Origin of the sequence: Collinsella sp. TF08-11AT, from assembly GCF_003437035.1 — a bacterium.
Classification (GTDB): Bacteria; Actinomycetota; Coriobacteriia; order Coriobacteriales; family Coriobacteriaceae; genus Collinsella.
On record NZ_QSRL01000005.1, the window covers coordinates 250 to 114,674 of the forward strand.

At 60.9% G+C, this 114,425-nt stretch carries 112 protein-coding genes, 2 pseudogenes and 1 riboswitch (1 of these 115 running past the window's edge); of the genes and pseudogenes, 22 read left to right on the forward strand and 92 right to left on the reverse strand.

Annotated elements, in window-relative coordinates; genetic code table 11:
* The 3 genes from DXC79_RS04500 to DXC79_RS04510 form a co-directional block, all read right to left on the reverse strand.
* Nucleotides 1-772, reverse strand: a 772-nt coding sequence (locus tag DXC79_RS04500) for a hypothetical protein (protein ID WP_199408645.1), incomplete at its 3' end; no start/stop codon positions are given.
* A gap of 152 nt (nt 773-924) precedes the next feature.
* Nucleotides 925-1,665, reverse strand: coding sequence for an ATP-binding cassette domain-containing protein (locus DXC79_RS04505; RefSeq protein WP_117769450.1), 741 nt, complete (start codon nt 1,663-1,665; stop codon nt 925-927).
* Between the two features lie 5 nt (nt 1,666-1,670).
* The gene (locus DXC79_RS04510; RefSeq protein WP_117635314.1) at nt 1,671-3,893 is read right to left on the reverse strand and encodes a hypothetical protein; all 2,223 of its coding nucleotides are present in this window, start codon (nt 3,891-3,893) and stop codon (nt 1,671-1,673) included.
* Nucleotides 3,894-4,135: 242 nt separating this feature from the next.
* Here DXC79_RS04510 and DXC79_RS04515 point away from each other — a divergent pair, with 242 nt between their 5' ends.
* From DXC79_RS04515 to DXC79_RS04540, 6 genes are all read left to right on the forward strand, one after another.
* Nucleotides 4,136-4,648: a DUF2975 domain-containing protein gene (locus tag DXC79_RS04515; protein WP_006235293.1), complete on the forward strand. Its 513-nt coding sequence runs from the start codon at nt 4,136-4,138 to the stop codon at nt 4,646-4,648.
* Nucleotides 4,649-4,657: 9 nt separating this feature from the next.
* Nucleotides 4,658-4,909, forward strand: coding sequence for a helix-turn-helix transcriptional regulator (locus DXC79_RS04520; RefSeq protein WP_006235292.1), 252 nt, complete (start codon nt 4,658-4,660; stop codon nt 4,907-4,909).
* Between the two features lie 18 nt (nt 4,910-4,927).
* Complete coding sequence (locus DXC79_RS04525; protein ID WP_255413265.1) at nt 4,928-5,635, forward strand: site-specific integrase; 708 nt, start codon at nt 4,928-4,930, stop codon at nt 5,633-5,635.
* 394 nt (nt 5,636-6,029) lie between these two features.
* On the forward strand, nt 6,030-6,317 hold the full coding sequence (locus tag DXC79_RS04530; RefSeq protein WP_006235289.1) for an ACT domain-containing protein: 288 nt from the start codon (nt 6,030-6,032) through the stop codon (nt 6,315-6,317).
* A gap of 77 nt (nt 6,318-6,394) precedes the next feature.
* A complete protein-coding gene (locus DXC79_RS04535) occupies nt 6,395-7,813 on the forward strand; it encodes a citrate synthase (protein WP_117635316.1) in 1,419 nt (472 codons plus the stop codon).
* An 87-nt stretch (nt 7,814-7,900) separates the two neighbouring features.
* Nucleotides 7,901-8,743, forward strand: a complete 843-nt coding sequence (locus DXC79_RS04540) for a Cof-type HAD-IIB family hydrolase (protein ID WP_117635317.1) — start codon at nt 7,901-7,903, stop codon at nt 8,741-8,743.
* A 42-nt stretch (nt 8,744-8,785) separates the two neighbouring features.
* Here DXC79_RS04540 and DXC79_RS04545 read toward each other — a convergent pair whose 3' ends face one another.
* From DXC79_RS04545 to DXC79_RS04560, 4 genes are all read right to left on the reverse strand, one after another.
* Nucleotides 8,786-9,580 carry a Cof-type HAD-IIB family hydrolase gene (locus tag DXC79_RS04545; RefSeq protein ID WP_117635318.1) on the reverse strand — a complete coding sequence of 265 codons (795 nt, stop codon included), beginning with the start codon at nt 9,578-9,580 and terminating at the stop codon, nt 8,786-8,788.
* Between the two features lie 206 nt (nt 9,581-9,786).
* The gene (locus DXC79_RS04550; protein ID WP_117635319.1) at nt 9,787-11,607 is read right to left on the reverse strand and encodes an adenine deaminase; all 1,821 of its coding nucleotides are present in this window, start codon (nt 11,605-11,607) and stop codon (nt 9,787-9,789) included.
* A 276-nt stretch (nt 11,608-11,883) separates the two neighbouring features.
* A complete protein-coding gene (gene tyrS / locus DXC79_RS04555; protein WP_117635320.1) occupies nt 11,884-13,095 on the reverse strand; it encodes a tyrosine--tRNA ligase in 1,212 nt (403 codons plus the stop codon).
* Nucleotides 13,096-13,192: 97 nt separating this feature from the next.
* Nucleotides 13,193-15,151: a U32 family peptidase gene (locus DXC79_RS04560; protein ID WP_158550966.1), complete on the reverse strand. Its 1,959-nt coding sequence runs from the start codon at nt 15,149-15,151 to the stop codon at nt 13,193-13,195.
* Between the two features lie 162 nt (nt 15,152-15,313).
* Between DXC79_RS04560 and DXC79_RS04565 the strand changes: the two genes are divergently transcribed.
* Nucleotides 15,314-17,530 (forward strand): transglycosylase domain-containing protein, encoded by a 2,217-nt coding sequence (locus DXC79_RS04565; protein ID WP_117629204.1) that lies wholly within the window; start codon nt 15,314-15,316, stop codon nt 17,528-17,530.
* 186 nt (nt 17,531-17,716) lie between these two features.
* On the opposite strand, the gene DXC79_RS04570 is transcribed toward DXC79_RS04565, so the two are convergent.
* The 23 genes from DXC79_RS04570 to yqeB all read right to left on the reverse strand — a co-directional run bounded on the left by DXC79_RS04570 (nt 17,717) and on the right by yqeB (nt 32,333).
* Nucleotides 17,717-18,154 carry an arginine repressor gene (locus DXC79_RS04570; protein ID WP_006235280.1) on the reverse strand — a complete coding sequence of 146 codons (438 nt, stop codon included), beginning with the start codon at nt 18,152-18,154 and terminating at the stop codon, nt 17,717-17,719.
* 132 nt (nt 18,155-18,286) lie between these two features.
* A complete protein-coding gene (locus tag DXC79_RS04575; protein ID WP_147327480.1) occupies nt 18,287-19,285 on the reverse strand; it encodes a glycosyltransferase in 999 nt (332 codons plus the stop codon).
* Between the two features lie 203 nt (nt 19,286-19,488).
* Nucleotides 19,489-20,313, reverse strand: a complete 825-nt coding sequence (gene truA, locus DXC79_RS04580; RefSeq protein WP_117635323.1) for a tRNA pseudouridine(38-40) synthase TruA — start codon at nt 20,311-20,313, stop codon at nt 19,489-19,491.
* Between the two features lie 92 nt (nt 20,314-20,405).
* Complete coding sequence (rplQ, locus tag DXC79_RS04585) at nt 20,406-20,873, reverse strand: 50S ribosomal protein L17 (RefSeq protein ID WP_055252240.1); 468 nt, start codon at nt 20,871-20,873, stop codon at nt 20,406-20,408.
* A gap of 30 nt (nt 20,874-20,903) precedes the next feature.
* Complete coding sequence (locus tag DXC79_RS04590) at nt 20,904-21,845, reverse strand: DNA-directed RNA polymerase subunit alpha (protein WP_006235276.1); 942 nt, start codon at nt 21,843-21,845, stop codon at nt 20,904-20,906.
* A 32-nt stretch (nt 21,846-21,877) separates the two neighbouring features.
* On the reverse strand, nt 21,878-22,474 hold the full coding sequence (gene rpsD, locus DXC79_RS04595; RefSeq protein WP_006235275.1) for a 30S ribosomal protein S4: 597 nt from the start codon (nt 22,472-22,474) through the stop codon (nt 21,878-21,880).
* Between the two features lie 19 nt (nt 22,475-22,493).
* Nucleotides 22,494-22,898, reverse strand: a complete 405-nt coding sequence (gene rpsK / locus DXC79_RS04600; protein WP_006235274.1) for a 30S ribosomal protein S11 — start codon at nt 22,896-22,898, stop codon at nt 22,494-22,496.
* A 14-nt stretch (nt 22,899-22,912) separates the two neighbouring features.
* Nucleotides 22,913-23,287 (reverse strand): 30S ribosomal protein S13, encoded by a 375-nt coding sequence (gene rpsM / locus DXC79_RS04605; protein WP_022094275.1) that lies wholly within the window; start codon nt 23,285-23,287, stop codon nt 22,913-22,915.
* Nucleotides 23,288-23,301: 14 nt separating this feature from the next.
* Complete coding sequence (gene rpmJ, locus DXC79_RS04610; RefSeq protein ID WP_006363204.1) at nt 23,302-23,415, reverse strand: 50S ribosomal protein L36; 114 nt, start codon at nt 23,413-23,415, stop codon at nt 23,302-23,304.
* A gap of 150 nt (nt 23,416-23,565) precedes the next feature.
* Nucleotides 23,566-23,784, reverse strand: coding sequence for a translation initiation factor IF-1 (gene infA / locus DXC79_RS04615; protein ID WP_035137443.1), 219 nt, complete (start codon nt 23,782-23,784; stop codon nt 23,566-23,568).
* A 148-nt stretch (nt 23,785-23,932) separates the two neighbouring features.
* Complete coding sequence (gene map / locus DXC79_RS04620) at nt 23,933-24,721, reverse strand: type I methionyl aminopeptidase (protein ID WP_006235270.1); 789 nt, start codon at nt 24,719-24,721, stop codon at nt 23,933-23,935.
* Nucleotides 24,718-25,344: an adenylate kinase gene (locus DXC79_RS04625; protein ID WP_006235269.1), complete on the reverse strand. Its 627-nt coding sequence runs from the start codon at nt 25,342-25,344 to the stop codon at nt 24,718-24,720. Before DXC79_RS04625 ends, map begins: the two co-directional genes overlap by 4 nt.
* An 18-nt stretch (nt 25,345-25,362) precedes the next feature.
* Complete coding sequence (secY, locus tag DXC79_RS04630) at nt 25,363-26,649, reverse strand: preprotein translocase subunit SecY (RefSeq protein WP_035137447.1); 1,287 nt, start codon at nt 26,647-26,649, stop codon at nt 25,363-25,365.
* The gene (rplO, locus tag DXC79_RS04635) at nt 26,643-27,092 is read right to left on the reverse strand and encodes a 50S ribosomal protein L15 (RefSeq protein WP_006235267.1); all 450 of its coding nucleotides are present in this window, start codon (nt 27,090-27,092) and stop codon (nt 26,643-26,645) included. Before rplO ends, secY begins: the two co-directional genes overlap by 7 nt.
* A 3-nt stretch (nt 27,093-27,095) precedes the next feature.
* Complete coding sequence (gene rpmD, locus DXC79_RS04640) at nt 27,096-27,278, reverse strand: 50S ribosomal protein L30 (RefSeq protein ID WP_006235266.1); 183 nt, start codon at nt 27,276-27,278, stop codon at nt 27,096-27,098.
* Nucleotides 27,279-27,280: 2 nt separating this feature from the next.
* Nucleotides 27,281-27,805, reverse strand: coding sequence for a 30S ribosomal protein S5 (gene rpsE / locus DXC79_RS04645; RefSeq protein ID WP_022094279.1), 525 nt, complete (start codon nt 27,803-27,805; stop codon nt 27,281-27,283).
* Nucleotides 27,806-27,819: 14 nt separating this feature from the next.
* A complete protein-coding gene (gene rplR, locus DXC79_RS04650; RefSeq protein ID WP_006235264.1) occupies nt 27,820-28,188 on the reverse strand; it encodes a 50S ribosomal protein L18 in 369 nt (122 codons plus the stop codon).
* A 75-nt stretch (nt 28,189-28,263) separates the two neighbouring features.
* The gene (gene rplF, locus DXC79_RS04655; protein WP_006235263.1) at nt 28,264-28,800 is read right to left on the reverse strand and encodes a 50S ribosomal protein L6; all 537 of its coding nucleotides are present in this window, start codon (nt 28,798-28,800) and stop codon (nt 28,264-28,266) included.
* Between the two features lie 33 nt (nt 28,801-28,833).
* On the reverse strand, nt 28,834-29,232 hold the full coding sequence (gene rpsH, locus DXC79_RS04660) for a 30S ribosomal protein S8 (protein WP_006235262.1): 399 nt from the start codon (nt 29,230-29,232) through the stop codon (nt 28,834-28,836).
* Between the two features lie 119 nt (nt 29,233-29,351).
* On the reverse strand, nt 29,352-29,537 hold the full coding sequence (locus DXC79_RS04665; RefSeq protein WP_022094280.1) for a type Z 30S ribosomal protein S14: 186 nt from the start codon (nt 29,535-29,537) through the stop codon (nt 29,352-29,354).
* A gap of 79 nt (nt 29,538-29,616) precedes the next feature.
* Complete coding sequence (gene rplE / locus DXC79_RS04670) at nt 29,617-30,174, reverse strand: 50S ribosomal protein L5 (protein WP_006235260.1); 558 nt, start codon at nt 30,172-30,174, stop codon at nt 29,617-29,619.
* A gap of 311 nt (nt 30,175-30,485) precedes the next feature.
* The gene (locus DXC79_RS04675) at nt 30,486-31,529 is read right to left on the reverse strand and encodes an XdhC family protein (protein WP_117635324.1); all 1,044 of its coding nucleotides are present in this window, start codon (nt 31,527-31,529) and stop codon (nt 30,486-30,488) included.
* 9 nt (nt 31,530-31,538) lie between these two features.
* Nucleotides 31,539-32,333 carry a selenium-dependent molybdenum cofactor biosynthesis protein YqeB gene (yqeB, locus tag DXC79_RS04680; protein ID WP_089573559.1) on the reverse strand — a complete coding sequence of 265 codons (795 nt, stop codon included), beginning with the start codon at nt 32,331-32,333 and terminating at the stop codon, nt 31,539-31,541.
* A 102-nt stretch (nt 32,334-32,435) separates the two neighbouring features.
* Between yqeB and yqeC the strand changes: the two genes are divergently transcribed.
* The gene (gene yqeC, locus DXC79_RS04685) at nt 32,436-33,173 is read left to right on the forward strand and encodes a selenium cofactor biosynthesis protein YqeC (RefSeq protein ID WP_117635325.1); all 738 of its coding nucleotides are present in this window, start codon (nt 32,436-32,438) and stop codon (nt 33,171-33,173) included.
* Nucleotides 33,174-33,252: 79 nt separating this feature from the next.
* On the opposite strand, the gene hydA is transcribed toward yqeC, so the two are convergent.
* The 5 genes from hydA to dpaL form a co-directional block, all read right to left on the reverse strand.
* Nucleotides 33,253-34,620: a dihydropyrimidinase gene (gene hydA, locus DXC79_RS04690; protein ID WP_117635326.1), complete on the reverse strand. Its 1,368-nt coding sequence runs from the start codon at nt 34,618-34,620 to the stop codon at nt 33,253-33,255.
* A gap of 9 nt (nt 34,621-34,629) precedes the next feature.
* Nucleotides 34,630-35,244 (reverse strand): nucleotidyltransferase family protein, encoded by a 615-nt coding sequence (locus DXC79_RS04695; protein ID WP_158550967.1) that lies wholly within the window; start codon nt 35,242-35,244, stop codon nt 34,630-34,632.
* Between the two features lie 150 nt (nt 35,245-35,394).
* Entirely contained in the window at nt 35,395-36,597 is a 1,203-nt protein-coding gene (gene ygeW / locus DXC79_RS04700) for a knotted carbamoyltransferase YgeW (protein ID WP_055252229.1), read from the reverse strand.
* 201 nt (nt 36,598-36,798) lie between these two features.
* Nucleotides 36,799-38,184, reverse strand: a complete 1,386-nt coding sequence (locus DXC79_RS04705; protein WP_055252228.1) for a YgeY family selenium metabolism-linked hydrolase — start codon at nt 38,182-38,184, stop codon at nt 36,799-36,801.
* Nucleotides 38,185-38,258: 74 nt separating this feature from the next.
* Nucleotides 38,259-39,473: a diaminopropionate ammonia-lyase gene (gene dpaL / locus DXC79_RS04710; RefSeq protein WP_089573553.1), complete on the reverse strand. Its 1,215-nt coding sequence runs from the start codon at nt 39,471-39,473 to the stop codon at nt 38,259-38,261.
* 277 nt (nt 39,474-39,750) lie between these two features.
* On the opposite strand from dpaL, the gene DXC79_RS04715 reads away from it, so the two are divergent.
* Both DXC79_RS04715 and DXC79_RS04720 read left to right on the forward strand, forming a co-directional pair.
* A complete protein-coding gene (locus DXC79_RS04715; RefSeq protein ID WP_117635328.1) occupies nt 39,751-40,404 on the forward strand; it encodes a transcriptional regulator in 654 nt (217 codons plus the stop codon).
* 123 nt (nt 40,405-40,527) lie between these two features.
* Complete coding sequence (locus tag DXC79_RS04720; protein WP_117635329.1) at nt 40,528-41,514, forward strand: hypothetical protein; 987 nt, start codon at nt 40,528-40,530, stop codon at nt 41,512-41,514.
* Between the two features lie 37 nt (nt 41,515-41,551).
* Here the strand turns inward: DXC79_RS04720 and DXC79_RS04725 are convergent, their stop codons facing one another.
* Nucleotides 41,552-42,874, reverse strand: a complete 1,323-nt coding sequence (locus DXC79_RS04725; RefSeq protein ID WP_117635330.1) for an ATP-binding protein — start codon at nt 42,872-42,874, stop codon at nt 41,552-41,554.
* Between the two features lie 269 nt (nt 42,875-43,143).
* A riboswitch (SAM riboswitch) is annotated at nt 43,144-43,234 on the forward strand.
* Nucleotides 43,235-43,242: 8 nt separating this feature from the next.
* Between DXC79_RS04725 and DXC79_RS04730 the strand changes: the two genes are divergently transcribed.
* The 4 genes from DXC79_RS04730 (at nt 43,243) to DXC79_RS04745 (ending at nt 45,503) form a co-directional block, all read left to right on the forward strand.
* Entirely contained in the window at nt 43,243-43,665 is a 423-nt protein-coding gene (locus DXC79_RS04730) for a hypothetical protein (protein ID WP_117564170.1), read from the forward strand.
* A 572-nt stretch (nt 43,666-44,237) separates the two neighbouring features.
* The gene (locus DXC79_RS04735; RefSeq protein ID WP_117564169.1) at nt 44,238-44,693 is read left to right on the forward strand and encodes a helix-turn-helix transcriptional regulator; all 456 of its coding nucleotides are present in this window, start codon (nt 44,238-44,240) and stop codon (nt 44,691-44,693) included.
* A 57-nt stretch (nt 44,694-44,750) separates the two neighbouring features.
* Nucleotides 44,751-45,233, forward strand: coding sequence for a hypothetical protein (locus DXC79_RS04740; RefSeq protein ID WP_117635331.1), 483 nt, complete (start codon nt 44,751-44,753; stop codon nt 45,231-45,233).
* A gap of 51 nt (nt 45,234-45,284) precedes the next feature.
* Entirely contained in the window at nt 45,285-45,503 is a 219-nt protein-coding gene (locus DXC79_RS04745) for a hypothetical protein (RefSeq protein WP_117564167.1), read from the forward strand.
* A 537-nt stretch (nt 45,504-46,040) separates the two neighbouring features.
* Here the strand turns inward: DXC79_RS04745 and xdh are convergent.
* From xdh to DXC79_RS04770, 5 genes are all read right to left on the reverse strand, one after another.
* Nucleotides 46,041-48,818, reverse strand: coding sequence for a selenium-dependent xanthine dehydrogenase (xdh, locus tag DXC79_RS04750; protein ID WP_117635332.1), 2,778 nt, complete (start codon nt 48,816-48,818; stop codon nt 46,041-46,043).
* 12 nt (nt 48,819-48,830) lie between these two features.
* Nucleotides 48,831-49,310: a 4Fe-4S binding protein gene (locus DXC79_RS04755; protein ID WP_117635333.1), complete on the reverse strand. Its 480-nt coding sequence runs from the start codon at nt 49,308-49,310 to the stop codon at nt 48,831-48,833.
* Nucleotides 49,311-49,321: 11 nt separating this feature from the next.
* Complete coding sequence (ygfK, locus tag DXC79_RS04760; protein ID WP_117635334.1) at nt 49,322-52,321, reverse strand: putative selenate reductase subunit YgfK; 3,000 nt, start codon at nt 52,319-52,321, stop codon at nt 49,322-49,324.
* A 149-nt stretch (nt 52,322-52,470) separates the two neighbouring features.
* Complete coding sequence (gene ssnA / locus DXC79_RS04765) at nt 52,471-53,826, reverse strand: putative aminohydrolase SsnA (RefSeq protein ID WP_117635335.1); 1,356 nt, start codon at nt 53,824-53,826, stop codon at nt 52,471-52,473.
* 196 nt (nt 53,827-54,022) lie between these two features.
* A complete protein-coding gene (locus DXC79_RS04770; protein ID WP_117635336.1) occupies nt 54,023-55,417 on the reverse strand; it encodes a uracil-xanthine permease family protein in 1,395 nt (464 codons plus the stop codon).
* A gap of 352 nt (nt 55,418-55,769) precedes the next feature.
* Here DXC79_RS04770 and DXC79_RS04775 point away from each other — a divergent pair, with 352 nt between their 5' ends.
* Nucleotides 55,770-56,426 carry a transcriptional regulator gene (locus tag DXC79_RS04775; protein WP_233503003.1) on the forward strand — a complete coding sequence of 219 codons (657 nt, stop codon included), beginning with the start codon at nt 55,770-55,772 and terminating at the stop codon, nt 56,424-56,426.
* 122 nt (nt 56,427-56,548) lie between these two features.
* Here the strand turns inward: DXC79_RS04775 and DXC79_RS04780 are convergent, their stop codons facing one another.
* The gene (locus DXC79_RS04780; RefSeq protein ID WP_035137477.1) at nt 56,549-56,926 is read right to left on the reverse strand and encodes a RidA family protein; all 378 of its coding nucleotides are present in this window, start codon (nt 56,924-56,926) and stop codon (nt 56,549-56,551) included.
* A 298-nt stretch (nt 56,927-57,224) separates the two neighbouring features.
* Here DXC79_RS04780 and DXC79_RS04785 point away from each other — a divergent pair, with 298 nt between their 5' ends.
* Both DXC79_RS04785 and DXC79_RS04790 read left to right on the forward strand, forming a co-directional pair.
* Entirely contained in the window at nt 57,225-59,720 is a 2,496-nt protein-coding gene (locus DXC79_RS04785) for a U32 family peptidase (RefSeq protein ID WP_117635337.1), read from the forward strand.
* A 15-nt stretch (nt 59,721-59,735) separates the two neighbouring features.
* A complete protein-coding gene (locus DXC79_RS04790; RefSeq protein ID WP_233503005.1) occupies nt 59,736-60,395 on the forward strand; it encodes an RluA family pseudouridine synthase in 660 nt (219 codons plus the stop codon).
* Between the two features lie 378 nt (nt 60,396-60,773).
* On the opposite strand, the gene DXC79_RS04795 is transcribed toward DXC79_RS04790, so the two are convergent.
* Entirely contained in the window at nt 60,774-61,520 is a 747-nt protein-coding gene (locus DXC79_RS04795) for a DeoR/GlpR family DNA-binding transcription regulator (RefSeq protein WP_055250213.1), read from the reverse strand.
* Nucleotides 61,521-61,523: 3 nt separating this feature from the next.
* Nucleotides 61,524-62,603, reverse strand: a complete 1,080-nt coding sequence (locus tag DXC79_RS04800; RefSeq protein WP_117635338.1) for a Gfo/Idh/MocA family protein — start codon at nt 62,601-62,603, stop codon at nt 61,524-61,526.
* Nucleotides 62,604-63,268: 665 nt separating this feature from the next.
* Here DXC79_RS04800 and DXC79_RS04805 point away from each other — a divergent pair.
* The gene (locus DXC79_RS04805) at nt 63,269-63,505 is read left to right on the forward strand and encodes a DegV family protein (protein ID WP_117563753.1); all 237 of its coding nucleotides are present in this window, start codon (nt 63,269-63,271) and stop codon (nt 63,503-63,505) included.
* Nucleotides 63,506-63,621: 116 nt separating this feature from the next.
* Here the strand turns inward: DXC79_RS04805 and DXC79_RS04810 are convergent, their stop codons facing one another.
* The 8 genes from DXC79_RS04810 to DXC79_RS04845 form a co-directional block, all read right to left on the reverse strand.
* A complete protein-coding gene (locus tag DXC79_RS04810) occupies nt 63,622-64,506 on the reverse strand; it encodes an ROK family protein (protein ID WP_197032144.1) in 885 nt (294 codons plus the stop codon).
* A 79-nt stretch (nt 64,507-64,585) separates the two neighbouring features.
* Complete coding sequence (locus DXC79_RS04815) at nt 64,586-65,710, reverse strand: glycoside hydrolase family 172 protein (protein WP_172676343.1); 1,125 nt, start codon at nt 65,708-65,710, stop codon at nt 64,586-64,588.
* Nucleotides 65,711-65,722: 12 nt separating this feature from the next.
* Nucleotides 65,723-66,121, reverse strand: coding sequence for a PTS sugar transporter subunit IIA (locus DXC79_RS04820; RefSeq protein ID WP_089572475.1), 399 nt, complete (start codon nt 66,119-66,121; stop codon nt 65,723-65,725).
* A gap of 26 nt (nt 66,122-66,147) precedes the next feature.
* Nucleotides 66,148-66,981 carry a PTS system mannose/fructose/sorbose family transporter subunit IID gene (locus DXC79_RS04825; RefSeq protein ID WP_089572476.1) on the reverse strand — a complete coding sequence of 278 codons (834 nt, stop codon included), beginning with the start codon at nt 66,979-66,981 and terminating at the stop codon, nt 66,148-66,150.
* A gap of 2 nt (nt 66,982-66,983) precedes the next feature.
* Nucleotides 66,984-67,769, reverse strand: coding sequence for a PTS sugar transporter subunit IIC (locus DXC79_RS04830; protein WP_089572477.1), 786 nt, complete (start codon nt 67,767-67,769; stop codon nt 66,984-66,986).
* A 9-nt stretch (nt 67,770-67,778) separates the two neighbouring features.
* Complete coding sequence (locus tag DXC79_RS04835) at nt 67,779-68,252, reverse strand: PTS sugar transporter subunit IIB (protein ID WP_117635340.1); 474 nt, start codon at nt 68,250-68,252, stop codon at nt 67,779-67,781.
* Nucleotides 68,253-68,375: 123 nt separating this feature from the next.
* The gene (locus tag DXC79_RS04840) at nt 68,376-71,117 is read right to left on the reverse strand and encodes a PRD domain-containing protein (RefSeq protein WP_117635341.1); all 2,742 of its coding nucleotides are present in this window, start codon (nt 71,115-71,117) and stop codon (nt 68,376-68,378) included.
* A gap of 141 nt (nt 71,118-71,258) precedes the next feature.
* Nucleotides 71,259-71,660 carry a hypothetical protein gene (locus tag DXC79_RS04845; RefSeq protein WP_199412197.1) on the reverse strand — a complete coding sequence of 134 codons (402 nt, stop codon included), beginning with the start codon at nt 71,658-71,660 and terminating at the stop codon, nt 71,259-71,261.
* On the opposite strand from DXC79_RS04845, the pseudogene DXC79_RS10170 reads away from it, so the two are divergent.
* Both DXC79_RS10170 and DXC79_RS10175 read left to right on the forward strand, forming a co-directional pair.
* A pseudogene (locus DXC79_RS10170) lies at nt 71,617-71,724 on the forward strand (hypothetical protein); the annotation flags it as partial. The gene DXC79_RS04845 and the pseudogene DXC79_RS10170 sit on opposite strands and share 44 nt — an antisense overlap.
* A gap of 292 nt (nt 71,725-72,016) precedes the next feature.
* Nucleotides 72,017-72,118: an IS3 family transposase gene (locus tag DXC79_RS10175; RefSeq protein WP_231501554.1), complete on the forward strand. Its 102-nt coding sequence runs from the start codon at nt 72,017-72,019 to the stop codon at nt 72,116-72,118.
* 767 nt (nt 72,119-72,885) lie between these two features.
* Here DXC79_RS10175 and rplX read toward each other — a convergent pair.
* From rplX to DXC79_RS04975, 25 genes and pseudogenes are all read right to left on the reverse strand, one after another.
* The gene (rplX, locus tag DXC79_RS04855; protein ID WP_006235043.1) at nt 72,886-73,191 is read right to left on the reverse strand and encodes a 50S ribosomal protein L24; all 306 of its coding nucleotides are present in this window, start codon (nt 73,189-73,191) and stop codon (nt 72,886-72,888) included.
* A 13-nt stretch (nt 73,192-73,204) separates the two neighbouring features.
* Nucleotides 73,205-73,573: a 50S ribosomal protein L14 gene (gene rplN / locus DXC79_RS04860; RefSeq protein ID WP_006235041.1), complete on the reverse strand. Its 369-nt coding sequence runs from the start codon at nt 73,571-73,573 to the stop codon at nt 73,205-73,207.
* 118 nt (nt 73,574-73,691) lie between these two features.
* Nucleotides 73,692-73,952 (reverse strand): 30S ribosomal protein S17, encoded by a 261-nt coding sequence (gene rpsQ, locus DXC79_RS04865; RefSeq protein WP_006235040.1) that lies wholly within the window; start codon nt 73,950-73,952, stop codon nt 73,692-73,694.
* Nucleotides 73,953-73,968: 16 nt separating this feature from the next.
* On the reverse strand, nt 73,969-74,184 hold the full coding sequence (gene rpmC, locus DXC79_RS04870) for a 50S ribosomal protein L29 (RefSeq protein ID WP_006235039.1): 216 nt from the start codon (nt 74,182-74,184) through the stop codon (nt 73,969-73,971).
* A gap of 107 nt (nt 74,185-74,291) precedes the next feature.
* Nucleotides 74,292-74,687: pseudogene (gene rplP, locus DXC79_RS04875) on the reverse strand (50S ribosomal protein L16); the annotation flags it as partial.
* Nucleotides 74,687-75,397 carry a 30S ribosomal protein S3 gene (gene rpsC, locus DXC79_RS04880; protein WP_006235037.1) on the reverse strand — a complete coding sequence of 237 codons (711 nt, stop codon included), beginning with the start codon at nt 75,395-75,397 and terminating at the stop codon, nt 74,687-74,689. The gene rpsC and the pseudogene rplP, both read right to left, overlap by 1 nt.
* A 6-nt stretch (nt 75,398-75,403) precedes the next feature.
* Nucleotides 75,404-75,775 carry a 50S ribosomal protein L22 gene (gene rplV, locus DXC79_RS04885; protein WP_006235036.1) on the reverse strand — a complete coding sequence of 124 codons (372 nt, stop codon included), beginning with the start codon at nt 75,773-75,775 and terminating at the stop codon, nt 75,404-75,406.
* 14 nt (nt 75,776-75,789) lie between these two features.
* A complete protein-coding gene (gene rpsS, locus DXC79_RS04890) occupies nt 75,790-76,050 on the reverse strand; it encodes a 30S ribosomal protein S19 (RefSeq protein ID WP_006235035.1) in 261 nt (86 codons plus the stop codon).
* 32 nt (nt 76,051-76,082) lie between these two features.
* Entirely contained in the window at nt 76,083-76,913 is an 831-nt protein-coding gene (rplB, locus tag DXC79_RS04895) for a 50S ribosomal protein L2 (protein WP_055250219.1), read from the reverse strand.
* Nucleotides 76,914-77,092: 179 nt separating this feature from the next.
* Nucleotides 77,093-77,380 carry a 50S ribosomal protein L23 gene (gene rplW / locus DXC79_RS04900; protein ID WP_022094197.1) on the reverse strand — a complete coding sequence of 96 codons (288 nt, stop codon included), beginning with the start codon at nt 77,378-77,380 and terminating at the stop codon, nt 77,093-77,095.
* Nucleotides 77,381-78,007 (reverse strand): 50S ribosomal protein L4, encoded by a 627-nt coding sequence (rplD, locus tag DXC79_RS04905; protein WP_006235032.1) that lies wholly within the window; start codon nt 78,005-78,007, stop codon nt 77,381-77,383.
* A 46-nt stretch (nt 78,008-78,053) separates the two neighbouring features.
* On the reverse strand, nt 78,054-78,674 hold the full coding sequence (gene rplC, locus DXC79_RS04910) for a 50S ribosomal protein L3 (RefSeq protein ID WP_035137484.1): 621 nt from the start codon (nt 78,672-78,674) through the stop codon (nt 78,054-78,056).
* Nucleotides 78,675-79,123: 449 nt separating this feature from the next.
* Nucleotides 79,124-79,750: a histidine phosphatase family protein gene (locus tag DXC79_RS04915; RefSeq protein ID WP_158550968.1), complete on the reverse strand. Its 627-nt coding sequence runs from the start codon at nt 79,748-79,750 to the stop codon at nt 79,124-79,126.
* A 39-nt stretch (nt 79,751-79,789) separates the two neighbouring features.
* Entirely contained in the window at nt 79,790-80,944 is a 1,155-nt protein-coding gene (locus DXC79_RS04920) for a cation diffusion facilitator family transporter (protein WP_117635344.1), read from the reverse strand.
* Between the two features lie 149 nt (nt 80,945-81,093).
* Nucleotides 81,094-82,308: a PTS transporter subunit EIIC gene (locus tag DXC79_RS04925; RefSeq protein WP_147327481.1), complete on the reverse strand. Its 1,215-nt coding sequence runs from the start codon at nt 82,306-82,308 to the stop codon at nt 81,094-81,096.
* 40 nt (nt 82,309-82,348) lie between these two features.
* A complete protein-coding gene (gene accD / locus DXC79_RS04930; RefSeq protein ID WP_117635346.1) occupies nt 82,349-84,073 on the reverse strand; it encodes an acetyl-CoA carboxylase, carboxyltransferase subunit beta in 1,725 nt (574 codons plus the stop codon).
* Entirely contained in the window at nt 84,060-85,403 is a 1,344-nt protein-coding gene (locus DXC79_RS04935; protein WP_117635347.1) for an acetyl/propionyl/methylcrotonyl-CoA carboxylase subunit alpha, read from the reverse strand. The genes accD and DXC79_RS04935 overlap by 14 nt, the downstream gene beginning before the upstream one ends.
* Before the next feature lie 10 nt (nt 85,404-85,413).
* Entirely contained in the window at nt 85,414-85,836 is a 423-nt protein-coding gene (fabZ, locus tag DXC79_RS04940) for a 3-hydroxyacyl-ACP dehydratase FabZ (protein ID WP_022094192.1), read from the reverse strand.
* Nucleotides 85,837-85,845: 9 nt separating this feature from the next.
* On the reverse strand, nt 85,846-86,322 hold the full coding sequence (gene accB / locus DXC79_RS04945; RefSeq protein WP_117635348.1) for an acetyl-CoA carboxylase biotin carboxyl carrier protein: 477 nt from the start codon (nt 86,320-86,322) through the stop codon (nt 85,846-85,848).
* Between the two features lie 3 nt (nt 86,323-86,325).
* On the reverse strand, nt 86,326-87,573 hold the full coding sequence (gene fabF, locus DXC79_RS04950) for a beta-ketoacyl-ACP synthase II (protein ID WP_089572489.1): 1,248 nt from the start codon (nt 87,571-87,573) through the stop codon (nt 86,326-86,328).
* Nucleotides 87,574-87,612: 39 nt separating this feature from the next.
* Entirely contained in the window at nt 87,613-88,386 is a 774-nt protein-coding gene (fabG, locus tag DXC79_RS04955) for a 3-oxoacyl-[acyl-carrier-protein] reductase (protein ID WP_117635349.1), read from the reverse strand.
* 30 nt (nt 88,387-88,416) lie between these two features.
* A complete protein-coding gene (locus tag DXC79_RS04960; RefSeq protein ID WP_117635350.1) occupies nt 88,417-89,343 on the reverse strand; it encodes an ACP S-malonyltransferase in 927 nt (308 codons plus the stop codon).
* Complete coding sequence (gene fabK, locus DXC79_RS04965) at nt 89,331-90,275, reverse strand: enoyl-[acyl-carrier-protein] reductase FabK (RefSeq protein ID WP_117563768.1); 945 nt, start codon at nt 90,273-90,275, stop codon at nt 89,331-89,333. Before fabK ends, DXC79_RS04960 begins: the two co-directional genes overlap by 13 nt.
* A gap of 2 nt (nt 90,276-90,277) precedes the next feature.
* Nucleotides 90,278-90,514 (reverse strand): acyl carrier protein, encoded by a 237-nt coding sequence (locus tag DXC79_RS04970; RefSeq protein WP_006235019.1) that lies wholly within the window; start codon nt 90,512-90,514, stop codon nt 90,278-90,280.
* Nucleotides 90,515-90,566: 52 nt separating this feature from the next.
* A complete protein-coding gene (locus DXC79_RS04975) occupies nt 90,567-91,526 on the reverse strand; it encodes a beta-ketoacyl-ACP synthase III (RefSeq protein ID WP_117563769.1) in 960 nt (319 codons plus the stop codon).
* A gap of 174 nt (nt 91,527-91,700) precedes the next feature.
* On the opposite strand from DXC79_RS04975, the gene DXC79_RS04980 reads away from it, so the two are divergent.
* Nucleotides 91,701-92,477 carry a biotin--[acetyl-CoA-carboxylase] ligase gene (locus tag DXC79_RS04980; RefSeq protein WP_117635351.1) on the forward strand — a complete coding sequence of 259 codons (777 nt, stop codon included), beginning with the start codon at nt 91,701-91,703 and terminating at the stop codon, nt 92,475-92,477.
* Between the two features lie 116 nt (nt 92,478-92,593).
* Here DXC79_RS04980 and rpsJ read toward each other — a convergent pair whose 3' ends face one another.
* The 12 genes from rpsJ to DXC79_RS05040 form a co-directional block, all read right to left on the reverse strand.
* Nucleotides 92,594-92,902, reverse strand: a complete 309-nt coding sequence (gene rpsJ, locus DXC79_RS04985; protein ID WP_022094184.1) for a 30S ribosomal protein S10 — start codon at nt 92,900-92,902, stop codon at nt 92,594-92,596.
* A 60-nt stretch (nt 92,903-92,962) separates the two neighbouring features.
* Nucleotides 92,963-95,062: an elongation factor G gene (gene fusA, locus DXC79_RS04990; protein WP_022094183.1), complete on the reverse strand. Its 2,100-nt coding sequence runs from the start codon at nt 95,060-95,062 to the stop codon at nt 92,963-92,965.
* Nucleotides 95,063-95,081: 19 nt separating this feature from the next.
* Nucleotides 95,082-95,555 carry a 30S ribosomal protein S7 gene (gene rpsG / locus DXC79_RS04995; RefSeq protein ID WP_006235013.1) on the reverse strand — a complete coding sequence of 158 codons (474 nt, stop codon included), beginning with the start codon at nt 95,553-95,555 and terminating at the stop codon, nt 95,082-95,084.
* Nucleotides 95,556-95,629: 74 nt separating this feature from the next.
* Nucleotides 95,630-96,007, reverse strand: coding sequence for a 30S ribosomal protein S12 (rpsL, locus tag DXC79_RS05000; RefSeq protein ID WP_006235012.1), 378 nt, complete (start codon nt 96,005-96,007; stop codon nt 95,630-95,632).
* 682 nt (nt 96,008-96,689) lie between these two features.
* Nucleotides 96,690-97,766: a DUF4179 domain-containing protein gene (locus DXC79_RS05005; protein WP_117635352.1), complete on the reverse strand. Its 1,077-nt coding sequence runs from the start codon at nt 97,764-97,766 to the stop codon at nt 96,690-96,692.
* Complete coding sequence (locus tag DXC79_RS05010) at nt 97,717-98,235, reverse strand: RNA polymerase sigma factor (RefSeq protein ID WP_187364957.1); 519 nt, start codon at nt 98,233-98,235, stop codon at nt 97,717-97,719. The genes DXC79_RS05005 and DXC79_RS05010 overlap by 50 nt, the downstream gene beginning before the upstream one ends.
* Nucleotides 98,236-98,543: 308 nt before the next feature.
* A complete protein-coding gene (locus DXC79_RS05015) occupies nt 98,544-103,022 on the reverse strand; it encodes a DNA-directed RNA polymerase subunit beta' (protein ID WP_195644174.1) in 4,479 nt (1,492 codons plus the stop codon).
* A gap of 6 nt (nt 103,023-103,028) precedes the next feature.
* Nucleotides 103,029-106,457: a DNA-directed RNA polymerase subunit beta gene (locus DXC79_RS05020; RefSeq protein WP_229030360.1), complete on the reverse strand. Its 3,429-nt coding sequence runs from the start codon at nt 106,455-106,457 to the stop codon at nt 103,029-103,031.
* 350 nt (nt 106,458-106,807) lie between these two features.
* Nucleotides 106,808-107,716, reverse strand: a complete 909-nt coding sequence (locus DXC79_RS05025; RefSeq protein ID WP_117635355.1) for a UTP--glucose-1-phosphate uridylyltransferase — start codon at nt 107,714-107,716, stop codon at nt 106,808-106,810.
* 313 nt (nt 107,717-108,029) lie between these two features.
* Nucleotides 108,030-108,407 (reverse strand): 50S ribosomal protein L7/L12, encoded by a 378-nt coding sequence (gene rplL / locus DXC79_RS05030; RefSeq protein WP_006235005.1) that lies wholly within the window; start codon nt 108,405-108,407, stop codon nt 108,030-108,032.
* Nucleotides 108,408-108,509: 102 nt separating this feature from the next.
* On the reverse strand, nt 108,510-109,031 hold the full coding sequence (gene rplJ, locus DXC79_RS05035; protein WP_089572500.1) for a 50S ribosomal protein L10: 522 nt from the start codon (nt 109,029-109,031) through the stop codon (nt 108,510-108,512).
* Between the two features lie 503 nt (nt 109,032-109,534).
* Nucleotides 109,535-110,671: a pyridoxal phosphate-dependent aminotransferase gene (locus tag DXC79_RS05040; protein WP_117635356.1), complete on the reverse strand. Its 1,137-nt coding sequence runs from the start codon at nt 110,669-110,671 to the stop codon at nt 109,535-109,537.
* Nucleotides 110,672-110,764: 93 nt separating this feature from the next.
* Here DXC79_RS05040 and DXC79_RS05045 point away from each other — a divergent pair, with 93 nt between their 5' ends.
* The gene (locus DXC79_RS05045) at nt 110,765-111,424 is read left to right on the forward strand and encodes a hypothetical protein (protein ID WP_117635357.1); all 660 of its coding nucleotides are present in this window, start codon (nt 110,765-110,767) and stop codon (nt 111,422-111,424) included.
* 1 nt (nt 111,425) lies between these two features.
* Here the strand turns inward: DXC79_RS05045 and DXC79_RS05050 are convergent, their stop codons facing one another.
* The 3 genes from DXC79_RS05050 to DXC79_RS05060 form a co-directional block, all read right to left on the reverse strand.
* Nucleotides 111,426-111,989: a DNA-deoxyinosine glycosylase gene (locus tag DXC79_RS05050; RefSeq protein ID WP_117635358.1), complete on the reverse strand. Its 564-nt coding sequence runs from the start codon at nt 111,987-111,989 to the stop codon at nt 111,426-111,428.
* Between the two features lie 3 nt (nt 111,990-111,992).
* Entirely contained in the window at nt 111,993-113,369 is a 1,377-nt protein-coding gene (locus DXC79_RS05055) for an alpha-amylase family glycosyl hydrolase (RefSeq protein WP_117635359.1), read from the reverse strand.
* Between the two features lie 153 nt (nt 113,370-113,522).
* On the reverse strand, nt 113,523-114,425 hold the 3' portion of the coding sequence (locus tag DXC79_RS05060) for an MFS transporter (protein WP_117635360.1). Its footprint extends 294 nt past the window's final position; the window shows 903 of its 1,197 coding nt (coding positions 295-1,197); the start codon falls outside the window, past its right edge; its stop codon occupies nt 113,523-113,525.

Consider the following 114,425-nt stretch of genomic DNA (forward strand, 5'->3'; position numbering starts at 1 on the left):
GCAGCGCGAGAAGCAGGGTCGTGAAGACGTTTCCCGCGGTCGTGGTGGTAAGCGCGCCGTCATGGAAGAAGGCGATCGGGTACCCAATTTGCCCGAAGCCGTTTAGGGCCAAGGCGTAAATGCCCCCGGGTGCGAGGCCGGCGAGGAGCATCGCGGCCCCCGCGGCGATTATCGAAAACACGATCTGGATAAGGCGCCGGAATTTGGGCACGGGCGCCTTCGCCGCCAGGGTCCCGGGCCTTGTGGCGCCGAGCACGAGTATCGACGAGAGAAGGAAGGGGATGAAGGGAAGGAAAGACGGCACCGCGGCAATGGCGTAAGGCAGGAAGGAAAGGAATGGCAGGTCGCTTGCGGAGGCCGGGATATCCGTGATGCCGGAACTGCTCAGAGCACGGCAATATGCGAGCTCCGCGTCATTGGTCTCTCGGTCTCCCACGATGGACCCGGATTGGAAGCCTTCGTCCATGAGCGCGTAGTAGCTCTCGGCAGAATCGAGAAAGGCGGCGTCGGTTTGAGCGGCAAGGGCGGCGTTCGCGTATCTTGCAAGCTCCGCGTCAGCTTGCTGCTCTGGAGATAGGTCTGTGCCGCTGGCCTGGGGCGCGCGCGTATTGAATGCGTCGACAAAGCCCTGCATGCCCTGTTTCATAAAGAAGGGCCCGTAGATGGGTGAATTGAACGCAATGGGGACGGAAAAGGCTGCAGCGAGAACGAGCGTACAAATCCATGCGGCCTTGTCTCTTAGGATCAGTTTGAGAAGAAGTCGACAGTACATTTGGAGCACCTACGTTCCTCAAAGAATCGTTAGATTAAAAGTAACAGACCGGATGAAGATACGTGCGACGGGGGCGAGGCGAATGGCTGAGCGGTATCGATATGCGGGTTTAACGGTATTATATTGACCACATAGATTTTTAACTTGCATTTCTACCCGCCCTTTTCGTAGAGTCGCCGATACGTGCTTAGCGCACCCTCGGCGCGTCCGGCAGGCTTTGCGAAATGGGATCCAGGAGACTTCGGCGCAGCATCATCTTGCGGAATGCTTCTAATGAGCCTCCCATCCTTCAAAAACAGAATCTCATCGCACAGCCTATCGACCGAATCCAAGATGTGGGATGACATGATGATGCACGTACCAGAATCGGCCAGCTTCCTGAGAATCTCGGAATGCAAGTCCACCCTGCTGGGGTCGAGCGCGTTCATGGGCTCATCTAATAGAAGGTACCGCGCGCCCGTCGCATACGCAATCGCCAGGGTAAGCTGCTGCTTCATGCCCTGGCTCAGAGTGCGGATCCTCATCTTCGCGAACTCGCCTATCTGCGTTTGTTCCACTATCTCTTCGATATCGCGAGCATGCGGCCACATATCGCAAACCATCTTGAGGTGATCTTCCGCACGCAATCCGGGATACAGCAGCGTCCCCTCACCAGGTGCATAGAAGATCATAGAACGGACCTCTCTCGCACCCGTACCCTGCACCTCATCCAGAACGATGCTCCCGTCCACGCGAGGACCCGGCAAACCTGCCATCGCACGCAGCAACGTCGTCTTTCCATGCCCGTTCGGAGCGACGAGACCGTAGACCGTACCCGGGGCAAACTCAGCGTTCACCGAATCTACGAGCACCTTCTTTCCATAAGAGATCGTCAGCGTTTGAAGGTCAATCATCGAGATCATCCCCTTTCGATCTTTGGAGCACTCAGGCGCACCATCAACGGAGATACGGCGCCCAAGACCACCAGCAGAGCGCCCGATGCGCCGACGACCTCTCCAAAAGGCATCGCGTTCGTCCCTCGCCCAAGGAACCCAATCGTCCCCACCTGGGAAGCGGGATCAAACGAGGCGAATGGAGCCAGCAGCGCGACGCCCATGCCCACGCTTTCAACATGAGCGCTCAACGAACCCAACACCAAGAGAACCGCGCAAACCATTCCGGTGACAACGGGGTTGCGGCTAATCGCTGCTGTCAACGCAGCGACGACGGAAATCACGCCGTATGCCATGACCAGCAACGGAATACTGCACAACACCGCCTCCCCCACCATGGACGTTGTCGAAGCTCCCGCCCGAATGAGAGCGACGGGATACTCCGATCCACCCGCACCGTTCTTAATCACGGACACAACGACAGCGGGAACCATCGACACCAAAAGCAGCACCAAGCCAAGCAGGAGAGCCAGCGCAACAGCCGTCAGAAAACGCACATGCGCTGTTGCGGGGATCTGGAGAACCAGAAGGGAACGACACTGCAGGTGGGTGCACGCGAGCGATGTGACAACCACGGGCAACAGCAAAAATAAGGAGGGAAGCGCTGCCTGGAGATACGAAAGGAGGATTAATGGTGGCATCTTCGTACTTAACTCGTAAACCTTGGGGTCCGGCAAGCTCGCGATCGACTCAAGCAGAAGGGCGCGCGCCTCCGCACGAGAAGGAGTCTCCGGCTCGATTCCGATCGATTGCAGGAGAGTCGCATCTGCCGCGCCCAGCTCACCTCGAGCGCGCTCGTACGTCGCAAGGCTTCGAAACCCCTCCGCAGGCATAGGCGCGTACACGAAACCCGAAAGAGCATCCCGCATGTCTTCCAGGGCCGCTTTGCCCTCGACGTCCATATTCGCAGCGTTCTGCTCTAGATACCGATCTATTGAACGAAGCTCCCCATCCCTATACCGAACAGCGGAAACGTTATCAGCGTCAGGAAACATCTCGACCAGAGCCGGGGCCAGCATCGTCGTCGACATTGCAATCGCGCATACGGCGAGGGTAGGAGAACGCAGGAGCAGTTTCCCCATCGTTCTTACGTATGCAACGGCGGAGGCACAAGCGCTCGAACGAGTTGCCGTTCTCGATGCAGTGAAGGAACCTCTCTCAAGACAAATCGGGGATATCGGGCACGCGCAGCCGCTCTTTCCAGCAACGCAAAGCAGGCTAATTGCCAGCACCTCGATCCCGATTGCGCATACGAGGGCAATCGCGCCACGCTCGAAGCAAAGTCCAGGCAGATTCACTATCTGCGTTGTCGGGTACGGGCTATAGGCGCCGACGGTCAACTCAGTGTTCGCATACGTAAGGGGATTCAACAGGGCGAACTCACGTAAAGCGATGGATCTTCCGTAATACCCGGGAACCATCGTCACCCCCATCAGGGCACATACGAACACGATTCCAAGCGTAGGGTTATTGGCAATCTTCACGGCAAGGTGAACGACAAGCGAGATGAACGCTGCCACCAAGAATTGCAAGATGGCCGTCTGCGCGAACACCAGCCAAGCCGGTTTGATAACCGGAGTCGCATATTGAATGTAGCCTATCGGATAGAACGGCGAGCCCGGGCCATTCTTCACAAGCGCGGCGATTATCCCTGGAAGATTGATGGCGAGGACGGCAAGCATTGCAAAAACACTCGCCCATACGCTCGATGCAACAAGTCTACCCAGCTCGCCCATCGGTGCCTGGATGATGAGCTTTTCACGTTTGTTAAGACGCGCGGCAAGGAACGAGACGGCAACGGCCGTTGCGACCCATAGCAAGTACTCCTTCGATCCGTCATAATAGGTGTACTCTCCATCCGATATCTGCAGAAACGGAAGTAGGGGAGAGAGCGGTGCCAAGATAAGACGTCCCGCGGCAAGAGGGTACAGAAGCGCGGGCATGCTTGATGAAGAGGTATAGACACCGTCCTCCCCCGCATTCACAAGCGCATCCGCATAGGATGCTGACAATTCCTGCTCAACACGGGTTATTCCCGACTCGAGGTATTCGACCCGTCCGTCGATGCCAGCCGCGCTCCTGAAGACGGGCAGAGCACAAAGAACCATCAACGCAACAACGACAACACAGAGCGACCTGGAGGAGAGAAGCGACCTAAAGATCGCCTTCGAGATTTTGAGCATATTCATCGCCAACCTTACTGGGAAGGAGGCATCGGGGTATCCGCAAAAGCGGGGGCTCCCGGCAGCAACAGACAAAGAGCGAGGCCGAGGAAAACCAAGAGCTTACACGACTTAACAGTACCGAACATAATCCTCTCCAATCTAGAGGGGTTTCGGTTGCAGCATGCCGTAATTACTTGCCGGCAAAGTCAATTTAACATAAACTGTTAAAAAGTAACCTGAGTTTTTTAAATTCTTCGGAGGTTATTATGAGTTCCGACAATCGCACTCCCCGGCTTCATTCCTTCCGCATCGCATGTGCGATAGCCTCTGCGACCCTTTGCGCCACCGCCATCGCACAAGTGGCGTTCTCCTTAAAGCCAGCAATCGAAGTGCTCGACAACCCTGTAATTGCAGACTCCCCCGCGTATCCAGCCCTTGCGATCTCGACATTGGTCCCTGCCGTCATCGGTATCGCTACGACCATCCTCAGCGCCGTTCTCGTGTGGACGATCAAGAGCGGAGACCCCTTCAAGAAAGGGTCTGCGACATGCTTGAAGGTGCTCGGCATTCTCTTCGTTGTTCAAGCTGCCACCAGCCTCTACGCCGGCTCACTCAAAACCTCCGTTTCGATGTTTGGCGGCGAGGGGGCCGTCGGCGCCCAAGAGATCGCTTCATCATTCGATTGGACCTCTCTGGTTCTCGGCATCGTCCTGTTCATGCTTTCCCAGCTCTTCTTGTACGCCCGAGAGCTGTACCTCGACTCCGACGAGATTGCGTAAGGAAACGCCATGCCCGTAATTGTTCGCCTCGACAAGATCATGGCCGAGCGAAAGATTTCCTCGAACGAACTTGCCGAAAGGATTGGAACCACGCCCGTGAACCTGTCCCGTATTAAAAAAGGGCATATTCGCGGCATTCGCTTCAACACACTCGAGCAGCTATGCCTCGCCCTTCGTTGCCAACCCGGAGACCTTCTCGAAGTCATGAGCGAAGAGGATGCCCGAAAGGAGTTCGGACTCGATTGGTCCGCCGAGGATTAGAGGGCGGTCGTACTCGCCCTGCACACGGGGATGCGAATCGGCGAGGTCTGCGGCCTTCGGTGGTGCGATGTGGATTTCGAGACGGGCCTGATCTCGATCAGACACTCGGTGGCGTACGCGAAGGGAATGGGTTCGTTCATCAAGGACACCAAGACCCATGACGCCAGGGGTATCCCCATCGACCCGGTCGGCCTACTCCCCTTCCTGAAGGAGACCCACGAGATCGACTGCGGAAAGCTGCGCTTGCGCGGCCTTACCGGGGCGGTCGAGATCGGGGACTGCTACATCCTGTCGGAGCCGGGCGCGACCTTCGCGACGACAAGCTATATCCGCAGGGCGTTCAAGACGTTCTCGGAGACCAACGGCCTCATGGGCACCAACGACGAGCTGATCACGTTCCACGGCCTTCGCCACACGTTCGCAACGCAGTGGATCCGCCAAGGCGGCGATATCAAGGCGCTCCAATCGATCCTCGGCCACAAGGACGCCATGGCGACGCTCAACGTCTACGCCGACATCGAGCCCATCTCCAAAATCCATAACATGCTGCGCGCCACGCCGTGCCTTTGGCGCGGGCACCTCGGGCCGAGGGTCGATCCGGATCCCATGTTCCAACAGAGGATCCAGGAGTCCATCGAGACGCTCCAGGCGTTCGGCTACGGCATCACCGAGCCGGACGACCGAAATATCGCCATACGCGACGTGAAGACGAACAGTTGGCTCTAGCTCACCGAGTACGCGGCAGTGCTGGGCCCATCCCAACTGAGGTCACGGTGGTCCGATAGGGGCGCCGCCCGCGGCATGCGCCGCGGAGGGCATCCCCTACCGAAGGGCGGGGATGCCCTCCGCTTCCAGTTCGGAATCAGCCGTCGGAGGCGTTCGGCTGACTGCGGGAACGGCCTGTCCGCTCAATGTGTTCGGCTGAGATCGGAAATCAACCCAACACGAGCCGGACACGCGCCAGACGGCTCTTCCCCGTACGGCCTTCCCCCTTACGCTCATGTTGCAGGCATGTAACGCCGCAGCGAGCGCGCCTTTTTTGCGCCAGACAGGTACAATGATGAACACTGTACCGTAGCGGAGCGCCCTCGCGCGCCGCAACCACGCGAAAGGGTTTCCCATGGCCGAGATCTCGTCCTCCCGTATCGTCATCACCGTCCTTGGCAAGAACCGCCCCGGCATCGTCGCCGGCGTCACCCGCGTTCTGGGCGAGGCCAACGTCGACATCCGCGACATTACGCAGTCCATTATCGAGGACATCTTCACCATGACCATGCTGGCCGACACCGCCGAGTCCAAGCTCGACTTCGCCGAGCTGCAGAAGGCGTTGGCCGAGGCCGGCGAACTTTCGGGCGTCAACGTGTCCATCCAGCGCGAGGACGTCTTTAACTTTATGTACCGCCTGTAGCGAACAAGCCGCTCGGGGCAGCTTGACGTCATATCGTCCAAGCGCGCGGCCCCAAAGCGGACCGGAGAGGAGCGCGCATGGCCTACGACGCCAAGAAAATCTACTACCGCTTCGACGATCACCTGAGCCGCCTGGTTCTGGATTACGAGGCGAGCCGTCAGATTTCGCCCGAAAGCGAAAACCTCTACCACGGCCTGCCGACCGCCCCGTACGACGAGGGCCTGTTCGTAGAGCATAACGTCAAGCGCGGCCTGCGCAACGCCGACGGCTCGGGCGTGGTCGCGGGCCTTACCCGCATCTCGGACGTGCACGGCTACAACAAGGTCGACGGCAAAGTCGTGCCCGACCAGGGCAAGCTTACGCTGCGCGGCTACAGCATCGAGGACCTGGTCAACAACGCCCAGGCCGAGAATCGCTACGGTTACGAAGAGGTCGCCTACCTGCTCATCACGGGCTCGCTGCCCAACAAAGAGGAACTCGACGGTTTTTGCGGACGTCTGGGCGCTTTTAGGCACCTGAGCGACGAGTACGTCAAAGAGTTCCCCATGACCACGGTGTCGTCGAGCATCATGAATGTGCTTCAGCGCGCCGTGCTGCTGCTCTACGCCTTCGATGCCGAGCCCGACGCCATTACGCCCGAGCACGAAATCGACGTCGCCATCTCCATGCTCGCCCGTCTCCCCCGCATCGCCGCCTTCGCGCATATGGCCTCGGTCGCCAAGCGCCGCGGCTCCGAGGTTCATGTACCGCACCCCACACCCGGTCTCTCCACCGCCGAGACCATCCTGCAGGTGTTGCGCGGCGGCATGGCATTCACCCGCGACGAAGCCATGCTGCTCGACGTGATGCTCATGTTGCATGCCGAGCACGGCGGCGGCAACAACTCCACGTTTGCCTGCCGCGTGCTGTCCTCCTCGGCCACCGACCCGTATTCCGCCTACGCCGCGGCCATCGGCTCGCTCAAGGGCCCGCGCCACGGCGGCGCCAACGCCAAGGTCGTGTCCATGCACGAGGACATCCGTGCGCATGTCTCCAATTGGGAGGACGAGGACGAGGTCGCAGCCTACCTGGGCAAGATTCTCGACAAGCAGGCCTTCGACGGCACGGGTCTCATCTACGGCATGGGCCACGCCGTCTACACGCTCAGCGACCCGCGAGCCGAGGTCTGCCGCCACTACGCACGCACACTTGCCGCCAAGAAGGACCTGGGCGATGAGTTCGCGCTCATCGAGCGCATCGAGCGCCTGGCACCGCAGGTGATGCGCGACCACGGCATGACCAAGCCTATCTGCGCCAACATCGACCTGTACACAGGCTTTATCTACAAGATGCTCGGCGTGCCCGAGACGCTTTTTACGCCGCTTTTCGCCGTCGCCCGCATGGCCGGCTGGTCGGCACACCGCATGGAAGAGCTCTTCTGCGCGCACCGTATTATTCGCCCGGCCTATCGTCCGGTGATCGAGCCGCTGGAGTACAAGCCGCTCGCCGACCGCTAGGACGCGGACCGTTATAGAACTCAAGCGTGGCCAGGGCATCACCGCCCTCGGCCACGCTTTTTATGCCAGCAGAAAGGGCTGCATCGAATGATTGTTTTTTCCGATATGGATGGAACGCTGTTGACGAGTGACAAGCAGATGAGCGACGCCACCTGGGCGATGCTCGACGAGCTCGCACGTCGCGGCATTGAGTTTGTACCGTGCACGGGACGTCCGCTGTCGGGCATCTTTGAGCCCATCCTCGCCCATCCCGCCGTGCACTATGCGGTCTGCGCCAATGGTGCCAGCGTCTGGCAGCTCGACGACGGTACGCCCACCGACACCTCACGTGCTACGCGCATTTTGAGCCGACCGCTCGATTGCGGCATTGCCCATCGCATCCGCCGCATCGCCGCCGGCCACGATGTGACCTTCGATATCTTCGCGGACGGGCAGTGCTTCCTCCCCCGCTCGCTCTACACGCGCCTGGACGAATTCTGCGGCGGCGACCCCCACATCGCGGCTTCGCTCAAGCGCACACGAACACCGATCGACATGGATATCGACAGCAAGATCGACGAGGTCGAGACGCTCGAACGCATCGCCATGCACTGGCACGACCCGGCCGATCGCGACGCCATCGCGTCGGAGCTCGACACGCTCGGAGGCATTGAGGTCACGCGTTCGTACGCCATGAATATCGAGGTCATGGGCGAGGGAGCCACCAAGGGAACGGCCCTCACGTGGCTATGCGGGCATCTGGGCGAGCCCCTTGCCGACGCCTGGGCCTTCGGCGACAACATCAACGACATCCCCATGCTGCAGGCAGCGGGCCACGGCATGGCCATGATCAACGCCGAGCCCGAGGATCGCGAGGCCGCCGACGCCATCACCGAATACGACAACGACCACGACGGCGTCGCCCGCACCATCATGGCTGCCCTCGCCTAGCAGCAGCAACCCGGCAGAAAAGGAACGTCCCCATCTGCCGGATTAGGCGAGACTCTCCAGCACGCGACGGAGTTCTTGCTGGACGGCGTGGTCGCGGTTACAACCCACCACGCGATCGGCCACCGCCTTGAGCGCGGGGCGCGCGTTTTCCATCGCGCAGCCCGTACCGACAAAGCGAATGATCTCGTAGTCGTTCATCGAGTCGCCAAACGCCATGACCTCGTCGCGTCCAACGCCGTAATGCTCCGCAAGCTGCGCGATGCCCGAGGCCTTCGACACGCCGGGCTGCATGGCATCGATCCAGGCGTTGCCCGAAGGCGCAAAAGTAAAGAGCTGACCAAGTTCGCGCTGTAGCACGTACGCACTGTCCATAACCGCACTGTCGTCGCAAAAGATACTCGCTTTGATGATATTTACGCTGGGATCGGGCAGCTCCCAAATGCGCTCGGCATTGGGAAGGTCCTTATCGACCTCACGCACGAACTTGCACTCGTCATCGAGCAGGAAGGACTTGGTTCGGTCAAAGAGCGCAAGATGCAGATTGGGAAACGTCCTGACGGCTTGGGCGAGCCTTCGAATCGCCAGGTGGGAATACACCTCACGGTCTACCATCTTACCGTCGGCGTAGACCTGGGCGCCGTTAGCGGCGACAAAGTCCATCTTGTCGCGAACGGGCGCAAAGAACTCGCACAGGCGATCGTAGCGACGACCTGACGATGCGGCGAAATGCACGCCATGCTCGTGTAGCGCCAGAATCAGTTCGTAAGTCTCGGGAGGCACCTGGCCGTTTTCGTCAAGCAGTGTGCCGTCCATATCGGATGCAATCAGTTTAAACATAGAAAAGCTCCCTTCGGGCCTGTTGGAATCGAACGCGTATCCGATTCCAACGTACCCAAAGGGAGCTCAAATAAGACTCCGCGAGCGTAAACGTTACAAGGACCTGGCAAATAGCTCACACATGCCAGAGGTCCTACGGTCGCGGCGTCAGGCAGCCCGCCAAAGAGTGTCGCAGGCGACTAGTCGTTTAAGAACGTCCCCGATGACTAGTCGGCGTAGGTGAAGGTTGTAACGTCGAACATGCCCTCGGGGCGGATGCGGAGCGTCGGGATCACCGGCAGGGGCAGGAAGATGATGCCCATGATGGGGTCGAGCGGCGGCTCGATACCCATGGCGCGCGCCTTGACCATAAAGTCGTCGTGCTGCGCGGCGACATCCTCGGCCGTGCCCTCGCTCATCAGGCCACCGAGCGCCAGCGGAATGCGCGCCACGACCTCGCCGTTGCGCACCAGCACGTGGCCGCCCTGGCCAACAGCCTCGACGGCAGCCATCATATCGGCCGCGTTGTCGCCCACCACGCACACGTTGTGCGAGTCGTGGCCGATCGTCGAGGCAATGGCACCGCCCGTAATGGTAAAGCCACGCACCCAGCCGCGACCAATGTGCTTGCCAACAAGACCCAGGCCAGCGGGGCCGTCACCGTCGGCGCCCTCGGCCTGCAGCGACACGCCGCGGCCGTGGCGCTCAATCAGCATAATGCGACGCAGGCCCTCGGCGCTCTCGGGGCGAGCCATACCCGTGATGGCCTTACCCGGCACCACGTCAATCACGGCCTCGCCCGGCTTAAAGGCATAGTCGAACACGTCGAGCGAAAGCTTCGGCAGCTTAACGGAGGCGCGCAGCTCATCGGCAAGGGCCGCAACCTCAGCCATCTCGGGTGCAATCTCGCCCACAAAGGTGCCGTCCTGCGCCACCAGGGCACCGGCGGCATATACGCGATGCGGAGCCGTGGCAAACGTCAGATCATTGAGCACCAGCAGGTCGGCACGCTTGCCCGGGGCAATCGCACCGCGTAGCTCGTGCGGATCGCGGCAGCCGTGATCCAGGCCAAACGCCTCGGCCGTGGAGAGGGACGCCATAGAGATGGCAACCACGGGGTCAATGCCGGCCTCGATAGCCACACGGCAGGCGTTGTCGATCATACCGGTCGAAAGCGCGTCGGAGGGAGCACGGTCGTCGGTCGCAAAGCAGCAGCGGCGGGCACGGGCGGGGTTTTCCAGCAGCATCGGAGACAGGTTAGCCAGGTCATGGCTGCACGTGCCTTCGCGCAGCATCACGTACATACCACGAGATAGCTTGTCGAGCGCCTCCTCGGGAATCGTCGACTCGTGGTCGGCGATAATACCTGCTGCGGCATAGGCGTTGAGGTCCTTACCGGCAACGAGCGGCGCGTGGCCGTCAACCTGCTTGGACGGCGTCTGGTTGGCAGCATCGATGCGAGCACAGGTCTCGGGGTCGGCCATAAAGACGCCCGGCAGGTTCATCATTTCGCCCAGGCCAAAGACATCGCCCGGATGCTCGGCAAAAAACGCTTGCATGTCAGCGGCGGTAATCACAGCGCCTGCTTGCTCATCGGGCAGCGCGGGCACGCACGAGGGCATCATGTACTTGATGGAAATAGGAGCGCGACGACCGTCCTCGATCATAAAGCGCAGGCCGTCCAAGCCGGAAACATTAGCGATCTCGTGGCTGTCAGCAATAGCGGTGGTGGTACCGCGCGTCGCCGCCATGCGCGCATACTCGGCAGGGCGGATGTTCGAAGACTCGATATGCAAGTGCCCGTCAATAAAACCGGGGGCAAGATAGCGGCCCTGGCAGTCGATGACCTCAGTTGCCTCGTAGGTGCCAGCAGCATCGTCGCGACCATCGTAGAGCACGCCGACGATCACACCGTCCTTGACGGCAACGCTACCGGGCGCCACACGCTGGCCATACACGTCGACGATCTGCGCGTTGGCAAACAGCATGTCGACGGGTACACGACCCTCGGCGGCCTCGATCACAGACCTCATGACCTCAACGGACATACATACTCCTTTAACCGTAGAAAACAGCTGCGGAGCGGACAGGCCTTCACCGCAGCAAGACAATAGCCATTGTATGCCCAAACGATGAGTCGGGAATACACCCCCTCCGCTTAACGGCACACGCCGCTTGGCGCAATGGGGACAGGTTGCTTTGTACCAATGACAAGGAGTGTCCCAAAGTGCCGACACAAAAGGAACGTCCCCAAGTGCCAAAAAGGCCGCAGTCGGAATCGTTCCGGCTGCGGCCCTATTGCACATGTTAGGTTAACCTACTTACTAGACCAACTTGAAGCCCTTGCGCTTGCCCACGGAGAGGGTGTCGCCCAGCTTGAGGGCGCTCGGATCGATGTTGTAGCTCTTGGAAGCCACAGCCTTGCCGTTGATCTTGACGCCGCCGCCGTCGATGTCGCGGCGGGCCTGACCGGCGCTGGCCGAAAGGCCCAGGTCCTTGAGCAGGCCAGCGAGGTAAATCTGGCCCTCGTCGTTGACGGTCAGCTCAACGTGCTTCTCGGGGAAGTCGGCAAGCTGGCCCTCCTTGAACACACGGTCGAACTCGGCCTGAGCCTCGTCGCCGGCGCCGGCACCGTGGTAGGTGTCGCACAGGTCGCGGCCTAGAGCGCGCTTGAGCTCGTAGGGGTCGGCGGAGCCATCGGCCAGGGCGGCATCGATCTTGTCGACCTCGGCCGGGGCGAGCGAGCTGGCCAGACGATAGTACTTGCCGATCATCTCGTCGGGGATGGACATGGTCTTGCCGAACATATCCTTGGGAGCGTCGGTCAGGCCGATGTAGTTGCCATAGGACTTGGACATCTTGCGCACGCCGTCGGTGCCCTCGAGCAGCGGCATGGTAAGCGCAATCTGCGGCTCCATGCCCATCTTCTCCATGAGCTCGCGGCCGGCGAGCAGGTTGAAGAGCTGGTCGGTGCCGCCCATCTCGACGTCGGCCTTGATCTGAACGGAGTCGAAGGCCTGCATCACGGGGTACAGAAACTCGTGCAGGGCAATCGGCGTCTGGGACTGGTAGCGCTTGGTAAAGTCGTCGCGCTCAAGGATGCGGGCGACGGTGAACTTGGAGCACACCTGCAGCAGGCCGGCCAGGTCCATCGAAAGGATCCAGTCGCCGTTGTGCACGATGGTGGTCTTCTCGGGGTCCAGGATCTTCATGGCCTGGCTCACGTAGGTCTCGGCGTTGGCCTCGATCTGCTCCTGCGAAAGCTGCGGGCGGGTGGAGTTCTTGCCCGAGGGGTCGCCGATCAGCGCAGTGCCGTTGCCGATGATAAGGGTGACGTTGTGGCCCAGGTCCTGGAACTGACGCATCTTGCGCAGGGGCACGGCATGGCCCAGGTGCAGGTCGGGGCTGGTGGGATCGACGCCGAGCTTGATGTTGAGGGGCTCGCCCTTCTCAAGCTTCTTGCGAAGGTCGGCCTCGGGGACGATCTGCGCTGCACCCGAGGTGATGATACGCATTTGCTCGTCAACAGACAGCATTGGGTATCCTCCTTTTGCTATAGCACCCTCACCGGATACGGCGGTGCTGGAAGTTCATAAACCCACTAATAATAACCAAAACAGCGCGACGCGGCACCTACGACAGGAAAATCCTCGTCCTGCCGCACGCGTCGATAACGACCGGCAAACGCGTGCCGTCACGTTCGACCAAAAAGCGCGCCTGCTGACGGCGCGAGCAGTCACGGCAACGGACCTGCCCCGTTGCATCCGTGGCGCAGGCGCCCTCGGCAGTCAGCAAGCAGTGCTCGCACACCATGAGCTCAGGACGGTCGGCATCGACAGGCCCCAAGACACCGGGGCAAGCGGCAAGTTCGGCAACACGCTCCGCATCATTGCCGAGCAACTCGGCCGACAAGCACACCCGCCCCGCACCGAGTCCGCGCAGCCAGGTAAGCGTGGCCCGATTGGCACAGAACACCGGCGCCGCCACGTCAAACGCCACGCCCAGCTCACGCGCCATCGCCACCTGTCCCAGGTTGCGGCAGACGACGCGCCCGGCACGCTGCATCAGCGAGCGGGTCCGGTCAGCGTCACCCGTGCGGCACACCTCGTCCAGCACCACAACGGCGTCGGACAAATCAAGTTCTCCGCGCGGGTCGGCATCCATCAGCTGCCAAGCAAAAACCATGCGAGCGGGAACCGCGCGCTCCACCAACTCCGTCGACGCGCCGCCATCCACCGCGGCGTCCTCAAAGGGCAGCACCTCAACGGCACGCGCAACGGGCGCAATCGCATCCGCCTCGGCCCGCATGCGCTCCAACACCGCCGTCGTCTGATCCAACACGCCGGCGCTGCGAATCAGATAGACCTCGCAGCCCGCGTCCACCTTACGCTTGCAATGCACGACGACGCGCTTCCCCGCTGCGGCATCCACCGGGCAGGGCACCTGCGGCCAGCGCTTGGGCACATCGGGACGCGCGTCGACACCCGGATAGAACCGAATCTCGAGCGTGTCACCCGCCGCCACGGCGGCATCGAGCTCAACGGTCACCTCTTCGTGGCCCACAGCGACCAAGCGCCCCACGCGCACGCCCTGGTTGATCGCGCGCTCAAAGCTCATGAGCTCGGCACCCGAACGACCCCGCAGGTAAGCATCGGTAAACCCACGGTTAAACGACCTTCCCAGCTCGCGTTCAAGCTCTTCCACGGCACCGGAGTCCCACGCGCCGTCGCACAGCATATCGAGTGCCCGACGCCACACCCTCACCACGTTGAATACGTAATCGGGATTCTTCATGCGTCCCTCGATCTTGAGCGATGCCACGCCGGCGGCAACAAGCTCGGGCAGGTGCGCGATACCCAGATAGTCACGCGGACAAAGCAGGCGGTCTCCCTCGACGGCAACAACACTCTGCCCCGCCTCGTCCACTAGGTCGTACGCCAGACGGCACGGCTGCGTGCAGTCGCCGCGCATCGCCGAGCGCCCACGCCGCAGGGCCGAGAACTCGCACGCCCCCGAATAGCCGATGCAAATCGCACCGTGGCAGAATACCTCGATGGGCACGCCCGTGGCACATAGCGCCGCAATCTCGTCGACCGTCAGCTCGCGTGCCGTCGTCACGCGCTCGACCCCCAGTTCATCGGCGGCAAGCCGCACGGCACCCTCGCTATGAGCGCCCGCCTGCGTGGACAGGTGAATCTCGACCCCGGGAATCGCCGCGCGCAGCGCGCAGGCCAACCCGGCATCGGCGACAATCAGAGCATCGGCGCCCAGCTCCAGTGCATGAGCTCCCAACGCCACCGCGTCGGACAACTCATCGTCAAACACGAACACGTTGAGCGTTACGTACACATGCACGCCATGGGCATGCGCCACGGCGCAGCCGCGCGCAAACTCGTTATCCGTAAAGCCATGGGCGCTCACACGGGCGTTAAAGCCGCCCAACCCCGCATAGATGGCATCGGCACCCGCGGCAATAGCCGCAAGCATCTGGTCGAGTCCGCCCGCCGGCGCCAGCAGCTCGGGCAGCGCCGCACTGACAACATCCAATCCAGTCTCGTATTGTCCGCTCGGCCCCATCGTCCGAATCGCCATCGACAAACTCCTTACCAAGGTATGCATTCACTCTGAAAAATGCCGTCTTCCAGCATACACGAGGCCTCGCGCGCCCCGTTTGGTTTATCGTGTAATAACTTATGTCCATCCTGCCCCGACGGCACATCCACCGTCTGGCACGACATACCTGGAGGTCAATATATGGGTCCTCGCCAACGACAGGGACACAGCCGTTCAAAGACGCACGCCCTGCCCATAATCCTGCTCTCGTTTTTGGGCTTTCTGCTGATTGCGGGCGTGGCGTTTGGCATCGGCATGGTCGGTAACGTCAACCGCTGGCTGTCCGATCTGCCCGACTACACCGACGCCAACGCGTATCTGGTGAGCGAGCCCACCGAGATCGTCGACTGTAACGGCAACAAGATCGCGAGCTTCTACACGCAAAACCGCAAGTCCATCACCAAGGACGAGGTCTCCCCCTACGTGCTGCAGGGCACCGTTGACGTCGAGGACGAGCGCTTCTACGAGCACGGCGGTATCGACCTGTGGGGTATCGCGCGTGCTGCGGTGGCAACCCTCGGCGGCGGGCACGAAGGCGCCTCGACGATCACCCAGCAGCTTGTGCGCAACACCATCCTGCAGGAGGAGCAATTCGACTCGACCATTGAGCGTAAGGTGCGCGAGGCCTACATCGCCATCAAGATGGAGGACATGTACTCCAAAGACGAGATCCTCATGATGTACCTCAACACCATCTATTACGGCCACGGCGCCTACGGCATCGAGGCCGCAGCCGAGACCTATCTGTCCAAGAGCGCCGCCGACCTCACCCTGAGCGAGGCCGCGCTACTCATCGGCCTTCCCAACTCGCCTTCGCAGTACGACCCCACGGTCAATCCCGATCTGGCACTGTCTCGCCGCAACAAGGTTCTCGACAACATGCTGCGCCTGGGCCACATCACCCAGGAGGAGCACGATGCCGCACAGGCCGAGCCCATCACCCTCAATGTGACCGAAATCTCGGGCAGCGGCGTCGACGTATACTCGCAGCCCTACTTTGTCTCCTACGTCAAGCAGCTGCTGGAGCAGGAGTTCTCGACCGACGTGCTCTTTAAGGGCGGCCTGACCGTCAAGACCACCATCGACCCCACGATGCAGCAGGTGGCAGAGAATGCCGTCCGCGAGCAGCTCGACACGCTCTCGCTTGACGGCCTGGACATGGGCATGGTCGTCGTCGACCCCAAGACCGGCTACATCAAGTGCATGGTGGGCGGCTACGACTACAACGCCGACGAGAACCACGTAAACCATGCCACGGCCAAGCGTCCCGTCGGCTCCACCTTTAAGGCCTTTACGCTGGCAACTGCCATCCAAAACGGCATGAACCCCAACGTCACCCTCAACTGCAACTCGCCGCTCAAGGCCAAGGGCACCACGACCGAGGTCCAAAATTACGCCAACCAGAGCTACGGCAACATCACGCTTAAGCAGGCGACGGCATACTCCTCCAACACCGGCTACATCCAGGTGGCGGAAGCCGTCGGCAACAGCAAGATCATCTCGCTCGTCAAAAAGCTCGGCATCGACCCCGCCAAGGACAACATCGAGGACGTTCCCGTCATGACGCTCGGCACTGGCTCGATCTCGCCACTCGAGATGGCCGCCGCCTACGCGACGTTTGCCAACGGCGGCTACTATCGCCAGCCGATCGCCATCACCGAGATTGATTCTCGTACCGGTTCGGTGCTGTACCAGCACACCGACAATCCCTCACAGGTGCTTACCGAGGGCGAGGCCGCCGCGGTCACCGATGTTCTGTCCGGCGTCATGAAGGGCAGCGGTACGGGTGCTGCCGGCGCCCTGAGTGTCAACCAGCCCTATGCCGGCAAGACGGGCACCACCGACAACACCACCAACCTTTGGTTCTGCGGCTATACCCCGCAGCTGGCGTGCGCCCTGTGGACCGGCTATTCCGCGGGCGAGATCCCCATCCAAAAGTACGGCACGGACCTGCTGGGCGACAGCACCAACCTGCCTGTCTTTAAGCGGTTTATGAACACCGTTCTGACCGGTACCGAGCGCGAGGAGTTTGCGACCGGAACGGCGCCCACCTACAAGAACAACAGCGTCTGGAAGTTCTACGGCACCAACAACACCAAGAAGTCGGAGAACGACGACAAGGACGAGGACGAAGAGGAAGAGGAAACCACCACAACAACTACCACGACGACCACGACCACCGAGACCACGGGCGGCGACACCACCGGCGGCACCGGTACGACCGGTGGCTCGACGGGCGGCTCCACTGGTGGCTCGACGGGCGGCTCCACTGGTGGCTCGACCGGCGGCGATGGCGGCACGCCTACGCCTACGCCCACTCCCGACCCCTCGCCCACGCCTGACGATACGGTCGGCTAAGAAGTACGCGACTAAAGCCAACAAGGCCCCGAGCAGCTTATTAAACTGCTCGGGGGCCTTTTAGTTTAAAGCGACCTGGTGGGCGGTCTTTATACCGGCAAACAAAAAGGGGGTACCGACCAACGTCGATACCCCTTACAAGCCACTATGTCAGCGCGTACAGTGCCGAGCGCACGGCCCGCACGCCTACTTGCGAGAATTGCTCAGCTTATTGATCAGCGCCTCGAGACGCTCGCCGTCCTCGGCCGTCTGGGCAATAACCAAAATCGTATCGTTGCCGGCAAGCGAGCCAAGCACATCGGGCAACTCTGCCGCATCAACGGCGGCGGCGATGCCGGAAGCCGTGCCAGGCTGAGCCTTGATCATAACCAGATTATCGGTACGTAGAACGCCCGTTACGAGCTCGGAAACCATACGCTGCAGGTGCAGGTCCTCTGCCAGAACATAGATACCCTCAGGGAGCTTACGCAGCCCCATGTCGGCAATATCGCGAGAGACAGTCGCCTGCGTGCAATCAAAGCCCATAGCACGGAGCTCATCGACCAGCACGCGCTGCGTGCGGACGTCCTTATTGCGCACAATATCTCTAATGGCATCCTGGCGCCCATTGCGTTTTTTAGCCATACAAACCCTCTCTCCAAAAGATGGCGGAGACAATCAATCAGTGATTGAATAGTTTAACGCTATTTGAAGGCTTTTGTGTATAAGAACGCATTTCGAAACAATTCTATGCAAGTTTGTTTCGTAATGAGCCGTTTAGGCGGTTTTTGCGCCCGTCCGGTTAAGAAAAGCTGCCAGATGCGTACACATCACGCAGCGCGCGGGCTTGGCGCTGGCAATCGGCCCAAACAACAGACCGAGTCCCCGATGGTTGTCCTTGAGCGCGGCGACCATCTGACGGGTTCGAGGCGCATCGAGCATATCACGCATGCGGGCGGAACGCTCGATTGACGACACCCCATGCGGGCTCAGACACAAATTCTCGATGCAGGCGACCAGTCCGGCAAAGTAGAACTTTTGGCTTGCCAGCTTGAGCCGACCACCGCTATCCGCTTCCGAGAGTGAGTCCGCAAGCTCGTCGAGCGCTCGAGTGTCTTCGGATATCCTGGCATACATGGTGGGATCAAAGGCATCTGTAAGCTTAGGTGCCACCGCGTGGAAACAAGCGTCGCCGCAGCCGAACACGAATCGTGCCTGCGAGAGAGCATAAGCCATAAACTCAACCGTACGGTACGCCTTGCCGCGCGACAGGCATGCCTCAAACAGCGGACGGCTATACATCACGCCAGAGGTCTGAGCGACTAGGCCGCCCAAAATCAACTGGGGCAGCCCAGTCACCATAGAAGACTCGTCTTCTATGGCAATAGAGGCAGCATCCAAGACGCGCGAATGACGCTCGCGATGCGCATCGTATCGATCGAGCGACACCGTGGGGAACACTATGTCTGCCGCAGTATCGCACGCGATATCGACCATCTTGGAAAGGGCCTGCGGAGCAAACCACTCATCGGCGTTCATGGCGATGATTTGAGAGCCGCGCGAGGCATCAAAACCGGCACGAAGACAAGTGCCGCGCTTCGCGTCCTCGACGTCAATCAAATCAATATGGATGTCCCTGTCGGCAGCAACTTGAAGCGAATGGCGCACACCGGGCGCAGCATCGCGGCAGACAACGATAATCTGCAAATCATAGAGGTCTTGGTTCTGGATACTCTCGAGCGCACGCATCGCATAGCTGGTCGAACCTTCTACCACAAGGATCACCGAAAGTCGCGGATGCGAGCCACGTCGAACCAAGTTATCCGTCCTCTCGACAGCAATGAATCAAACTGTCGTTCATGGTACACCCCGGCAATAAAAGCAATGAGACACCGGTTGCACTGCACGCCAAGAACAGATGTTGCACACGAGCAGCCCACAGATGACAGGTGCCGACGAACGGCGCGTCGAGCCCTCCCCTAGTCGAGCACGACAAGCTCGGCGGGATCGTAATCCACGCCCATAAACGTAAGGCCGCAGGCAGGAGCCGTGGGGCCCGCAGCGGTACGATCGCAAGCATCGATGACCTCGCGCATCCACTCGGGTTCACGGCGATGCATGCCAATCTCGACAAGCGTGCCAACGATCGTACGGACCATCGAATGCAGAAACGCATTGCCCACGATGGTAAACGTCAGGATGTCCTCGCCAAACGCAACCTCATGGCCAAACTCGGCGCGTATTACGCAGCGGTGCGTAGGTTTGCCAACGGCCGAGGCAACCTTGCAAAAGCTTTTAAAGTCCTGCTCGCCCAGCAGCGCGGGGCAGGCAGCAGACATAGCCTCAACATCCAAGGGATAGCGATGCCACCACACAGCACCGCGTGACAGCACGGGCCGCGCATCACGATCGGCAATGCGATAGGTGTAAGTGCGAGAGCGCGCGTCAAAGCGCGCAGAAAAGCCCTTACGGGCCCTGTAGACCTCGTTGATGGCGATATCTTTGGGCAGCAGGGCATCCATAGCCCGCAGCCACCTACGGCGCGTACAAGCGAGCTCAGCGTCCGTTACGGGCACGCTGATGTACTGAGCCACGGCATGTACGCCGGCATCGGTACGCCCCGCGCACGTCAGATCGATCGGGCGGCGAAGCAGCGTCTCGATGGCTCGACGTAGCTCACCCGCAACCGTCGTCTGTCCCGGCTGCTCGGCAAATCCGCTATACGACGAGCCATCATAGGCCACGCGAAATACGAGCGTGGCGTCAAGCTCGGAAATCGAATTGAAATCAGACGGCGCAGTCATGGGCGCTCCCAACAAACAAGCAACGGTATCGCGACAAAAAAAGAGGGGTACGCAAACGTACCCCTCGAATATAGCCTATGCAGACGGAATGTCTACTCAGCGGTCTCCTCGGCAGCAGTCTCCTCGACAGCCTCGACCTTCTTGGGAGCAGCGGCCTTCTTGGGGGCCGGAGCAGCCTTCTTGGCCTTAGGCGTGCAAGGCTCGGTGACGAGCTCCATGATAACGATGGGAGCGTTGTCGCCCTTACGGTTACCGAGCTTCATGATGCGGGTGTAACCGCCGTTGCGGTCCTGCCACATGCCCTGAGCAGCCTTGTCGAAGATCTCGGCAACGAGCTGCTTATCGCCGAGCTTGGCGATAGCCAGACGACGAGAGTGCAGGTCGCCCTTCTTGGCCCAAGTGATGATCGGGTCGACGACCGAACGCAGCGCCTTAGCGCGGGTCTCGGTGGTCTTGATGCGGTCGTTCTCGAAGAGGGCCTTAGCAAGGCTCTTCTTCATGGCCTTGGTGTGGCTCGCATCGGTGCCGAGCTTCAGGCCCTTCTTAACGTTGTGACGCATGGTCTAGTTTCTCCTCAAATATGCGAAGCATTAAGCCTTCAGGCTCAGGCCCATGGACTCAAGCTTGTCCTTCACTTCCTCGATCGACTTAACACCGAAGTTACGGATGTTGAGCAGATCGTTCTCCGAGAACTCAACGAGCTGACGGACCGAGTGAATGCTGGCGCGCTTAAGGCAGTTGTAGGAACGGACGGAAAGGTCCAGATCCTCGATCTGCTTGTCCAGCTCGGCGTTGTCGTTGGTGACCTCGGGAGCGAAGATCGAAGCCTCCTCCTCGACCTCGGGGGTCTCGGCAAGGTTCATAAAGGCGGCCATATGCTGGTTGATGATATTGGCAGCCTGGACCACGGCGTCGCGCGGGGCGATGGAGCCGTTGGTCTCGATCTCGAGGACAAGACGGTCGTAGTCGGTGTGCTGACCGACACGGCAAGCCTCAACGAGCTTGGCGCAACGGGAAACCGGCGAGTACAGCGAGTCGACGTGGATCACACCGATGGGATCGTTGTCGCGCTTGTTGGCCTCGCCAGAAACATAGCCGCGGCCATAGCCGATGCGCATGCTCATGGTGAGATGGCCACCCTCGGTGAGCGTAGCAATGTGCTGCTCGGGGTTGACCAGCTCAAACTCGGACGGAATAAAGAAGTCCGCACCGGTGACCTCGCAGGGGCCGTCAACCGAAATGGTGGCGGTCGCCTCGTCGGTCGTGCCGAGAGCCCTGAAGACAAGACCCTTGACATTCAGGACGATGTCGGTGACATCCTCGACCATGTTAGGGATGGTCATGAACTCGTGCTGCGCACCATCGATCTGAATAGCCTCGACGGCGGCACCCTCGAGCGAGGACAGAAGAACGCGACGAAGGGAGTTACCCAGCGTATCACCGTAGCCACGCTCGAGCGGCTCGACGGAGACACGAGCAGACGTCTCGTTGATCTCTTCGACCTGAACCTGAGGCCTAATGAATTCTGACATGTATTACCTCCAGCCTCAGCAGCCCGGATGGACTACTTAGAGTAGAGCTCGACGATGAGCTGCTCGTTGATATCACCGCTGATCTGCTCACGCGTCGGCAGAGCGAGCACGTTACCAGACAGCTTCTCGATATCGACCTCGAGCCAGCCAGGGACCTCAAAGCGCTCGGAGGAAATCAGAGCCTCCTTGATGGGGAGGAGGTCACGGAACTTCTCGCCGACAGCGACGACGTCGCCGGCCTTGACACGGTAGGACGGGATGTCCACGCGCTTGCCGTTCACGGTAAAGTGACCGTGACGGACGGACTGACGAGCCTCTTTGCGGGTGCGGGCGAAGCCAAGACGGAAGACGACGTTGTCGAGGCGAGACTCAAGGATGATCATGAGGTTCTCACCGGTGACGCCGTTCATCTTACGGGCCTTGTTGAAGTAGCCGTGGAACTGCTTCTCCAGAACGCCATAGATGAACTTGACCTTCTGCTTCTCGCGCAGCTGCATGCCGTACTCAGATTCCTTGCGACGGCGCTTGGGCTGACGGATAGATTCCTTCTTGCTGCTGTAACCGAGCTCAGCGGGATCGATCCCGAGCTGACGGCAGCGCTTAAGAACAGGAGTCCTGTCGATTGCCATATTGATACGATCCTTTCAGTTACACGCGGCGACGCTTCTTGGGGCGGCAGCCGTTGTGCGGAATGGGGGTCTTGTCCTGGATGCTCGAGACCTCGAGGCCAGCAGCCTGGAGGGAGCGGATGGCGGTCTCACGACCGGAGCCGGGGCCCTTGACGAAGACGGAAACCTTCTTCATACCGTGCTCCATGGCCTGCTTGGCAGCAGCCTCGGCAGCCATCTGGGCAGCGAACGGCGTGGACTTACGGGAGCCCTTGAAGCCCACCTGGCCAGCCGACTTCCAGGAAATGACGTTGCCCTGGGGATCGGTGATCGAAACGATCGTGTTGTTGAACGTAGAACGAATGTGAGCCTGGCCCACGGAAATGTTCTTACGGTCCGCGCGCTTCAGACGGGCAGCGCGAACGTTCTTCTTAGCAGTAGCCATCTATCTAGCGCTCCTTATTTCTTCTTCTTAGCACCGATCTGACGCTTCGGGCCCTTGCGGGTACGAGCGTTAGTGTGGGTGCGCTGGCCGCGGACCGGGAGGCCCTTGCGGTGACGAAGGCCGCGGTTGCAGCCGATGTCCATAAGGCGCTTGACGTTCTGGTTGCGCTCACGGCGGAGGTCGCCCTCAACCATGATCTGGTTCTTATCGATATAATCGCGGATGGCGTTAACCTCATCCTCGGTGAGGTCCTTAACGCGCGTATCCACGTTAACGTTGCACTCGACGCAGATCTTCGTCGCAGTGGTGCGGCCGATGCCGTAAATGTAGGTCAGACCGATCTCAACGCGCTTCTCACGCGGGAGGTCGACACCATTAATACGGGCCAACGTAGTCTCCTCTCTTAACCCTGACGCTGCTTATGACGGGGGTTCTCGCAAATGACGAGGACCTTGCCATGGCGCCTAATGATTTTGCACTTATCGCACATCTTCTTGACCGAAGGACGTACCTTCATCGTTCTTCCTTTCGGTAGCGCTCAAACTACTTCCCTACTATCTACTCGCCCAGCCGCAGGCGTTTAAAACTATGGCTGGTCTTCACACACAATCCGACCGTAGGTTGAGCTAAGCCTGCAGCCGGAAATGGAGTGCGTGTATGCGTGCCGCTATTTGTAGCGATAGGTGATGCGACCGCGGGTCAGGTCGTACGGGGAAAGCTCCACGACAACCCTGTCACCGGGGAGAATACGGATGTAATTCATTCGGATCTTGCCAGAAATGTTGCACAGAACCGAATGACCGTTCTCGAGCTCAACCTTAAACATGGCATTGGGCAACGGTTCCTTTACCGTACCCTCGAGCTCAATTGCGTCTTCCTTCTTCACAAGCAATCATCTTTCTCTAGAAAACGACAGCGATTGAGTATTCTACAATACGCATGCACGTATCGTAATATCTTCGTAATGGCTCCACAACTAAGCGGAACTTGTTACTTTACAGAAATGTAGATGTCGACGTATTTGAACGGGACCCCTACATTTCACCGCCCTGCAAGGAACACCAAGCACCTTGGGCATCCGTGGTGAGAATCACCGGACCGTCATTGGTAATGGCGACGGTGTTCTCGTAGTGCGCGGCGGGCAGGTGGTCGTTGGTCGTAACAATCCAACCGTCGGAGCCCGTGCTCACATGGTTGGAACCCATCGTAACCATCGGCTCGATGGCAATGACCATGCCGGCCTGGAGGCGAACGCCCCTCCCCTTCTTTCCATAGTTAGGAACGTTGGGGTCCTCGTGCATCACGCGGCCAATGCCATGACCCACATAGTCACGAAGCACGCCGTAACCGTGAGACTCGGCAAGGGACTGAACGGCATAACCGACGTCCCCGATATGGTTACCGGGAACAGCCTGCTCGATGGCAGCCTTAAGGCAATCGCGCGTGACCTCGCACAAAGCCTTGGCTTCGGGCGTGGGGGTGCCGACGAAAAACGTCCATGCGTTATCGCCGACCCAACCGTCGACAACGGCTCCCGTATCGATGGAGATGATATCGCCATCGCGCAGAATCATGTCGGGGTTGGGAATGCCGTGGACCACGGCATCGTTGATCGATGCGCAAATGGTCCCCGGGAACCCGCCGTAACCCTTAAAGGCCGGCGTGCCGCCATGCATGCGGATAATCTGCTCCGCGAGCTGATCGAGCTCAAAGGTCGAAACGCCGGGACGAACCATGGCTCCAACGTGGCGGAGCGCCATCTTAGATAGCGCTCCTGCCTTCTTCATCTGCTCGATTTGCGTTGCAGACTTAATCTTGATCATAGACCGAGAGCCTCTTTGACATCCCCGTACACGGTCTCGCGAGCCTGGTCACCGTTGACCGACTTGAGCAGACCCTGACCACGATAGTAGTCGACGAGCGGGCTCGTGGACTTCTCGTAGACGTCGAGACGGTTCTTGATGGTCTCGGGCTTGTCGTCGTCGCGCTGATACATCTCGCCACCACACTTGGGGCAGGTAGCATCGGCAGCGGTGCCGGTGTAACCGCAGGCGCGGCAGGTGCGACGCGAAGACAGACGATCGATAATGACCTCGGGGGCCACATCGACCAGAAGGGCACAGTCGATCTCGCGACCCATGGCGGAGAGCTCGGAATCGAGCGTCACGGCCTGGGCGGTGTTGCGCGGGAAGCCGTCGAGGATGAAGCCCTGCTGGGCGTCATCGGCGGCAAGGCGCTCCTTGACAAGGTCGATCACGAGCTGGTCGGGAACGAGCTCGCCAGCGTCCATGTACTTCTTAGCCTGAATACCAAGCTCGGTGCCACCCTTGACGGCAGCACGCAGCAGGTCGCCCGTGGAAATGTGAGCGACGCCAAACTCGGCGACGAGCTCCTGTGCGACGGTGCCCTTGCCGGCACCCGGAGCTCCGAGCAATACGAGGTTCATGAGCAATCCTCCTCTAGCCTATTTAAAGAATCCATCGTAATCATACATCTTGATCTGGCCTTCGAGCTTATCGACCGTGTCGAGCACGACGCCGACCATGATGAGGATGGACGTGCCGCCAAATGCCTGGATCAGATGGTTACCCGTGAAGGAGAAGATGATCGAAGGCACGATGGCGATGAGCGCCAAAAAGACAGCGCTGGGAAGCGTAATCTTGTTGAGCGCGTTCTTGATGTAGGCCGCGGTAGCCCTACCCGGACGCACGCCCGGAATAAAGCCGCCCTGCTTCTTAAGGTTATCGGCCGTGTCATCGGGGTTGAACACCATGGAGGTGTAGAAGTACGCGAAGAACACGATGAGGACAACGTTAAGCACCCAGTTGAGCCAACCGGTCGAAAGCGCAGAGGCAACTGCCTGAATCCAGCCGATGCCGGGGAAGAACACGGCAATCTGAGCCGGGAAGTACAGCAGCGCCGAAGCGAAGATGATCGGCACGACACCCGCGGTGTTGACCTTGATGGGCAGGTAGGTGGTCTGGCCACCCATCATGCGACGGCCCACGACGCGTTTGGCGTAGGAGACCGGGATGCGGCGCTGGCCGCGCTCAAGGAAAACGATCAGCGGGATAACCAGCAGGATGATGGCGCAAATGATCACCATGGTAATGATGCCACCGGCATTGCCCTCGGTGCTGGAGAAGATCGCCTGCGGCAGGCCGGCCATGATGTTCGCGAAGATGATCAGCGACATGCCATTACCGATACCGCGCTGGGTGATGAGCTCACCAATCCACATGATCAGCATGGCGCCCGCGGTGAGCGTGCCGACGATCATGAGGTCGAAGATGATCTCGGGAGCGCCGGCGCCATTGAAGCTGATGCCGAAGCTCTTAAAGAGGAAGAGGTAACCCACGGAGTTGAGGATTGCCAGAGCCAGGGTGAGGTAACGCGAATACTGCGTAATCTTAGTCTGACCGACCTCGCCCTCGCGGGCAAGCTCATGCAGGGAAGGCACAACGGCCTGGAGCATCTGGAGGATGATTGAGCTGGTGATGTAAGGCATGATGCCCAGCGAAAACACCGACACATAGCTCAACGCGCCGCCAGAGAAAAGATTCAGGAGGGCCATAGCACCTGCGGCGACCGAATTGTTATCGGTCGAGAAAAGGCCCAGCATCCCCTGGAAGGGAATGCCGGGCACAGGAACGTGCGCACCAATGCGGTACACGACGAGCATAGCTATGGTAAAAAGAATCTTTTCGCGCAATTCTTTGATGCGGAAAGCATTCTTAAGACCATTTAGCACGGCAGCTCGACCTTTCCGCCGGCGGCCTCGATCTTGGCCTGCGCAGAAGCGCTGACCTTGTCGACCTTGACCGTGAACTTCTTGGTGAGCTCACCATTGCCGAGCACCTTGACGGGCTCGAACTCGCTCTTGGTGATGCGAGCGGCCTTAAGAGCGGCACCGTCAATCACAGCGCCGTCCTCGAACTTACGCTCGAGACGCTCAACGTTAACAGCGGTGTACTCGATACGACGGGGGTTGCGGAAGCCCGGAAGCTTGGGCAGGCGCATAGCCAGCGGAGTCTGGCCACCCTCGAAGCCGGCACCCTTGGTGCCGCCAGAGCGGGAACCCTGGCCCTTCTGGCCGCGGCCAGAAGTGGTGCCGTGACCCGAAGAATTGCCACGGCCGACGCGCTTGCGGTTCTTGGTGGAACCGGGCGCGGGAGTAAGATCGTGAAGCTGCATTTGCTACTCCTCTACAATCTCGACAAGGTGCTTGACCTTGAAGATCATGCCGCGGACGGACTCGTTGTCAGCAATCTCGCGAACCTCGCGGATCCTGTGGAGACCGAGGGCACGGACAGTACGGACCTGGTCCTGCTTGCAACCGTTGGTGCTGCGGACCTGCTTGATCTTGATGGTGTCAGCCATGCTTAGTTCTCCTTACCGACGAACATCTCGGAGACCGTCAGGCCACGGCGAGCCGCGACGTCCTCAGGGCTGGAGAGCTCCTTGAGGCCCTCGACGGCAGCCTTGATGATGTTGAGGCCGTTGTCGGTACCGAGGGACTTGGACAGGACGTTCTTGATGCCAGCAAGCTCGAAGAGGGGACGCACAGCGCCGCCGGCGATAACGCCGGTACCCTCGACAGCGGGCTTGATGATGATGCGGCCGGCACCAAAGTGACCGAGAACCTCGTGCGGAATGGTGCCCTGATCGGTCACCGGCACGTGGAACATGTTCTTCTTGGCATCGAGAGATGCCTTGGAGATGGCCATGGGCACCTCAGCGGACTTGCCCATGCCAACGCCGACGTTGCCCTTGCCGTCGCCAACGACGACGAGAGCGACGAGGCTCATGCGACGACCACCCTTGACGGTCTTCGACACGCGGTTGATGTAAACGACGCGCTCCTCGAACTCGGAGGCCTCGCGCTGCTGCTTCTGATTACGAGCCATGTGCTACATACCTCCTAGAACTCGAGACCGGCGGCACGAGCACCGTCGGCGAGGGCCTTGACGCGGCCATGGTAGATACGGCCACCGCGATCGAAGGCGACCTTGGTGATGCCGGCCTCGATGGCGCGCTTGCCAACGAGCTGACCGACCTTCTCCGCAGCCTCCTTGTTCGAGGTGTGGGTGCCCTTGAACTCGGCCTCGAGGGTCGAGGCGGAGACGAGCGTCAGGCTGGAGCCCTTGCTGTCGTCGATGATCTGGGCATAGATGTTGGCGTTAGTACGGGTCACGCGAAGACGCGGACGCTCGGAGGTACCCGAGACCTTGCCGCGAACACGACGCTGACGACGCTTGAGGCCTTCCAGCTTCGCCTTATGCTTGTTCATACGTAAACTCCTAAAAAGGTTGATCTTGCCAGCACCTGACGGGGTGCTGGTCTTATGCGAGTGAGTCGGTTACGACTACTTGGCGGCCTTACCCAGCTTGCGGCGGATGTGCTCACCAACGTAGTGGATACCCTTGCCCTTGTAAGGCTCGGGAGGACGATGGCCGCGGATCTCAGCGGCGATCTGACCGACCTGCTGCTTGTTGATACCCTTGACGTTCACGTGGGTGTTGTCGGGAACCTCGAAGGTGATGCCCTCGGGAGCCTCGACGATCACGGGGTGCGAGAAGCCCAGGGAGAACTCGAGGTTCTTGCCCTTCTGCTGCACGCGGTAACCGACGCCGGCGAGCTCGAGCTTCTTCTCGAAGCCCTCGGAAACGCCAACAACCATGTTGTGGATGAGGGCGCGGGTGAGGCCGTGGCGGGCACGGGTCTCACGCTCGTCGTCGGGACGGGAAACGGTGAGGACGTTGTCCTCGACGTTGATAGCGAGCTTCTCAAAGACATCGAGCTCGAGCTGGCCCTTGGGGCCCTTGACGACAACGTTGTTGCCGTTGACTGCCACTTCGACTCCGGCGGGAATCTGGACAGGCTTATTACCGATACGAGACACGGTGATCTCCTTTCCTTCTACCTACCGAGCGAATTACCAGACGTAAGCGATGATCTCGCCGCCGACGTTGTGCTTGCGAGCATCGCGGTCGGTCATGACGCCATGGCTGGTGGAAATAATGGCGGTACCAAGGCCACCGCGGACGCGGGGCATGTCGGCAACGCCGGTGTACTTACGCAGGCCCGGCTTGGAAATGCGGCGGATGCCGTTGATGACCTTAGCCTTCTTGGGACCATACTTAAGCGTGATGTGCAGAGTCTTCTGGGGAACGGTGTCCTCGACATCGTAGCCCTCGATGTAGCCCTCCTCGTGCAGAACACGAGCGATCTCGACGAGCTTCTTGCTGCTCGGCATGGAGACCGTGGCCTTGTTCACAGAGTTAGCGTTACGGATGCGCGTAAGCATATCTGCGATCGGGTCTGTAAGGTTCATACAGATTCTCCTTCGTTCTTGATGAACACGTGCTCTTGGTTCTTCGCCGCCCTTAACGGCAAAGCCTTTTTAGCGCGTTTTCCCTGTTCCAAACTGATGCTTGAAACGCTGGTAGTGACTTACCAGCTGGCCTTCTTAACGCCGGGAAGCTCGCCCTTGAGTGCAAGCTCGCGGAAGCAGACACGGCACAGGCCGAACTTGCGGTACACAGAGTGCGGACGGCCGCAGCGCTGGCAGCGCGTGTACTCACGAGTAGAGAACTTCTGCTTGCGATTGCACTTGACGATCATCGATGTCTTAGCCACTTATATCCTCCTCACATAGAGTATTGTTCGCCCCAAGCGCCGCCCCCTTGTGGGAACGGCGCTTATAGGGCAGGTGAACCTATTTCTTGAACGGGAAACCGAAGGCGTCCAGAAGGGCCTTGGCCTCCTCATCGGTGTTGGCGGTGGTCACGAAAGTGATGTCCATACCACGCTGGTGATCGACGGAGTCGAAGTCGATCTCGGGGAAGATGAGCTGCTCGGTAACGCCCATGGAGAAGTTACCACGGCCGTCGAAGCTCTTGGCGGAGATGCCACGGAAGTCGCGGATACGGGGGATCGCGACGGAGGTCAGACGATCGAAGAACTCCCACATACGGTCGCCACGCAGGGTAACCTTGCAGCCGATCGGCATACCGGCGCGCAGGCGGAAGGTAGCGATGGACTTGCGGGCACGGGTGATCATCGGCTGCTGGCCGGTGATGGCGCGCAGGTCGCGCACGGCACCGTCGATGGCCTTGGAATCGGTAGCGGCCTCGCCGACACCCATGTTCACGACGATCTTCTCAAACTTGGGGATCATCATGACGTTCTCGTACTGGAACTTGTCCTGAAGCTGCTGCTTGACCTCGTTATTGTACTTGGTCTTCAGACGCGGCACATACTTCTCTTCTGCCATTGTTCACTCCTTCTTGGGGTTTTAAGCACGGGGCGTGGCCACGATGGGTTGTCCTCGTGCCTCCTGGCTGCATCCGCGCCGCTCATGGCATTTCGCGGTTTGGACTCGACGCAGCAGGAGCCGACAAAACAATCGGTACTATACGCGCATCGGGAGCGTATTTCCAGAAAAACCTCGTCTGCCTGCACAACTCCACAACTCCCCCGCACAAATGGGTCCCAACAAGCAGTTGCGGTGAAATAGGGACTGTTGGGCGGCCTAACAGGCTTAAACAATCCGTATTTCACCGCAACTTATTGGTGGGGATGCGATTAGCGCTTGCGGGGGACGAGCTTGGTGCGGCGCAGGTGGATCATTTCGGCGGCTATGGAGATGGCGATTTCCTCGGGGTCCTCGGCCTCGATGGCGACACCGATCGGCAGGTGCAGCTCGTCGATTTGCTCCTGCGTAAAGCCCTCCTGCTCCAAGCGGGCGCACACAAAGGCCGTCTTGCGGCGCGAGCCCAAGCAGCCCAGATAGGCGGGTTTGGCGCGCATGGCCTGAATCACCACGTCGATATCGGACTTGTGACCCGCCGTGGCGACGACCACCAGGTCGCGCGGGCCGATGGGACACAGCTCGCTCAGGTTCTTATAATCGACCAGACGACGGTCGTAGACGCCGGGCACCCATTCGGGGGTCAACGTGCCGGGGCGGTCGTCGCAAGCCACGACGGCAAAGCCCGCCGCCGTGAGCACCCGCGCCGTCGCAGCGCCCACGTGGCCGCAGCCAAAGATATAGGTCAGGCCCTCGGGGCAGAGCGTCTCGATGTGCGCCGGGGGAATCTCGGAGGCGGCGTTGGTGTAGGTGACCTTACTCCCCTCCTCCACCAGCGAAAGCTCGGGGCAGCCGGCAATGGTATGGCGCGATGTCTCGCCATGGTACTCAACCACATCGCCCTCGAGCGCGCTCGCGATAAACGGCTCAAAGTCGATGACGAAGTCGCCGATGCGCCGATAGGCCAAGACGTCGGCAACCGACTGGAACAACGGTGCCTGATTCGCATCCAAATGCAGGTAGCACAGGCAGATGGCTCCGCCGCAGATCATGCCGGTATCGGAGTTCTCGCCGCCCATGGTGTAGCGGACCAGACGCGACTGTCCCGCGCTCAGGAGCTCGCGCGCCTCATCCAGCGCAAAGAGCTCAATCTTGCCGCCGCCGATAGTGCCCGCCTGGCTGCCATCGGCAAAGACGGCCATCCAGGCGCCCACACCGCGCGGGGACGACCCCGCCGTACCGGCCACGACCACCAGCTCGCACGTCTCGCCAGCACGCAGGGCGGCAAGCGCCGCATTCACAACATCGAGCTTTTCCATTGCCGCCTTCTATCCTCTAAAGACATCGGTGAGCATAGCGAGTGCCTCGAGCACGCCGCCGCCGACCGACGTCGCTTTGTCCGAAATGTAGTTGATATAGCTGGCATCGCCGCGCGGGTCGACATCGGCGCATTTAAAGCCCTCAGTCACCTGCACGCCGTTCGCCAAAAGCCCGCGCAGACAGCCATCGATCTGCGTGCACATGGGCGTATCGCCCGCGTAGCCAATCACGTCTCCGGCGCTCACGATGTCGCCGATTGCGCGGTCGGACCGAAACACGCCGGCGGCGGGGCTGTGGATAACACGTTCCTTGCCATAGCCGGCGATAATGCCCGGCACGCCCGTGTTGGGCTGGGGCGAACCTTGGGTAATGACACGGCCGAGAAAATGCCCGCGCATGGTCTCGACCACGGCGTCGCAGTCAACCGGCGCGGTAAAGCCCGGCCCCACAGCGATGACGGCAGGCGCCATGTCGCGCGTGGTGCCCAAGTTGCGCTTAGCCAAAATCGCGTCGACCACAGCCGCGGGTTTCAGCTCGCCGAGCATCTTGGCCTGAGGGTCCACCACAACGGCGACGTCTCCAGCCTCGGTAATCTCAAGCGCCTCAGCCGGCGTCCGTGCCAAGCGAGCGCGAATGCCTTCGACCTCGACCTCGCCCAGGCGAATGGCCTCGCAAAAACAGATTGTGCGGCGGATGCACGTGGGAACCGCGATATCGGCCATAACGACCGAAACGCCGGCGCGCACCAAGCGAGCGGCGACGCCCGTGGCGATATCGCCGGCGCCGCGAACATAAACGAGCATTCCCGGGGTACCTCCCTGTGCTACGGTTTGAGCAGAGCAAAAGCGGTTCGGCCGCTACTCTGATGATTATTTATTATCACAGTATTATACGGCGGTGAACAGATGGAAACGGTTAGCGGCAATCTTGCCTCCGCGCTCAGGATCGAGCCGGGCATTACCGCGATTATCGGCAGTGGCGGCAAGTCGACGCTGCTGAAGACGCTGGGTCTCGAGCTCATGCGCGCTGGCGGCCGCGTGCTCCTCTGTACCACCACGCACATGTTTCCCGTCGCCGGCGTGCCATGGGACGGGTCGAGCCGTCGCCTGGACGCCGCGCCTTGGAAGCCGGGGACCCTACATGTTCCCGGCTGCACCTGCGAGGCATGCGCGGGACTTGTCCGCGGAAGCATCTGCCAGACGGGTGTTTTGGACCCGGAGACAGGCAAGCTCTCCGCCCCCGCCGAGCCGCTCAACGAGCTGGCGCAGCGCTTTGACTATGTGTTGGCCGAGGCAGATGGCAGCAAGCGACTCCCGCTCAAGGCACATGCCGCCTGGGAGCCGGTAATTCCCGCCGCCGCGACAAACGTTGTCTGGGTCGTCGGCGCCTCGGGGCTGGGCAAGCCCGTCGCCGAGGTTGTCCACCGCCCCGAGCTCTTCTGCGAGCGCTGCGGCTGCGAGCCCACCGACGCTGCCACCCCAGAGCGCGTCGCCCAGGTGCTCAATGCCGAGCTGCAGATGCTGAACCTCAGCAATGCCCGTATCATGCTCAACCAAGCCGACACGCTTGCCGACCCAACAATGGCAGATCGCTTCGAGGCAGCCCTCAACCGCCCCCTCATCGCCACCAGCCTCCAGGGGTAGCAAATTTGGGACGGGGCTCTTTTTGCTACCCCGTCCCAAAAAATCATCTCCCAAATTAGCTACCCCGGCGGTCTTCCCGTTAGCGGGGCACGTAGCGGCCGGGCTGAGCTCCGGTTGGCTCGCCGTCGCGTGCCGCCAGCACGCCGTTGACGTAAACAGCCTTGGCGCGGCCATGTGCCTCAAAACCCTCGAGTGGCGTGTAGTCCACAGCCTGATGCTGCGTCGCGGCGCTGATTGTCCAGCGCGCCTTGGGATCCCACACGCACACGTCGGCATCGGAGCCCTCCGCAAGACAGCCCTTGCGCGGGTACATCCCAAACACGCGCGCCGGGTTCTCGCTCATCAAGCGGCACAGATCCTCGGGTCCCAGCTGTCCCTCAAAGCTCGTGGCAATCGCGACGGGACGATGCTCCACGCCGGGCCCGCCGTTGGGAATCGCGCGGAAGTCATCGCGCCCGCGGTCCTTTTGCCCGTGCAGATTAAAGCTGCAGTGGTCGGTCGCAATCGTATCGATCTCGCCGGCCACAAGCGCCTCGCGCAAAGCCGCACGGTCGCCGGCATGGCGCAGCGGCGGACTCATCACATACTTGGCACCCGCAAAGCCGTCCTCGCCCTGCTCCAAGTAGCAAGTATCGTCGAGCATCAGATACTGAGGACAAGTCTCGACATAGATGTTCTTCTGCCCGCGCGCTTTAGCAGCGCGAATGGCCTCGAGCCCCAGCTTGGTCGAAAGGTGCACCACGTTGACCGGAGCGTCCCCGGCCAAGTGCGCCAGATACAGCAGGCGGCTCACGGCCTCGGCCTCACACACGTCTGGACGGCTGAGCGCATGGCCCTCGGGCCCGTGGATACCCTGCTCAAACACGCGCTTCTGCAGCGCGTTGACCAACGTGCCGTTCTCGCAATGCACGCACAGGATACCGCCCACGCGCTTGAGCTCCTCCAGCACCTCGAGCGTCTCGGCATCGTCCAGGCGCAGATGGTCGTAGGCAAAGTAGGTCTTAAACGACGACACGCCCGCCTCGCGCATGGCCGAAAGATCGGCGCGGTTGCGCTCATTCCACTCGGCAAGCGCCATATGGAAGGCATAGTTGGCGGTGCAGGTGCCGTCGGCGCGATGATGCCACTCGACCAAGGCATCGGGCATGGTCACGCCGCGATCGGCCGTCGCGTAGTCCACAATGGTCGTCGTGCCGCCGCAGGCAGCCGCGCGCGTGCCGGTCTCAAAGCTATCGGCTGTCCAATCCATGCCGGTCCAGCACTGCATGTGCGTGTGGCCGTCGATAAAGCCGGGAAACACCCAACAGTCGGTGGCGTCCTCGACGGTATCGCCCTCGCCCGGCTCGATTGCCGCGGCAATCCGCACAATCTTGTCGCCCTCCATGGCAAGATCGGCGCGGCGAAGCCCCTGGGGCGTCACGAGTGCGCCGTTTTTGATGATGATCATAATTGCTCCTTATTGATTGATGCAGTTGGCCACGCGATCAAAATACGAGCAGGCGGCGATATGCTCCGTTATGCGTCGCTGTCCTTTGACGGTATCGACGTCCCACAGCTCGTAGGCACGCGCCTCGACCAGCACCACGTCGGCACGGTCCTTGAGGATCGAACCGCCGCCGTCCTTACCCTCAAGACACATAAGTGCATCGAACAGTTCCGCCGGAAAGATCACCGGGCTCGAAGGCTCACCGTTGCACGCAAGGCGCACCGGATGCTTGCGGCCACGCTCGTCAAATGCACGAACCATAGCCTCAAAAGAATCCGAACTCACGAGCGGCTGGTCGCCCGGCAAAAAGAGGCAGCCTTTCCAGTTGCGTTCGACTCCCCACGAAAGCCCCGCACGGACGCTTTCGCTGCGCAGCTCGCCATCGTGCAGCACACACGGGCAATGCTTATCCTCGCAAATCCGAGCGACCTCGGGCCAACGCGTCGAAACCACAACGTCAAAGCCCCGGGGAACCGAATCAATGGTCCGGGCAATCAGCGGCTCGTCATAGATATCGGCGAGCATCTTGTTAGAGCCAAATCGCTTGCCCTCGCCCGAAGCCATAATCACGCAACCAAGTTTCATGGCGATACCTCCCCTGAAACCATCGTACCCATAACTCGCGTCGCGGGGCATCTACATCGAAAGCGCTTATCCCGCACGCCCACGATGCAAAAAGGGGCACCCCGCCGGTTGGCAGAGCGCCCCCTTTACATGGCTTACCTCAACCCAGCTTTAGGCCTGGAACCAACGGGCGGTGTTGCGCTCGTCGAGGGCCTTGAGGGTAGCGGCGGGATCGGCAACCTTCTGCAGGAACATCATGGCTGCGATGGCGTACGGCTTGTAGCTGGCCTCCTTGTACATGCCCACGCGGTGCATATCGAAGACGTCGGCGTTGACCTCGCCGTGCTCGCAGGAGACACCGGAGATGTCGGCGGGCAGCGGATGCATAAAGATGGTGTCCTGGCCGTTGGCGGTCTTCTCCATGAGCTCGGTCGTAGAGCACCAATCCTGATGCGTGGCGTTCTGAGCGAGCAGCTCCTTCTCGAGTGCAGCGATGCCGGCGTCGTCGCCCTCGGCGTACAGGTTGGTGCGCTTCTCCATGGCGGCAAACGGAGCCCAGCTCTTCGGGATCACGATGTCGGCGCCCTCGAAGGCCTCGGCCATGGTGTTGACCTGCTTAAAGGTGGTGCCGGACTCGGCGGCATAACCCTTGGCGCGCTCGACGACCTCGGGCATGAGGTCGTAGCCCTCGGGGTGGGCCAAGGTGACGTCCATGCCAAAACGGGGCAGCAGGCTGATCAGCGACTGCGGGCAGGACAGCGGCTTGCCGTAAGAGGGCGAGTAGGCCCAGGTGACGGCAACCTTTTTGCCCTTGAGGTTCTCAAGACCGCCAAACTCGTTGATGAGGTAGAGCATGTCGGCAGAGGACTGCGTGGGGTGATCGGAGTCGGACTGCAGGGAGATGAGCGTGGGACGGTGATCCAGAACGCCGTCCTCGTAGGCCTGCTGGACAGACTCGGAGACCTCGGCCATGTAGGCGTCGCCCTTGCCGATGTACATGTCGTCGCGGATGCCGATGACGTCGGCCATGAAGGAGATCATGGTAGCGGTCTCGCGGACGGTCTCGCCGTGAGCGATCTGGGACTTCTTCTCGTCCAGGTCCTGCAGCTCAAGGCCGAGCAGGTTGGCTGCCTTAGAGAAGGAGAAGCGCGTACGGGTGGAGTTGTCACGGAACAGGGAGACGGCCAGACCCGAATCGAAGATCTTGGACGAAACGTTGTTCTCGCGCAGCTCGCGCAGGGCGTCGGCGACGATGTAGAGCGCCTTGAGCTCATCGGTGGTCTTATCCCAGGTGTGCAGGAAGTCGCTGCCGTACATGCCCTTAAAATCGAGGCCGTTCAGCTGCTCGACGAGCTCGGTAAACTTGGCGTCCATGTAAATATCCTTTCCAAAGATGAAACGATTGCAATGAGTAGATGTGCTCCGGCATGCGCGTGTGGCTAGAACATGCAGAGCACTATGACGAGGACCCGCTACCGTCGAGGAAGCATGGGAGATAACGACCGCGGGCCCCAAGTCAACAGGGGGTGCCGGGGACACGAGCTGTCCCCGGCTCAACAAGATCGAGGAATGGGACTAATCGATCTTGTTGTTGGTCAGACCGGCGCGGAACACGGTGGCGTCGCCATCGGCCTGGCTCGGATCGTAGAGGTTCAGGGCAGCCACATACATGGCGGCAGCGGTGACCAGGTCGTCCTTGTAGGTGACCTCGTTGGGAGCGTGAGCCTGAGACTCGGCACCCGGGCCGAAGCCGACGCAGGGGATGCCATAGCGGCCCTGGATGGAAACGCAGTTCGTGGAGAAGGTCCACTTGTCGCACAGCGGGCGACCGGTGCGCTTGTCCATGCTGGGCTCGCAGCCGATGCGCTCGTCACCGAACATGGCCTTGTGGGCGTCGACGAGGGCCTTGACGTGCGGAGCGGTCTCCTTGTTGATCCACGTGGGGAAGTAAGCCTCGGTCTCGTAGACCTCGCCGGTCCAGGACGGACGGTCGTACATGTACATGGAGACCTTCACGTCGTCGCCGTACTTCTTGGCGGCCGGCAGGTTGCGGATCTCGTCCAGGCAGGACTCCCAGGTCTCACCGGCGGTCATGCGACGGTCGATGGAGATGGCGCAGGAGTCAGCGACAGCGCAGCGGCTGGGGCTGGTGTAGAAGATCTGGCTGACGGTGCAGGTGCCGCGGCCCAGGAAGCGGGCATCCTCGAAGTGCTCGGGGTTGTACTTGGGGTCGAGCATCTTGACGAGACCCTTGATGTCGGTCGACTCGTCGCAGCCGTTGTTGTTGAGGGCGCGGACGTCGGCGATGATGTCGGCCATCTTGTAGATGGCGTTGTCGCCGCGGTCGGGAGCGGAGCCGTGGCAGGAGGTGCCGTGAACGTCGACACGGATCTCCATGCGGCCGCGGTGGCCGCGATAGATGCCGCCGTCGGTGGGCTCGGTGGAAATGACGAACTCGGGCTTAATGCCGTCCTTGTTGTAGATGTACTGCCAGCACATGCCGTCGCAGTCCTCTTCCTGGACGGTGCCGACGACCATGATCTTGTAACCCTCGGGGATGAGGCCCATGTCCTTCATCATCTTGGCAGCGTAGGTAGCGGAAGCCATGCCGCCCTCCTGGTCAGAGCCGCCGCGGCCGTAGATGATCTCGTCGGTCTCGTAGCCCTCATAGGGATCGGCGTCCCAGTTCTCGATGTTGCCGATGCCGACGGTGTCGATGTGGGAGTCGATGGCGATGATCTTGTCGCCCTCGCCCATAAAGCCCATGACGTTGCCCAGGCCGTCGACCTTGACCTCGTCATAGCCAAGGCTCTCCATCTCGGCCTTGATGCAGGCAACAACCTCACCCTCCTCGCAGGACTCAGAGGGATGGGAGATCATAGCGCGCAGGAAGCGAGTCATATCAGCACGATGAGACTCAGCAGCAGCCTTGATAGCGTCGAAATCGAGTTCTTTAGCCATTGTTCATAACCTTTCAAATGAAGGAATCTACCTGTGAGGTGGCGGAGCGATACCTATTTACTCCGCCCCAACGATTAGCAAGTGGGATATTCGCCTTCCCAAACAATGCGGCGATACTGGTCGGGATCCGTATCGCCCTCGGTGGAGAAGCAGAGCACGGAGCTCGTCTTGTCCAGGCCGATGAGTTCCTTGAGCTCGGCGTACTCGGGATCGAGCATGAGAGTCTCGACCAGACCGGTGGTCACAGCGCCGGACTCGCCAGAGATGACGCGCGGGTCGCCCTTCTCGGGAGCGCCCAGAGTGCGCATGCCGCGAGCGGTGACCCAGTCGGGGCAGGACACGAACGCGGTGGTGTGGTTGCGCAGGATATCCCAGCCCAGAATGTTGGGCTCGCCGCAGCACAGACCGGCCATGATGGAGGGCATGTCGCCGTCCACGATGCGCGGGTCGCCGTCGCCGGCGGCAGCGCCCTTGTACAGGCAGGCGGCCGGTGCGCACTCGACCACGACGAAGGTGGGCGGGTTATCGGGATACAGGTTGGTGAAGTAGCCCACCACGGCGCCGGCGAGCGAGCCTACGCCAGCCTGGACAAAGACGTGCGTCGGGCGGTTGATGGCCATCTCGCGCAGCTGCTCGGCAGCCTCGGAAGCCATGGTGCCGTAGCCCTCCATGATCCAGGACGGGATCTTCTCGTAGCCCTCCCAGGCGGTATCCTGAACGATGACGCCGCGCTCGCAGGCGTCGGCCTCGGCGGCGGCCATGCGCACGCACTCGTCGTAGTTGACCTCTTCGATGGTCACCGTGGCGCCCTCGGCGGCGATGTTATCGAAGCGGGGCTTGGTAGAACCCTTGGGCATGTGCACGACGGCCTTCTGGCCCAGCTTGTTGGCAGCCCACGCCACGCCGCGGCCATGGTTGCCATCGGTAGCGGTAAAGAAGGTAGCCTGGCCAAAGTCCTTGGCAAGCTGATCGGAGGTCAGGTAATCGAAGGTGCAGTCGGCAACGTCCTTGCCGGTCTCGTCGGCAATGTAGTTGGCCATGGCAAACGAGCCGCCCAGGACCTTAAAAGCGTTGAGGCCAAAGCGATAGCTCTCGTCCTTAACGCACAGGTTGGACAGGCCCAGGCGCGCGGCCTGGCCGTCCAGGCGGGCAAGCGGAGTGACGGTGTACTGGGGGAACGACTGGTGGAAGGCGCGGGCCTTCTTCACGTGGTCGAGACTCATGATTCCCAAGTGCTTGTCATCGCTCTTGGGCATCGTGTTGCCCGCCCACTGGATCTTATCGGCCATACGGTGAACTCCTTAAGTCCTCTCTTGCCGGCCCCCGCATACGCGTTTCAGCCCGATCCCATTCACACGGCTGAACTTTTATGTGGATGCCAAACAAAAAGTTTGTTAGTACTGTTCTATCACACTTTTTGATTGGTATACCTAACAAATTGTTTGTTGCCGTAATCGGTACCTTTTCGCCGCCGAACGGTCACATAACGCAGCAACGCTTTCGTTATTTGCGAACAAGTGTGGTTTATGGCAAAGTGTGCCCAAACTAATTTTTAGGAAGGCACCCATGACCCCCGCACAGATTGAGTTTTACAAGCGCCTCGCACACGGTCTGGCGCTCCAATTTGGTCCCAACTGCGAAGTCGTCGTCCACGATCTGGAGACCGAGGACGTGGACCACTCCATCGTAGTGATCGAAAACGGCCACGTCAGCGGGCGCAAACTGGGTGACGGCCCCAGCCATATCGTGTTTGAGTCCATGCACGAGGGCACCACCGACATACACGACCGCGAGCCGTACCTCACCAAAACCACCGATGGCAAGCTGCTCAAGTCCTCGACGATCTTTATCCGCAACGACGAGGGCAAGCCCGTCGGCATTTTGGGCATCAACTTTGACATTACGCTTATGAAGGCTTTTGAGCGTTCACTCGACGCTTTTATCGGCACCGGCGGCACGGGCTATACCGAGCCCGAGCCCATTACCAAGAACATCGGCGACCTGCTCGAGGACCTGCTGCACGAGTGCGAGCAGTTTGTGGGCAAGCCCGCGGCACTCATGACCAAAGACGAGCGCATTCGTGCCATTGGCTACCTCGACCGTCGCGGTGCCTTCCTCATTTCCAAGTCGAGCGAGCGCGCCTGCGAGTTCTTTGGCATCTCCAAATACAGCTTCTATAGCTACCTCAATGAGGCCAAGGCGGCGGCCGGCGACAAGTAGGCACTCGCCCGGATTGCCCCTCCCCTTTTGGGCGCGAGTTCTGGAAAGCACGAATCCAAGACCGAGCCGCTTGGGAAGTTCCATATAATCGATGTCATTAATATTTCGAAAGGATGGAACAGAATGGCGTTGAGCAAGGCATCATGCACCGGTCGCGGATTGATTCCGGCAATTGGTGGACATGTGCACCGCATGTTCGATGAGGGCGAAGACGACCTGTTTTCGCTGAGCCTTGACGACGTGATGAATGATCGCCCGTGGACCGCCGACGAACTCATGGGCGGCGGGGCTCGCCCGTCAAACCCCAATCCCGCACTTGCGCCTAAGCCCGCATCTGCGCCGACTCCTGCGCAGTCGCCCGTTTCGACGCCCGCGCCTACGCCCGCACCCACTTCGGCGCCCACGCCCGCTCCCCGCCCCGCAAGCGACCCGTCCGAGACGGCGGCATTTCTCGCTGCAGCGACGCAGGGCAAATCGGCCGACAGCACTGTTATGTACAGCGCCCAGCAGTTGCCTGTTCCTGCGGCACGCAAGCCTCCGGTCGCAAGGCTCGATGAGCCCGTTGCCCGTCAGGTTGCCTACGATTCGTGGGCTGCAGCCGATCTGGATGAGACCTCTACCGACATGCCGGCGCTCGACGTTCCAGTTAACCCGCTTTTTGCCGCCAACACGAGTGCCGCGGACTATGAGAGCGGTACGGCATTTTCCGATTATTCCGATGGCTATGCTGGCAACGGTCGCATCGAGACCGAGGATTATGGCACCGCATCGAGCGATTATCTCAACGATCCGTACGCTGCCACGCCTGCACCGGAATATGACCCGGAGGCCGCGTCCGCGCCGGTGTATACCAAAAGCACAGGCGAAGAACGCTTCGCCGATTATTACGCCGAGGAAAAGGCGCTGCGTTTCTCGGAATTTCCGCAGGCAGTCAAGGTTGCCTTTATCGCCATTGTCATTGCCCTGCTCGGTGTCATTGCGTTTGAGGGATTCCGGCTGTTCTCCGGCCCCACCCAAGCGGAGTCGGAGACCCAGCAAAAAGAGGACGATAACGAGTATCTGGACATCAACACCCTCAAGGGCGACCCCAACGACGGGGACGACGAGTAGCGAGGGCTAAGGGAGGGTCGGAAGAGTCGGCGGCACGTTACGGCTCCAAAAGCCCTGCCATAAAGATGGGCAGATACAGCACGTCACCATCGCGGTGAAGATTACATTCCGCAAGTACCAGGGCGCGATCGATTCCGTAGCCCTTCGTTGCCAGTGCGTTATCGAGCGCCGCGTGGGACTTAAAGCTCTTGCCCGATTTGACCTCGATGGCGAGCACTTCCCCATCGAACGTCTCTTCCACAAAATCGAGCTCACCGACCTTTTTGGACGTAAAGTAGCGCAATCTAAATCCGTGGGCTTTGAGCTCTTGGGCAACGAAGCCCTCGAATGCCGCCCCCATATTCATGCCAAAGGGGCCTTCTGCCTCCCCATCAAAAACGCCTTGGGCGACCCTTTTGGAATACGACGACATAAGCATTCCGGTGTCCAAGTAAAACAGCTTAAACAGATTTCGTTGCTCCCCCAATAAAAGGGGTGCCACGGGCGCCGTTACGTTATACACAGGAAGCGCGACACCCGCCTCCGATAGCCAGAGGAAATGATCTGTCACCTGCGAAAAACGTTTGACACCGTTAATCGATGACAGTTTGAATCGCTTGTTTTTGGAACCGGCCTCGCTGGGAATCAGATCATAGATATCGCGAATAACCAAGCGCAGCTCGGGCGGAGCGTACTTTGCGATGTCATCGCGATACAGGGCGTGAAGATCGCGGTGGATGTTTCGAACCTCGTCGACATTGCGCGTCGCCAAGAAGGAATTGACCGCGTCGGGCATGCCTCCCACCACCACATACTGATGGAACAGATCGAGCAAGCGGTCATACAGATAGCCGGGAAGCTCCCCCTCATTCTTTAGACAGCCCCTGAGCATGTCAAACACGCTGGCACCAACGCCATTTGCCCAGCAAAACTCCTCAAAGTCGAGCGGGTACATCTGGACCTGCTCGACATACCCCACCGGCAGGGAATCGATGCCCTCGAGCTCAACGCCAAGGAGCGATCCGGTAAGGATGTATCGAAAGTCGCCGCGCTGGACCAGATATTTGATAAACGTCACCACGTTGGGGCATCGCTGCACCTCGTCGATAACCACAACGGTCTTGTTCGCAACCATCGGCTGCGTTGCAGCAATAGACATACGCATAAGCAGATCATCCGCACTTTTCGCCGCCAAAAACGAATCGCGCACGGACGCGTCGGCGATAAGGTCGAACGTCACGACATTTTCGAACGATTCATTTGCAAAGACGTTGACCAAATATGACTTTCCTACCTGTCGGGCGCCCTTGACCAAAAGAGCCTTGTTAGGCGACGAGGCAAGCCAAGATTCAAACTGTGCTTTCGCTTTTCTCTGTAGCATAAGCGCACCCCTTATTACGTGCTGTTTTAGCACTAGGATACACTTTTCCGTGGTTGCTAGATGCTCATTTCGACACTTTTTCGAGATTTTGAAGTGTGTATTACGACACTTTTCCGTACTTTTACACGGGATATTTCGACACTTTTTCGGATTTAAGCCTAACAGCAGCCGGCGAAATCAAGCGCCGTCTGCACATCATTTCGCAGGCGGCGCTTGATTTGTGTCCGCGCGCGCTGATAGACTCCATCGTGCCAGCAAGGAGCGGGCGCGTTTTATCCAGAGTCGGGGTAGAGAGTTGGCTCCACGATCCCGACGCCAACCGGCCAAGAGGCACGGTGGCCCTGCCAACATCGATGAAAGGAGTCCGTATGGACAATTTCTCCGTGCGCAGTGAGCGCAACTTCCACAACCTGGTAGCCAAGCCAAAACGAATGCATCTTCTGGACAAGCCGAACGGCTATGCCTCGGCCATGGTCAAGAGCAGCCTCTCCCACCAGATGCGCTTTACCGTGCAGGTGCTCGAGGAAGAGCTCTGCGTTGCCGGCGACCCGCACGTGCTACAGATCAAGCTGCTCGGAGACGACTCGCGCGAGTCGTCCAGCTGGAAGCTCTTTGCCGACGGCTCGTGCGTCGCAAGCGGCTCGGGTGACTTTGCCCGTGAGTGCTTCTGCGAGGGCGCCGAGGTGTTTTTGGACTTGTGTCGTGATGCCGTCGAGGCTGCCAAGCTGCACCAGTGGAGCCAGAGGGAGTATGAGCTGCTGAGTGCCGCGCGCGGGATTGCGGGGGTGTAAACAGGCGGAGCGCTCCTGAAGCCTTATTCCACACGATCGGGTGTACTCATCTGCAACTCGACTTGCTACCAGATGGCGCAATCACGTTCCACGTCGGTTAAGCCAGACCCCGGCCGGTCGTTGGCAAGTGAAACAACATCTCCCACCCATAGGCCTCTAAGACCGACCGTCCACTATAATCCAAGCGGTTAGCGTCTCCCAAAATCGCCATGGACACGTCTTCCAAGATGCCCTCTCAACTGTGCAGAAATAACAGCCGCCCATACGGTCGACGTGCTCCTTGCACGTCTCGCTGACCACGCAACAATGGAAAACAGGTTCCTGGACGGATGACCCCTGAGGGGATGCATGAAATCGGCATCGAGGCCATCGTCTGTCGAACAATACCTGCCCATACCTTTAAAACATGAGAACAAGACGCCGGCGTCGGTATCGTTTTCAATTCAGTTTAAAACTGAGGAGATTCAGGAGCCAGCCGAATAAACTAAGACTCACTTAGTAATTGCTAAATTTCTGACTGGGTATATAATATCTGACAGTAATAAGGATTCTTTACTATATGTGAGGCAGAAATGACTTCAACGGATGATGAACTAGTCAGCAGGCTCCAAGCTCACCTGTCAACCATTCGCAAGGCGGCGGGCTGGAGTGGCGAACGGCTTGCGAACGAACTAGGCATAACAAAGCAAACCGTCAGCAGCCTTGAGACGGGTAAAACGCAGATGACGAAGATGCACTATCTCGCCATCAGGGCGGTATTCAACAACGAAATCGCCGTCAGCGGAAACGAGGATCTGGCAAAAATAATTCAGCTATTCGTTGACCAACCAGTAGCACCCAAACTAGAGAAGATGCAAAATGCCCTTAAAGAAGGGGATGAGAAGGGGACACAACAAGAGGCAGCTACTAAGCAGAGCGCCATAGTTGGAGCAACCGCTCTCACCGCCGCCCTAATCCCCGCTTCATCGGCATTGATTCCGGCATTGGGCTCTCTTGCATATCAACTTGCAAAATCAATCAAGAAATGAGGTGTACAGAAATTGGAGTCGGAAAACACTGATCTGCCCGCAAAGAACAAAGGCCTCGTGTGGCTCGAGCAGCACAAAGTCCAGATTGGCATCGGTGTATTTGTGGCAATCAGTTCAATCGTTAGCATTACGATTGCCGCGAAAACGGGCCATACGCCTAAATTCAAAACTATTTGCAACGGCGCAGACAAAGGTGTTGCCACGATTGCTAAGGCAGCAGAAAAGGCCTCCTTGCCAGTGGTCAACCTTACCGGAGTCAAGAAGACTGCAACGGGACTCGGACATGACTTGCTTCTTTCGAATCAGGCAGTTAACAAGCGTCTCGTCTCCAGCGGAATGATGACAAAAGAGCCCTGGGGTTACAAGCTCACAGAAGTCGGCAAACTCTTTGGGAAAGAAACAGTCAAAGTAACGCGCGCCGGTTATACCTTCTCAAATATCGAATGGGATGAAGCGGTTGTCCCGTTTGTTTTTACTTCCGACGAACTTGCGAGCATTAACGCCAAAAAAACTCACATTGCGCAAGTCATAGCCCAGTAGTCAAATCTGATACACCGTGCGCCCCGCGTACGCAAACGAAAAGGAGACACCATGGTCATATACAGAACTCAAGAATGGAACGGATACGGAAAGCAAAACTACTACTGGAATGAATACCGCCGTGAGGGCGACACGGTTGTCAAATACAAGTGTAATAGGCGCAAGTTCTTCGATGGGGACGAAAGCAACTGGGAAGAAAGCGAGCATGAAGAAGATTCGTGGAGCATTGACGATCCCAATATGCCCGATTGGCTGAACGGCTACCTCTAATAACTATTAACTAGCAGCCCTTGAAAGCCCCACTTCCCACAGGGAACGTGGGGCTTGATATTGCCCTCCTGTCCGAAAGCACTTTCCATCTCAGCTTTCAATCTAGGCAACCACAATGGTATGGGCCATGGCCGTCAGTTCACCAATCTCAATAAACCTGTCTTTTGTAATGCGATTGACCAATGCGCCGACTCTCTGGTCGGTCGCATCGACATCACAAGCGATGCGCAGCCCGGGAGAGCCGCCAAAAGCAGCTGCTTGCCTGATGCACAAAAGCGCAGAAACCCGCATCCCGAATATGGTGGGATGCGGGCACGGACAATCGTGTGTCCCATTCCAGGCGCGGATTCTGGGATGCAATCTCCGCCGAGGGCTCCAAGGGGAAAGCGCATCCCATTCTGAGCGCCTATTCCGGGACACAGTTTCCGCTCCAAGCAAAAGGCCCCGGCTCGCGATGGAGCCGGGGCCAAAGGCACAGCATATGCAGTTGATGTTGAGCGCGGACGGTCCGTCAGCAATGGGCGTCCGCGTTCTACCCTACCCGCGGTGACGGGCGCGGCTGTAGGGCGTATCCACCATGGGCAGATCCGGACGCAGCTTGCCGTCAAATGCGCGATAGGCGTTCTGCACGGCGGGCGCCGTGGGGATCGTTGCGATCTCGCCGATGCCCTTGCCGCCGTATGCCACGGGCAACAGCTCGTCCTTCTCCACGTAAATGGCGTGGATATCCGGAATCTCGGGCGCACGGAACAGCCCGAGCGTACCGTACCTTGCCTGGGGTACGCAGTCCTTGAGCGGCCAGTCCTCGGTAAGCGCATAGCCCATACCCATGAGCACGCCGCCTTCAATCTGACCCTGGATGGAGATGGGATTGACCACCTTGCCGGAATCGTGCGCGGCATAGACCTCGCTCACGCGGCCGTCATCATCCAGAATGACCACATGTGTGGCAAAGCCGTAGCAGATGTGGCTCTTGGGGTTGGGAACGTCAGCGCCCAGCTTGTCGGTCGGCTCCAGGTACACGTAGCCAAACTCGCAGCCCTCGAGCGCCTTGATGGCGGTCGCGGGATCCTGAGGATGCATGCCCTGGCCGGCGACGAGCTCCTGCGTGCGCAACTGATAGGCGCGACCGTCGTCGTACTCGATCTTGACGCCGTCGCCATGCGCGCTCACGGGAGTATCGGGTGCGGGCTTGCCGGCCTCGATGTCAAGCATGGCATCGCGCAGCAGGAAGGCGGCACCGCGCACGGCCTCGCCGGTCACGACCGTCTGACGCGAACCAGACGTGGTGCCGGAGTCGGGAGCATTCTCGGTGGAGCACTCGCCGTTGGCGATGCGGCTCAGCGGCAGACCGCAGGCCTCGGCAACGTCCTGCAAAAAGACCGTGTTGCAGCCCTGGCCGATGTCGGACGTGGCGGCGTAGACCACGGCGCGGCCATCCTCGACGCGAATCTTGCAGCGGCCGGCATCGGGCAGGCCCACGCCCACGCCGGCGTTCTTCATGGCGCAGGCGATACCGGCATGTCCGGGATGCGCATAGTAGGCGTCCTTGACCTCGAGCAGCGTCTCCTTAAGCGCCGTGGAGCAATCGGCGATCTGGCCGTTGGGCAAAACCTCACCCGGCTCGATAGCGTTTCGGTAACGAATCTCCCACGGATCCAGGCCGACCTTCTCTGCCAGCAAGTCGATCAGGCTCTCGAGTGCAAACTCGGACTGGCAAACGCCAAAGCCGCGGTACGCGCCGGCGGGCGGGTTGTTGGTGTAGTAGCCAAAGCCGCGAATGTCGGTGTTCTGGTACTTGTAGGGGCCGACGGCGTGCGTGCAGGCGCGCTCGAGCACCGGACCGCACAGCGACGCGTAGGCGCCGGTATCAAAATTGATCTCGCAATCCAGGCCGGTAAAGTTGCCCTCGGCGTCGCAGCCCAGCGTAAAGGTGCCGTCCATGGCATGGCGCTTGGGATGGAACGCAAGCGACTCGGCACGCGTGAGCTTGCACTTCACAGGACGCTGGAGCTTATATGCGGCGAGCGCGGCCAGGTGCTGGACCGAAACGTCCTCCTTACCGCCAAAGCCGCCGCCCACGAGCATGGTCTCGACGACCACGCGCTCGGGCTCGCTATCCCAGCCAAACATGTGGGCACACTCTTTGCGCGTGTCGTAGGCACCCTGGTCGGTCGACTGCACCTTGACGCCGTTCTTGTACGGGAAGGCAACGGCGCACTCGGGCTCCAAGAAGGCATGCTCGGTAAAGGGCGTGGTAAAGCGCTGCGTCACGGTGAACGCGCTTTCGGCCAGCGCCTTGGCGGCGTCGCCGCGCGTCACGTGGCGGCTCTGACACACGTTGTCCTTGAGCTCCACCGTGTTGCCGAAGGCAAAGAAGCTGTCGTGCAGGCGCGGGGCGTCAGCAGCCCTGGCCTCGACAATGTTACGCACGGGCTCCAGCGGCTCGTAATCAATCTTTACGAGCTTCTTGGCCTTCTCGAGCGTCGCCTCGTCCTCGGCAACCACCAGCACAATGGCATCGCCCACGCAGCGGGTGATATCGCCCGCCGCGATCATGACGTCCCAGTCCTGGATAAGGTGGCCGACCTGGTTGACCGGCACGTCCTCGGCGCGCAGGATACCCACCACACCGGGCAGGGCCTCGGCCTTGGAGGTATCGATGGAGAGCACACGGGCGCGCGGGTACTTGGAGCGCACGGCGCTGGCATAGGTCAGGCCCGTCTGGTCGATCTCGTCGATGTCGTCGGGGTACTTGCCCTCGCCGAGCACCTTCTTGCGCACGTCGATACGGAAGGCGCGCTTGCCTACGCCGTAGTTGTCGCCGCGCTCCAGATCCTCGTCGATCTGCTTTTCGCCGCGGAGCACCGCAGCGGCCAGTGAAATGCCCTCGATGATCTTCTTGTAGCCGGTGCAACGGCAGATGTTGCCGCGGATGGCGTACTTGATCTGCTCCTCGGTGGGCTCGGGGTCCTCGGCGATGAGCGCCGCACCCGCCATGACCATGCCGGGGATGCAAAAACCGCACTGCACGGCACCCACGGCGCCAAAGGCGTACACAAAGGCCTCGCGCACGTCCTGGGGCAGGCCCTCGACGGTCACGATGTTGCGGCCGGCGGCAAGAGCGGTGGTCAGTACGCATGCCTTGACGGCCGCGCCGTCTACATGGATGGTGCAGGTACCGCAGGCGCCCTCGGAGCAGCCGTCCTTAGCGGAATGGATGTGCAGGTCGTCGCGCAAGTAGCGGAGCAGCGGCTTGTTCTGAGTCGTCGTGCGCTCGACGCCGTTAACGGTAAAAGTGAATTCCTGTGCCATGGTGATTCCCTTCTACACGCCGGCGGCGATGCCGGTGCGGTCGTGGATGGCGCCATGCGGGCAGACGACGGCGCACATGCCGCACGACAGGCAGTCCGCGCCGTCGATATGGGCGCAGTTGTCCTCGATGCGGATAGCGCCGGCAGGGCACTTTTTAGCGCACATGCCGCAACCGATGCAGCTCGTGTCGCAGATCTTGCGCGCAATGGCGCCCTTGTCGGTGTTGTTACAGCGCACCAGAATGTTCTGGTAGCCGGGAACGAAGGCAATCACGCGCTGCGGGCACGCCATGCCGCACAGGCCACAGCCCGTGCACTTGGAGCGATCCACGCGGGCGATGTCATCAACCAGCGCAATGGCGCCGTGGGGGCAGGCCGTGACGCAGGCGCCACAGCCAATGCAGCCTTCGCTGCAGCGGGCGTCGCCGCCTGCGGAAGCACAGCCGCTTCCGCAGGCAACGTAGGCCACGTTATGTTGAATGGATTTGGCCATAAGAGACTCGCCTATTTCTTAAGAAGGTACGAATAGTTGTCGCGCACGGCCTTGATGGTCAGGCGGACGGCCTCGGGCAGACCGGTGTTGACGGCATCGACCGAGACGGTACGGACCGTGCCGGCAACACGGACCTTAAAGTGATCCTCGTCCACGGCCAGGAAGCCCTCGTTCTCGGAGTTCTCCATGTCCTGCTCGCTCCAGAACAGGGTGAGCTTGTCTTTGTAGGGACGACCCTCCTGGTAGGGGCAGAACACGGCGCAGTTGCCGCACTCGTTGCACATGCCATCGACATGTACCACCTGATGCTTGGCCAGGCCCGGCACCTTAATAGCAACGTTTGCGCGGTTGGGGCACACGTCGCAGCAAACCTCGCACACCGAGCCGCAGCCCAGGCAGCGGGTCTTGGTGCAGTTGCGCTTGTCGCGGCACAGCGATCCCTTGCGCTCGTAGCAGGTGTCCTCGCGACCGGCCTGCTCGTTGCGGTCGGCGTACTTGTTAAAGTCCACGCCGGCGATGGCACGGGCGACCTCGGCGGCGTCGGCAATAGCCTCGACCACGGTGGCAGGACCGCGGCGGCAGTCGCCCGCAGCCCAGACGCCCTCGACGCCGGTGGAGGTGGCGGCAAGGCGACCGCGACGGTCGTGCTCGACGCCCGCGGCATCGTACAGGCTGGCATCGATGCCCTCGCCCACGGCGCAGATCACCGTGGTGGCGGAAAGCTCGACGGTCTCGCCCGTGGCGACGGGGCTGCGACGGCCGCTTGCATCCGGCTCGCCAAGCTCCATGACGTCGCAGGTCAGCACGGCGCCGTTGAGCGCCTTGGGCGCCAGCAGCTCGCAAAACTCAACGCCATCGGCAAGAGCAAGATCGAGCTCTTCCTCGTCGGCGGGCATCTGCTTCTTGGTACGGCGATACACCAGGCGCACGTTCTTCACGCCTGCCAGGCGCTTGGCCACGCGGGCGGCGTCCATGGCGGTGTTGCCGGCACCAATGACCACGACGTCCTCGCCCAGCTCAAGCTTCTCGCCCTTCTTGGCGGCCTCGAGGAACTCCAGCACGTCGAGCTCGGCACCCTCGCCCAGGCCCGCAGAGCCGGGCATCCAGGCACCGGTGGCCACGACCACGTCGGTAAAGCCCTGGGCCTTGAGCTCGTCGATGGACTCCACGCGGGCGTTGAGCTGAACCTTGGCGCCAAAGGCCAGGCAGAGCTCGGCGTCGTGCGAGATATCGTCGCTCGCAATGCGGAACTCGGGGATCACGTGACGGACCACGCCGCCGAGCGAATCGCGGGCCTCGAAGATAGTGACGGGCACGCCGGCACGTGTCAGGAAGAACGCCGTCGCCAGGCCGGCCGGGCCGCCGCCGATAACGGCAACGTTGCGCTCGCCGTCGTTGGCGATGGCCTGGGCGCGCAGCTTGGGCAGCACGGCGGTCATGGCCTCGCGGGCGGCCTTGAGCTTGCTGGCGCGGATCTGGGCGCCCTCGGGCTCATAGAATGCACGCTCGCAGGCACGGCCGCAAGGATGCGGGCAAATGGTGCCGGTAATGAACGGTAGGGCGTTGCGCTCGATGATGATGTTGAGCGCGTCCTCGTAGCGGCCCTCGTCAACAGCCGCCAGGTAGGCGGGAATATCCTGCTGGATGGGGCAGCTCGTGCGGCACGGCGTGGTAAAGCAGTCGGAAAGCGGGCTCTTGCCGGCGACCTTGCGATCGGGCAGCGGGCGCAGCGGCTTCTTGTAGAGCGGGTTGGTGAGTGAGTCGGTCTGGATCGCGGTCACGGCCTCGAGAGAGACGCCCGCGAACGGCTTGCCGTCCAGATCGGTAAACTCGCTGGCCATCTGGCTAAAGCGCTCGTAGCCACCGGGCTTGAGTACGTCGGTCGCCAGGGTAACGGGCCAAATGCCGGCATCGTACAGGGCACGGATGTTGTAGACCGTGGCACCACCGGAGTAGCTGATGCGCAGCTTGCCGTCAAACTGCTCGGTAATGCGGCGGGCAGCCTCGATGGTCAGCGAGAACAGCGAACGGCCGGACATATACATCTCGGTGGAAGGCAGCTCGTTCCTCGTCACGTCGACGGGGAACGTGTTGGTCAGCTTGACGCCAAACTCCAGGCCGCGCTCGGCGCACAGGGCAATCAGGCGCTCGAACATGGGCACGGCGTCGACCCACTGCAGGTCCTCGCGGAAGTGCGTGTCATCGAAGACGATGTAGTCAAAGCCCAGCTCGTTGAGGCGCTGGCGGGCAAACTCATAGCCCAGCAGCGTGGGGTTGCACTTGATGTAGGTATTGAGGCCCTTCTCGGTGATGAGGTAGGTCGCAATGCGCTCGATCTCCGCCGGCGGGCAGCCGTGCAGGGTAGACTCGGTGATGGAGTTGGAGACGCGCGCCGGGATGGACTCGACAAACGCGGCGTCGACATGCTCAAACTTGTCCAGGTTGGCAAGCGCCCACGTGCGGCACTCGTTCCAAACCTCGGAGCCGCTGGCGTCCTTCATGCCCTCAATGTACGCATCGACCTTGGGGCTCTTAATGCCCTCCAGGTCATAACCCACGGACATGTTGAAGACAAAGCCGTCCGGGCTGCCCAAGCCGTACTCGCGAGCGATCAGGTGGCAGGCAAACCATGCCTTCACGTACTCGGCAAAGGCCTGCGGAACCTCGAGCTCGGTCGACCACTCGCAGTTGTAGCACTCGTCCTGCGCCACAATGCAGGGCTTGTTGACGCAACGGGAGAGCTCCTCGCCGTCCATAACCTGGACGGTCTTGAGCTCAAAGAAACGAGAACCGGCCACGTAGGATGCCACGATGTTCTGGGCCAGCTGCGTGTTGGGGCCGGCAGCCGGGCCAAACGGAGTCTCGATGCGCTCGTCAAAAATGGGAAGCGCGCCCTCCTGGTTGGTCGTGACCATCTTGCGCACGCCAAAGATGGCGTCCTGGGTCTTATGCTCCTCGATGATCCAGTTCATCAGCTGCGAAAACGGGATCGGCCTCATGATGTCGCTCATAGTGAGCTCCTCTCTGTAACGCCCGGCGAGACCGCGCGGCGGGCGCAAATACGGTGTAGCGCTAGCACAAGCGCCGGCGACCCCGCGGAGGCCGCCTATGCGCGCGCCGGATGCGGCGAAACATCCGACGCGCGTGAATCTACTTGTAATTAGTAGGTGCGATCGTTGAGCGTGCTCCAGAGCTTCTTGGACTCAGCCATGGTCCACGCGTTGATCTTTTCTTCATCGATACCGACAAACTCGCGATCCTTGTACAGGACGCGGCCGTTGATGATGGTGGTGCGGCAGTTTTTGCCCATCATGCCAAAGAGCATGTGGCCGTCGATGTTCTCCTCGCTCAGCGGCGTAAAGGGCTTGTAGTCCATAACGATAACGTCGGCGGCAGCGCCGGGCTCAAGCACACCGAGCTTGCGATCGAAGTACTTGCTCGCCATCTTGGCGTTGTTCTCGAACAGCATCGTCATGGCCTCGCACCAGCCCACGTTGGGCATGGCGGCGTTGTGGCGCTGGATGATCAGGAAGACCTTGAGGCTCTCGAGCATATCGTGGGTGTAGGCGTCGGTGCCCATGCACACGGGGATGCCGCGGCGGAAGAACTCGAGCACGGGGGCGCAGCCCACGGCGTTGCCCATATTGGATTCGGGGTTGTTGACGAGCCAGGTGCCGGACTCCTTGACGATATCCATCTCGGCAGGCGTCACGTGGATGCAGTGGCCGAGCATGGTGTCGGGACCCAGCAAATTGTGCTGCAGCAGGCGCTCGACGGGGCTGATGCCACCGCGGTTGAGGCGGGAGTCCCACACGTCATTCATGCCCTCGCACACATGGATGTGGAAGCCGGTCAGGCCGTTGTTGGCCTCGGCCATCTTATCCATGGTCTCGTCCGACAGCGTAAAGGTGGCGTGACCGCCAAACATGGCGGCGATCATGTGGTTGTCGTTATCGCGACGCTCCTTGGCGGCCCACTGGGCAAACTCGGCGTTCTCGGCAATGGCCTGGTCGCATTTTTCCTGACCGCGGCGGTCGGAGACCTCGTAGCACAGGCACGAACGCATGCCCAGCTCCTGAGCTGCATCCTTAATGGTAAAGAGGCTGCCTGGGATCTCGCAGAAGCTCGCGTGGTGATCGAAGATCGTGGTGACGCCATCGCGGATGGAGTCAAGAATCGTGGCATAGGCGCTGGCCTTGGTGCCGTCGAGCGTCAGGTTGTCATCGATCTTCCACCACTGCTGCTCAAGATTCTCCAGGAAGTTGGTGGGGTTGCAGCCCTTAATGGCAAGGCCGCGGGCCAGACCCGAGTAGATGTGGGTGTGGCAATTGATGAGTCCAGGCATGATGAGGTTGCCCTGGGCATCGACGTACTCGGCATCCGGGTACTTGGCCTTGAGCTCGCACTCGGGGCCCACTTCGACGATCGTATCTCCGTCAATGGCGACCGCACCGTTTGGAATGAACGGGGTCTGAGCGTTGCGGGTAAAGACGGAACCGTTAGCGACCAGAAGCATGAATGCTCCCTTCAACATCAGGGGCGGGGTTTGACACCTCTGACATGGCGGAAGTGCGAAGCGCCGGCCTACACCGGAAACGGGCCCTCTCCCGTCAACGCTTCACCAAAGGGACAAACCCTTTGAAGTGCGGCTTGGCGCCGCATGACGTCGGCGGACGAGGCGATGCGCCCGCCGACGAATAGCACCGAATTGGTTACTTCTTGCTCTCGGGCAAGACCAGATCCACGGCAGCGTCCTTGGCAGCATCGATGTGCTGAGCCACGACCGGCGTCTGCGGAAGGATCAGGTTAAGGACAATGGCCATGATGGCGGTGGGGGTCACGGCATTGGAGCCGATGACGGTGGACACCCAGGCGGGCATACCCTCGCCGGCAAGGCAACCGCTGGCCATCCAGATACCCAGGCCAAAGACGACGGAGGTGCCGACGATGGTGGTAGTGCGCTGCGTGAGGCCCTCGCGGGTGAACATGCGCACGCCGTTCATGGTGATGGTGCCAAAGACGCCGACGGTCGCGCCGCCGATGACGGGCTGCGGGATAGCGGAAAGGACGGCAGAGAGCTGCGGGAACAGACCGGCGATGGCAAAGACGGCCGCGATGATCACAAAGACCCACTTGTTGACGACCTTGTTGGAGCAGATGATGCCCACGTTCTGGCCAAGGGCGCTGGTGGGAAGACCGCCCAGCAGGCCGCCGACCATAGAGGTGAGGCCCTGGGACACGATAGCGCCGGAGAGCTCGCGCTCGGTGGGCATACGGTCGATGGAGCCCAGGCAGGCGGCGGAGACGTCACCGATAACCTGGATGGCAACCATGGGGAACACAACAGCGAGGGTAATGCAGACTTCGGGATCAAACTCGAGCGCGTAGGGCATGAGCTTGGGAAGGGCGAAGACCTGAGCGGTGGCGACGCTGGAGAAGTCGATCATGCCAAAGGGGATCGAAACGATCATGCCAACGATCATGCCAAAGAACACGGATCCCAGCTTGAGCGTGCCCTTGCCAAAGTTGGCGAGCGCAAAGACCACGGCGAAGGTGATAAGAGCGACGCACCAGGCCTGCGGAGTGCCCCACAGCGGCGTACCCATACCGCCGGCCATATACTTGACGGCCGTGGGATACAGCGAAACGCCGATGGAGAAGATGACCGTACCGGTCACGACGGGCGGGAACAGCCACTTGATCTTGCTGTAGGCCAGACCAAAGAGGACCGCGACGGCGCCGCCGACGATCTCGCCGCCCAGCAGCGCACCAAAGCTAAAGCCCGAGGCACCCATGGCCTGCAGAGCCGGCAGGAACGCGAACGAAACGCCCATGACGATGGGCAGGCCGCCGCCGATGCGACGGAAGGGAGCGAAGGCCTGAAGGGCCGTATCGATCGCCGAAAGAATGAGCGCGACCTGGATGATGTCGGTACTCTGCTGGCTATTAAAGCCGTAGACGCCGGCCATGATGACAGCCGGGGTAATGATGCCGGCAAACGATGCCAGTACGTGCTGAAGGGCACACGGGATCATTTCCTTAACGGGAGGCATGCCTTCGCGACTGAACAGGGCTTCAGTGCCGTTCTTAACCGTCTCCTGGGTCATTTGACCACCAATCCTCGAAATAGTTGTTTTCGCATCTAACGCTCTATTGTGACGCAGTGCGGGGTTGAGGTTGTGCCTTCGTTGGATATCGTATTAAAGATGGTTCTCATTCTCAATAATAATTTTTTGTTATCAGACTATTCTTCGGCTAAAATCACTCGTTTCCGCAGGTCAGGAATGTGTCTGGTCTAAATAACATCTTACTTTTCTTTTGGTCGACCGTTTACCGCCAAAATCATACCGTTCGTCTGCATTACGCAATGTACCTGCGGATATACGAGATGATGAGCAGCGTGTTACCATGAGAAAAAATTGTTATGAACATTTCCGATTTCACCCAAAGGAGTTGCCCGTGAACGAGACCGTACGCCGCTTTTTGCCGATGGTCGATTTCCTGGAGCAGATACTCGGTAAGAACAGCGAAATCGTGCTGCACGATTTCTCGGATCCCGACCACGCCATCGTCGATATTCGCAACGGCATCGTGAGCGGCCGTAAGATCGGCGGTCCTGCCACCGATCTGGCGCTCAAGATCATGCACGACCCCAAGTATCGCGACCTGCCGTTTATTACGGGCTACGAGGGCCGCGGCGCCGGCGGCAAAACGCTGGAGTCGGCGACGTACTTTATCCGCGAGGATAACGAGATCGTCGGTATGCTCTGCGTCAACACCGACCTCTCGACCGTGCGCTCCATCAACACCATGGCGCAGCAGCTCATGGCGTGCTTCGACGCAGCGCCGACGCGCACGGAGCCCGCCCCTATCGAGGTCGAAAGCCTTTCGGAGTCCACCCAGGAGCTCATCGACCGCAGCATTGCCGAGTTGCTGAGCGCGCGCGGGCTGGATGTAGCGTCGCTTGGTCAGAGCGACCGCGTGGACGTCATTCGCCACCTCAACGGCAACGGGGTGTTCATGCTCAAGGGCGCCGTGGCCTGCGCTGCCACCGCGTTGGGCATCTCGGAGCCCAGCGTGTACCGCTACCTGCAAAAAGTCCGCAAGGAGGGCTAAACGTGATCCCTTGGGGACGAAGGGAAACGGATCATTTTTGTCGCATCGCTTGACAAAAGACCCTGCAGTTCACACGCGCTGCAGGGTCTTTTTGCATGTCATGTTTAGTTGTTACCAACACCTTAGAGAGCGGCGACGACCTCGATCTCGACCAGACCGCCAGCCGGAAGGGCGGCAACCTGGAAAGCGCTGCGCGCGGGGAACGGAGCCTCGAACTTGGAGGCGTAAATCTCGTTCACGGCGGCAAAGTCGGCGATGTCGGCCAGGTAGACCGTGGTCTTGACGACATCGGCAAACGTGGCGCCGGCAGCGGTCAGCAGGGCCTCGACGTTAGCAAGGGACTGCTTGGCCTGGGCCTCGACGCCCTCGGGCATCTTACCGGTTGCGGGGTCGATGCCCAGCTGGCCGGACAGGAACACCATGTTGCCAGTCTGGATACCGGGGGAATACGGGCCGATGGCTGCGGGTGCGTTATCGGAAGACACGACGGTCTTGCTCATGTTTTTCTCCTTACAAGTAAAAGGGAACGGGAGCGCGGCGTTCACACCGGGAGGCACAGTTCGGTCTGAACACCGCGCTTGATTGGGATAGTACTCAAGGTTTCCGCGCGATGCAAGATTATTATCACGTTGCGAGAATATTTTATCGTCCAACGGTTTCCCCGGACCGCTGAACGGTTCTCCACGGGGTCAGCCAGCCCAAGCTGCTGAAGACTTTATCCCGCTTGGAGCACGGGCATCGTCCATCGCGACGGCACCACTATACTTTTGAGTATCTGAGCATTTTGAAAGGCAGGATATGACCGCAACCGCCAGTCGAACCACCAACCGCAGACCTGAGCTTTTGGCGCCCGCCGGAGGGCCCGAGCCCTTTGCCGCCGCGCTCGCCGCCGGGGCAGACGCCATCTACTGCGGCATGGGCAGCTTCAACGCACGCCGCAAGGCCACCAACTTTACCGACGAGGCCTTTGAGCAGGCCTGTCGCGCCGCGCATCTGGCCGGCTCGCGCGTCTACGTCACGGTCAACATCGTCATCAAGGAATCCGAGATGAGCGATGCGCTGCAGCTCATCCATCGCTGCTCCACGCTAGGCGCCGACGCCTTCATCATCCAGGACTGGGGCCTGTTCTTTGAGGTCAAGCGCACGATGCCCAGCATCGAGACGCATATCTCGACCCAGGCGAACATCCACGACGACCGCGGAACCCTTTGGTGCCGCGAGCAGGGCGCCGACCGCGTGACCCTCTCGCGCGAGCTTTCCATCGACGAGATTGCCGCCATTCACGATGCCGCGCCCGATGTGGACCTTGAGGTCTTTAGCCATGGCGCCATCTGCTTTTGCTACTCTGGCCTGTGTCTGCTTTCGAGCTTTGCCATGGCGGGACGATCGGCCAACCGTGGCATGTGCGCCCAGCCCTGCCGCTTGCCCTACGAGCTGATCGACGAGAACGGTCGCTCGCTCTCCCCTGCCGGTCGCGAGCGCGCGCTGTGCCCGCGTGACACCAACACCTCACAACTTGTTCGCCGCCTGTATGACGCCGGCGCCGCGTCGCTCAAGCTCGAGGGCCGCATGAAGGCGCCCGATTACGTGTATTCCATCGTCGACGTGTATCGTCATCAGATTGATGACATGCTGGCCGGAACCACCGTTGCCAAGGACGAGAAAGCCGCCCGCCAGCGCCAGCTCAAGCGCTGCTTTAACCGCGACTTTACGCACGCCTATCAGGACGGCACCTCGGGCGACGAGATGATGAGCTATGAGCGTTCCAACAACCGCGGCCAGATCGTGGGCACGGTGCTGGGCAGCCGCCCGGCCAACCGCGATGTGCGCGGCCTCAAGCCCGACGACCGCCGTCGCCGCGCCGCCATCGCCCGCATTGAGCTGTTTGAGCCCGTGGGCAAGGGCGACCTGCTGGAGCTTCGCCACGATAACGAGTTTGACCAGTTCCTGACCACCATTGCCGCCGATGATGCCGCAGCCGGTGAAGTCATCGAATGTCGCGTACCCCGCAGCATGCCCGAGGGCTGCCGCGTCCGCGTGATTCGCAGTCAGCGTGCCATCGACGCCGCCGGCGCCGCGCTCAAGCGCGATGTGCTGCGCCGCCGAGCTGTTGATGTGTCCGTCGTGGCGCGTCTGGGCGAGCCGTTTACCGTTACGCTCACCTGCTGCGACGGCCCTTCGCTTACGGCCACGGCCACGGGCTTTACCGTCGAGGCCGCCAAGACCCGTGCGGTCGAGGCGTCCGATCTGGTTGAGCACGTCGGCCGCATGGGTTCCTCTCCCTTTGAGGCTGCGAGCTTTGAGGTGGCGCTCGATGAGGGCTGCGGTATGGGCTTCTCCGCCGTGCACAAGGTGCGCGCCGCCGCTTGCAAGGCGCTGGAAGAGGCCATTCTGGCACCGTACGAGGAGCGCGCCCGCACGCTCGAGCTACCGGCGACTGTCACCAATGATTCCCGCCCCGCGCCCGAGCACTACCGCGATGAGCCGCAGATCTGCGCTACCGTCACCTCGCTCGAGGCCGCCGAGGCCGCTCGCGCGGAGGGTGCAACGCGCATCTACATGACCACCGACGCGCTCGAGGCTGTCGGACTCTCCCCTGCCGATGCATTTGAGCAGGGTATTGTGCCCGCACTCGACGAGGTCTGCCGCGCCGTTGACCACGCCCGCGTTGACCCATGGGTTGTTGCCGGCGCCACGGTCGCTATTGGCAACATCTCTGAGCTTGCCCTGGCCGCCCAGGTTGGCGCCACGGCCGAGATTCGCTCTTGCCTGCCGGTGCACAACACGCCCTGCATGGAGGCGCTTGCCGAGCGCGGAGCCGGTGCGTTTTGGCTCTCGCCCGAGATCACGCTCGACGAGATTGTCTCGCTCGGCGCCGCCGCGCCCGCGGCTCTAGGCATCACCGTCTTTGGCCGCCCGCGCGTCATGACAAGCGAGCATTGCATTCTGCAGGTTGCCAACGGTTGCATCCACGATTGTGCCAGCTGCCGCCTGCGTGCCCGTAAGCTCTCGCTCAAGAATATCGACGGAAAGGTCATGCCCGTCCGCACCGACATCCACGGCCGCTCTCGCCTGTACGACGCCTACCCCATCGACCTCACACCGCAGGTTCCACAGCTGCTCGACGCCGGCGTGCGCCGTCTCATGGTGGACGGAACGCTGCTCGAGACGGATGAGGTGGGCCGTGCCGTCGCCCGCGTCCGTCGCGCCGTCGAGGCCGCGCAGGCCGGTCGCAAGCCCGCCGCCCGCCTACGCGGGGCGACCTCGGGCTGCATGTTTGTCGGAATCAGCTAACTGAAAGGCTTACACGTGAACGAAGAACCTCAAGTCCTCTACTGCGACGCCTGGCTCATGGCCATCGACAAGCCTGCCGGTATGATCGTCCACGGCGATGGCACCGGCGAGCGCACGCTCACCGACTACGCCAGCGACCTGCTGCTGGCGATGGGCGACGGCTTTGCCGCGACCGACATGCAGCCGCTCAACCGCTTGGACCGTGACACCACCGGCGTGGTGCTGTTCTCACTCGACAAGCAGACGCAGCCCGCCTTTGATCAGATGATCATCGACCACGCGTTCGAAAAGCACTACCTGGCGCTGGCCGAGGGCAAGATCGACTGGAACGAAAAGCTCATCGACAAGCCCATCGCCCGCGACCGTCACGACAGTCGAAAGATGCGCGTCGGCGCCAGCGGCAAGCCGTCTCAAACACGCGTAAAGGTGCTCAAGCGTCTTAAGAGCCGTCGAGGCCTGCCCACGCGCTCGTATATTGATGTCGAGCTGCTCACCGGCCGCAAGCATCAGATTCGCGTGCACCTGGCAAGCGAGCATCATCCCCTGGTTGGCGACGACCTGTACGGAACGCCGCGCCCCTGCGGCCTCATGCTCCATGCCCACAGCGTGTCCTTTACGCATCCCGTAACCGGCGAGCACATCCACATCGAAGCCCCCTGCCCCTGGGAGCCCTAAACCACCACAAAGGGGACAAGCACCTTTATGGTGGTTTTGCCGCAATGGCTCAGCCGCGGTCCCAAAACGTCTCGATCTGTAACAGTTAGAACCCATTTTCCGGTCTATCTGCTACAGATCGAGACATTCGAATCCCCCTTAAGGGAAAATCTCAATCTGTAACAGTAACTCGGCAAAATCGATCCCAGATGTTACAGATTGAGACAAAGGGACGGCGCGGTTCGGAAGCATCTCAATCTGTAACACCTATCCCACTTTTAACGGTCCAGTTGTTACAGACTTAGACAGAACCAGTAGACGACGAAAGCGGCAACGTCCGTGATGGACGTTGCCGCTTTTCTATTGAGAAAACTAAATGGTTTTGACCTTGCCCCGCCGCTAGACCGTGACGACGTTGTCCATTGCCCGGTACTTGGCGGGCACCTCGCCCGCGGTGATGATCGTTGCATCGCGAAAGTCCGCGAACTTGACGGGCGCCACCATGCCAAATTTGCTGGCGTCCGAGATTACGAAGCGTTTGGCCGTATGACGCATCGAGATGCGCTTTACTTGGGCCTCCTCGATATCGGGCGCCGTGAAGCCCTGCTCGGCGGCGATGCCATTAGAGCCCCAAAAGCCACAGTTGAAGTTGTAGCGATCTAAGGTTGCCAAGGCATCGGGGCCAACGAGCGCCTCGGTCTCGGGTTTGAGCTCGCCGCCCAGCACCACGGTACGCATACCCCGCAAAGCAAGGCGCTGAGCATGGAGCACGGAATCGGTCACGTAGGTGACATCTTCAAGGTGGGGAAGATGCTCGATGAGCCTGAGCGTCGTCGAGCCCGAGTCGATGTATACAAAGCTCTCAGGCTCCACAAGCGCCGCCGCACGGGCGCAGATACGCTCCTTGTCATCGTTATGGAGGTCGCTGCGCTCATTAAGCGTTAGGTCGCGCGTCACGTGCGCGCGCTCAAGACTCGTCGCCCCACCGTGGACCTTGGCGATGCGATGCGCTCGGTCGAGCGTCTGCAGATCGCGCCGAATGGTAGACGCCGTCACGCCCAGGGCCTCAGCAAGCTCCGGAACGGTAACCGAGCCGGCCTGCTGCACCATCGATACAATCGCGTTGAGCCTATCTTCCGCAAGCATCGCTTACTCCTCCTCGGGGTACACGACTCCCCAGTCGGCGCGAAGCTTGGTCATAAGCTCCATAACATCAGAAGCATAATCCAGCAGCTCGCGCTTGGAGTCGTCGCCGGCAACGGCCTTCTCAAGATCGGCCATCTCGTAGCACAGTGCGTAGGCCTCGGTGCCAGCGTGGACCTCCTCGCGGTGGCCGTCGGCAGTCCACACGATGGTCGCGTGATCGGCACGCGGATACTCGTTGACCTCGATATAACACTTGTCGAAGCTAATGATCGAGCGCTTGGGCTGCTTGGAGTGGAGCGTAAGGCTCACCACGCCCAGCTGCTGTTCGGCATTACGGCAGACGATGCCGCCCGCAACATCGACGCCAGTCTCGCAGGTGTTGCCTAGAGACACGACCTCGGCGGGCTGGCTGGCCATAAAGAGACGCATGACGGACAGGGCATACACGCCAATATCGAGCATGGCACCGCCAGCAAGGTTGCGGTTGTAGAAGCGATTGGTCAGATCGCCGTACTCCTTGTAGCTGCCAAAGTTGAACTGAGCAAGATTCATGCGGCCGAACTCACCGACATCCATGCGACGACGCAGCTCCTGATACAAAGGCATGTGGAGCACCGTGGTGGCGTCCATAAGGACCACGTTGTGCTCGGCGGCAATGGCACGGGCCTCATCGAGTTCAGCGGAATTGAGGGTAATGGCCTTCTCGCAGAGCACGTGCTTACCAGCTGCCAGCGCAGCGCGCAGATAGGTGATATGAGTGTTGTGCGGGGTGGTGATGTAGACGGCGTCGATGTTCTGATCGGTGTAGAGGTCCTCGACCGTTTCATAGACCTTCTCAATGCCATACTGCTCTGCAAAAGCCTGAGCCTTGGACAGTGTGCGGTTGGCAACGCCCGCAAGCTTGCGGCCGGCAAGAGCGAGAGACTGGGCCATCTGGTTGGCGATAACACCGCACCCGATCACAGCCCAACGGAGCTCGGGAGCCGTAAAGATATCGTCGGGGAACGGCTTGTCCTGGACCGAAGCGAACGCTGCTTTGGCGGCTGCCGCCGCGTCGAGTGGAGCCTGCTTGAAATCTGCCATATGTGCCTCCTGGGTCATGGAGCGTCTAACATTTCTGCCGTCTCTATATTCGCACAAATTAGCGCGTATGTGCGTACTTTTGCGTATATAACCGCCAAATGGTCATAATACAGCCGCAGACGGTGCTTATACACGCATAGCCACGCAATCCTACGCACACAAATACGCACAAATGCGCACTAATCATTACTCAGAGACGGGGAATTCTGCTTAGAACTCGAAAGACAGGATGATCCGCTTCGCCTCGTCGCTCATGGCGCGCTGCAGCTCTAAGGACCGTCCCAAACTGCCGACAGAAAAGGAACGTCCCAAACTGCAGACAGAAAAAGAACGTCCCCAGGCGCCGGCATTTCAAGAGCACTCATTTAAGTCTGTCCCCAATGAGTGCAATCACTCATGTAAGTCTGTCCCCAATGAGTGGGAGCAATCAGAGACTCTTTGCGAGGGAGGCCGGACGTGGCCTTCCTCGTTTTTATTCATGGACTTTAGTCCGTGCCGCACGGCACGCGCGGCATAGAAAGCCACCCGCTCAGCGGGTGGAGGCCAATTTCCGCTACGCGACAAAAACCTTCCCCCTAGCATGAGGATTGTTCAGGTCATCATACTAGGGGGAAGGTGATTGCTGTGGCCCAGAAAGCCAACAGCCTCGCGTACACGAAATGGCTGTGCAAGTACCGCATCGCACCGAGGTCAAGCTCATCGCCGCCATCGTCGAGAAGCACCCCAAGGTGCGCTTTGCCGCGAGCCGCACCTCGGCCCACGCCGACCTCTACGACCGCATGGAGCAGGCCCTGTGCGAGTGCGTGGCCAACGCGGTGGAGGTCGTCCGCTCCGACATCAGCCCCGCGCTTCTTGTCCACACCGGTCCAAACCTCGTGGGTGTGGCGGTCCAGGGACTCTAGCGGAGGCGGGGCGTCCTGCCCCAAAAACAAATGCAAAAGACGAGCACTTCTTGCCGCTCAATTGGCAAGAAGCGCTCGTCTTTTCTTAACGCGTTGTATGGCGGAGAGAGCGCAAGTTACGCGAGCGCCCTTCTTGCCAGCTCGGCCGCGCCGAGGATTCCTTGGTCGCCGCCGCAGCCCGGGGCGCAGATGTAGCTCTCCATGTCCTTAAGCTCGGCGGTCTGGATGTAGCCACCCAGATATTCGAGGGTCTTCTTGCGGACGATGCCGTAGAGTTGCTCCTGGTGCATCACGCCGCCGCCGAGGACGATGCGGCGAGGCGAGTACATGAGCACGAGGTTCGCGCACATCTGCCCCAGATAATCCCCCTCGAGCGCCCACACCTCATCGTTGTCCGCGAGCTCGGCCGCGGGCTTTCCCCAGCGCGCGGCGATGGCGGGGCCGGAGGCGAGCCCCTCGAGACAGCTCGCGTGGCTCGGGCAGACGCAGCGTCCCTCCTCGATGGGACGGGTCCTTACCAGCATGTGACCGGCCTCGGGGTGCAGCATGCCGTGAAGGAGTCTGCCCGCGCACATGACGCCCGCGCCCACGCCGGTGCCGATGGTCACGTAGACGGCGTCCTCGAGCCCCTTGCAGCAGCCGAAGACCACTTCGCCGAGGCAGGCAACGTTCACGTCCGTGTCGTAGGCCACCGGAATCCCGAGGGCGTCGGCGAACGCGGCGCGAAGACCATGGCCTCGCCACGCGAGCTTGGGCGTCTGGAGGATGGAGCCGTAGCGCTCGTCGTTGGGGTTGACGCAGGTCGGGCCGAAGGCGCCGATGCCCAACGCGTCCACATCGCGGGCGGTGAACCACTCGATCATCTGCGGGACGGTCTCGGCGGGCGTAAGCGTCGGGGTCTCCATACGGTCGAGGACCTCGCCGTCGCCGGACACCACGGCACAGACCATCTTGGTCCCGCCGGCTTCGAGGGCGCCGAGCCTCATTTGCTTTTCGCTCATGTGATCCTCCTTACAAAGGGACGCCCGCAGTCATGGTCAACCGCGGGCGCCCATAACGTTGGCTTGTTTCGAGGCGACCCTACCTGGGCACGCGGTCCTGCCTTGCGGCAAACGGGGCGAGCACGGCGTGCGGCTCGCTTTGGTACCAGTAGGCGACGGTGGAGATGTCGTCCTCGCGCTCGTAGAGCTTGATGTCGTCGTTGCCGAGGTCCTGGAACGTCACGCGCAGGTCCTCCTTGAACGAGATCGGGTCGGGAAGGTGCCACCTGTAGAGGCCGTGCCTGGGCAGCGCGTCGTCGTTAGTCGCGAGCATCGGATTCGGGTTCGGCTTGCCCGCGCTGAAGCGGTCGCGCGTGGCGTCGCGCGTCGAGCGGTACGGGTAGCCGGCGAACAGCGTGTTGAAGCACTGCGCCTCGGGCAGCGCGTGGGGCGGCCTGTCGAGGAAGGCCCAGGCACCGCCGAAGTAGTCCTCGGCTCCCGTCGAGGTGACCGTGGGGAACTCCTCGTCGCCGTCGAGGAAGAACTTCATCTCGCCCTCGCCCCACCAATAGCGCTCCAGGGCGCACAGGGCCATGTAGGTGCCGACGTAGTAGCCCTTGCCGCGCACGCCGTCGAGCACGGTGTAGTCGACGCCCCTGCGGGTGCTGCGCTCGCGGTTAAAGCGGGCGTGGAAGTACATGGCGTCGTCCGGCACGTCGGTGAGCGCGTAGTTGAACGTGTAGAAGATGTACTTAATGAACCCGGGGTGCTCGCTCGTAAGCGTGACCTTGGCGTGCTTCCTGAAGGGCATCTCGAAGTAGCAGTTCATGCCGCCCGTCGGGTTCACGCAGATGGGCATCGAGTTGACGATGGCGCGCTCACCGAAGCCGTTGCAGAAGAAGTCGCCGACAGGGCACTCGACCGAGGGGGTCTCCTCGTCGTCCCAGTAGAAGCGCAGCACGAGGTCACGCATGACGAAGCTGCCGGCGGCGGTCTTGTCGGGGACGGTCATCCAGATGTGGCGGATGATGCCGGGGCCCTCGATGTCCGCGAGCGTGATGGTCTCGCCGGACTCAAGGGGCACGCAGCACGAGCCCTTGCGGCCGACGCCGAGGTGGCTGGCCGACATGGCGGCGCGGCCCTTCTCGCCCGTGATGTTCTCGGGGGTGATGGCGCGGCTTTCCTCACCGCCGTGCATCCACACGTCCTTAAGGAACTCTCTCATCGTCGACCTCCTCTATTCGTCGTCGTCGCACTCGGCGGAACTGGCACCGTTCACGTAGATGATCTGCTGGCGCGCCTCGTTGACGAGGGCGTCGAAGTCGAGTTTCTCGTCGGGGCGCGCGAGCGCGACCGTCATGGCGAGCGGGAGGTTGACACCCGCGATCACGTGGATCCGGTCGGAGGCGAAGCGGGAAAAGCGCTGGTTCACGCTGCCGCCGTACGCGTCGGTGAGGACGACGACCTCGTCAGTGCCCGAAAGAGCCGCCTCGACCGCCGCGTCGAGCCCCTCGCCGTTGTCGTTCACGTAGGCGCACACGGCGTTGACGGCGTCGCCCTTACCCGTAAGGAACTCGAGGGTGTCCTTGAAGCCCTGGGCGAGAAGGGAATGGCTCGCCACAACTATCTTTCTCATTGATTCACCAATCTCTTGGGTCGAAGCTAGGCGAGGATGCCGGCGGCGGAGGCGACCATCGCGAGGACGATCACCACGAGGATGAGGGCCGTCATGCTCGCGTTCTTCTTGGTAAGAAGGTAATACGCGCTTCCCGTGATGGCGGCGGGGATCATGGCAGGCAGGATCTTGTCGAGCAGCGGCTGAATCTCCATCGCGACGTCGCCGAAGCTGAAGCTAATCGGGCAGGTGACGCCGATGACCGAGGCGATGAGGCAGCCGACCACGGTGAGGCCGAGCACGGAGGCGGCGGCAGTGAGGTTGGGAAGCTTCTCGCTGAAGTCGGTGACGAGCTTCACGCCCTGCTTGTAGCCGAACTCGAGGGCGTGCATGCGGACCCAGAAGATGGCCAGGATGAGCGCGAACCAGATGCCGGCTCCCACGGGGTTGCCCTCGATGGCCATGTAGGCGGCGATGGAGCCCATGATGGTCGGGATCATGGTCATGAGCAGGGAGTCGCCGACGCCGGCGAGCGGTCCCATGGTGCCGATCTTCAGGTCTTGGACGGCGTCCGCCGCCGCTAGGCCGTCGCGCTCCTCCATGGCCACGCAGGCGCCAAGAATGATGGCGGCGAGCCAAGGCTGGGTGTTGTAGTAGCGGAAGTGGTTGTTGAGCGCTTGCTTATAGTCCTCGTCGTTCGTGTAGATCTTCCTCAGGACCGGCGAGAGGGCGTAGGCGACTGAGGCGCCCTGCTGGGTCTGGTAGTTGAAGGTGCACACGCTCATGAGCCAGCGCCAGTTCGCGTTGCGCAGGTCCTTCTTGGTGACCTTGTAGCCGGAGGGCTTGCCCTCGGCGACGGCGGTGATGTTCTCGTTTTCCATGGTTACTCATCCTCTCCGATGAAGGCGTCTGCGGAAGCGTGGGCGGCGAGCTCGGTGTCCCTCTCGGCACGCTGGTAGAACGCAATCGCGAGGGCAACGCCGACGATGGCGGCGCCGATGATGGGCACGTTCAGGAAGGCCGAGAGGAAGAAGCCGGCGAGCAGGTACTGGAAGTACTTGGCGGTTGGCATGTAGCGGAGCAGCATGGCGATACCGACGGCCGGGAGCATCTTGCCGGCGAGGGTGAGGCCGGAGAGGAACCACTGGGGCATGACCTCGAGGAGCCAGTTGACGGCGGGCTGGCCGAGCGTCACGGAGACAAAGACGGGCAGGGCGGCGCACAGGCCGAAGAGCGCGGGGCAGACCCACAGGATGGCGTTCATCTGATTGAACTTACCCTCGTTGCAGAACTTCTGGGACTTCTCGACGACAAAGCCGTTGAGGATCTTGGCGACGACGTCGAGCTGGATGCCGAGCATGCCGACCGGCAGGCCGATGGCGAGGCCCGTGTCGGAGCCCAGGGTCACGCCGTAGGCGGTGGCGATGATGGCCATCGTGCCGTAGTCGGGAATGGAGGAGCCGCCGAAGCCCGCGACGCCGAGCTGCATGAGCTGAATGGTGCCGCCGATGACAAGGCCGGTCTTCCAGTCGCCCATGACGACTCCGGTGATGAGGCCCCAGAAAACGGCGTAATTGACGAAGATCATCGGGATGCCGTAGTAGTCCACGTGCTTGATGAAGGCCAGCAGGGTCAAAAGGACGACCTGCAGGATAGTGAAGTTGACCATATTTCCCCCTTAGATGAGGTCTGCGACGGAGACGGGCTTGTCGGCGGGCACGAACTGGGCCGTCACCTTGACGCCACGGGCGATGAGCGCCCTGTAGCTCTGGACGTTCTCGGCGGAGGCGTAGGCGCGCTGGGTGAGCTGGATGCCGTCCTCCTTGACGAGCGAGCCGCCGACGACCAGCGACGGGAGCTCGACGCCCGACTCGACCAGGCGAAGCATCGTCTCGGGCTCCTTGGCGATGACGAAGACCTTCTCGCGGTCGTACTTGCCCGCGGCGAAGTTCTTGAGCGCGGTCTGCTCGGAGATGATCGAAACGGCCATGCCCGCGGGGCGCGCCATCCTCATGGTGGACTTCAGGACCTCGTCGCCGGCGACCTTGTCGTCGATGACCATGACTCGGGTCGCGCCCGACACCGGGGCCCACTGCGTCACGATGATGCCGTGAAGCAGGCGATTATCGATTCGTGCCATAACAACACTCATGTTTGCTCCTATCAAATGAAGTTTTGCGTTCGGTACTGCCTCGGCGCTATCCGGATTCGCGCCGGGCAAGGGGTTATCGGATTATTGAGGACGCGCGGTCAGCTTGCGGCGGCGCGGGGAAGGTCACTCGTCGAGCAGGAGGTCCGAGGAGCCGAGGCGCTCTTCTCGCGCCGGGGCGGCGCTCACGCTTATGTAGTCGAAGACATATGCGATCTCGCTTACGGGAACCTCTACGCGATAGCGCGTCGAGATGCTCGAGAAGCTCTGCCTGAAGGACTCGATGAAATCGGCGCGTTCCTCCTCGAAGCGGTCCTGGCCAACGTAGGTCTCAATGGGGTTTCTGGTAACAAGGCGCTCGACGAGACAGCAGAGGTGAACGTAGAGCCCAATGATGGCGTTGCTGCCGATCTTCTCGCCTGTCCTGCGCTGAAGCTCGTGCACGGCGCTCTCGATCTCATGGAATAGCCGCTCCGGGTCGAGGATGGTGATGGAGCGGATGACGTTCTGCAGCGTCATGTTCGAGAGCAGCTTCTCGTGGAAAGAAGAGAGCTCGGAAGCGTCAAGCCACCTGCCGAACACGGCATCAACCTTAGAGGCGGACGCCGTCGACATGATGTCCTCGAGGGCGACGAAGGGGACGGAGGCGACCCCGGGGTCTCCCGTGCCGATGACGGCGCAGACGCGGTGCTCGGAGAAAACGGCGTCGTTCGACCCGTTCGCGACGAGCTGCTTGAAGGGCCTCGTGAGCAGGCGCGCGCCTATGGTGCGCGGGAGGCTCTGCGAGACGAGCTGGCGTATCCTCTCCGCGGCGTCGACCCCGGACTCGGAGCAGAAGACGATGGCGTCCTCACGGTTGACGCGCTCGATCACCTTGCAGTGCGTCACGCACGCGGCGGTCGCATCGCCAAGAACCTCGGCGATGGACTTGCCGCCGAGCAGCCCGACCCCGATCTCGAGCGCAAGACCGGTAGAGACGTTGTTCACCACGCCGATAGTGGAGTCGGTAACGTTCTCGAGGGCCTTATAGGCCTCCTCCAAGGAGCCCATGTCGACGAGGAACACGACCCCGGTGCAGTAGGAATGGCGGTCGACGAGGCGCTGGAGCGGACCGACGATGTCCTTCAGCTGCTGGTCGTAGGGCATGTCGACAGCCTCGTACACATGCATGCCGAGCATACGGTTCGCCGCGTCGGCGATGCTCGTCGCCGTTGAGTAGCCGTGGGACAAGATGACGCAGAGCGTCCGAAGGGCCTTCGCATCGCGAGACTCCGATGCGACGCACAGCGTCAGAAGCGTCTTCGTGAAGTGATCGAGCGAGATTCCCAGCGCCCCTTCCACGTCTGCGGCGACCTGATCGGAGACACTCGAGGCAAACGGCAATTCGGAGGTCACGGCACCGAGGAGATGGGAGATTTGCTCCACACAGGCAGACTTTCGCTTAGCCAGGCCGATACCCGGCCACAACTGCAGGCAAATCTCCTGGGCCAGTAGAAAAGCGACCTTCCTCGAAAGCTCGATGCCATAAGAAGAGCCTGCGTCGGCAAGGACCGCGCCCACGACGCGCTCGAAGGCGCGCGACCTCGAGGAGGCGACGCCGTGGTCGAAGATCAAGTGATCCTCAACGCCGCGCACAGCGGAGACAGCTTGCGAGACAAGCTCGGAGACAGAGAGCTCCCCGGCGCAGAATCGCTCATCGAGGGAGCACAGGGCATCGAGCGCCTGCTCGACCGGCCCTGTGCTCTCGGCGGCATCCAGAGACGCGTCGATCAGAACGCCATCGTCGGGCTGTTGATCGATCTGCGCGGAGGAGAGGAGCCCGCTGGGAAGAAGATACGGGCGAACGACGACGTAGTCGCCCTCGCGATTGAGGAACGCTTTGGCGCAGCAGTTCGTCACGCAGGCGCGCAAGCCGGCGATGTTATCGGAAAAGTCCGCGTTCACGAGGCAACGGTATGCGCCGCGGCTGATCTTCACATCAGAACCGATTCGGCACCCCTCGCTGCGCAGGAAGCTCAAGATGAGATCCTCGCGCTCCTCGGGGGTCCGCTCCTTGAGTGAGGGGACGCGGGCACAGATGGGCATTTTGCTGTAGGCCGAGGAAACCTTCAGGTCATCGGCGGAAAGCGTCGTCGAAAGAACGAGGCGAGCGCGCGGCGCATCCTGGGAGGCATCGAGCCCGAGGGCCGTCGCAAGACAGTGCTCCATCGCAGAGGGAGAGAGTGCCTCGATGCCGTTGACAAAGACCACACCCCCGCGCGCTTTCGCGATCGACTCGTCAAGAAGCCCGTTGAACGAGGCGGCGTCCGGGACCCCGGCGCAGTCGATGCGCACATAGGAGGAGTCGCGGGACAGCAAGCCCTGGTTCTTGCCGTACTCGTACACAAGGCGAGAAAGGAAAGACTTACCGACACCCACGCCGCCGCTCAAGAGGATGGGCAGGCCAAACGGAGGGTACTGAACCGCAGCCTTGCACTGCTCGACAACGGAGCTGAGGCTCATGTCGAAGCCCACGGCACGCGCGAAGTCGCGGTGATCGGCGATTCCCGTCGCCTGGATGAGGTCGGCGAGCGAGGCGTACTCGCTTGCAGAGAGCTTTACCTGAAAACGCTTCTGGAACGCGCGGCGATGAAAATAACGGACAGGCCTGCCCGCCACCTTAACCACAAGACCGGCGCGAACAAGGTCGTTGAGGTACTGGCTCGCCAGGCTCCTGGAGATGATGAGCGTCTCGGCGATGTCGGAGGTGGACAGACGGGCAAGGTCGTCGAGCGAGACGGCAGAGGTGAGGGCCTCGAGATGCTCGAGAATCCTGTCCCTCATGTCGACGGGTTTCTTTGCCAAGCTGTCCTGTGTGGTCTTGTCCATGACTTCTTACCTCCTCGTACAAGGAGTATAAGGGGAGAACAGAGAACGGAAGGGGGCGCGTGGGGGAATCAACAGCTCCGAGGAAAAGTCCACCACTTGAGGGGCAGAAAACAACGGCCATTGAACATTCAGGGCCGACGCTCAACACTTCCGCTCGACACTTCGCTTTGGAAAGGGCCCGGCGCGCCGGGGTCCCAACATAAAGAAGGGCCCCGGCGCGCAGGGCCTAAAGCTTAACCATGCGCGCGGCGATGCGGGCGCAGTCGCAGGCGGCCTTCTTCTCGAAAGTGTTGTAGTCACGACCCGGCCCTCGGCGCAGGGCTTGTCGCTGATGGCGCGCACGACGACGAGGGGCACGCCGTTGAGATAAGCGGCCTGCGCGATGGTGCAGCCCTCCATCTCGCAGCACAGGTCGCCGAAGGTCGCGAGGATTCGCTCCTTCTGTTCCGCGGGCGAGACGAACTGGTCGCCGGAGACGACGCGGCCCTTGAGGACCTTAATGTCGGGGGCGACGGCGGCCGCGGCGGCGCACGCCGCCAGCAAGGGCCGGAACGGATCGCGCAAGATCAAGGCGTCGCCCGGGAGGTCGGGCGTTACCGTCAGCCGGCGCCGCGTCTGCCGCATCATGAGGGAGAACGGCCTGGCCGGCGCATACGGCAGGAAGAGGTTCAAGGTGCACCCCGGGGCGGTCAACGAGGCCGACGTGTCGAACGTCGTCGCGCGCGGCTTCGGCGGCAGGGCGCCGTGCACCCATATATGCAGCGACTTGGTCTGCGTGCGCGTCGGGGCGTCGTGGAACTACGTCTGCCTGCTCGTCGACCTCTGCAACGGGGAGATCGTCGGCCACTCCGAAGGACCGAGGAGGGACGCGCGAGCTCCGAGCCAAGCTCTTGGATTACGTGCACTGGTACAACAACTTCAGGATCCACTCGACGCTGGGCTACATGTCGCCGGTCGAGTTCAGGGAGGCGGGGCCGTCCCTCCCGGAATCGTCCAAATAAGTGTTGCCAATCCATAGCCAATCCAGCCATCATCTTCGCGAAGGCGGACGTCAGGAAAAGCTCGGCTTGAGCTCGGTCGGACGCGGTCTGTGGGGCATCATTCAGGCTCAGGGGGTCTCCTTGTCTTCTTCGGTCGCAACCTGAATGATAGGGACGGCCCCTTCTCTCTTTCCCCTTCGTTTTCGACGCGTCACCCTCTCGGCGGGCTTAAGGCCCGCGCTCGCGGGTGCAGGGGCTACGCCCAAACCCCAAAAACGTAACGCCGTGCTCGAAGCGTTTCCGGACGTCAGCGTAAGCTCAAATCCCGTTCGTCAACTCATGGGCAAGCCACCTGAGACTACTCATTTCTCCTACTGGCAATGAAGACCTGCGACCTGCAGTTTTGCAAACTGCTTGAAAGCCACCTGCGTTGATTCACTTCCTATTGCAGCTGGCGGCTTGCACGCGAAAAGGCATTTAAGTTTCAAAACGGGCGTTTTCGGCGCTATCGAGCCTCCAAAGGCATCCCGCCGCGCCCTTTGGGACAAAAACAAAAACTCAAAGCCCTGAGTTCGAAAATAGTTTTTGGAGTTGTCCCGACTTTTGTCCCCGAAGCCGACGAAACGCGACAGGGTATCACCTGGCGGCACTCGATTCGAGACGGCACCGAAAACTGGATGCAACCGGAATGACGGGACGGCAGAACCGAAGCCATCGAGTGGGGATAGAAAAAGGCCCGGGTGCCGTGGCATCCGGGCCTTTGCTAGCAACTTGATGTTGCGGGCAGCTTAGAACTTGTGGCCGCACTTCTTGCAGACGCGCAGCTTGTTCTTGCCGTCCTTCTCGTGACCGACGCGGGTAACCTTACCGCACTCGGGGCAGACGAGATTGACGTTGGAGGCGTCGATGGGAGCCTCCTGCGAAACGATGCCGCCCTGCTGGTTGGCAGCGTTGGGCTTGACGGCCTTCTTGACGACCGAAACGCCCTCGACAACGACCTTGTTCTCGGCGGGGAGAGCACGCAGGACAACACCCTGCTTGCCGCGATCCTTACCAGAGAGAACCTGGACCTTATCGCCCTTCTTGATATACATATATCTCCCCTAACTACAGGGTCTCGGGAGCGAGCGAGACGATCTTCATGTACTTCTTGTCACGAAGCTCGCGAGCGACGGGCCCGAAGATACGGGTGCCGACGGGCGAACCATCGTTGTTGATGACAACGCAGGCGTTCTCATCAAAGCGAATGTAGGAGCCATCCTTGCGGCGGATCTCCTTAACGGTGCGAACGACGACGCAACGGACAACGTCCTTCTTCTTGACGTTGGCGCCAGGGGTAGCCTCCTGGACAGCACCGATGAACACATCGCCGATGCCTGCATAACGACGCTTGGAACCGCCAAGCACCTTGATGCAGCGAATCTTGCGAGCGCCGGAGTTGTCGGCGACGTTCAGCATGGTTTGCATCTGAATCATGGTAGATGTTCCTCCGAACTAAGAACCGAAGAGAGGTGCGCAGCCTTTATACGGCCCGTGGTATGCAAGCCAGGCATACGCACATCTTCGGAAACGTACAAGTCGTAAGAGCGACTGCTTATTTAGCGCGCTCGACGACCTCGATGAGGCGCCAACGCTTCATCTTGGACATAGGACGGGTCTCCATAACGCGGACGGTATCGCCCACGCCAGCCGTGCACTCCTCGTCGTGAGCGTGCAGCTTCTTGGAGCTGGTCATCATCTTGCCGTACTTGGGGTGACGCTTGCGCTCGGTGATGGTGACAACAATGGTCTTGGCACCGGAGACGGAGGTAACGACACCCGTACGGACCTTACGCGAGTTACGCGAATCAGTCATGTTCTCTCCTTAGGTCCTACTCGGCGACAGCGGACTTCTCCGCTGCGATCTCGCGGGCGCGCTGCTCCGTGAGGACGCGAGCGATGTCCTTCTTCACGGTGTTGACGCGAGCGGTGTTGTCCAGCTGGCTGGTGGCCATCTGGAAACGAAGGTTAAAGAGCTCGGCGCGCATTTCCTTCAGCTTCTCAACGAGCTGAGCGTCCGAGAGCTCACGAATCTCTGCGGGCTTCATTAGTTCTCCTCCTTGGCGGCGGCGGCGTCCTCAGCAGCCCACTTGGCCTCGAGAGCGGCCTCCTCAGCCATCTCCTTCTCGATGCGCTGCTCAGCGTTCTTGGCAGCAACAATCTTGGTCTTGATGGGAAGCTTGTGCTGTGCAAGACGCAGAGCCTCGCGAGCGACCTCCTCGGGCACGCCCTTGACCTCGAACATGATGCGGCCGGGCTTGACGACGGCCACCCACTCCTCGGGGTTACCCTTACCAGAACCCATGCGAGTCTCGGCAGGCTTCTTGGTGATGGGCTTATCGGGGAAGATCGTGATGTAAACACGACCGCCACGCTTCATGTAGCGGGTCATGGCAATACGAGCGGCCTCGATCTGACGGTTGGTGATCCAATGGGCCTCGAGAGCCTGGATACCAAACTCGCCGAAATGCAGCTCGGTATTACCCTTGGCCTGGCCCTTCATGGAGCCACGCTGCACCTTGCGGTGAAGAATACGCTTAGGGGCAAGCACTACTGACCCCTCCTCTCGGAGTTACGACGACGAGGACGGGAAGAGCCCTCGAGTGCAGGGTTGGGAACAGGCTGGCCCGGGAGCTTCTCGCCCAGGTAGATCCAGACCTTCACGCCGCAAGCGCCCATGGTGGTGCTGGCGACAGCCGTGCCGTAGTCGATCTTGGCACGGAGGGTGTGCAGAGGCACGCGACCCTCGCGGTACCACTCACGACGGCCCATCTCGGCACCGCCGAGACGACCGGAGCACTGGATACGGATGCCCTTAGCGCCGGCCTTGCGGGCGGACTGGACAGCCTTGCGCATAGCGCGACGGAAGGCAACGCGGCCCTCGAGCTGCTCGGCGATAGACTGAGCAACGAGGTTGGCGTCGAGCTCGGGGCGCTTGATCTCGACAACGTCGACGGAGAGCTGGCCCTTGGAGACGCCAGCGACCTTCTCGAGCTCGGTGCGGAGGGTATCGATTTCGGCACCCTTCTTACCGATGACAACGCCGGGGCGAGCGGTGAGGATGATGACCTTCACCTTGTCGCCAGCGCGCTCGATCTCGACGCGGGAGACAGCTGCGCGGGAAAGACGCTTCTCGAGGTACTTGCGGATCTCGAGATCGTTACCGAGGGTCTTAGCGTAATCCTTCTCTGCGAACCAGCGGGAGCGCCAGTTCTCGGTGATGCCAAGACGGAAGCCGGTGGGGTAGACTTTCTGACCCATACAGCTTTACGCCTCCTTTCGAGGAGCAACGACGACGGTGATGTGGGAAGTACGCTTCAGAATGCGAGAAGCGGAACCCTTGGCGCGGGGACGGATGCGCTTAAGCGTCGGACCCTCGTCAACATAGGCAGCGGCGACAACCAGGTTGTCGGCACGCAGACCGTTGTTGTTCTCGGCGTTCGCAACGGCGGAACGGAGAACCTTCTCGACATCCACGGCGACGGCGCGGTCGCAGAAGTGGAGGATGTCGAAGGCCTGAGCGACAGGCTTGCGGCGGATCAGATCGACCACCAGGCGGGCCTTGCTGGGGGAAACACGCACGTACTTAGCGACGGCGCGAACCTCGGTGGCCTCAGTTTCAATAGACTTAGTTGCCATTTACGGTTAACCCCCTATTTGGCCTTGTGGCCACGGAACGTACGAGTCGGCGCGAACTCGCCGAGCTTGTGACCAACCATGGACTCGGTAACATACACGGGCACATGCTTGCGGCCGTCGTGGACGGCGATGGTGTGACCAACCATCTCGGGGAAGATGGTGGACGCGCGGGACCAGGTCTTCACGACGTCCTTCTTGCCAGCCTCGTTCATCGCGGTGATACGCGAGAGAAGGCGAGTCTCCACGAACGGGCCCTTTTTGAGACTTCTGCTCATAAGTGCTTTCTCCTAAAACTCGGTATCCGAAATTACTTCTTACGGCGACGAATGATGTGCTGGTTCGAGACCTTCTTCTTCTTGCGCGTACGAAGGCCCTTCGTCGGCTTACCCCAGGGGGTAACAGAGGGACGACCAGAGGTGTGGTTCTTGCCCTCGCCACCGCCGTGCGGGTGGTCGACAGGGTTCATGACGGTACCGCGGACGGTCGGGCGCACGTTCATGTGACGCTTACGGCCGGCCTTGCCGATGACGATGTTGGCGTGATCGGCGTTGCCGACCTCACCGACGGTGGCGCGGCAGGTAACGAGGATGCGGCGCATCTCGGAGGAAGGCATACGGACGATAGCGTACTTGCCCTCCTTACCCATCAGCTGGCAGGAATTACCGGCGGAACGGGCGATAGCAGCGCCCTTGCCCGGCTGGAACTCGACGGCGTGGATGAGCGTACCGACGGGGATGTCGGCGAGGGGCAGAGCGTTGCCCGGCTTGATGTCGGCGTCAGAACCGGACATGATGGTCTGACCGACCTCGAGGCCCTTGGGGGCCAGGATGTAGCGCTTCTCACCGTCAGCGTAGTGCAGCAGAGCGATGCGAGCGGAACGGTTCGGATCGTACTCGATCGTGGCAACCTTGGCGGGCACGCCGTCCTTGTTGCGCTTGAAGTCGATCACGCGGTAACGACGCTTCACGCCGCCGCCCTGGTGGCGGGTGGTGATGCGGCCGTTGTTGTTACGACCGGCCTTCTTGGGCAGGGGCTCGAGAAGAGACTTCTCGGGCTTGGTGCAGGTGATCTCGGAGAAATCGGAGATCGTCTGCCAACGCCTACCAGCGGAGGTCGGCTTAAGGTGCTTTACAGCCATTACAATCCCTTTCAATAGGAATCCGTTAGCCATCGCAGACAGGGATTCGAGGTTCTGCCTCGGGTGCGATGACACCGGACGTATACACGGTTCCGGGCGTGTCCATTTTATACGCCCGAAACCTTGAGCTCTCGCCTCCCCCATTTGGGAGGCATGAGCTCACTCAACAGCAGCGAGTCTTAGGCCTGGTTGCCAAAGACCTCGATGGTGTCGCCCTCGGCCAGCGTGACGATGGCCTTCTTCCAAGAACGGGTCTTGCCGGCGACATAGCGCACGCGCTTGGTCTTGGGCTTGACCGTCAGGGTGTTCACGCGAACGACCTTGACGCCGAAGATCTCCTCGACAGCGTCCTTGATCTGATACTTGTTAGCATCCTTGGCGACCTCGAACGTGTACTTGTTCAGCTCCATGCCGGAGAAGGAACGCTCGGACACGATCGGACGGATGATGATCTCGTGGGCGGTCATTTATGCAAGCACCTCCCCGAAGTGAGCGGCGATGTCGGCGGGCATCAGCACAGCGTTGTTGTTGACGAGATCGTAGGTGTTGGCCTCGTCGGCAGTGATGATGAACGTCTTGGGAATGTTGCGGAACGACAGGTAGGCGTTGACGTCCTCATCGCGAACGATGATGGTCAGACGCTTGCCCTCAAGGCCGAGAGCCTTGAGCATGGCGACGGCAGCCTTGGTGGAAGGCTTCTCGAAGCCGTAGTCGTCGACGAGCACGAGCTCGCCATCGGCCAGCTTGGCGGACAGCGCGGAGCGCATAGCCAGCTTGACCTCCTTGTTGTTCATACGCTTAGCGTAGGAACGGGGCTTGGGGGCGAAGACAACGCCACCGTGACGCCACTGGGCAGCACGGATGGAACCCTGGCGGGCACGGCCGGTGCCCTTCTGACGCCAAGGCTTCTTGCCGCCACCGGAAACCTCAGAGCGACCCTTAGCAGACTGGGTGCCCTGACGCCAAGAGGCCATCTGGCACTTGACGATGTGGTGCATAACGTGGATGTTCGGCTCGATGCCGTACACCTCAGCGGCGAGCTCGGCCTCGGCGACCTTCTTGCCCTCGCTGTTCTTTACTTCAAACTTTGCCATTTAAGTGTTCTCCTTGGTATGACGCTGGGCTAAATGGGCTGGGCCCTTAGGCCATACGGATGGCGACGAGACCATTCTTGGCACCCGGGACAGCGCCCTTGACCAAGATGAGGTTCTGCTCGGCATCGATGCGGACAACGGAAAGGTTCTTGACGGTAACGCGCTCGTTACCCATGTGACCGGCCATCTTGACGCCCTTGAGGACGCGCGCAGGATAGGCGCACTGACCGATAGAACCGGGGTGACGCTGGAAGTGAGAACCATGCGTCATAGGACCGCGGCGCTGACCCCAGCGCTTGATGCGACCCTGGAAGCCCTTACCCTTGGAGGTACCGATGACGTCGACCTTCTCGACATCAGCGAAATCAGCGACGGTGACGACCTCGCCGACCTTGTGCTCCTCGCCGTTCTCGACGCGGACCTCACGAAGGAAGCGGACAGGCTCGACGCCAGCCTTGGCGAAGTGACCAGCCATGGGCTTGTTCACGTTCTTGGCCTTGATGTCGCCGAAACCGATCTGGACGGCGTCATAGCCGTCGGTTGCCTGAGTTTTAACCTGCGAGACAGCGCAGGGGCCAGCCTGGATGACCGTGACGGGAACGACGTTATCGTCCTCGTCCCAAACCTGGGTCATGCCAATCTTGCGGCCGAGAATCATGCTGATCAAGATATGATCCCAACTCTCGCGTGGTCTTGGGACAATGCGTACACCACCGAGCGTACGCCCCTAGAGGACCACTACTTACACGACGTGCTCCCCAGTCTTGTATTACGCCCGGACTACCTGACAACCCTATTAAGCAGGCATTTTGTCCAGCCAGAATACTCCCCTGGTTTCACACAGCTGTTTAGTATACACGGCTGCGGGCGTATCCATCGAGATTCATATTTCACTCACATTGTTTACGCAGGTAAAGTGCGTGGATGGCTCCCGAGCACGGCGGAGGGCCGGAGAAATATATTAAGGTCCCTGCTCTACAGTCCTGCGCAAGACGGAGAGCACATTAAGTGCTCTCCTTTGCGTGCGGAACTCGCGATGACCTTAATATATTTCTCCGGCCCTCCGCCGTGCTCGGGAGACGACACGTTGATGTCTGCTTAACTCTGCTCGCTCAGCTAATTACTTTGTTGGGGGTCCACTATTTGCTGGAGGGTGAACTTACATTGCATTGGCTCGCCTTCTGCTTGTAGCTTTTCCCCATCGAAATCGAAGATCATGATGGCGCAGTTGGGGAGTTTTGTTGGGAGCTCGAAGCCCTCTGGGGCTGCAGCCTTGATGAATTGGCGGCTGGCGCTGCCGTGGCTTACTGCTAGGAGGGTTTCGATGCCCTCGGCGCCCATGAGATTGGTGAGGGTGCCCACCATGCGCTCCTGCAGGGCATGGCTTCCTTCTCCGCCAAATGGGATCAGGTCCTCGCCGGGGTCCCAGACGTCGGTGGGTAGGGCGTCGTGGGGGCCTTCTTCGAAGGTGCCGTAGCTGCGCTCGATGATGCCTTCGCAGGGCTCGACTGCTGCATCCCGGCCGAGGAGTTCGGTTGCGACGAGACTTGCCGTGTCCATGGCTCGGCCTAAGGGCGAAGAGACCACTTTGTCGGGGACGACGCCGTGGGCTTTGAGCCATGCGGCTGCCATTCCCGCTTGTTTGCGGCCCAGGTCGGTCAACGGTGAATCGCAGCGGCCCTGGACGAGCTTTTTGACGTTGAATTCCGTCTGGCCATGGCGGAGCAGATACAGCCTCTTCATGTTCTCCCCTTCTGTATACATTGCCTTGCCGGCACAGCCCTACTCTTGGGTACGGCCTACGTAGTCTTCGTCGATCGTGATCTTGGCGACCGACTTGGGATATTCCGATTCGACCCGTTTCGCCAACGCGCGCTTCAGGTCCTCGGCGCTCATCGCCAAATCCGAGGGACGTACGCAGTCAAAGATCACGTTGGTATGCGTGGGGCCCGGAACACAGCGTAGGTCGTGGATCGAGAGGCGGCTATCAATCTCTTGAGCCATAGCGTTGATGCGCAGACGCATGCTCGCCACCTTTGGATCGTCGGTCACGATGGGATCGTAATGGAGCGTGACGATCATGCCGTCTTCGACCCTAAACGACTGCTCGATGTTATCGAGCGTGTCGTGACTTTCCAGCGGGCTGGCCTCGGCTGCCATCTCGGCGTGAGCGCTTGCGAACTTCCTGCCCGGGCCGTAGTCGTGAACCATCAAATCGTGAACGCCCAAAACGCCGGGGTAGCTCATGATCTTGTCTCGAATGTGCTTGACCAGCTTAGGGTCGGGTGCCTGGCCCAAAAGCGGGCTCACCGTATCCTGGATGAGCTCAAAGCCGCTCCAGCCAATATAGGCGCCAACGGCAAGGCCGACCCATGCGTCAAGATTGATGTGCGTCACCTGCGAAACAATTGCGCACGCCAGCACGGCGCCCGTAGCTAGGACATCGTTCTTTGAGTCCTGAGCGGTCGCATGCAGCGTCTCGGACTCAATGCGATCGCCGAGCTTTTGGTTGAGGGCCGCCATCCAGAGCTTAACAATCATCGAAAGCACCAAGACTGCCACCAGGGCAAGCGAGAACTCGACAGGTTCGGGGTGGATGATGCGCTCAACCGAGGACTTCACCAGCTCAACGCCAATCAGCAGCACGAGCGCCGCCACGACCAGACCCGAGAGATACTCGTAGCGGCCATGTCCGTAAGGATGCTCGGGGTCGGCCGGCTTGCCCGCCAGCTTAAAGCCAAGCACGCTCACGATGTTCGAGCTGGCATCGGACAGGTTGTTCATGGCATCCGCCACAATCGAAACCGATCCCGACAGCACGCCAATTACGCCCTTTGCAGCGCATAGTGCCACATTGGCGAGAATACACACTATGCCCGTCAACGTTCCCACGCGCGCACGGTCGCCCTGCGCACGACGAACAATCCACTCAACCATCTATATCCGCCCCCACGGTACTACCTATATATCTATTGCTCAAACGGATTGTAGTGTAGCCACTTTGCCCCACAGATACAAAAAGGCCGCAACCCACACGGGCCACGGCCTTGGAACATGACAAAGAAATCGCCCTTTGTCGCACAGGTTTATGCGCTTGCTTCGGCCACGCTCTTCGAGGTTTCGGGTGAATCAGCTCCGTCCCCCGTCGTCTGCCCCTTCGCCGGCACCACGCCAAAGCAGTAGCTCAGCGCCGCAGACACCGCAAATGCCACACTGCCGGCAACGCAGCACCACAGCAGGTTCGAGATGCCGCCCGTGGCAAAGCCAATGACCATGAGGACATTCGTCATGCCGATGGTATAGGCCGTAACGTGGCCCACGGCCGCAACAAGGCCTCCGACGGCACCGCCAATGGCCATGCACGTCAGGCACCTGCCATATTTAAAGCCGCAACCGTACAGCGCCGGCTCGCTTACGCCGCCAAGAACACCCGAGATTGAATAGCCCAGCATGAGCGCCTTCTCGTCCTTATCCGCAACGCGAAGCGACGCGCCAAAAGGCATGCCCCAAACGGCGAACGTCGCCATCGTCGCGGCAATCAGGATGCACGAATCCGTTCCCACACTCATAAACTGCGCGTACGCAAGCGATAGGACAACGTTGCTGATACCCGCGATCTTAAGAAACTCCCAACCCGCGGCAAGCCCCATGAGCGTGAGCAGCGACACGATGCCACCGGAATTGCCAAGCATAAACATAAGCTGGCCCAACAGCATGCCCAGATAGCTGCCCGCCGGCGCTGTAATACACAGCGAAACCGGAACCATGACGAGCATGGTTGCAAACGGAACGAACGAAAATGCCACGGCCTTAGGGATAACTCGATGAAAGAAACACTCCACTCGCCATAGCACGGGCACCGAGATGAGGACCGGAATAACAGTCGTCGTGTAATCGTTGACCGGCGCGGGAAGCAGACCATACACGGAAGTCATCGATGCCCCCGCCGTCGATGCGGCATCGACGAGCTTAAGCAGATCGGGCGCAATCAATACGCCGCCCAGCATCATGCCCAGTTGTTCCGAGCAACCGAGCTGGCGGGCAGCCGCCCAACCAAGATAGATGGGCAAAAAGTAGTAACCGGCGTTATAGAGCCAACTGTAGAACAGGCGATAGATTTCGGAATCGGCAGGCCACAGGCCCAGCATGCCTTCGCCCATAATGACGGCGACGGTGCGGAACAACGCCGCGCAGACAATAAAGGGCAGCGCCGACATCATGCTTTTGGACAGATAGTCCACCACGGCCATGGCGTTTGATGAGACCGTCGTTGTGAACGAGGTGTTAGTAACTTGTGACATGGAACGCCTTTCCCAATGTGACATACGGGCTGCCCCTTTGTCACATCGTGCGGTACCGACCGATTGTGCGGTACTTTTCATAGCGGAGGTTTGTGAGGGTCGCGTCGTCGAGCTGCCCAAGCGTATCGAAGGCATCGAATGCCGAAGACATGACGGCACCGGCGATCTCCTCATGCGACAGGCCCCTATCGTCGACAATGCCGTCGATGATGCCGAGCGCCAGCAGATCGGGGGCCGTGAGCTTAAGCGCCTCGGCGGCCTCATCCGCACGCTCCGTATCCTTCCACAGGATCGACGCGCAGGCCTCGGGACTCACGACCGAATAGGCCGAGCTCGAGAGCATCAGGATGCGGTCGGCCACGGATAGCGCCAGCGCGCCACCAGAGCCGCCCTCGCCTGTCACCACCGAGACAATCGGCGTCTTAAGGCCGCTCATCTCCATGAGATTCTGGGCAATCGCCTCGCCCTGGCCGCGCTCCTCGGCACCGATGCCGCAAAACGCGCCCGAAGTATCGACCAGGCACAGAACCGGTCGACCAAACTTTTCGGCCTGACGCATAAGGCGACGCGCCTTGCGGTAGCCCTCGGGATGCGCCATACCAAAGTTGCGGCGCATGCGCTCTTTGGTCGTGGTGCCGCGTTCGATGGCGATGACCGTTACGGGGCGTCCGTCTTTCCAGCCAATGCCAGCCACCACAGCGGCGTCGTCGCCAAAGTAGCGGTCCCCGTGCAGCTCCACAAATCCATCCAGGCCCAGCGAGATCATCTCGCCTGCCGTGGCGCGATCTGCCGAGCGGGTCTGCTTGACAATCTCGAGCGCGGTTTTTGGTACGGCCGAGCGCTTGAACAAGTGTCCCAACTTTTTGCCGCGGCGACCCGTATGCACGATCTCATGCGGTGCCCCCAGGCCGGGCGCGTGCCCTTCGTGCAGCGCCAGCAGCTCGCCTACCGTGAGCGCAATCTCGCCACGCGGAACAACGGCATCGCAAAAGCCGTGCTCCAGCAAAAACTCGGAGCGCTGGAATCCCTTGGGCAGGCGCTTGTGCATGTTCTGCTCGATCACGCGCGGGCCGGCAAATGCCGTCAGGGCATCGGGCTCGGCCAGGATAATGTCGCCCTCCATGGCAAAGCTCGCGGTTACGCCTCCGGTCGTGGGATCGGTGAGCACCGTGATATACAGGCCGCCCGCCTCGCTGTGGCGCCTAACCGCCGCAGAAATCTTGGCCATCTGCATAAGCGAGGTCACGCCCTCTTGCATGCGCGCACCGCCCGAAACGGTAAAGCCGACAACTGGCAATCCCAGCTCGGTCGCATGCTCAAATGTGCGACAGATCTTCTCGCCCACCACGGAGCCCATCGAGCCCATCATAAAGTTAGCGTCCATAAAGAAGAGTGCCGTATCGCAGCCGCAGATTTTGCCCCTGCCGCACACAACGGCATCGCGTTCGCCCGAACGCTCGCTCACGATCTTGAGCTTGTCGGCATAGCCGGGAAACGAGAGGAAGTCCTCCGGCGCCAGACTAGCATCCCATTCCTCAAACGTGCCCTCGTCAACCGTCATGCGCATGCGCGCGCGACCGCTCACGCGAAAGTGCTTGCCGCAACGAGGGCAGACCTCGAGGTTGTCGTGCAGGCGTGCCTCATCGATCACACGGCGGCACTCCGGGCACTTGATAAACACGTGGCGCGCAGGAAACTCGGCGCACGACTCGGTCATCGGCCCCTCGAGGACGTTGACCGTCTTCGCTTTTCTATTCATCAGCATAGAGATGCCCCATCAGATCGGTGTGATACATGCCCGACAAGAACTCGTCGTTTGCCAGCACGTCGAGCTGAAGCTCGCTGTTTTCGCTCACGCCCTCAATCACGAGCTCGCCCAGGGCCGAGCGCATCTTGCGAATGGCGCCGTCACGCGTGGGCGCGCACACGATGAGCTTGCCGAGCATGGAGTCGTAGTACGGCGGAACGTTCGCACCGGTAAACATGGCGGAATCCCAGCGTACGCGCGGACCACCCGGCACACGCAACGCGGTAACCGTTCCACATGACGGCAGAAAGTCCGGCGTTTCGGCATTGATGCGGCACTCCATGGCGTGGTTGCGAACCGGCATGTCCTCCCGCTCAAAGGGCAGAGGCTGGCCGGCCGCCACGCGCAGCTGCCACTTGACCAAGTCGGTATCGGTCACAAACTCCGTAACCGGATGCTCCACCTGCAAGCGCGTGTTCATTTCCATAAAGTAGAAATTGCCGTCATCCGAATACAGGAACTCGATGGTACCGGCTCCTTCGTAACCGACGGCACGAGCCAGGTCGCGCGCGGCCTTGTGCATGCGCGCGCGAATATCGTCGTGTCCGTCGAGGCACGGCGCGGGGCTCTCCTCGATCAGCTTTTGGTTGCGGCGTTGCACCGAGCACTCGCGCTCGCCGAGCGAAAACACATGGCCCTGCTTATCGGCCATAATCTGCACCTCGACGTGGTGCGCCGGCGCGACGAACTTCTCCATGTAGCACTCGCCGTCGCCAAAAACGGCCTCGCCCTCGGCACGCGCCTCGATGAACGCCTTTGCCGCATCTTCCACGCGCCCGACCTTGCGAATGCCGCGACCGCCGCCACCTGCACGCGCCTTGATGAGCACGGGGCAGCCAATGCGCTCGGCCTCGGCCGTTGCCTCCTCGGGGCTTTTGAGCAAATCGCAGCCCGGCACGATGGGCACGCCCGCCGCGGCAGCCGTTCGACGTGCGGCGTCCTTGTCGCCCATGCTGTCGATCACCTCGGCCGAGGGACCGACAAACGCCAGGCCATACTTGTCGCAGTCGCGCGCGAAGCTCGCCTTCTCGGAGAAAAAGCCATAGCCGGGATGAATTGCCTTGGCGCCCGACTTTACGGCACAGGTGAGCACGGCATCGTCATTGAGGTAGCTCTCGGCAAGACGCGGGCCGCCGATGCAATACGCCTCGTCGGCAAGCTGCACGTGTAGCGCGTCCGCATCGGCCGTGGAATAAACGGCGACGGTCTTGATGCCCATATCGCGGCACGCGCGGATAACACGGACCGCGACTTCGCCGCGGTTGGCGATGAGCACTTTGTCGAACATGAAGCCTTCCTTAACTTTCGTGCATGAGTGCAAAAGACATATCGGCGCGGCAGCAAACCTCACCGTTAACGCTCGCAGTACCCGTCGCAAAGCGGAACGGCCCGCGCGCACGCGTGATGGTGCACACCAGATCAACCGTGTCGCCCGGGCGCACCGGACGCTTAAAGCGCACCTTATCGAGGCTCGTATAGAACGGCGTCGCGCCGCGCGCCTCCTCATCGCCCATCAGCAGCACGCAACAGTTTTGGGCGAGCATCTCGCACTGAATCACGCCGGGAACGACCGGGTTTCCCGGAAAATGCCCCTGCAAAAAGTACTCGTCACCCGTAATCGTGATCTTGCCGTGGGCCTCGTCGCCCACCAGCTCGGCTTCGTCGAGCAAAAGCATCGGTTCGCGATGCGGCAACAGCTTCTTGAGCTCTTCTTTGTTCATGGACATCACCTATCCGATCCTCATAAGGCAACTGCCGAACTCCACGAGGTCGCCGTCGGCCACGCAGATCTCGAGCACCTCGCCGTCTGCCTCGGCCGTCACCTCGTTGAGAACCTTCATGGCCTCGATGATGCAGAGGGTCTCACCGGCCTTGACCTTGGAGCCCACGTGCACAAACGGCTCGTCGCCCGGCGCCGGGGCAGCATAGAAAACGCCGACCATGGGAGCGGTCACCTCGGTGCCCTTGGGCTCCGGTGCGGCGGCAGGCGCCTGCGCGGCGGGCTCCGGTGCGGCGGCAGGCATGGCGACAGGAGCCACCACCGGAGCAGTCACGGCACCCGGCATAGGCATGGGCACGGCAACCGGCTGCGCGGCGCTCGCACGCTCGAGTTCGACCGCGGTGCCATCGGGCTCCTCAACGCGCACGCGCGTGAGGCCGCGGTCCTCCATAACATCGGCTATCTCGGCAAGTCTTTTGGAATCCATGCTCTAGCTCCTCGTATATCTACGCAGCGCGATGGCGGCGTTGTGCCCGCCAAAGCCCAGGTTGGTCGAAAGCGCCCAGGTAAGGTCGGCGCGAACCGCGCGATTGGGCGTGTAATCAAGATCGCAGGCGGGATCGGGCGTGTGGTAGTTAATGGTCGGGGGCACCACGCCCTGCTCGAGCGCCATGGCGCAGGCCATGACCTCAATGGCACCCGTGGCGCCGATCATGTGACCGGTCATCGACTTGGTCGACGAGACGTGCGCGGCGCGTGCCGCGTCCTCGCCGAGCGCACGCTTAATGCCCGCCGTCTCGGACGAATCATTAAGCTTGGTCGAGGTGCCGTGGGCATTGATGTAGAGGCCCTCGGAAGGCTTGACGTCGCCCTCGGCCACCGCCAGCGATATCGCGCGGGCAATGCCGGCAGCCTCGGGATCGGGACTCGTGATGTGATAAGCATCATCGGTGTTGCCGTAGCCCACGACCTCGGCATAAATGTGCGCACCGCGCGCCTGCGCATGTTCCATGCTCTCGAGTACCAGCACGCAAGCGCCCTCGCCCATCACAAAGCCGTCGCGGTCTGCATCGAACGGGCGGCAAGCCGTCGCGGGATCGGGGTTGGTGGTCAATGCGCGGCAGGACGTAAAGCCTGCAACGGCATCGGGGATAATGGCCGCCTCGGCGCCGCCCGCGAGGATCGCGTCGGCATAGCCGTGCTTGATGGCGCGGAACGCCTCGCCCACCGCATGGGCCGAGGTCGCGCAAGCAGTCACGACTGGCAGGGTCGGTCCCTTTGCCTTGTGGCGGATCGCGATATTGCCCGAAGCCATGTTGGGGATCATCATCGCAATCATATAGGGCGATGCGCGGCGAGGTCCACGATCGGCGATCGTGTGGACGTTGTCGACGAGCGTCGTCATGCCGCCCACGCCCGAGCCCACGTAGACGCCCAGACGCTCACGATCGATGGCGCCTTCGACATCAAAGCCCGCATCGTGCATTGCCTCGTCCGAAGCCGCCATCGCAAACTGAACGCAGGGGTCGAGATGCTTGGCGTCACGCTTGCCAAAGTACTCGTTGCCGTCAAAGCCCTTGACTTCAGCCGCCACCTTGACGGTAAACGCATCGGTATCGAAGTGCGTGATCGGGCCGATGCCGCACGTGCCGGCACACATGGCCGCCCAGGTGGCAAGCGCGGTGTTGCCGAGCGGCGATACGGCACCGATGCCGGTGATTGCAACTCTCTGTTCCATCATGGTCTCCTCATCCAAGCCGTTCTTCGGCCCTGGTTTCTACATCGCCATTCCGCCGTCGACGCGCACGACCTCGCCCGTAATGTAAGCAGCCGCATCGCTCGCTAAAAAGCGCACCACGCCGGCCACTTCCTCGGGACGTGCCATGCGCTTAAGGGGAATCTGTTCCTCGGTTGCCGTACGCACCTTCTCCGAGAGCTTTGCCGTCATATCTGTCTCGACAAACCCGGGGGCGACCGCGTTCGCTCGTACGCCACGAGGCGCAAGCTCGCGCGCCACCGCCTTGGTAAGCCCTATCACGCCCGCCTTGGAAGCAGCGTAGTTGGCTTGCCCGGCATTGCCCATCAGGCCCACGACCGAGCTCATGTTGACGACGCAACCGCCGCGCTGGCGCATAAAGGTCTTGGTGAGTGCGCGCGTCATATTGAATGTTCCCTTGAGATTGACATCGAGCACGCGATCGAATGCGTCATCGCCCATGCGCATGAGCAGGCCGTCGCGCGTGATGCCGGCGTTGTTGACAAGCGCCCAAATGAAGCCAAAGTCGTTGAGGACCGTCTCCACGCAAGCGTTGACGGCATCGGGATCGGCCACGTCGCATTGATATGCGCGTGCCGTGGCGCCAACCGCCTCACAGGCTTCGCACGTCTCGCGCGCCGCATCGACGCTGCCGGCATAGACGACGGCGATATCAAAGCCGTCCTCCGCCAGACCGACAGCGCAGGCGCGGCCGATACCCCGCGAGCCGCCCGTGACCAGTGCCACGCGACGTGAGTCGTTGCGCTCGAGCGCGCCGTTGTTCAAGTTGCCCATGTCATTCCTTTCGGGTTACAGCCCTGTGGACTATGCGAGCTCGTCGGCAATAGCTGCGACCTGCTCGGCCGTTTCGCACGAATACACGCGAACGTCGCTCAGCGTACGCTTGGCCAGGCCCGACAGCGTTTTGCCAGGGCCGACCTCAATAAACGTGTCGATGCCCTGATTCTGCAGAGCATGCAGCGTGTCGACCCAACGAACGGCATGACTCACCTGATTGGCCAAGACATCCGATGCCGCTCGCGGGTTCGCCGGATAGGGCGCCGCCGTCATGTTTGCCATGACCGGAATCAGCAGCGGTGACGGCGCGTGGCCGGCTTGGATATACGTCGCCAGCCCCTCAGTCGCCTCGGCCATATAGGGGCTATGAAATGCGCCCGACACCGCGACTTTCATAGCGCGGCCGCCAGCCTCTTTTACTAGGACGTCGAGCTCCTGCAGCGCCTCGGGCGGTCCGGCAACAACCGTCTGCTGCGGACTGTTGTAGTTGACCGGCCAACAGTCCTCGCCGGCCTGTTTTGCCAGGTTCTCGACTTGCGCCGCATCGAGCTTGATGACGGCGCGCATGCCGCCCGGATGGCGCTCGGCAGCCGCGGCCATCAGCGCCGCGCGCTCGCACACGAGCTCAAAGCCCGCTCGCGTATCGAACGCCCCCGCAAAGGTGAGCGCGGCGACCTCGCCAAGCGAAAAACCCGCACAGGCGGCAGGTACCACGCCGCGCTCACGCAGGGCGGCAGCCGCTGCCAGATCGTGAACGAACACGCACGGCTGCGTGTTCTCGGTCTGCGAGAGCTCCTCCTTGGAGGCGCTTCGGCACTGCTCACTGGTCCCCGGGCGCACCTCGTCGGCAATGGCGAACACCTCGGCGGCCGCCGGCGATGCCTCGATCAGGTCGACGCCCATCGCGGGGTGCTGGGCGCCCTGGCCGGCAAACAGAAACGCTACGCCACCCATGCGCACGCACCCTTCAGGACGTGCTCGGCGCCATCGACCAGGTCGTCAACGATTTCACGTGCGCTTTGGCGCTCGTTGACCATGCCGGCAATCTGTCCACACAAAAACGAGCCCTCTTCGTAATTGCCGTCCTTGGCGGCCTTGCGAAGGGCGCCCGTGCCCATGGCCCCGAGCTCCTCGACGCTTACGCCCGCCGCCTCGCTCTTGGCGTAGGCGTTGGTGAAGGGGCTCTTGAGGGCACGCACCGGGTGTCCCGTCGAGCGGCCGGTCGCACGCGTCGAGGTGTCGTTGGCCTTCAGGACCATCTCCTTGTACTGCTCCGATACGGTGCACTCATCTGCGATCAGAAAGCGCGTACCCACCTGCACGCCGGCGGCGCCCAGCATAAAGGCGGCCGCCACGCCGCGGCCATCGGCGATACCGCCAGCCGCAACCACGGGAATATCGACCGCATCGACAACCTGCGGCACCAGTGCCATCGTCGAGGTCTCGCCAATATGGCCGCCTGATTCGGTACCCTCGGCAACCACGGCAGTGGCTCCACGACGCGCCACGAGGCGCGCCAGCGCCACCGAGGCAACGACCGGGATGACCTTGATGCCCGCCTCGTTCCACGCCTTCATGTACTTGGTGGGATTGCCGGCACCCGTCACGACGACCGGCACCCGCTCGTCAATCACGACCCGCGCGACCTCGTCGGCAAACGGGCTCATGAGCATGACGTTGACGCCAAAGGGCTTATCCGTCCTGGCGCGCAGCTCATGAATCTGGTCGCGCAGCCAGTTGGCGTCGGCGTTCATGGCCGCGATAATCCCTAAGCCGCCCGCCTCGGACACTGCGGACGCCAGCGAGGCGTCGGCGATCCAGGCCATACCGCCCTGGAACACGGGCTTTTCGATGCCGAGCAGATCGCAGAGAGGAGTCTTGAGCATCTCTACTTCTCCAATGCCGCCTCGACCGTATCGGCGAACTCGCCGACCGTCTTGGGGTTCTCCTCGGTATCGAGCTGGATGCCAAACTCGTCCTCAACGGCGACGAGGATCTCGACGGTGCCCAGACTGTCGAGACCAATCTCCTCGAGCGTGGACTCGGGCTTCATCTCGACGTCGTCAAGACCGGCGGTCTCGCGGATAACATCGCAAACGCGCTCGAAGGTCTTCTGATCTGCCATGGTAGTTCTCCTTTGTTTGTGCCCTAGGGGCGTTTTTATTTCCTATGTGCGACTACTTCCAACGAAGTAGATAGCCACCTATATCCAGACCGGCGCCAAATCCAACGAGGGTGATGGTGTCGCCCGTGTGAAGTGCACCGGCGTTTGCCAGCCGGTCGAGGGCAAGCGGAATGCATGCGCTCGAAATGTTGCCGGTCTCGCGCAGCGTTCGAACCACGCGCTTGTCTGGCACACCGAGGCGCTTGACCGCCTGACTCAGGATTCGTTCGTTAGCCTGATGGAATACAAAATGGTCGATGTCCTCGACCGAAATGCCCGCATCGCTCGCAAGCTTATGGACCGTGTCGCAAATCGCGTTGACGCCGAACTTGAACACGCGGCGGCCATTCATGGACAGCACGCTCTCGCTATCTGCGGAGGCCTTAAACGGCGAGGTGCCGACCAGACCGGGAACGCACAACGTCTCGACGTCGGGCGCCGTCGAAAGCTCAACGGCAAGGGGGCTGTCTCCCCCAGCCTCAATCACCGCGGCGCCTGCCCCATCGCCAAAGAGCACACAGGTGGCGCGGTCGGTCCAGTCGAGCGCGCGCGTCATCTGCTCGGCGGCAACGACAAGCACATGCTTGGCTCGTCCTCGGGCGATATAGCCCTCGGCAACATCGAGCGCAAATACGAAGCCGGCGCAGGCAGCCGAGACATCGAAGGCAGGGCACGTCGCGCCCAGTCGCTCAGCAACGGCACACGCCTCGGCGGGAACAAGGTGGTCACCCGTCGTCGTCGAGCAGACGATCAGATCCAACTGGCTCGCGTCGATTCCGGACACCTGAAGTGCCCGCTCGCTCGCCGCTACGGCAAGGTCGTCAAGTGACTCGGTGGTGCAGACGTGGCGACTCTTAATACCTGTGCGGGTAAAAATCCACTCATCCGAGGTATCGAGGAACTCGGACAGCTCGTCATTGGAAACACTGCGCTTAGGAAGCGCCGAGCCTGTTCCAAGAATCGTGAAACCCATCACTAACCTCCTTTGAGTTGTTGACGTGTTTACATCGACCAAGAGAGGATAGCGCATTTCAGTCGTTGTTAACGTGTTAACATTAAATTGTCCAAATGCGACAAAGGCTTCACATTGTGTCTCTCTCGACACCATTGCGTTATTCACTTATTCATTAAGGAGGTAGCAGCCGTTATGGATGCCAAATTAACGATAGTCGACGTAACCGGATCGACCAACGATGACCTGCTCGAAGCAGGAAAACAGGGAGCGCCGCACGGCACAGGACTTGCCGCCCGGGCTCAGACAGCAGGACGCGGCCGGCGCGGCCACAAGTGGGATTCAACCGCCGGCAACCTATTGCTTTCGATTGTCCTGCGTCCATGCGTTAATCCTGCGAAGTACTCTGGTCTTGCTGCCGTCAGCGGCCTAGCGGTGCTCGAGGCGCTCGAAAAACAGGGTCTTGCAAACGAGATTGGCCTCAAATGGCCCAACGACCTGGTCGCGCGTGGACGCAAACTCGGCGGCATTCTGGTCGAGGCCGCACGCGATAACGAAGGCAAACCTTTCGCCGTCTGTGGCATTGGTGTCAATGTGAACTATGCGCCCCAAGAGGTGCCCGATGGCGGCCTGCCGGCAATCGGTCTCTCGGACCTTAACGAGAACGTTCCAGCTGTCGACATGCTCCTCGATGAGGTCTATCACGCAGTTATAGACGCTATAGATGCCTGGGCAGAACGCCTCAACGCCATGGAAGAAAACACCGGACCGCTCGCGCCCGTCCACGGCGAATATGTCGCTCACCTCAATTGGATTGGAAAGCACGTTATCGCCCGCTCCCCTGCCGGTGACGAGCTGGCGCGAGGCATCTTTAAAACGGTCGATGGCTTTGGTCGTGCGTGCATCGAAACAGAAGACGGCTTGCGATCCTTCCATTTTGAGGAAGCGTCATTGCGCCCCTTGAGTGAGTAGGTCGCCACAGCCAGCCGCTCGGCAGCCTTACCCGGCGATCCAAACCCATCATGCAAAACAAAAGGGCCCCGCTACCGTAACGGCAGCGGGGCCCTTTAAGCTATGAGCGATATCGCTTAGAGCTTGATGTCGATGTCGACGCCAGCGGGGAGGTCGAGACGCATAAGCGAATCAACGGTGCCCGAGGTGGGGTCGAGGATGTCGATGAGGCGCTTGTGGGTGCGCATCTCGAACTGCTCACGGGAGTCCTTGTTCACGTGCGGCGAGCGGATAACCGTGTACAGGTTGCGCTCGGTGGGCAGGGGGACAGGACCGGAAACGCGAGCGCCGGTCTTCTGAGCGGTCTCGACGATGAGCTTCGCGGACTGATCGACGACCTCGTGATCATAGCCCTTGAGGCGAATGCGGATCTTCTGGGTAGCCAACTTAAACCTCCAAAGAGTGCGAGAGATGCTCTCGCGGATTACGTAACAGGGAGCTCGAACTTAGGCGTTCTTGCTCATGACCTCGTCCACGATGGACTTGGGCGCGGGCTCATAAGAGTCGAACTGCATCGTGTAGGATGCACGGCCCTGGGTCTGGGAGCGAAGGTCGGTAGCGTAACCGAACATCTCGCCCAGCGGCACCTTGGCACGGATGAGCTTGCTGTTCTTGCGATCCTCCATGCCCTCGATCTTGCCGCGGCGACCGGAGAGGTTGCCCATAACGTCGCCCATGTACTGCTCGGGGGTCTCGACCTCGACAGCCATGATCGGCTCGAGCAGCTGCGGGTCGGACTTCTTGAGGGCGTCCTTGATAGCCATGGAACCGGCGATCTTAAAGGCGGCCTCGGAGGAGTCGACCTCGTGGTAAGAACCGTCGAACAGGGTGACCTTAACGTCGAGGACCGGGAAGCCGGCGATAACACCGGTGTTCAGGGCCTCCTGGATGCCCTTGTCGATGGACGGGATGTACTCCTTGGGCACGACGCCGCCGACGATAGCGTTGACGAACTCGTAGCCGAAGCCCTCCTCCATCTTCTCGAGCTTGATGACGGCGTGGCCGTACTGACCGCGACCACCGGACTGACGGACGAACTTGCCCTCAGCCTTCTCGACGTCGTGACCAGCGGTCTCGCGGTAGGCAACCTGGGGCTTACCAACGTTAGCGTCAACCTTGAACTCGCGGAGCAGACGGTCGACGATAATCTCGAGGTGCAGCTCGCCCATGCCGGCGATGATGGTCTGGCCGGTCTCGTGGTTGGTGGACACCTGGAAGGTCGGGTCCTCCTCGGCGAGCTTGGTCAGAGCCAGGGACATCTTGTCCTGCTCGGCCTTGGTCTTGGGCTCGATGGCAACGTCGATAACGGGCTTAGCGAACTCGATCTTCTCGAGGACGATCTCCTTGCCCTCGGCGCACAGGGTGTCACCGGTGGTGGAGTTCTTGAATCCGACGCAAGCGACGATGTCGCCGGCGGCAGCGTCGTCACGGTCGATACGCTCGGCGGCGTTCATCTCGAGGATGCGGCCGAGGCGCTCGCGCTGACCGTTGGAAGCGTTGACAACGTAGGAGCCGGACTCGGCGCGGCCGGAGTAAACGCGGACGTAGGTGAGCTTACCGACGAACGGGTCGGTCATGATCTTGAAGACCAGGCCGGAGAAGGGCTCGTCGAAGGAAGGATGACGCTGGATCTCCTCGCCGGTGTCCGGATCGGTACCGGTGACGGCCTCAACGTCGAGCGGGCTGGGCAGGTAGTCGACGACAGCGTCGAGCAGCTCCTGGACGCCCTTGTTCTTGTAGGCGGAGCCCACGAAGACGAGGTTGAGCTCGTTGGCCAGAACGCCCTTACGCAGAGCAGCCTTGAGCTCCTCGACGGTGAAGTCCTCCTCCATGAGGATCTTCTCCATGAGCTCGTCGTCAAAGCTGGCAGCAGCGTCGAGGAGCTCCTCGCGCTTGGTGGCAGCGATGTCGGCGAACTCAGCCGGGATCTCGTCCATCGGCTCGGGGTAGGTCATGCCCTTCTCGTCGGCCTTGAAGTCCCATGCAGTCATGGTGACCAGGTCGATGACGCCCCAGAAGTTGTCCTCGGCGCCCATCGGGACCTGAGCGGCCACGGCGTTAGCGTCGAGACGATCCTTCATGGTCTCGATAGCGTTGAAGAAGTCAGCGCCCACGCGGTCATACTTGTTGATGAAGGCGATGCGGGGAACGTTGAAGGTAGAAGCCTGACGCCAAACGGTCTCAGACTGGGGCTGAACGCCGGCAACGGCGTCGAAGACGGCGACAGCGCCATCGAGGACGCGCAGGCAGCGCTCGACCTCGGCGGTGAAGTCAACGTGGCCCGGGGTGTCGATGATCTGGATGCGGTAGTCCTTGCCGTCCTTGTTCCAGAAGCAGGTGGTAGCAGCGGAGGTAATGGTTACGCCGCGCTCCTGCTCCTGAACCATCCAGTCCATGGTGGCAGCGCCCTCATGGACCTCACCGATCTTGTGGGTCTTACCGGTGTAGTAAAGAATACGCTCGGTCGTGGTGGTCTTACCGGCATCGATGTGGGCCATGATGCCGATGTTACGGGTATCGGAAAGCTTGTACTTAGGCTTAGCCATGTTAGTTCCTTACCTTAACTTACCAACGATAGTGAGAGAACGCGCGGTTGGCCTCGGCCATCTTGAAGACGTCCTCACGCTTCTTGACGGAAGCGCCCAGGCCGTTGGAGGCGTCGAGGATCTCGTTGGCGAGACGCTCGGCCATGGTCTTCTCCTTGCGAGCGCGGGAGAAGTTGACGATCCAGCGGATACCCAGAGCGGTGGAACGACGGGAGTTGACCTCCATCGGGACCTGATAGGTAGCGCCACCGACACGCTTGGGCTTAACCTCGAGCGTGGGCTTGACGTTGTCCATAGCCTTCTTGAAGGTAGCGAGAGCGTCGCCACCCTCGGACTTCTCGGCAACGATCTCGAAAGCGGTGTAAACGATGCGCTCAGCGGTGGCCTTCTTGCCGTCAAGAAGGACCTTGTTGATGAGCTGAGTCACCAGGCGGTTGTTGTAAACGGCGTCAGGCTGAACCTCACGACGATTAGCTGCTGCACGACGCGGCATGTGAAATCTCCTTAAGTGTCTACCGTGCGGCGCTCAAGACGGCACACGGCGAAAGTATCAAAACGTTATCTGGCTTATTTAGCTTTGGGGCGCTTAGCACCGTACTTGGAACGGGCCTGCATACGGTTCTGGACCGGAGCAGCGTCGTAGGCGCCACGGATGACGTGATAACGGACACCAGGGAGGTCACGGACACGACCGCCGCGGACGAGCACGATGGAGTGCTCCTGCAGGTTGTGGCCCTCACCCGGGATGTAAGCAGTAACTTCGATGCCGTTGACAAGGCGAACACGGGCAACCTTACGAAGAGCCGAGTTCGGCTTCTTGGGGCTCGTGGTGAAGACGCGGGTGCACACGCCGCGCTTCTGGGAGTTGTGCTGCAGAGCAGCGTTCTTGGACTTCTTGGGCACGGAACGACGGCCCTGGCGAACCAGCTGGTTAATAGTAGGCAAAGCGTACTCCTTCTCGAATGATTCCAGCTTTCTGTAAAGTGCAACGGCTTGAATCGAGGGGTCAGCATCCCCCTACGAAACACGCAGTTCGATAGGATACGTGGCGTTAGCTGTGCCGTCAACAGACCACGCCGCCGGGCGTATCCCAAAATTGGCACATTTCCGCAAAGCCTACACAAAAGGAATCCCCTCCTGTGCGCGCTGGCGGATCCCCGGGCCGGGCGGCACAGGGGTTAAGTTTGCTGCTCTACAGTCCTGGCTCGCACGGAGGCCACATTAAGTGGCCTCCGGCTCGTGCGGAACTCGCGACAAACTTAACCCCTGTGCCGCCCGGGCCGGGGATCCGACGTGCTCGTCGGGGCAACGTTACCTGCCAAAAAGGGACAGGTTTATTTTGGTCGGTTTTATCTGGGGAAACGTCGCGCTCCAACGGTGATCTGCTCTCACCTGTCGCATGGAAATCGGCGGCGCTTTCGGAAGTATGCGGCAAATTCTGGACCCGCCGAGCGCACCGGGGTTTTGCGATAATAAACCCGCAGGTAGAGCGCTTGAGCATATACGGTGTGGTCGACCCATCAAGATTTTGCCGCATACTTCAGGAATGCAGGCGAATATCGTGCGGTCTAACCGCCCATTTACCGCAAAGAAGGCCGCTTCCCCTAGTAGAAAGCGGCCCCAAATCTTACGAATAGACGATGGTAAAGGGTTCCGACGTTTCGGCGCCCCCTGTTGAAGTGCAGCGTGTGCCTTCGAGCGTTACTGAAACCACTTGGTCGACATCAATCAACTTCGATGGCACCCAAATGTTCTCTCCGCTATTGCGTCCCATCGAAACATAGAAATTGTACGCCCCTGCGTCGTCATCTTCGATAATCTGCTCTGACCCATCCTTGTAGGTGACGGTCAGTTTATGATCAACTGCTTCATAGCCCAGATCATCGATGTGCGTCTGGATGGAAAACGGACTGATCTCGAGAGGCGAGTCATCGGAGCGGAGTTCTTTTGTATCGACGTGCGCTCCGACGTTAAACTCTGGCGTCGATACCTCGAACACCTTCGCATCCTCACCTTTGCCCTCCGTCCAACTGATATTCCAGGTGACCGCATGTCGTAAATCTCGATCGCGATTCCAAGATGCAAAGTACATCGTGCCGTTAATGACCGTGTCGCTTGATGTGTCTTTATCAATGGTGCAGCGTGTATCAGCCCATTCCTCGCCGAAGTTCATGCTGGGTGTACTGACGCCCCCTTCTTCTTCACCATAGAGAACAAGTTCGCCAAGCTCTGCCGCCGGCTTGTAGTAGTTAACGCCATTCGGATTGGACAATGTAAACGTCACAGCACCGCAACCGTTCTCGTCGATTGCCATCTCATGAATGTCGAGCGTATAGCCGTTGCCCTCGACGGACAGATTGACCTTCTGGACTGCACCCTCCAGGCTTTGGGGCGCGATACCATCACCAAACTCTCTGGTGTAGGTATATTTCGTCCCCGACGAGCCGCCATTTGTCCAGGTAACGGACTCTCCGTTGCCATGGTTTCCCCAGGCAGAGGCAAAATAACTGGAATTGACAACAGCGTAGGCGACCCCTCCGGTCGCCAGCACTCCGGCAAGACATCCGATTACGGCAACATACAGAGGCTTCGCGTGACCCTTTCGGCGAAGCGGCTCGCCAGCAGCGGCATAAAGAACACGGTCAGCAAGATCGCTATCGGCTTGGACGGACTCGAAGGCCTGCTTGATCTGGTTGGATTTCACGGTCGCCCTCCTCTAGGATGAACTTGAGCTTCGATCTGCCGCGAGCTAAACGCGTTCGAACGGTCGCGGCTGGCACATGCAGTAACTCGGCAATTTCTGAAGTCGAGAAGCCCAGATAGTAATAGAGCACGATAGGAATACGGAATCGCTCCGGAAGTCGCATAACGTCTGACAGGACCGCCTTGGTCTCCTCCTGCGCCGTCGAAAGCGAATCGGCCAGATTCTCAATATCCTCCACGCGCCTCCACGGCTTTCGAAAGAGAGATTTACATTCATTGATCGTGACCCGGATAAGCCATCGACGAAGATGCTCCCAGTTTTCAAATTGCGCGTCGCTTTTGAGCAACTTAAGAAAGACGTCTTGAGCGACATCGTCGGCGTCAGCGCGATCACGCAGATACGTCAATGCGATCCGAAACACGACATCCCGGTGGTCTTCGACCGCCTGTCTAAAAGCTTGTTCTTCCATAATCACCTCCCGGTGACACTGATGGTTCTTGATGGGGCCCTCACCATAGATACGCTTTGACCAAACGGAATGTTTCAAATTCAAGCAGGAAAAACTACCAAAATAAACCTGTCCTTTTTTGCAAGTGACCAACGGAACGCAACAAGTTGAGCATACGCAAGCGAGCGGCCCCCAGAGCGTACAAGGTGGCATGAAAAAGGCAGGGCATTGACCTTTTGGTCATGCCCTGCCTTTTGAATGACAGATTGTAGCTCTGGGGGCCGCGCAGCGACGGAGGTCGCCGCCGTTCGTTAGAACGGCGGAACTAATTACTCCTCGTCGTTGTCCTTGGCCTCTTCGGCGTCGTCGGTGTCCACGAGCTGGTTGAGCAGCTCGTCGAGGGAAGCCATGTCCTCGTTGATGGCACCGTTGGCGGGAGCCTTCTTGTCGTCGATCGGGGCGCCCAGGAGCTCCTCGTCGGCGTCGGCGTGATGCGTCGGCGTGGCGGAGGTGCCCAGCAGGATGTCGTCCGGACCGTCGGGGCTAAAGACCATCTGCAGCAGCTGCGAGAGGTCTTCCTCGTCGGCAACGTCGTCGTTGTTCTCGAGGATGTAGAGCAGGTCGTGGGCCTCCAGGCCGTCACGGAGCTCCTCGATCGCCTTGGCACCGATGCCATCGATGCGCAGCAGATCCTCCTCGGACTTGCCGACCAGGTCGCCGACCGTCTCGATGCCGACCTCGCTGAACTTGTTGGTCCAGCGCTGCGACACGCCCAGGTCGTCGAACAGGTACAGGCGAGCCTTCTCAGCAGAGATGGTGTGGCCGTTGCGGGTGAACGAACCGTCAGCACCGCCGAACTCGTCGTAGCCGGCCCAGTCGAGCTGCTGCGGAAGCTGCTCGTCCAGGTCCTTGAGCTCCACAGGAGCCCACTCGGGCAGCGACTTGGCGTTGGGCGAAGCCGGACCATCGATGTCCACGTAGCCGTCGGCCGTGCGATACGTCAGCTTGGCGTTGGCGTACGGCTTGAGGCCGGTACCAGCCGGGATCTTCTTACCGACGATGACGTTGGACTTAAGGTCGAGCAGGTGGTCGACCTTGCCCTCAATAGCAGCCTCGGTAAGGACGCCGGCGGTACGGATGAACGAAGCGCTCGACAGCCAGGAGTCGATGTTGGACGCGACCTTGAGCGTACCCAGGATGACGGGCTCGGCCACGGGAGCCTGACCGCCCAGACGGGCAACGCGCTCGACCTCGTCAGCGAACTCGTAGCGGTCGACGTACTGACCAAGCAGGTACTTGGAGTCGCCGGGGTTGGTGATCTGAACGCGACGCAGCATCTGACGTGCGAGCACCTCGATGTGCTTGTCGTTCAGGTCGACGCCTTGGCTGGTGTAGACGTCCTTGACGCTCTCGACGAAGGTGTGCATCGTCGACTCGATGTCGGTCAGCTTGCGCAGGTTACGGAAGTTGACGAAGCCCTTGGTGATCTGGTCGCCGGCGCGAACCTCGCAGCCGTCCTCGATCTCGGGCATAAAGCGCACCGATGCGGGGACGCGGCGCTCGTCAAGGACACGGGTGTGGTCCTCGGAGTCGGTGAGCGTCAGCACGTACTCGGACTTCTCGGGCTTAATCGAGAGGTGGCCGGAGTACGGAGCCAGCTCGGCCTCGCGACCCAGAATCTTCTCGTTGACGTTGCCGACGATATCGAACATACGGCTGACCGTAGGCAGACCCTGCGTAATATCGTCGACGCCAGCGACGCCGCCGGAGTGAATGGTACGCATCGTAAGCTGCGTACCGGGCTCGCCGATGGACTGGGCGGCAATAATGCCGACCGCGGTACCGATGGCGACTGGACGACGAGTGGAAAGATCCCAGCCGTAGCACTTCTGGCACACGCCGTACTTGGAGCGGCAGGTGAGCAGCGCGCGAAGCTTGACCTTCTTGAGGCCGGCATCGACCATCTTCTGGATGTCGGCGACCTTCTCGATGTAGCCGTCCTGCTCAAAGAGCACGGTGCCATCGGGAGCCACGACGTCCTCGATGAAGCAACGGCCGACGAGGTCGGTGTTGAGGTCGGTGGTACCGGGGATGATGAGGTTGTAGGTAACGCCCTCGTGCGTACCGCAGTCCTCCTCGCGGACGATGACGTCCTGGGCCACGTCGACCAGACGACGGGTCAGGTAACCAGAGTCCGAGGTGTGGGATGCGGTATCGACCAGGCCCTTACGGGCGCCATAGGTCGAAATGAAGTACTCGAGCGGCAGCAGGCCCTCGCGGAAGTTCGCCTTAATGGGAAGGTCGATCGTCTCGCCGGACATGTCTGCCATCAGGCCACGCATGCCGCCGAGCTGACGCAGCTGGGTCTTAGAACCACGGGCGCCGGAGTCGGCCATCATGTAGAGCGGGTTCTCCTCGTCGAACAAGTCGAGCATGAGCGCTGCGACCTTGTCGGTACAAGCGGTCCACTCGTTAACGACTTCGATGTGGCGCTCCGTCTCGTTGATGAAGCCCTCCTCGAAGTACTCGTTGATCTGGTCGACGTTGGCCTGGGCGCGGTCGAGCAGCTCCTGCTTCTCGGCAGGGATGAGAGCGTCCCACACCGAGATGGTGAGGCCGGCGCGGGTAGCGTAGTGGAAGCCGGAGTACTTGATGGCGTCGAGGATCGGACCGACCTTGGCCTCGGGATAGCGATCGCAGCAGTCCGCAACCAGCTTGGCCACATCGCCCTTGACCATCTTATAGTTCATGAACTCATAGTCTTCGGGCAGGCACTGGCGGTTGAAGATGATGCGGCCAATAGAGGTCTCGAAGCGCGCGGTCTTGTTGCCGGTGACGTCGTAGTCGACAAACTCGTTCTTGCCGTTCTTGACGCGGAAGATACGGGTGCCGTCCTCGTTGATGACATTGGCGTCGGCAGCGGACACACGGACCTGAATCTTGGCCTGCATGTCGACCTCGGAGCGGCAGTCATAGGCGTGCAGCGCATCGTCGAAGCTTGCGAACACGTGGTTCTCGCCCGGCAGACCGTCGCGGACCTGGGTCAGGTAGTACACACCGATGATCATGTCCTGCGAGGGGATGTTGACCGGCTTGCCGGATGCCGGCGAGCGCAGGTTGTTCGCAGAGAGCATGAGCACGCGAGCCTCGGCCTGAGCCTGGCTGGACAGCGGCACGTGGACGGACATCTGGTCGCCGTCGAAGTCGGCGTTGAAGGGCGAGCAGACCAGCGGGTGCAGGTGGATGGCCTTGCCCTCGACCAGCACCGGCTCAAAGGCCTGGATGGACAAACGGTGCAGGGTCGGTGCACGGTTGAGCAGCACGACGCGGCCGTCGATGACCTCTTCGAGGATGTCCCACACAAAGGTGGCACCACGGTCGATAGCGCGCTTGGCGCCCTTGATGTTCTCGACCTTGCCGAGCTCGACCAGGCGCTTCATGACGAAGGGCTTGAAGAGCTCCAGCGCCATGGTCTTGGGCAGACCGCACTGGTGCAGCAGCAGCTTGGGGTCGGTAACGATTACCGAACGGCCGGAGTAGTCGACACGCTTACCCAGCAGGTTCTGACGGAAGCGACCCTGCTTGCCCTTGAGGGCCTCGGCGAGCGACTTGAGCGGGCGACCGCCACGGCCAGAGACCGGGCGACCACGACGGCCGTTGTCGAACAGGGCGTCCACGGACTCCTGGAGCATGCGCTTCTCGTTGTTCACGATGATCGCAGGGGCGTCCAGGTCGAGCAGGCGCTTGAGTCGGTTGTTACGGTTGATCACGCGACGATACAGATCGTTGAGGTCAGACGCGGCAAAGCGGCCGCCGTCGAGCTGGACCATCGGGCGCAGATCGGGCGGAATGACCGGGATGACGTCCAGGATCATGTTCGCGGGGCTGTTGCCGCCCTTCAGGAAGGCGTCAACGACCTCGAGGCGCTTAACGGCCTTCTCGCGCTTCTGCTTCTGGGAATCCTCGTCGGCGATGATGGCCTTGAGCTTCTCGGCCTCGGAGGGAAGGTCGATGGCAGCGAGCAGGTCGCGGACGGCCTCGGCACCCATGCCACCCTTGAAGTACATGGAGTAGTAGCGGGTCATCTCGCGGAACAGCGGCTCATCGGAGATGAGGTCGCGCTCGGTGAGCTTCATGAAGGCGTTGAAGGCGTCCGTGCGGAGCTGCTTCTCGTCCTTGCACTCCTCCTCAATGTCGACGATGCCGGAGGCGATCTCCTCGGGGGTCAGCGGCTCCTCGTCGGAGAACTCGTCAAAGTTCTCGGGGTCGCCCTGCTCCTTGAGGGACTCGATCTGGCGGGCGCACTCGGCATCGATCTCTTCCAGATCGGCGGCGAGCTCCTCGCGCAGGTCGTCGGCGTCGGCCTCGCGAGCCTCGTAGTCAACCTCGGTGATGATGTAGCTGGCAAAGTACAGAACCTTCTCGAGGTCCTTGGACTTGATGTCGAGCATACGGCTCATCGGGAAGCTCGTGGGGCTCTTGAAGTACCAGATGTGGGACACGGGAGCGGCGAGCTCGATGTGGCCCATGCGGTCGCGACGCACCTTGGCCGAGGTGACCTCGACGCCGCAGCGCTCGCAGACGATGCCCTTAAAGCGGATGCCCTTGTACTTGCCGCAGGAGCACTCCCAGTCCTTGGCGGGACCGAAGATCTTCTCGCAGAACAGGCCGTCCTTCTCGGGCTTGAGGGTACGGTAATTGATGGTCTCCGGCTTCTTGACCTCACCGTGCGACCAGGAACGGATCTGGTCGGCGGAGGCAAGGGAGATCTTTACCGAGTCAAAATCAGTAGCTTCGAAATCTGCCACAGTCAACTACTCCTTATCAGTGGTCGTGGCGGCGACAGCCTCGGGTGCCTCGGCGGTCTCGGCATCCTGGGCCTCGACGTCGGCGTCAACGCCGGCGAGCGCAGCCAGGTCGTCGAGAGCAGAGGTCTCCTCGGCGGTCACGGGGGCGGAGGCGTCCTCGTCGGCATCGTGCATGGGCTCGATGTCCAGTGCGAGCGAACGAATCTCCTTGACGAGAACCTTGAAGGACTCGGGGATACCCGGAACCGGGACGTTCTCGCCCTTGACGATGGACTCGTAGGTCTTGACGCGGCCCACGGTATCGTCGGACTTGACGGTCAGGATCTCCTGCAGGACGTTGGAAGCACCGTATGCGTACAGTGCCCAAACTTCCATCTCGCCGAAGCGCTGGCCGCCGAACTGGGCCTTGCCGCCCAGAGGCTGCTGGGTAACCAGGCTGTAAGGGCCGGTCGAACGGGCGTGGATCTTGTCGTCGACCATGTGGCCGAGCTTGAGGATGTAGGACGTACCCACGGTAATGGGCTCGCGGAACTCCTCGCCGGTGCGGCCGTCGAACAGACGGGTCTTGCCGCGCTCGTCAAGCTGGGTGACGAACTCGGGGCGCATGTGATCGCCAAAGGCAGCGGTGGCCTTGTTGAGCATGTTCTTGTTGGCACGACGGATGACCTCGGCGATCTCGTCCTCCTTGGCGCCGTCGAAGACGGGCGTGGCGGTGAAGAACGGACCGGGGACGTACTTGTCGGAGTCGGCCTGCTCGGTATCCCAACCGCAGGCAGCAGCCCAGCCAAGGTGGCACTCGAGCAGCTGGCCGACGTTCATACGCGAAGGAACGCCCAACGGGTTGAGGATAACGTCGATCGGGGTACCGTCAGCCATGTAGGGCATGTCCTCGACCGGCAGAACGTTACAAATAACACCCTTGTTGCCGTGGCGACCGGCGATCTTATCGCCCTGCTGAATCTTACGACGCTGGGCGACGTAGACGCGCACCTGCTCGTTGACGCCGGGGGCCAGGTCGTCGCCGTTCTCACGGCTAAAGCGGACAACGTCGATAACGCGGCCGTAAGCGCCGTGAGGCATCTTAAGGGAGGTGTCGCGGACGTCGTGGGCCTTGGCGCCGAAGATGGCGCGCAGCAGGCGCTCCTCGGCGGTCAGAGCGCTCTCGCCCTTAGGCGTGACCTTGCCGACCAGGATGTCGCCAGGGCCGACCTCGGCGCCGATACGGATGATGCCGTCCTCGTCGAGGTTGGCAAGCATGTCCTCGGAGAGGTTCGGGATCTCGCGGGTGATCTCCTCGGGGCCGAGCTTGGTGTCGCGGGCGTCGATCTCGTGACGGGTGATGTTGATGGTTGTCAGCAGGTCCTCGGCCACCAGGCGCTCGGACACGACGATACCGTCCTCGTAGTTAAAGCCTTCCCACGGCATGTAGGCCACGGTAAGGTTCTGGCCCAGCGCGAGCTCGCCGTGATCGGTCGAAGGACCGTCAGCCAGGGGCTCGCCCTGCTCAACGGTGTCACCGACGCGCACGAGCGGACGGTGGTTGATGCAGGTGGACTGGTTGGAACGCTGGTACTTGGCCAGGTGATACTCGTCCATGCCGCCGGCATGCTTGACGATGATCTTGGCGGCGTCGGCAAAGATGACCTCGCCGGCGTTCTTGGCCAGGGTGACCTCGCCGGAGTCCAGGGCGGCGCGACGCTCCATGCCTGTACCGACATAGGGAGCGGCAGGGTGAACCAGCGGCACGGCCTGACGCTGCATGTTGGCGCCCATGAGCGTACGCTTGGCGTCGTCGTGCTCAAGGAACGGGATCAGCGTGGCTGCGACGGAGAGCATCTGGCGCGGCGAGACGTCCATGTAGTCGACGTCCTCGACAGGCACGTCGGCGGGAGCGCCGAAGGAGCCGTCGAAGTCGCGGGTACGGGCGATCACGGTGTGCGGACGGACGATCTTGCCCTCGGCATCGGTCGTGATGAACTCGTTGGTCTTGGGATCGAGCGGCGTGTTGGCCGGCGCGATGACGTGCTTCTCTTCCTCGTCAGCGGTCATCCAGTCGATCTGGTCGGTGGCAACGCCGTTTTCGACACGACGGAACGGGGCCTCGATGAAGCCATACTCGTTGACGCGGGCATAGAGGGCGAGCGAGCCGATCAGGCCGATGTTGGGGCCTTCGGGGGTCTCGATCGGGCACATGCGGCTGTAGTGCGAATTGTGAACGTCGCGGACGGCCGTCGGCACGTTGGTGCGGCGACTGGAGCCGGACTTGTGGCCGGCAAGACCGCCAGGGCCGAGTGCGGACAGACGGCGCTTGTGGGTCAGACCGGTCAGGGGGTTCGCCTGGTCCATGAACTGCGAGAGCTGCGAGGAACCGAAGAACTCCTTGATGGAGGCCACGATCGGACGGATGTTGATGAGCGACTGCGGGGTGATCTCGTCGATGTCCTGGGAGCTCATGCGCTCACGGACGACGCGCTCCATACGGCTCATGCCGATACGGAACTGGTTGGCGACGAGCTCGCCGACGGTGCGGATGCGGCGGTTGCCGAAGTGGTCGATGTCGTCGACCTTGAAGCCCTGCTCGCCGGCAGCGAGGGACAGCAGGTAGCGCAGCGTCGCGACGATATCCTCGTCGGTGAGCACCGTGACCTCTTCCTCGGTGGTGAGGTTGAGCTTCTTGTTGACCTTGTAACGACCGACGCGGGCCAGATCGTAGCGCTGCGGGTTAAAGAGCAGGCCCTCGAGCAGGCTGCGGGAAGCGTCCACGGTGGGAGGCTCGCCCGGGCGCAGACGACGGTAGATCTCGATAAGGGCATCCTCGCGGGTGAGGGCGGTATCGCGCTCCAGGGTGCGCTTAATCACATCGGAGTTGCCGAGCAGCTCGATGATGTCGTCGTTGGTGACGGCAATGCCAAGGGCGCGCAGGAACATCGTGGCGCTCTGCTTGCGCTTACGGTCAATGGAGACCATGAGCTGGTCGCGCTTGTCGACCTCAAACTCGAGCCAGGCACCGCGGGACGGGATGATCTGGGCCTTGTAGATCTGCTTGCCCGAATCCATCTCGGAGCTGTAGTACACACCCGGGGAACGGACGAGCTGCGAGACGACGATGCGCTCGGTACCGTTGATGATGAAGGTGCCCTGATCGGTCATCATGGGGAAGTCGCCCATGAAGACGAGTTGCTCCTTGATCTCGCCGGTCTCCTTGTTGGTGAGACGGACGTCGGTCAGAAGCGGGGCCTGATAGGTCATGTCCTTCTCGCGGCACTCCTCAACGGTGTGCGCGGGGTCGCCGAACTGATGCTCGCCGAAGGTAACCTCGAGAACATGGTTCTGGCTCTGGATGGGGCTGGATTCCTTGAACGCCTCACGAAGGCCCTCGTCCTTAAAACGCTCAAAGGATTCCCTTTGAACAGAGATAAGGTTGGGGAGCTCCATGGCCTCCGGGATTTTCCCGAAGCTGACGCGCTTGCGCTCAGTGGCAGTGTATGCGTAGGTCACCAGGTTTTTCCTCCTTCACGGAAATGCTCGGTGGGTTGGCGAGGCATAGCTTCGCCAGTTATCGCAACCTAATAGTTTATCAGGTACCGACCGTTGGGCAAGAAAAGCCTTGACGCGATTGAGTTTTTGGAGTAGCAAAGTTTTTCGGCAGAAAACACGCAGGTAGATGTATGTGTATCGAACATATGTTCATATATTTTCTGTGAACAGAGAGCCGGAAATCGCAGCTCTTATAAAAAACGGGCGCGAACCGAGGTCCGCGCCCGTAAATGTCGATGTCCCAAGGCTTACTTGCGCATCAATCCGCCGCGCTCGTCGATGGCGTCCCAGAAGGCGCCGGCAAAGCGAGGATCGTTTGCAGCCATGAGGGCGTTGGTGGCCATCCAACCAGACGGGGTACCGGTATCGTAGCCCGACAGCGGGTCGATAACGACAGCGTACATGGCCTCGCGGTCGAGCGAGCGGGCCATGGCGTCGGTCAGCTGGATCTCGCCGCCCTTACCGGCCTGCTGATCGGCCAGCAGGTCCATGACCAACGGGCTCAGCAGGTAGCGACCAACGATGTACAGGTTGGACGGAGCCGCCTCGGGAGCGGGTTTCTCGACCAGACCACCGATGCGCCAAACGGCACCGGGCTCGTCATCGGCGGCATTCTCGAAGCCCTCGAGAGAGCCCACGCGATCGCCGGCGATGACGCCATAGCGGCTGACTTCCTCGGGAGCGCACGCGGCAACGGCGATAACCGAAGCGCCACCGTGCTCCTTGGAGACAGCGAGCATCTTGTCACAGATGTCGCGGTTGGGCACAACATAGTCGCCCAGAAGAACCAGGAAGTTCTCCCCTGCCACAGCGTCGGCAGCAGAGCGAATGGCGTGACCGAGGCCCTTGGGCTCGTACTGATAACGGAAGTCAACCGGCATACCGCCCGCATGGGCGACAGCGTCGGCGTAGGCGTCCTTACCGCGCTCGCGTAGCAGGTTCTCGAGCGAACGGTCGGGCTGGAAGTAGTTCAGCAGCTCGGGCTTGCCGGGCGAGGTAACGATGATGGCGTCGTCGACCTCCTCGGGGTCGAGTGCCTCCTCAACGACATACTGAATGACCGGCTTGTCGAGCACCGGCAGCATCTCTTTGGGCGTGCACTTGGTGCCAGGCAGAAAACGCGTGCCAAGACCGGCGGCGGGGATGATTGCCTTCATGTTATTCAAGGATCCTTTCGCAGGCGCAGAATGCGCCCTGTGCGTGCAGCACGGCGGCCGCAGACCAAATTGCGATACCGAAGTATCTTACCGCCGGAGACATACGTCGCCGTAAGGCAAACGCAATTCTTCAGCAGGTCAACGCAAATTATTGCTCGAATGGTGCAATTTTACGCCCCAGCGGTAACGGGATTGGCACGGCGAAGACAACGGTGTTCTGCATGCCGAGCAATGGGAATGAGGGGTCATAACAAAAAAGACGGGGCTCGCAATGCGAACCCCGTCTGCAAAGAAATCTGGCGAGAAAGCCTGATTACTTGAGGGTGACAGCAGCGCCAGCAGCCTCGAGCTTCTCCTTGGCAGCCTCGGCGTCCTCCTTCTTGGCACCCTCGAGAACAGCCTTGGGAGCGCCCTCGACGACCTCCTTGGCCTCCTTCAGGCCAAGGTTGGTGAGCTCACGGACGGCCTTGATGACCTGGATCTTGTTGTCGCCGAAGCCCTCGAGCACGACGTCAAACTCGGTCTTCTCCTCGGCCTCAGCAGCGCCAGCAGCGGGAGCGGCGACAACAGCGGCAGGAGCAGCGGCGGAAACGCCGAAGGTGTCCTCGATAGCCTTGACGAGCTCGGAAGCCTCGAGAAGGGTCATTTCCTTAAGAGCATCGATGATCTCATCGGTGGTAAGCTTAGCCATTTCTAAGTCCTTTCGGTTTCCGTGCGGATGCACGGAGATCAGTTAAAACACGGCGCGAATGCGCCTGGGGTGCGGCGTTGCCGCCGCGGGTGAAAGCAGCGACTAGGCTGCCTTCTGCTCGGAGACCTGCTGGATCGAACGAGCGAGACCAGAGGAAACGCCGTTGACGCAGACAGCGATGTCGCGAGCGAAACCGGAGATGAGACCGGCGATCTGGCCGAGAAGCTGATCCTTGGTGGGCAGCTCGGCGATAGCCTTAACATCATCAGCGGAAACGGCCTTGCCGTCGGAGATACCGCCCTTGATCTCAAGGACGCCCTTGGACTTAGCAGAGAAGTCCTTAAGGGCCTTAGCGGCCTCGACCGGCTCGGTCTCGTAGAACACATAAGCGACGGGGCCGGCGAGGATCTCGTCGAGCTCGGGCTGCTCCTGGTTCTTGAGAGCGATCTTGACCAGGTTGTTCTTGTAGACCTTCATCTCGGCGCCGCACTCGCGAAGCTGATGACGCAGCTCCTGAGCCTGCTTAACCGTCAGACCGTTGTAGTTGACAACGAACAGACCGGCGTTCTCGGCGATACGGGACTCGATCTCTGCAACCTTGTCGATTTTGTACTGCTGGGGCATGAATTACACCTCCTCGAATTCTTTCCGGGCACGGTCCGCCACAAGGACGTGACGGGGGCATGTCCAAAAAGAAAGCCCCCGCGCTGCATGAGCGACGGGGGCGAGAAGACATATCTACTCGACCACCTCGGCTGGCGGGATGTCCCATTAAGCTTGCGGGTAAGACCCGTTTGCGCCGGCTGTCTCTGGCAGCGGATTCGTGCGTGAACCGAAAGTATTATGTCGGGGACCCTGGCGTCGGTCAACGGGTGCGAGGATTCGTACACAAACCCTGCATACGCTCCGGTCCGAGGGGCCGGGTTGAGATTTTCGCTCGGTCAAGTCCTGGCTCGCACGAAGGCCACATTAAGTGGCCTTCGGCTCGTGCGGAATCTACGAAAATCTCAACCCGGCCCCTCGGACCGGAGCTGCGGTAACTTTGCTGCGAATCCTCGCGCCCGTTGAGCGACGCGCCCCACGCATAACCCTTATGTCGGTAGGCTGATGCGTTGCGTCCCTGATGGCTACAGGGTTGAAACGAAGGTGGACAGGCGGTGGAGGCCTTCGTCTAGGTCTTTGTCGGAGACGCAGTAGCTTAGGCGGATATGACCTTCGGTGCCGAAGCAGTCGCCCGGGACTAGGGCTACGTTGGCCTCTTTGATGGCTTTGATGCAGAAGTCTTCGCTTGTCAGGCCGAATTGTTTGATGCTGGGGAAGGCGTAGAAGGCGCCTGCCGGTTCCACTACGTCGAGGCCCATGGCGTCTAAGGCTGCGAGTACGCGTTCGCGGCGGGCTCGGTAGACTTTGAGCATGGGGGTTGGGTCGACAGTCAGGGCTCGGGCTGCGGCGTCCATCTCGAAGGAGACGGCGCTCGATACTAGGTATTGGTGGGCCTTTGCGATCTCGGCGATGACGGGGGTTGTAGCGGCGAGCCAGCCCAAGCGCCAGCCGGTCATGGCCCAGGGCTTGGAGAAGCTCTCGATGACTACCGTCTGCTCGCGCAGCTCCGGGTGGCGCTGGGCAAAGCGCTCGTAGCCATCCACATAGACGAGGCGGTTGTACACGTCGTCGCAGACCACGTAGATGCCCGTCTGTTCCGCCACGCGCGCCACGGCATCGAGCGATGCCGCGTTGAAGATGCAGCCCGTGGGATTGTTGGGCGAGCAGATGACGATGGCCTTGGTCGCTGGGGTCACACAGGCGCGAAGCGCTTCCTCGTCAACCTGAAATTGCGCAGGTTCCGTATCCAAAAAGACCGCTTTGGCGTGATTGGCCACGACGATGCTCTCGTACAGACCAAAAGCCGGCGTGGGGATAATAACCTCGTCGCCGGGGTTGAGCATAGCCATGAATGTTGCCGACAGGGCCTCGGTCGCGCCGTCGGTCAGGATGACCTCGTCGGCGGAAAACGCCAGGCGCGCATCCCCCATGTAGGCAGACAGTGCCTCGCGCAGGGCGGGGCGACCGTTGTTGGGCGGATAGTGCGTGTCGCCGCGGTCGAGCGAGGCCGTCACCTCGGCGCTAATCACATCGGGCGTGGGAAAATCGGGCTCGCCAAGCGCAAGCGCGATGCACCCTGGGTGCTGGGCGGCGAGCGCGTTGATCCGGCGGATGCCGGAGGGCTTGAGCGTGGCAAGCGAGGTGTTCATAGGCAGACGCATGGCGTTCCTTTCGTAAGGGTTGCACTAGGATAGCGCGGCGAGGCGCCGCCAGACGGTGTAACCTAAACGGAAACGAACCGGAAAGGAGGCGGCATGGAGACGACCGCACGCGGCGATGTACCAAAAACGTTGCAAACCATTGCGTATATCAGTATTCCCGAGAGCACCGATCTTGAGTTTTTGCTTTGGGACCTGCAGGATGCCATCGCGGCCTATGCCCGGCTTTCCGGCACCGCACTCCCCCACCCGGTTGACTTGAAGACAAATGACGTCGGTGCAGTCGATGGCATAGTGCTCGCCGTTGATGATGCATTTGACGATGAGGCAATGACCGCCGTCGAGCAGATACTCGATCGCCTTGGCGGTACGGGAACGCGTGTCTATGCCATGATTCAAGCCGCACAAGAGGGCACTGAGCAGGCGCGCGGGGCCGCCGTTCGTCTGCACAAGGCATGCGAGCGCCAGGGCCAATTGTGGTGTGGCGGCGTTGTCATCTGCGCCGGCAGCGGCATTGCGGCGCTTCGTCGCTCCCCGCGCATGGGCCTCTTGCGCCGGCCTTTTTCGGAAGCGATGGATAAGCTTGTGGGCGCTGTGCGCATGGGCTGCTCCATTGAACATGCGCAGTTGCTTGGCGGTGGCAATGCCGGTGGCGTCGATGCCGACGGCATGGTGCGCGTCAAGCCTGCACTGCCCGCACCGATCTGGCATGCCATCATGAAACGCCTCGGCACCCGCGCCCAATCAGATATCTAAATTACAGCGCCGCCCAGCCAACGGCTTCGCGCCAACGCTCAACAAGACGTTCTAGGCGCCAGGCGGCATTGGCGGGGCTTGTCGAGGGCAGTACGATGGCGGGCAGCCCGGTGCGTTCTTGTAGATAGCGCTTGTAGAGCCGGCCAGCTGTACCACCGTTGCATATCACCTGCTCAATGGGAGCTGCGCCGGTAATGCGCTCGATATCTGCCGGTACAACGTTACGAATGCTCGCGTCACTCGAGCCCTTAATGTCGCAGCTCTCGATCACGTCCCACAGGGCCACGCCGCCGTTCAGCAGCATGGATCGCTTGGCGGCAATCGAGGCGTCGAGCGTCGCTGGCTCGTTACCTGCCAAAGCGTCGCCCTCGTTGGGCGGCACAGGCGAACCGAGGCACGCGGCCAGCACGCGCCAAAAGCGGTTCTGAGGATTGCCATAATAAAAGGCATTGGCGCGCGAAAGCACCGAGGGAAACGACCCGAGCACCAAAACGCGCGAGCGCTCGTCAAACACGGGCTCAAACCCATGCTCAATATGTTGATAGCCCTCGTCAGACGCTGCCATGGCCTAGGCCCTCAACAGATAGCGCACCTCGTAGGGCGCAAGCTCAAGGGAGCCCGTCAGCTCGACCGTGGGCACGCCGTCGGCAAGCAAATCGACAAAGGAGCCGTTGAGCTCGCCGGCTCCAAAGGTATAGGGCTCGTTCACGGCATTGACCGCCACGAGCACCGTCGCGTCGTCGCAGGCGCGCTCGAACAGCAGCTGCTTGTTCTGGATCACCACGTTGCGGTACGCGCCATAGTTGAGAGCGCGGGCCGCCGCGTCGTTTGCCGAGCGAAGGTGCGCGAGCTGCGTGACGAACGCCGTCAGCTCGTTAGGCGCAGGCTCATCGAGCGCAGGGCGCAGCGCCCAGTCGCCATCGGGGCCGCCCTTTTCGCCAGCAATTCCCCACTCGCTGCCATAGTAGACGCACGGAATGCCCGGCATGCCAAAGAGCATGCCATAGGCGGGACGCAGGCACGACTTGTCGGTGAGGATGCTTGCCAGGCGCGGCACGTCGTGGTTGTCGACAAACGACAGCAGGTGCTTGCCGCGGTAGATGCACCACGGATCGCCGCCAAACTGACGGTGCAGCGAATGGGCGATCTCGAACATGTTGACCGAGTTAAAGCTGGAGTACAGGCCCTTGTAGCACTCGTAGTTGGTGCAGGAGTCGAGCATCTCGTCGTTGACGATCTGGTTGTAGTCGCCGTGGAGCGTCTCGCCGATCATCACGAAGTCGGGCTTGAGCTCACGGGCAAAGCTATGCAGACGACGCATGAAATCGCGGTCGAGCATATAGGCAACGTCCAGACGCAGGCCGTCGACGCCAAAGACGTCGGCCCAACGGCGCACGGACTCGAGCAGGTAATCGACCACGGCGGGATTTTGCAAGTTGAGCTTCACAAGCTCAAAATGGCCCTCCCAGCCCTCGTACCAAAAGCCGTCGCCATAGCAGGAATCACCGTCAAAGCTAATGTGGAACCAGTCCTTGTACGGCGAGTCCCACTTGCGCTCTTGCACATCGCGGAAGGCCCAAAAGCCACGACCGACGTGGTTGAAGACGGCGTCGAGCACCACGCGGATGCCGTGGGCATGCAGCGTGTCGCATACGGCGGCAAAGTCGGCATCCCCACCCAAGCGACGGTCGATATGGCGCAGGCTGCGCGTGTCGTAGCCATGGCTATCGGACTCGAGCGGCGGATTGATGAGCACGGCGCCAACGCCGAGTTCCTGCAGGTAGTCGGCCCATTGGGCGATCTTCATGATGGGCGCATCGGGGTTGGGCGCAGCGTTGGCAGCCTGGGCGAGTTCATCCTCGGCAACGGGGGCGGCGTTTTCGCGCGGAGCTCCGCAAAAGCCCAGCGGATAGATCTGATAGAACGTCGTCTCGTATGCCCACATAGCAACCTCCCGGTAAGCTCAACACAACGACATCCATTGTATGCCCGGCTTGTATCCTCTCCCCCAAAATAAGTTGCGGTGAAATAGTTCCCGCTTGGGCCTTCAGAGACCTTAAACAGGAACTATTCCACCGCAACTGATGAGGGGACGTGGTTAGGCGACGGGCTTGGCGCGACGGATGGCGGGGAACAGCACGGTGATGGCGAGGATGACGCCCACGACGGCAATCGCCCCGCCCGCGAAGCCAATCCAGGAGATACCGGGACCCGAAACCACGGCGCCGCCGATCGCGGTGCCCGTGCCGATACCGAGGTTAAACAGGCCCGAAAAGATCGACATGGCGACGGCCGACGAATCCGCCGGCGTGTACTTGATGAGCTCGGCCTGAAACGCCACGTTAAAGGCCGTGGCGCAGCAGCCCCACAGCGCGCAAACGCCAAGAACCGCGACGAGCGACGACGCGACAGGACCCATAAGCAGCAAGGCGACCGGCACTCCGGAGAGCGTGATCGCAAGGAACGGAAAGCGGTGCCCGTCGAACAGGCGGCCGAACAGCCAGCTGCCCACCAAGCCGGAGCAGCCGAACGCCGTCAACGTCATGGTGATAGCGCTTGCGTCGACATGCGCGACCTGAGCCAGGAAAGGCTCGATATAGCTGTAGCTTGCGTAATAGCCGGTCGCCATAAAGACCGTGACCGCGTAGAGCGCGATGAGGAACGGATTCTTGAGCAGCTCGGGCAGCTGCTTAACGGTAAAGCGCTCGCCCACCGGCATGGCCGGGAACACCGCGGCTTGATACACAACCGCGGCGGCAGAGAAGGCCCCGACCACGGCAAACGTCATGCGCCAGCCCACGGCCAGCCCGATGGCGCGGCCGATCGGCAGGCCAAAGATCTGCGCGATGGACGAGCCCGTAGCGATCATGCTGATGGCGAGCGCCCCGTGGCGGGCGTCGACCAGGCGCGAAGCCATGATCGAGGCGACCGACCAGAACACGGCATGCGCGCAGGCGACCACCAGGCGCGCACAGACCAGGATGGGATATGTCGGTGCCAC

Excerpts from the sequence above, each read along its gene's own strand:
- DXC79_RS04505 (WP_117769450.1), bottom strand. The coding sequence starts at position 1,665 with ATGATTGACCTTCAAACGCTGACGATCTCTTATGGAAAGAAGGTGCTC.
- DXC79_RS04510 (WP_117635314.1), bottom strand. The coding sequence starts at position 3,893 with ATGAATATGCTCAAAATCTCGAAGGCGATCTTTAGGTCGCTTCTCTCC.
- DXC79_RS04515 (WP_006235293.1), top strand. The coding sequence starts at position 4,136 with ATGAGTTCCGACAATCGCACTCCCCGGCTTCATTCCTTCCGCATCGCA.
- DXC79_RS04520 (WP_006235292.1), top strand. The coding sequence starts at position 4,658 with ATGCCCGTAATTGTTCGCCTCGACAAGATCATGGCCGAGCGAAAGATT.
- DXC79_RS04530 (WP_006235289.1), top strand. The coding sequence starts at position 6,030 with ATGGCCGAGATCTCGTCCTCCCGTATCGTCATCACCGTCCTTGGCAAG.
- DXC79_RS04535 (WP_117635316.1), top strand. The coding sequence starts at position 6,395 with ATGGCCTACGACGCCAAGAAAATCTACTACCGCTTCGACGATCACCTG.
- DXC79_RS04540 (WP_117635317.1), top strand. The coding sequence starts at position 7,901 with ATGATTGTTTTTTCCGATATGGATGGAACGCTGTTGACGAGTGACAAG.
- DXC79_RS04545 (WP_117635318.1), bottom strand. The coding sequence starts at position 9,580 with ATGTTTAAACTGATTGCATCCGATATGGACGGCACACTGCTTGACGAA.
- DXC79_RS04550 (WP_117635319.1), bottom strand. The coding sequence starts at position 11,607 with ATGTCCGTTGAGGTCATGAGGTCTGTGATCGAGGCCGCCGAGGGTCGT.
- tyrS (WP_117635320.1), bottom strand. The coding sequence starts at position 13,095 with ATGCTGTCTGTTGACGAGCAAATGCGTATCATCACCTCGGGTGCAGCG.
- DXC79_RS04560 (WP_158550966.1), bottom strand. The coding sequence starts at position 15,151 with ATGGCGATTCGGACGATGGGGCCGAGCGGACAATACGAGACTGGATTG.
- DXC79_RS04565 (WP_117629204.1), top strand. The coding sequence starts at position 15,314 with ATGGGTCCTCGCCAACGACAGGGACACAGCCGTTCAAAGACGCACGCC.
- DXC79_RS04570 (WP_006235280.1), bottom strand. The coding sequence starts at position 18,154 with ATGGCTAAAAAACGCAATGGGCGCCAGGATGCCATTAGAGATATTGTG.
- truA (WP_117635323.1), bottom strand. The coding sequence starts at position 20,313 with ATGACTGCGCCGTCTGATTTCAATTCGATTTCCGAGCTTGACGCCACG.
- rplQ (WP_055252240.1), bottom strand. The coding sequence starts at position 20,873 with ATGCGTCACAACGTTAAGAAGGGCCTGAAGCTCGGCACCGATGCGAGC.
- DXC79_RS04590 (WP_006235276.1), bottom strand. The coding sequence starts at position 21,845 with ATGTCAGAATTCATTAGGCCTCAGGTTCAGGTCGAAGAGATCAACGAG.
- rpsD (WP_006235275.1), bottom strand. The coding sequence starts at position 22,474 with ATGGCAATCGACAGGACTCCTGTTCTTAAGCGCTGCCGTCAGCTCGGG.
- rpsK (WP_006235274.1), bottom strand. The coding sequence starts at position 22,898 with ATGGCTACTGCTAAGAAGAACGTTCGCGCTGCCCGTCTGAAGCGCGCG.
- rpmJ (WP_006363204.1), bottom strand. The coding sequence starts at position 23,415 with ATGAAGGTACGTCCTTCGGTCAAGAAGATGTGCGATAAGTGCAAAATC.
- map (WP_006235270.1), bottom strand. The coding sequence starts at position 24,721 with ATGATCAAGATTAAGTCTGCAACGCAAATCGAGCAGATGAAGAAGGCA.
- DXC79_RS04625 (WP_006235269.1), bottom strand. The coding sequence starts at position 25,344 with ATGAACCTCGTATTGCTCGGAGCTCCGGGTGCCGGCAAGGGCACCGTC.
- rplO (WP_006235267.1), bottom strand. The coding sequence starts at position 27,092 with ATGCAGCTTCACGATCTTACTCCCGCGCCCGGTTCCACCAAGAACCGC.
- rpmD (WP_006235266.1), bottom strand. The coding sequence starts at position 27,278 with ATGGCTGACACCATCAAGATCAAGCAGGTCCGCAGCACCAACGGTTGC.
- rpsE (WP_022094279.1), bottom strand. The coding sequence starts at position 27,805 with ATGGCTCGTAATCAGAAGCAGCAGCGCGAGGCCTCCGAGTTCGAGGAG.
- rplR (WP_006235264.1), bottom strand. The coding sequence starts at position 28,188 with ATGAACAAGCATAAGGCGAAGCTGGAAGGCCTCAAGCGTCGTCAGCGT.
- rpsH (WP_006235262.1), bottom strand. The coding sequence starts at position 29,232 with ATGAACCTTACAGACCCGATCGCAGATATGCTTACGCGCATCCGTAAC.
- rplE (WP_006235260.1), bottom strand. The coding sequence starts at position 30,174 with ATGGCAGAAGAGAAGTATGTGCCGCGTCTGAAGACCAAGTACAATAAC.
- DXC79_RS04675 (WP_117635324.1), bottom strand. The coding sequence starts at position 31,529 with ATGGAAAAGCTCGATGTTGTGAATGCGGCGCTTGCCGCCCTGCGTGCT.
- yqeB (WP_089573559.1), bottom strand. The coding sequence starts at position 32,333 with ATGCTCGTTTATGTTCGCGGCGCCGGCGATATCGCCACGGGCGTCGCC.
- yqeC (WP_117635325.1), top strand. The coding sequence starts at position 32,436 with ATGGAAACGGTTAGCGGCAATCTTGCCTCCGCGCTCAGGATCGAGCCG.
- hydA (WP_117635326.1), bottom strand. The coding sequence starts at position 34,620 with ATGATCATCATCAAAAACGGCGCACTCGTGACGCCCCAGGGGCTTCGC.
- DXC79_RS04695 (WP_158550967.1), bottom strand. The coding sequence starts at position 35,244 with ATGAAACTTGGTTGCGTGATTATGGCTTCGGGCGAGGGCAAGCGATTT.
- ygeW (WP_055252229.1), bottom strand. The coding sequence starts at position 36,597 with ATGGACGCCAAGTTTACCGAGCTCGTCGAGCAGCTGAACGGCCTCGAT.
- DXC79_RS04705 (WP_055252228.1), bottom strand. The coding sequence starts at position 38,184 with ATGGCTAAAGAACTCGATTTCGACGCTATCAAGGCTGCTGCTGAGTCT.
- dpaL (WP_089573553.1), bottom strand. The coding sequence starts at position 39,473 with ATGGCCGATAAGATCCAGTGGGCGGGCAACACGATGCCCAAGAGCGAT.
- DXC79_RS04715 (WP_117635328.1), top strand. The coding sequence starts at position 39,751 with ATGACCCCCGCACAGATTGAGTTTTACAAGCGCCTCGCACACGGTCTG.
- DXC79_RS04720 (WP_117635329.1), top strand. The coding sequence starts at position 40,528 with ATGGCGTTGAGCAAGGCATCATGCACCGGTCGCGGATTGATTCCGGCA.
- DXC79_RS04725 (WP_117635330.1), bottom strand. The coding sequence starts at position 42,874 with ATGCTACAGAGAAAAGCGAAAGCACAGTTTGAATCTTGGCTTGCCTCG.
- DXC79_RS04730 (WP_117564170.1), top strand. The coding sequence starts at position 43,243 with ATGGACAATTTCTCCGTGCGCAGTGAGCGCAACTTCCACAACCTGGTA.
- DXC79_RS04735 (WP_117564169.1), top strand. The coding sequence starts at position 44,238 with ATGACTTCAACGGATGATGAACTAGTCAGCAGGCTCCAAGCTCACCTG.
- DXC79_RS04745 (WP_117564167.1), top strand. The coding sequence starts at position 45,285 with ATGGTCATATACAGAACTCAAGAATGGAACGGATACGGAAAGCAAAAC.
- xdh (WP_117635332.1), bottom strand. The coding sequence starts at position 48,818 with ATGGCACAGGAATTCACTTTTACCGTTAACGGCGTCGAGCGCACGACG.
- DXC79_RS04755 (WP_117635333.1), bottom strand. The coding sequence starts at position 49,310 with ATGGCCAAATCCATTCAACATAACGTGGCCTACGTTGCCTGCGGAAGC.
- ygfK (WP_117635334.1), bottom strand. The coding sequence starts at position 52,321 with ATGAGCGACATCATGAGGCCGATCCCGTTTTCGCAGCTGATGAACTGG.
- ssnA (WP_117635335.1), bottom strand. The coding sequence starts at position 53,826 with ATGCTTCTGGTCGCTAACGGTTCCGTCTTTACCCGCAACGCTCAGACC.
- DXC79_RS04770 (WP_117635336.1), bottom strand. The coding sequence starts at position 55,417 with ATGACCCAGGAGACGGTTAAGAACGGCACTGAAGCCCTGTTCAGTCGC.
- DXC79_RS04780 (WP_035137477.1), bottom strand. The coding sequence starts at position 56,926 with ATGAGCAAGACCGTCGTGTCTTCCGATAACGCACCCGCAGCCATCGGC.
- DXC79_RS04785 (WP_117635337.1), top strand. The coding sequence starts at position 57,225 with ATGACCGCAACCGCCAGTCGAACCACCAACCGCAGACCTGAGCTTTTG.
- DXC79_RS04795 (WP_055250213.1), bottom strand. The coding sequence starts at position 61,520 with ATGCTTGCGGAAGATAGGCTCAACGCGATTGTATCGATGGTGCAGCAG.
- DXC79_RS04800 (WP_117635338.1), bottom strand. The coding sequence starts at position 62,603 with ATGGCAGATTTCAAGCAGGCTCCACTCGACGCGGCGGCAGCCGCCAAA.
- DXC79_RS04810 (WP_197032144.1), bottom strand. The coding sequence starts at position 64,506 with ATGAGCGAAAAGCAAATGAGGCTCGGCGCCCTCGAAGCCGGCGGGACC.
- DXC79_RS04815 (WP_172676343.1), bottom strand. The coding sequence starts at position 65,710 with ATGAGAGAGTTCCTTAAGGACGTGTGGATGCACGGCGGTGAGGAAAGC.
- DXC79_RS04820 (WP_089572475.1), bottom strand. The coding sequence starts at position 66,121 with ATGAGAAAGATAGTTGTGGCGAGCCATTCCCTTCTCGCCCAGGGCTTC.
- DXC79_RS04825 (WP_089572476.1), bottom strand. The coding sequence starts at position 66,981 with ATGGAAAACGAGAACATCACCGCCGTCGCCGAGGGCAAGCCCTCCGGC.
- DXC79_RS04830 (WP_089572477.1), bottom strand. The coding sequence starts at position 67,769 with ATGGTCAACTTCACTATCCTGCAGGTCGTCCTTTTGACCCTGCTGGCC.
- DXC79_RS04835 (WP_117635340.1), bottom strand. The coding sequence starts at position 68,252 with ATGAGTGTTGTTATGGCACGAATCGATAATCGCCTGCTTCACGGCATC.
- DXC79_RS04840 (WP_117635341.1), bottom strand. The coding sequence starts at position 71,117 with ATGGACAAGACCACACAGGACAGCTTGGCAAAGAAACCCGTCGACATG.
- rplX (WP_006235043.1), bottom strand. The coding sequence starts at position 73,191 with ATGTATATCAAGAAGGGCGATAAGGTCCAGGTTCTCTCTGGTAAGGAT.
- rplN (WP_006235041.1), bottom strand. The coding sequence starts at position 73,573 with ATGATTCAGATGCAAACCATGCTGAACGTCGCCGACAACTCCGGCGCT.
- rpsQ (WP_006235040.1), bottom strand. The coding sequence starts at position 73,952 with ATGACTGATTCGCGTAACTCGCGTAAGGTCCGTACGGGTGTCGTTACC.
- rpmC (WP_006235039.1), bottom strand. The coding sequence starts at position 74,184 with ATGAAGCCCGCAGAGATTCGTGAGCTCTCGGACGCTCAGCTCGTTGAG.
- rpsC (WP_006235037.1), bottom strand. The coding sequence starts at position 75,397 with ATGGGTCAGAAAGTCTACCCCACCGGCTTCCGTCTTGGCATCACCGAG.
- rplV (WP_006235036.1), bottom strand. The coding sequence starts at position 75,775 with ATGGCAACTAAGTCTATTGAAACTGAGGCCACCGAGGTTCGCGCCGTC.
- rpsS (WP_006235035.1), bottom strand. The coding sequence starts at position 76,050 with ATGAGCAGAAGTCTCAAAAAGGGCCCGTTCGTGGAGACTCGCCTTCTC.
- rplB (WP_055250219.1), bottom strand. The coding sequence starts at position 76,913 with ATGGCTGTAAAGCACCTTAAGCCGACCTCCGCTGGTAGGCGTTGGCAG.
- rplW (WP_022094197.1), bottom strand. The coding sequence starts at position 77,380 with ATGACCGCCCACGAGATCATCATCCGTCCGATCGTGTCCGAGCGTTCC.
- rplD (WP_006235032.1), bottom strand. The coding sequence starts at position 78,007 with ATGGCAAAGTTTGAAGTAAAGAACAGCGAGGGCAAGAAGGTCGCCGAG.
- DXC79_RS04915 (WP_158550968.1), bottom strand. The coding sequence starts at position 79,750 with ATGAAGAGGCTGTATCTGCTCCGCCATGGCCAGACGGAATTCAACGTC.
- DXC79_RS04920 (WP_117635344.1), bottom strand. The coding sequence starts at position 80,944 with ATGGTTGAGTGGATTGTTCGTCGTGCGCAGGGCGACCGTGCGCGCGTG.
- DXC79_RS04925 (WP_147327481.1), bottom strand. The coding sequence starts at position 82,308 with ATGTCACAAGTTACTAACACCTCGTTCACAACGACGGTCTCATCAAAC.
- accD (WP_117635346.1), bottom strand. The coding sequence starts at position 84,073 with ATGCTGATGAATAGAAAAGCGAAGACGGTCAACGTCCTCGAGGGGCCG.
- DXC79_RS04935 (WP_117635347.1), bottom strand. The coding sequence starts at position 85,403 with ATGTTCGACAAAGTGCTCATCGCCAACCGCGGCGAAGTCGCGGTCCGT.
- fabZ (WP_022094192.1), bottom strand. The coding sequence starts at position 85,836 with ATGAACAAAGAAGAGCTCAAGAAGCTGTTGCCGCATCGCGAACCGATG.
- accB (WP_117635348.1), bottom strand. The coding sequence starts at position 86,322 with ATGGATTCCAAAAGACTTGCCGAGATAGCCGATGTTATGGAGGACCGC.
- fabF (WP_089572489.1), bottom strand. The coding sequence starts at position 87,573 with ATGGAACAGAGAGTTGCAATCACCGGCATCGGTGCCGTATCGCCGCTC.
- fabG (WP_117635349.1), bottom strand. The coding sequence starts at position 88,386 with ATGGGCAACTTGAACAACGGCGCGCTCGAGCGCAACGACTCACGTCGC.
- DXC79_RS04960 (WP_117635350.1), bottom strand. The coding sequence starts at position 89,343 with ATGGGTGGCGTAGCGTTTCTGTTTGCCGGCCAGGGCGCCCAGCACCCC.
- fabK (WP_117563768.1), bottom strand. The coding sequence starts at position 90,275 with ATGCTCAAGACTCCTCTCTGCGATCTGCTCGGCATCGAAAAGCCCGTG.
- DXC79_RS04970 (WP_006235019.1), bottom strand. The coding sequence starts at position 90,514 with ATGGCAGATCAGAAGACCTTCGAGCGCGTTTGCGATGTTATCCGCGAG.
- DXC79_RS04975 (WP_117563769.1), bottom strand. The coding sequence starts at position 91,526 with ATGGGTTTCACGATTCTTGGAACAGGCTCGGCGCTTCCTAAGCGCAGT.
- DXC79_RS04980 (WP_117635351.1), top strand. The coding sequence starts at position 91,701 with ATGGATGCCAAATTAACGATAGTCGACGTAACCGGATCGACCAACGAT.
- fusA (WP_022094183.1), bottom strand. The coding sequence starts at position 95,062 with ATGGCTAAGCCTAAGTACAAGCTTTCCGATACCCGTAACATCGGCATC.
- rpsG (WP_006235013.1), bottom strand. The coding sequence starts at position 95,555 with ATGCCGCGTCGTGCAGCAGCTAATCGTCGTGAGGTTCAGCCTGACGCC.
- DXC79_RS05010 (WP_187364957.1), bottom strand. The coding sequence starts at position 98,235 with ATGGAAGAACAAGCTTTTAGACAGGCGGTCGAAGACCACCGGGATGTC.
- DXC79_RS05020 (WP_229030360.1), bottom strand. The coding sequence starts at position 106,457 with ATGGAGCTCCCCAACCTTATCTCTGTTCAAAGGGAATCCTTTGAGCGT.
- DXC79_RS05025 (WP_117635355.1), bottom strand. The coding sequence starts at position 107,716 with ATGAAGGCAATCATCCCCGCCGCCGGTCTTGGCACGCGTTTTCTGCCT.
- rplL (WP_006235005.1), bottom strand. The coding sequence starts at position 108,407 with ATGGCTAAGCTTACCACCGATGAGATCATCGATGCTCTTAAGGAAATG.
- rplJ (WP_089572500.1), bottom strand. The coding sequence starts at position 109,031 with ATGCCCCAGCAGTACAAAATCGACAAGGTTGCAGAGATCGAGTCCCGT.
- DXC79_RS05040 (WP_117635356.1), bottom strand. The coding sequence starts at position 110,671 with ATGCGTCTGCCTATGAACACCTCGCTTGCCACGCTCAAGCCCTCCGGC.
- DXC79_RS05045 (WP_117635357.1), top strand. The coding sequence starts at position 110,765 with ATGGAGACGACCGCACGCGGCGATGTACCAAAAACGTTGCAAACCATT.
- DXC79_RS05050 (WP_117635358.1), bottom strand. The coding sequence starts at position 111,989 with ATGGCAGCGTCTGACGAGGGCTATCAACATATTGAGCATGGGTTTGAG.
- DXC79_RS05055 (WP_117635359.1), bottom strand. The coding sequence starts at position 113,369 with ATGTGGGCATACGAGACGACGTTCTATCAGATCTATCCGCTGGGCTTT.